Genomic DNA, 112130 nt, shown 5'->3' with positions numbered 1-112130 from the left:
GATGAACCACAGTGTGTACTGCTCGAACCAGCTGTTGAACTCCATGATGGAGGTGGCTGGTTCCTGCATACCCATCTGCCAGGGCTTCGGCTGATCGGCGAAGCCTACAGAAGCGAAAAGCAGACAGGCCAAGGCGGCCAAGGCTGCATAGGTTCTCTTCATCACGGTTTGGTCTCCCACAAGCGCTTGATCCACATCAAACCATAGCGCAAAAATCATGCTAGTGTCGCCGTTTCAAATCACAGATTGGCCGCAATCGCAATACGCCCGCGCGAAAGGCGGTGCGGCATTTTTGCGCTTCATCAAATACATGCGACCGCGATACACAGGCTTTAACCAGTTGGGGCACCATGAGGCGCAAGATTGCGCTTCTACATCCAAAAACGCAGTCCCAATTATGCCGCACTCGACCTTAAAACAGGGGTCGGGGCTTCCATTTGCGGACCCTCGCGACAAGAATGTCGTCAATGATTCGTTTTCCAGAGGTTTTCATGGGTCTGCCTAGACTTGCCTGGTCGAGCCTGACCGCGAGCGCCGTGCTGATGGCCGCACTCGCCACTCCGGCGCTGAGCCAGCAACCGCAACAACAGCCGGGCTCGATCCGCTCCAACCACGGCGCCTGGTCTGTCATCTGCGACAAGCCGGCCGGCGCTTCGGAAGAACAATGTGCGCTGATGCAGAACGTTATTGCGGAAGACAGGCCGGAAGTCGGCCTTTCCGTCGTCGTGCTGAAGACCGCTGATCGCAAGGCCCGCATCCTGCGCATTCTCGCACCGCTCGGCGTTCTCCTGAAGGACGGCATGGAGCTCTTCGTCGACGGCAACAATATCGGTCGGGCCTATTTCACCCGCTGTTTCTCAGAAGGCTGCTATGTCGAAGTCGAGATCGACGAAGAGCTGATGAAGATCCTGCGGGCCGGCAAGGCAGCCGTCTTTGCGCTTCGCGAATCGGCAGACCAGGACCGCGTCGGCATTCCGATCGAGCTTGCCGGCTTCGGCGAAGGCTATGACACACTGCCGTAAGGGCGCGGTCGCCTGATCGTGATGACATTATAGACAGGGGCAAGTCCGGCGGGCTTGCCCCTCTTTCGTTGCGCGCCTACATGCTGAAGGCCAGCGCCCAAGGAGACATTCATGACCCAGGACCTTCTCTCCCTCTTCGATTGCGACGAAGCCACGCTGACGCGGCGCGTTGCGGATGCTCTCAAGGGCGCCGACGACGGAGAGTTGTTCGTCGAACATGCCCAGGCGGAATCGCTGACCTTCGACAATGGTCGCCTGAAGGGTGGCTCTTTCAACACGGACCAGGGGTTCGGCCTGCGCGCCGTGGCCGACGAAGCGGTCGGTTATGCCCATTCCGGTGAATTGTCGCTAGCCGCCCTCTCCCGTGCCGCCGACGCCGTCGGTGCTGTGACCCATGGCTATTCCGGCTCGTATGCGACGGCGCCACAGCGGACCAATGCCAAACTCTATGGTGACGGCAACCCGATCGGCTCCCCGACCTTCGAGGAGAAGGTGAAGCTGCTCTCGGAGATCGATGCATATCTGCGCGACAAGGATCCCAAGGTGCGGCAGGTCACGGCAACCGTCGGCGCAAGCTGGCAGGTGGTCGAGATCCTGCGTGCCGACGGCCACCGGGTGCGCGACATCCGGCCGATGACCCGCATCAACATTTCCGTTGTCACCGGCCAGGGCGACCGCCAGGAAAGCGGCTCCTTTGGCACTGGCGGCCGCATGAGCTTCAACGAGTTCCTAACCGAGGAGAGCTGGCGCCGTGGTGCCGACGACGCATTGCGTCAGGCGCTGATCAATCTCGAAGCCCAGGAGGCGCCGGCCGGCACCATGGACATCGTGCTCGGCAATGGCTGGCCGGGCGTCATGCTGCACGAGGCAGTCGGCCACGGGCTGGAAGGTGACTTCAACCGCAAGAAGACGTCGGCCTTTGCCGGCCTGATGGGCGAGATGGTGGCGGCTCCTGGCGTCACCGTCGTTGACGATGGCACGATCAACGACCGGCGCGGATCGATCACCGTCGACGACGAGGGCACGCCGTCCGCCTACAACGTTCTGATCGAGAACGGCAAACTGGTCGGCTACATGCAGGACCGGCAGAATGCCCGGTTGATGGGCATGAAGGCGACCGGCAACGGCCGTCGCCAGGGTTATGCCCACCAGCCCATGCCGCGCATGACCAATACCTACATGCTCTCGGGCGACAAGACGCCGGAAGAGATCATCGCCTCGGTGAAGAAGGGCATCTATGCCGTGTCCTTCGGCGGCGGTCAGGTCGACATCACCTCGGGCAAGTTCGTCTTCGGCTGCACCGAGGCCTATCTGATCGAAAACGGCAAGATCGGCGCACCGGTCAAGGGCGCCATGCTGATCGGCAACGGTCCCGATGCAATGAAACGCATCTCCATGATCGGCAACGACACCAAACTCGACACCGGCATCGGCAATTGTGGCAAGGCCGGTCAATGGGTCCCCGTCGGCGTTGGTCAGCCGCATCTGCGGATGGACCAGATCACGGTGGGCGGGACGAAGGCTTGAGGGAAAACGCGCTCGTCCCCGAACTCGCGGTCAGTGACTGGCGGACGAGCCGCGCCTTCTATTGCGAACTTCTTGGATTCGAGGTTGCCTATGAGCGGCCCGAAGAGGGCTTCAGTTTTCTGACCCTCGGAGACGCGCAACTGATGATCGACCAGATTGGGATCGGGCGGACCTTCGAGGTTCAGGACGCTCCTGTCGCACGGCCCTTCGGCCGTGGCCTGAACATTCAGATCCTGGTGCCGCAGGTTACGCCCGTTCTGAAGCGGCTTGCTACGGCCGGAGTGTCTCTATATCTGCCGCTCGAAGAGAAGTGGTACCGGCGCGGCGATCGTGAGGTCGGCAACCGGCAGTTCGTCGTGCCGGATCCGGATGGTTATCTGCTAAGGCTCTACGAAGACTTGGGTGAACGCGATCTAGACCGCTAGCCTTCGCAGTCACCACTAGATAGCCGCTGCGGAAGCCTGCATCGAGCCCCTCACCCCCGCGCGGGCATCAGGACGCAGTCGTAGCGCTGGCGCACCAGCTTATCGCAGGCCGCACGAGCCGCTTCCTTGGTCTCGAATCCGGTGAAGCGGGCGCGGTAGAAGGTGATGCCGTTGCGGGTGACCATTTCGGTATAGGTGTCGAGCCCCTGAAGCGGGCCACCGACCTTCTGGCGGGCCTGGGACAGCAAGTCCATGGCTGCCTGGGCGGATGTCGCGGCGGCAATCTGGACCTGCCACCTGCGTTCGAAAGACGTCGAAGGCGTGCTGGCGGTCTGCTGCGGGTCGACGGCAGCAAAGCGGCTTGCCGGTGTCGCGACGAGGTCTGCGGTTTCGGCCTGTGACGATGGCGCATAAGCCGAGGCGGTGCCCGGCGTCGCGGTCCCTGTGGCTCCGGCGAGCCCCTGCACTGCGGCCAGCGCCGACTGGCGTGAAACCGGAACCGGCACCTCGTCGCCAAGGCGGGCTAGATCCATCTGCGCGCCGGTCGAACGGGAGACGAGAAGCTGTTGGCCGGTCGAGGCCTTCTTGATGCTGGCGTCGATCAGACGCTCCATGATCTTGTCGCGGCTGGCAGCCGTGCGGCCGCCCATGACGACGCCGATGACGCGGCGGCCATCATGCTCGACTGCGCTGACCAGATTGAAGCCTGACGCGTTGGTATAGCCGGTCTTGATGCCGTCCATGCCCTTGTAGCGATACATGAGGTTGTTGTGACCGTTGATCGTCTTGCCGCGGAACTTGAAGCTCTTGGTGGCGAAGAGTTCGTATTCCTTCGGGAAGTCGCGCATCAGGGCGACACCGAGGGTCGACATGTCGCGGGCCGTGGTAAACTGCCGGGGATGCGGCAGGCCGGAGGCATTGAAGAAGGTGGTGTTCATCATGCCGAGCGAACGGGCCTTGCGCGTCATGAGGGCCGCAAAGCCCTCTTCACTGCCGCCGATCTTCTCGCCGATCGCAGCCGAGGCGTCATTGGCCGAGCGGACGATCATGGCGAGTACGGCTTCGCGGACGGTGATGCTGTCGCCTGCCTTGACGAAGAGCTTGGTCGGCGGGCGGGAGGCGGCATGTTTCGAAAAGGGAACGGGGCTATCCCAGCTGAGCTTGCCGGCCTTGATCGCGTCGAAGACCATGTAGACGGACATCATCTTGGTCAGCGATGCCGGGTGATTGAGCACGTCCGCGTTTTCGGAGGCGAGGACTTCGCCGGTGCGGGCATCGAGCAGAAGCTGGGCACTTCCTGCCTGGGCTGTCGTCGAGAGGGAGAGGATCGCCACGCAAAACGAGAACGCGATCAGCAACTTGCTCATGAAAACTCCAATGCCGCCCGGATTTCAATGATGACTGCGACTGGTTCGATTCGATCGACCCGCCGTCTTCGGGTTGAGGCCCTATGGCAAGAATGGGGCGACAATCAGCCGATCGGAATCAAATGCAACCATCGATCCACAGAAGGTCGCCCGATCATGGTCAACAGATGGTTAATCGATTGCGCGAATGCTGGCACGGACGGTCACGAAGGCGTCAGCGGGCGAAGGTCACAGCGCCAGTCCCTTCTTCACCCAGCCGGTCTGCGGGATTGACCAGCTGGCAGCGCTGGAGAGACAGGCAGCCACAGCCAATGCAGCCGTCGAGATCGTGCCGCAGGCCTTCGAGAATGCGGATGCGCTGGTCGAGCCTCTCGGCCCAGCGGGTGGCAATCTCACGCCAGTCTTGGGGCGTCGGCGTGCGCTTCTGCGGCAGTGCGGACAGCGCCGCGGCGACTTCCGAGAGCGGAAGCCCCACCTCTTGCGCGGCGCGGATCAAGGCGAGCCTGCGCAGCACGTCGCGGCCGTAGCGGCGCTGATTGCCGCCCGTCCTGTCGGCGAAGATCAGACCCTTGCGCTCGTAGAAATGGATGGCGGACACGGCCAGTCCGCTGCGGCGGGCGACATCTCCGACGGTCAGATGGTTTTTTTGTTCGGGCATGGCTTTACCTCAACCTTTGTTGAGGTTGTAGCATCGCGTCAAATCGCATCCAATGCCATTTCGCAAAGTGAGTTCACGAATGACCGACAGCACGACCGACAAATCGGCCGGCCCTTCCCTACCGTCGATTCCGGACATGATTGATGAGTTCAAGACGCCGCCGAGCGAGCCGGGCGGCTGGCTCGATCTTCTGTCGCGCGAACACCTATCCACCACGCTGATGCTGAGCATGGGGGTTGCGCTCTTTGCCTTTAACGGCTTCTTCGTTTCCACCGTGCTGCCGAGCGCGATTGCCGAGATCGGCGGCGGCCACCTCATCGCCTGGTCCGTCTCACTTTACCTGATCGGGTCAATCGTCGCCGGCGTGACCGCAGCCCAGTTCAAACAACGCTTCGGCGCCCGCCGCGCCTTGGTCGTGGCGACACTGGTCTTCCTCGTCGGCACTCTGACGGCAGCGTTTGCGTCGACGATGGAGCAGGTTCTGCTCGGGCGGCTCGGACAGGGGCTCGGCGAAGGCGTGGTCGCCGCGATCTGTTACGCGCTCATTCCAGCCCTCTATCCGTCGCGTCTGGTGCCCAAGGTCTTTGGCGTGGAAGCGCTGGTGTGGACATGTGCTTCCTTCGGCGGACCGTTTGCGGCCGGCTGGCTGGCGGAGAGCTTTTCCTGGAGGACGGCCTTCCTGATCAATCTGCCGTTCGGGCTCGTCTTTCTTCTTCTCGCACTGTTCACGGCAAGGCCGCGTGATGAGACAGTCGCCGCGTTTGCCAGGGTGCCGCTCTCCCCGCTGGTGCTGCTGTCAGTGGGCCTTCTGATGATCCTGTCCTCAGGAGTGATGGCCGAGCCTCAGACCTCGGCCGTGCTCGTAGTGTTCGGCATTGCCCTTCTGGTCGCAAGCGTTCGCCGCGATCGGGTACTTCCAACGGGTCTGATGCCCGCGGAAGCCTTTGGTCTTTCGTCAACGGTCGGGGCGGGTCTTTGGCTGGTTCTTCTCATGCCCGTCGCCCAAGCGACCAGCAGCGTCTATTTCGTCTTGGGGCTGCAGCATGGCTTCGGCTTCGGTCCGCTGGCGGCCGGTGGGCTTGGCGCGATCATGGCGATGAGCTGGAGCCTGGTCGCCGTACTCGTTGCTCATGTCGGGACGGAGCGCGCGCGGCGGCGGGCAATCGAGTCCGGACCGCTCCTGCAATGCTGCGGCATGCTCCTGGTTGCCCTCGGCTTTCAGCAGGGATCGCTTTTCCTTCTGGTCACGGGCCAGATCGTGGTCGGTGCGGCTTTCGGCGCCAGCTGGGCCTTTCTGAGCCAGATGCTTATGGAAACGAGTACGCGTACCGAGCGAGACAAGACTTCGGGGCTCATTCCGACGCTGCAATCGGCGGGCTTCGCAATCGGTGCGGCCTTTGCCGGCCTGGCGGGCAACAGTCTCGGCTTGGCAGAGACCTCTACAAGCGAGACCTCCCGGGCCGCTTTCTCGGCGACATTCCTCATTCCGGTACTGTGGACGATCCCTGCCATGCTGCTTGCTCGACGGGCAACCCGGCTGGCTGCGGAGCTGCCGCCGCATTTGCCATAATATTAAGACGACGTGTTGAACCTGCCTTAAGGGTTCGGGGATAGCCTGTCTGGCATTGCAGTCAATGACATTTCAGGCAGAGGTTATGGCGGGACGGTTCAAACATAAGCTGAAGCGAGTGGCAATCACGGGGGGGCTGGAGGCGTCCTTTCTGTTGTCGCGGCTCGGGCTGGCGGGTGGCCTTCGGGGCCGCGGGGTGATCTTCACGCTGCATCACGTCCGGCCGGCCGATACCAGACCGTTCCAGCCGAACCGGCATCTCGACATCACGCCCGACTTCCTCGACGCAGCGATCCAGACGCTAATCCGGCGCGGCTATCGCTTCCTCCGACTTGACGAGGTGCCGGTGGCTCTTGCCGAACCCGAAGGCGGACAGCCCTTTGCCGTCTTCACACTCGACGACGGGTTTCGCGACAATCGCGACCATGCTCTGCCGGTCTTCGAGCGCCACGGGGTTCCTTTCACCATCTTCGTCTGCAAGGGCCTTTCGGAGCGCAGCCATACGATGTGGTGGGAGACGCTTGCGGCCCTGATCGGGGCCCGGCAAAGGGTGGCTCTCTGCCTGCCGGCAGGGCGGATAGACATCGACTGCAGCTCGACTAGCGCCAAGTGTGCCGCATTCGACGCCGCCGCGCGCCTGCTGATGGCGGGCGACGAAGCGAAGGGAGTGGCGCAACTCGATGCGGCGGCGAATGCTGCCGGTATCAACCCGCATGCGCTGGTCTCCGAAGCCATCATGGATCGCGAGGAACTTGCCGCCCTGACCCGCAACCCGCTGGTCTCCTACGGAGCGCATACCGTGAGCCATCGCGGCCTCGCCGATCTTAACGACGAGGCATTGTTGCAGGAGTATAACGAGAGCGCCGAATATGTTGCCGGCATCACCGGCACGCGCCCCGTCACCTTCGCTTATCCTTATGGCGATGCGCGGAGCGCAACGGTCCGGACGGCAGGCTATGCCGACTGGGCGGGCTTCAAGCTGTCGGTGACCACACGGCCGGGCACATTGACGCCCACCTCGATGGCGAGCCCGCAGCTTCTGCCGCGGATCTCGCTGAACGGGCTCTATCAGAAGCCGCGCTATGTCGAGGCGCTGGCGTCGGGGCTGCCTTCGAAGCTTGTCGGCGGCTGAGCCCATCCCCCCTGATCAGGGATACATCCGGACCTTGGACCAGCCGTCGCCTTCCGCGTCGCGACGGAACTCGATGCGGTCATGCAGGCGGAACTTGCGATCGTGCCAGAACTCGATCGAGCGCGGAATGATGCGGAGACCCGACCAATGGGGCGGGCGTGGGACGTTTCCGAGCGCATATTTCGCGGTGTATTCGGCGACCGCCTTTTCCAGCGCGAAGCGGCCTTCGAGCGGCCGGGACTGCTTCGAAGCCCAGGCTCCGATCCGGCTGCCAAGCGGCCGGGACTGGTAATATTCGTCGGCCTCCTCATCGGAAACCACCTCGACATCGCCCCTCAGGCGGATCTGGCGGCGCAGCGATTTCCAATGAAAACACATGGCTGCCTTTTTCTGGCCGAGAATTTCCTGTCCCTTCTGGCTCTCGAAATTCGTGTAGAAAACGAAACCCCTGACATCGAAACCCTTGAGCAGCACCATACGGACATTCGGCAGGCCATCCGCATCCACGGTGGCGAGTGCCACCGCATTGGGATCGTTGATCTCCGAGGCCTCGGCATCCTTCAGCCAGGTGGCGAAGAGCGCAAAGGGTTCGCTCTCTTCGGTGAAGTCACCAGTTGTTAACCCGATATCTGACATATTGTGTAAAATGCTCCCGATATGCATATTGGCCGTCGATGACGAAGCACTGGATCGCAGGCCCCTTGGCAGACATAGCAAAATCGGTCGAGCGGACAAAGGGTTGGTGCATGCGTAGAAGCTCGATCTTGCTCATCATCACTGCGACACTTCCGCTCAGCGGTTGCTTCGGCAGCAGCATGGACCTGTTCGGCTCGGATACGGTCGACAGTTCGATCTCCACATCGACTGTCGTGAAGAGTGGCAACCCCACGAGCCGCTCCGACGAACTCACCGTGCAAAGCGCTGTTTCGTCCGCGGATCTGTCCAAGACCGAGGGCAAGCCGCTTCCCTGGGCTAATGCGACGACCGGCAGTGCCGGTGTCGTGACCGCCATCCAGGAAGAGAAAGGTGACGGCGTCATCTGCCGCAACTTCTCGACAACCCGACATTCCTATGAAGGAATCGCCTACTTCTCCGGCAAGACGTGCACATCCGGCACCGGCAACTGGCAGCTGTTGAGCTTCGACCGCCGATCGTAAACGGCGGATCGATTTCGGTCGCATTCGAAAGACTTGCTTAAGCAAACCGGAAGAATGAGGTCGCCTGCCTGCCTTCGGCTAACCTTCGATTAGCATATGGCATGCGACGGTTCCCCAGACTGTAGCGTCCGGATCTGCATGAATTCGGCAGGGCGGCATGTAAGTTTTACGGATGGGGCCCGATGAACGGACCTTTTCCGCCTGAGGTGTGTTGGTGTCCTCGATGCGAGATTTTTATTCGATCCTTGGCGTGAAACGCGATGCCGGCTCTGACGAGATCAAGGCAGCATGGCGCACGAAGGCGAAATCCGTACATCCGGACAAGAACCGTGACGATCCGCAGGCCCACAACCGGTTTGCCGAGATCGGCCGCGCCTACGAAGTGCTAAAGGATCCGGCCAAGCGGAGCCGGTACGATCAACAGCGCATGAAGGTGGAAGCCTTGGAACGCGAACAGACGATCATGCAGCAGCGCCAGGCAGCGCGCGAGGCGGCGGAAAAAGCCAAGCAGGCCAAGATAAATGCCGAGCGCGTGCTTGAGGAGCTGGCGCGCGCCGAGGCGGAGAAAGCCAAGGCGGATGCGACCCAGGCAGCCCAGGCCGCCAAGGCGAAGGCTGCAAAGGAACAGGCCGCCGAGGCAAAGACCAAAGCCCAGGCCGAATCCGGTGCGAAGGATGCAGCCGCAGAAACGGCTTCTGCGACCGGCACCGACAAGACTTCGACTGCTGGTGCAAGCGCTGGCCCCAAATCGGGTCCGAGCGCTACCGTCGGCGGCACGGCTTCAGGCCCGGAGGAAACCGCTTCACGCATTTTCGGCGACAGCCCGGAGGCGGCCGCAGCCGCTGAAAGCCTGCGCCGCGAGCAGGAAGCCGCAGGGCTTCAAGAGGGCATTCCCCTGAAGCCGGCGGCATCGCCCCTGCTGGCGCCGATCGAGCTCTTCAGTTCGCTGGTGCGTCGCCTGCGCGGCGCCCCGCCGCCGCTGCCGGAAAAGGCACCCGATATCTTTGCGGATGCCGTGGTCGCGATTGCCGATCTGCTCGAGCAGAAATCCGTGTCGATCACCCTGAACGACGGGCGCGAAGTGCGCGTGCCGCTCAACGGAGTGACCGAGGGCCATGTCGTGCGCCTCAAGGGTCAGGGGCTGAAGTTCCAGGGCCTGCAGCGCGGCGATGTCGCCGTGACGATCAAGGTGCTGCGCGCCGATCGCTTCGCGGTCGACCAGTTCGATATCCGCACCGTGTTGCCGATCACACTCGAAAACGCCGTGCTGGGCTGCGAGACCCAGGTCGAAGGACCTGACGGGACCATGGTGCCCGTCACGGTGCCCGCCTGGTCGAACTCCGATCAGGTCATCCGAATCGACGACCTCGGCCTTCCCAACGCCGAAGACGGCCGTGGCGCGCTTGTCGTCGAACTGCGCGTGATGCTCTGGGAAAAGCCGGACGAGAAGGTCACCGACCTGATGCGGCTGATGCGCGAGGGGCTCTATATCTGAGCCCCTTCGGTCCCGGTGACGGGTCTTCAGGTTTCGACCTCCTATTGTGCACAGCATTTTCGGCGAGCCTGTCGTTTGGGCCCGGCGGCAATTGTTGCGCTTCAGCCCTGCAAATTTCCGCCTGCTAAATGAGTGATTTCTGACGTTGTGATGGATGTCGGGGCCGTGTCCCGTCGATCTGAGCCTGCAATCTTGAACCCCGGATCGGCCTATGCCATAGGCAACTCCACCGAACGTCTTAAAGGGTCTCGATATGGTTCAGGGTTCCGGCCTTATGGCAGGCAAGCGCGGCGTCATCATGGGTGTCGCCAACAATCGCTCCATCGCTTGGGGCATCGCGAAGGCCTGTCGTGACCAGGGTGCCGAGATTGCCCTCACATGGCAGGGCGATGCGCTGAAGAAGCGTGTCGAGCCGCTCGCACAGGAACTGGATGCCTTTCTTGCCGGCGACTGCGACGTGACCAATCTCGAAAGCATCGACGCCGTCTTCAGCAATATCGAAGCCAAGTGGGGCAAGATCGACTTCGTCGTGCATGCCATCGCCTTTTCCGACAAGGACGAGCTGACGGGACGCTACATCGAGACGACGCGCGACAACTTCGCCCGGACGATGGATATCTCGGTTTATTCCTTCACCGCCGTTGCGGCGCGTGCCGAGAAGATCATGAATGACGGCGGTTCGCTTCTGACGCTCACCTATTACGGCGCCGAAAAGGTCATGCCGCACTACAACGTCATGGGTGTGGCGAAGGCCGCACTCGAAGCGTCCGTGCGCTATCTCGCCGTCGACATGGGTGGCCGCGGCATCCGCGTCAACGCGATCTCGGCCGGCCCGATCAAGACGCTTGCAGCTTCCGGCATCGGTGATTTCCGCTATATCCTCAAGTGGAACGAGTATCATTCGCCGCTGAAGCGCAACGTCACGACCGACGAAGTCGGCAAGTCGGGCATGTATCTCTTGTCCGACCTCTCGACCGGCGTTTCCGGCGAAGTGCATCATGTCGACTGCGGTTATCACACGGTCGGCATGAAGTCGGTCGATGCGCCCGACATCGTTCTCGGCAAAGACTGAATTCGGAGACTGCGCCGTGCTCATCTACATGATCCGTCACGGCCAGACCGATTGGAATGCCGAGGGCCGGATGCAAGGCCAGAAGGATATCGGCCTCAACGACACCGGCCGCCAGCAGGCAAGCGAAAACGGGCGCAAGCTCGCCCAGATCCTCGGCGGCCGCGCCGGGGATTTCGACTTTGTGAGCTCCCCGCTCGGACGCACGCGCGACACCATGGAACGGGTGCGCACAGCCATGGGCCTTCCCCCTGCCGACTACCGGCTCGACGAGCGGCTGAAGGAGCTTTCCTTCGGCGATTGGGAAGGCTCGACCCTGCCGGAACTGGCAGAGGTATCGCCAGAGCGGGTCGAGGAACGGGCGCGCCAGAAATGGGGCTTCATTCCGCCCGGCGACGATGCGGAAAGCTATGAGATCCTGTCCTGGCGGATCGGCGCCTGGCTGACCTCTGTCGAACGGCCGACCGTCTGCGTCAGCCATGGTGGCGTTATCCGCAGCTGCTTCCGGCTGATTGGCAATGTCAGTGAGGACGAGGCCTGCGAGATGAACATTCCGCAGGATCGGATCCTGAAAATCGATCGCGACCGAAAATTGATAGACTGGATCTGAGATCGACCGTGCCGCCCTCTTCGGGCGGCCCCGCGCTTGCTACTGCAGCAGTTCCAGATCGTCGACGACCCGCTTGCCGTCCACTTCCGTGTAGAAGACGAGAACCTTCTGGCCCGGTTCGAGACCCTCGAAGTTGAATTCTGAGGGAACGGCATAGGTCTTGCCGTCATCGAGAACGAGGTTCATTCCATCGATGTTCACATCACGAATGGTGGCTTCCACATCGGCGCTGCCGGCATAGACGCTGACCGGCGACAGGAAGCCTGCGGTGGCGAGAAGCAGGGATATAACGACACGCATGCAAACCACCCTCGACCAAATCACTGCTGAAACCGACTGCAAACTAGCCTCCTGAATGTGGCGGAATTCGCCCCTGACAAACTCATTTCGGGGGATAGTGGACCCGAAGGGCAACCGGGATCAAGCGCGTTCGCCGCTGTCCCCCGACAATCTGTGGGCTCGTGCTCTGGCTCAAGGACCATGTGCGCCCCCTAAACAGCGAAACGATAAAAAAACCTGCCCCTGCCGAAATCCTAAATTAACCGCAGAGCCATAGGCTTAGCGCAATCGGGATCAGGGGAAGCATACACTTGCGCAAGTTGACGATGGACGCGCGTGCCGACAGGCGACTGAGCAACGGCATGCTCTGGCTGATCGGCGCGGCTGTGCTGAGCGTGCTCATCGTGTCCGCAGGACTGATGATCGACCGCCAGACCGCGCTTACCGAACGCGGGCGCATCGAGCACGGGATCCTGGATCGCCTGCTGCGTGTGCAGTCCGACATCGAGACTCATCTGGATCAAGACATCAACATTGCTCTTTCCCTAGCGGACGACATCGCCGACGACGGCCTGCTTTCTCCGTTGGAGTTCAATCGGACGGTCAATCGCCTGATCACCGACAACCCGCAGCTTGACAGCATTCGCCTCGCCCCACTCGACGATCCCGCTCGCATGGCCTTTACGCCGAAGGTCACAAGGGATTCGCGGACCATCAGCGTCGACATCCCGGTCCCGCCTGTCTCATGGCAGTCCAGTACGGCATGGATTTCACTGGTCGTCGACATCGACGCTGGCCGCTTCTTCGACCATCACGGACTGCTGACCGAGGTTGACGTGCCAGACCATGAAGGGCATGACCACACCAAGGTCGCCATCGTCATGCCATCCGCCGATGGCACCGATGAAGTCTTCGGTGACGAGACGATTTTCGATGACAACCCGATCAGCACCGCGTCTGTCGGCGGGCGTCTGGGCTACAATCTCTATGGCGTACCAGCCGATGGCTGGGATGCGGCAATGAACAGGCTGCTACCGAGCCGCCTTCTGGTCCTGGCCGGCGTCATCGCGATGACGAGTTCCGTGCTGCTCGCCCTCTTCCTGCTGCGCGAGCGCAACCTGAACATCAAGCGTCTGAGAGCGCGCGAACAGCGGCTTGTCGAACTGTCGCAGCGTTTTCAACTCGCACTGGAAACCTCCAATATCGGCATCTGGGAGATCGACGCCTCGACCCATGCGCTCATTTGGGACAGCCGCAGCGCCGGCCTGCATGGCCTACCCAACAGCCTGACCGACGAAGAAGACCGCCTGGCAGACTGGTTCGCCTGTCTGCATGCCGACGATATCGGTCGCGCCGAACAATTCTATTTCGATTCCGTTGTGGCCGCGACCGCCGACCAATGGGACATCAGCTACCGCGTTCCGCTCTCCGACGACAGTTTCCGCTATCTGCGTTCAGTTGGCGCCCGCACCAGCGATGGCAGCATCACCGGTATCGTCTGCGACGTGACGACCGATACGCTGGTCACCCAGTCGCTGAGCCGCGCGAAGGAAAACAGCGACATCAAGAACGCCGAGCTGGAGCTTGCCCTTGAGGAACTCTCAAGCCGCGAGCACCAGCTGGCGGAAGCCTCGCAGCGTCTGGATCTGGCACTCGGCTCATACAATTGCGGCACCTGGGAAGGCGATCCCGTTACGAAGAGCGCCATCTGGGACGAGCGCATGCACCAGCTCTACGGCATACCGTTCAGCGACAAGCCCGTTGCCGAACATGTCTGGCTGTCACGCCTTCATCCGGACGACCGCGGCGAGATCCAGCTCGCCACAAAGCGGGCGGTCACGCTCGACCAGATCATCAACACGACACAGAGAGTGGTGTTGCAGAATGGCGAAATTCGCTACATCCGCTCGGTCGGCCAGCCGCATATCGGGCGCGACGGCAAGAAGAAGCTGATCGGCATTGCCTTCGACGTGACCGCCGACGCGCTGCTTGCCGAACAACTGCGCAATGCCAAGGCGGAAGCCGACATGCGCAACATCGAGCTGGAGCTCGCCAAGAACCGCATCGAGTTCAACGCCCTGCACGACCCGCTGACATCGCTCGCGAACCGCCGTAAGCTCGACCTCGAACTCGACACGCTGGCACGCAATGGCAACCGCCAATCGTCGAAGTTCGCGATCCTGCATCTCGACCTCGACCGCTTCAAGGAAATCAACGACACACTCGGCCATGCGGCTGGTGATGCCATGCTGGTGCATGCCTCCCGCATCCTGATGAAACACGTGCCGCGCGGCGATCTCGTCGCCCGCATCGGCGGCGATGAATTCGTGGTGCTGGCACGGCGGCAGACTTCGGTCGACGAGCTGGCGACGCTCGCCAACAAGATCATCGACGAGATGCGCCAGCCGCTTGACTTCGAAGGCTTCGATTGCCGCTGCGGCGTCTCGATCGGAGTTGCGCAATCCCAGGGCGCGGCACCCGACCCGCGCAAGGTGCTGATCAACGCCGATATCGCGCTGTACCAGGCCAAGGAAAAGGGCCGGAACTGCTACGAGTTCTTCACCCCGGACCTGCAGGCCAACATCGTCGCCAAGAAACGCATGGCCGACGACATGCTGGCCGGTCTCGACCGCGACGAATTCATCGTCTGGTACCAGCCGCAATTCGAGGCCTCCAGCATGCAGCTCTGTGGCGCCGAAGCCCTGATCCGCTGGCGCCATCCGGACCGCGGCATCCTCGCCTCCGGCAACTTCCTGAAGGTCGCCGAAGACCTGAACGTGATGGCACGCATCGACGAACTGGTGCTGCAGACGGCACTCAAGGACCAGATGCGCTGGACGGCGCTCGGCATGCAGGTACCGCGCATTTCGGTCAACGTCTCCTCCAAGCGCCTGCATGACGACAACCTGATCGACCAGTTGAAGGGCCTTTCGATCACGCCCGGTTCGATCTGTTTCGAACTGGTGGAGTCGATCTTCCTCGACGATAGCGACACGTTCGCCTCCGAGAATATCGAGAGGATCAAGGCGCTCGGCATCGACATCGAAATCGACGATTTCGGAACCGGCCATACCTCGATCGTATCGCTCCTGAAGCTCAAGCCAAAGCGGCTGAAGATCGACCGCCAGCTGGTCATGCCGGTCACGGTCCAGCCGCAGGAACGAAGCCTGGTGCGCAATATCGTCGAGATTGCCCGCTCGCTCGGCATCGAGACAGTTGCCGAAGGCGTCGAAACCCATGAACATGCCGGCATTCTGCGCCAGCTCGGCTGCGACTACCTGCAGGGTTACGCCTTCGCCAAACCGCTCTCGTTTGAGGATTTCACCCGCTTCGTCGACCGCCTGCCACAGCGCAAGGCGTCTTGAGCCGGCGCACGGCCGGATCACAGACGCCTCGGTGACACTGTGTCGTCGCAAATCGGCGGCGCGCGGCGCAAAAGCGCTTCACAGAAATTGTCAATTTGCTCTATGAGTGACGCCATCCAAGGCAGGGCCCGCCGGAAGACGTTCCGGCGGACGAGAATGGGACGGTAGCATACGCATGTCACACAATACCTTCGGTCACCTCTTCCGCGTCACCACCTGGGGCGAAAGCCACGGGCCGGCGCTTGGCGCTGTTGTCGACGGCTGCCCTCCGGGTGTCCGCTTTGCCCAGGAGGATCTGCAGGTCTTCATGGACAAGCGCAAGCCCGGCCAGTCGCGCTTCGTCACCCAGCGGCGCGAAGACGACATCGTCAAGGTGCTCTCCGGCGTCATGCCGCAGGAAGACGGCACGATGATCACGACGGGCACGCCGGTCTCGCTGTTCATCGAGAATACCGACCAGCGCTCCAAGGATTACGGCGAGATCGCCAAGCGTTATCGCCCCGGCCATGCCGACTATACCTATGATCTGAAATACGGGATCCGCGACTATCGTGGCGGCGGACGCTCTTCCGCTCGCGAGACGGCCGCCCGCGTGGCAGCCGGTGCGCTGGCCCGGCTTGCCATACCCGGCGTCACCATTCGTGGCGCGCTGGTGCAGATCGGCACGCACAAGATCAACCGCGAGAACTGGGACTGGGCGCAGGTCGACCAAAACCCGTTCTTCTGCCCTGATGCCGCGATGGTTCCCGTCTTCGAGGAGTATCTCGACGGCATTCGCAAGGCAGGCTCCTCTGTCGGTGCCGTGATCGAAGTGGTAGCCGAAGGCGTGCCGGCCGGCATCGGCGCACCCGTCTATGGCAAGCTCGACCAGGAGATCGCAGCCGGCCTCATGTCGATCAATGCGGTGAAGGGCGTCGAGGTCGGAAACGGCTTCCAGGCCGCCGAAATCACCGGTGAGGAGAACGCCGACGAGATGCGGATCGGGGCGGACGGCAAGCCCGTATTCCTGTCGAACCATGCCGGCGGCGTGCTCGGCGGTATTTCGACCGGTGAGCCGATCGTTGCGCGCTTCGCCATCAAGCCGACTTCATCGATCCTGACCGAGAAGCGCTCCATTGATGCCGATGGCAACGAAGTCGATGTGCGCACCAAGGGTCGCCATGACCCTTGCGTCGGTATCCGGGCCGTGCCTGTCGGCGAGGCCATGCTCGCCTGCATCCTTCTCGACCATATTTTGAGAGACCGCGGCCAGAACGGCCGGACCAGATAAGGACTTGCCCCATGAGCTATGACCAGAAGCGCGTCGTCGAGGCGATCCGCGCCTTTGAAGCCGGCGAGATCGTCGTCGTCACCGACGATGACGGCCGCGAGAACGAAGGGGACTTGATTGTTGCGGCCGTTCACTGCACCGCCGACAAGATGGCCTTCATCGTGCGCCACACCTCGGGCATCGTCTGTACGCCGATGCCGAAGGAAGAGGCCAAGCGCCTGAACCTCTCGGCGATGGTGGCGGAGAACGACAGCGCGCATACCACGGCCTTCACCGTCTCCGTCGACTTCAAGCACGGCACGACAACCGGCATTTCGGCAGACGACCGGACGCTGACGGTGCGGAATCTAGCCAACCCGAATGTCGGCCCTTCAGATTTCGTTCGCCCCGGGCACATCTTCCCGCTGGTCGCTCGCGAAGGCGGGGTTCTGATGCGCTCGGGTCATACCGAAGCCGCCGTCGACCTTTGCAAGCTTGCGGGCCTGCCACCGATCGGCGTCATCTGCGAACTCGTCAATGACGACGGCACCGTGACGCGTGGCCAGCAGGTTGCCGATTTTGCCGTGAAGCATGGCTTGAAGCAGGTGTCGGTCGCCGACCTCATCGCCTATCGCCAGCGCAAGGAGACGCTGATCCAGCTGGTCTCCAAGTTCGATCTGCAGACGCCCTATGGCGCGGCCAAGGCCTATGCCTATTCCCTGCCCTGGGACCCGATGCAGCATCTCGCCGTCGTCTTCGGCGACATCCGGGACGGCGAGGACATTCCGGTTCGCCTGCATCTCGAGCATGTCGGCCAGGATGTCTTCGGCACCAACCGGCAGGTCGATGGCATCATGAAGCGGATCGCCGACAAGGGCCGCGGCGTGATCGTCTATCTGCGCGAGGGGTCCGTCGGTGTGGGTGTCTCCACCACCGCACGCAGCGGCAAGCATGACCGCGAAGATCATTCGGAAGCCCAGGCACGCGAAAGCGAATGGCTGGAAATCGGGCTCGGCGCGCAGATCCTGAAGGACCTCGGCGTCACCTCGATCCGGCTCTTCTCGTCGCGCGAGCGCCACTATGTCGGGCTCGAAGGTTTTGGCATCAAGATTTCGGCGACGGAGATCGTCTGAGGGCCTTCCCTCTCGATTGATGCGATGTGGCGGCTGACAGCCGCCTGATCACCCCACCCCGGACCTTCGGTCCGACCCTCCCCCTCAAGGGGAGGGTGGAGTGACCCGAGTGCCGCCGAAAAGCTCACAACCCGATCGGCCCCTCGATTACCGGCTCTGGCCTGCCTTTCCAGCTCAGCCGCCAGACGTCCCCCTGGCGCACCGACTGGACGGCAGCGGGCCGCAATATGGCAAAGCAGGTTCCGCTATCGTGGCGGACTGACGGGTAGACGATGCCGTTCAGCCCGGCGCGCCTGGCTTCGAGTGCCAGGCGGTTGCCCTCCGGGTAGCCGAGCGCCTTATCCAGCGAGAGCGCCGGATGATCGGGCAGCGTCCTCAGGTCGAGGAACTCTCCCGACGTGCTGCAGAGCATTTCCGCATAATCGGCCACCGCTTCATAGACGCCCGTTCGTGACAGGAATTCCGTCATGTGAAAGGCGATTTCGGCGAGGCAGGTGTCTACGCCGAGCGCCGCATACCAGGCACCCCGGGTCTCACCGTTGAAGCGATTGGGTTCACGCGGCTTGGCATAGGCGAAGCTAGCATTGATGAAATGCGCATGTGGCACGTCATAGACCAGCTCGTTGGCAGCCAGCCCGGAAATACCTGTTGACTGGGCCTGGATGCGGGTCGACGTGGCCGCCTCGATCTCGGCGAGTTCGGCGAGTTCATCGGCCGTATCGGCGAGTGGCGCGAGCACGGCTTGGCGCAAGCGTGCGGTGGAGACGAGACGCACGGTCCTTGGATAGGCGACAATGCTCACCGGAACGCCGGCGACCTCCAAGTCAGAGGCCCCCGCGCACGGCGTCGAGATAGCGGCGCACTTCGAGCATATGCGGGATCCCGCCTTCGATCATGGCGGCGACCGGCGTGCGGCGATCAAAGAGCGGCCCGGTATTTTCCAGCATCGGCCAGCGATCAGCCATGGCATCGACGAAGAGCAGATGCAGGGCCTTGTAGATGCCGGTCAGCGCCGAGATCCGGGTCATCTGGTCCTGGCTCAGGGTTTTCGTGACGCTCTCAGGCTTCAACCGTTCCCAGGTGCTGAGCGAGACCCCGAGCAAGGCCGCCGCCTGCTGGCTCGTCAGGTCCCAATGAATGACCAGGCGGCGAAAGGCTTTCAGCGCAGTCGTCGAAAGACGCTTGCGATCGGCTTCGATCGAGAAGCCCTGAGGCGGAGCGGCATCCGAGACGGCCTTGCGTTCGACGGCATGGAGCATAATCGACATCCTTCAAGTGACATATTGAATATGCGTCATTTGAAGGTTTTTTCAAGTGGACGGCAACACTGGGGCCAACAAAGTGGACATTGTGGAACGCCGGCGGCGGCTTGTCCTGCCTCAAACCACCCGCCGCGCCATGCCGACCGAACGCGGTGCAGTCTCGTCGAAGCCGAACTGGCTGTAGAGGCGGTTTGCCGGCACGTCGGCGATCAGGCTGACATAAGCCGTATTCGGCAGCGTGGCGATGAAGTCGGAGAGCGCCGCCATGATCCATTTCGCGAGCCCCCTGCCCTGATGCGCGGGCAGGATGGCGATGTCGGTCACCTGGAAGAAGCAGCCGCCATCGCCGATGATGCGGCCCATGCCCACAGTCTCGTCTCCCAGCATCAGGCTGACGCCAAAGATCGAGTTCGGCAGGCCATTTTCCGCAGCTTCGCGGGCAAACGGCGTGAGGCCGGCTTCAACGCGAAGACGCATGTAGTCGTCGACGGCGGGCACACGGGGTTCGATGCGGTAGGCGCTGTTGTCGGTCACGTCTGGTTTTCCTGTTGATTGTGTCTTGATCAGCCGAGCCAGCCGGGCTGCAGGCGCACGGTTTCCATGCCGGCAAAGCGGGCGATACGCTGGAGTTCGGCTTCCAGCTTATCGAGGCGACCGGCCGTCGGCTTCACGCCTGGCTCCAGCCAGAGGCGGCGGACATGGAGAAGACCTTCCCTGCGTTCCGCCTTCATGTCGATGCGACCGATCAGGCGGTCGCCCTCCAAGAGCGGAAAGACATAGTAACCGTATTGGCGCTTCGGCTCTGGCACGAAGACTTCGATGCGGTAGAAGAATCCGAAGAGGCGTTCCGTGCGATTGCGGTCGCGGATCAAGGGGTCGAAGGGCGAGAGCACGCGGATGCGGGCCGGCGGCTCGGGGGCGTCGAGAAGGGTCGAAACCTGATCAGCAAAAGCGAAGGAAGCGCGCGGCTTGCCGTCGACGGTTTCCAGTTGCAACTCCTGAAGTTCGTCGCGATGGGCGGCGACCCAGGCCTTGGCCTCGTCGGGAGTGACGATATCGAAAAAGGCGGCGATTTCGCCCGAGGTGGCGAAGCCGAGGCGGGTGAGAGCTGCCCGGCAGGCCCAGTCGACGAAGGTTTCGTGGTCGACTTCGGCGGTGTGGTGTTCGGTTGGGATCACGCGTTCGGAGAGGTCATAGACCTTCTGGAAACCCTCGCGGCGCGCAATCGACAGTTTGCCGGTATGCCACAGAAATTCCAGCGCCGTCTTCGAGGGATGCCAGTTCCACCAGCCACCGGACTTGTGGTCCTCGGCCTTCACGTCACGGGCCAGGACCGGACCGTGGTCACGGATGCGGGCATAGGTCTCATCGAAGGCCTGATCGAAGCCCTCCCCTCGCCACTTCGCCCAGTTCTGCCGGATGCGCTCTTCACGTCGGACGAAGCGGTGCTTCCAATAGGGGAAGAAGGCCGAGGGAATGACGGAGGCGTCATGCGTCCAGTGTTCGAAAAGCGAGCGATCCTTTTCGAGAAGATGCTGCAGATCTTTCGGCCGATAGGTCTGGTTGCGGGAGAACAGGATCTGGTGATGGGCGCGCTCGACCCACTGGATGCTGTCGACCTGGACGAAGCCGAGTTCGCGGATCAGGTCGTAGAGCCCCTGACGCCCGAGCGCCTTTGTCGGCGAGCGGGACAGTCCCTGCCGTTCCAGGAAGATTTTTCGCGCGAGCGTGTTGGGGACGGGAATCGACATGGCTTGAGGCTAGGGTATGTTCGCGGTTTGTTCAATGGGCGAAAACTTGTGGTAGTGGAGAGCTGCCGCGTCAGGTCGCGTCACGGTCGGCATGTTCTAAGACGTACTGGTCTCTGGCACCGTGATCTCTGTCGGTCTATAGGATCACGGACTGCCCTCGGAGAATCCCCGCCTTGCATATCCGTTTCGATCAGGCCGAATTGCGCTTCGGCGACCGCGTGGCTCTCTTGCCGCTGTCGCTGTCGCTCGTCGAGCCGCGCATCGGCGTGATCGGGCTTAATGGTTCCGGCAAGACGAGTTTCGCGCGGCTTATTGCGGGCCTCGCCAAGCCGACATCGGGCACGGTGACGCTGGACGGGCTCGATACCGTTACCGACGAAAAGGCGGCGCGGGCGAAGACGGGATTCATCTTCCAGAACCCGGGCCATCAGATCATTTTGCCGGTCATTCGCGAGGATATCGCACTCGGGCCGAAGGCGCGGGGGCTGGCCGCTCCCGAAGTGGATCGACTGGTGGATGAGGTCCTCGCCCGCTTCGGGATCGGTGATTTCGCGGCGAGACGTCCCCACGAGCTATCGGGCGGTGAGCTGCAGTTAGCGGCGCTTGCAGCGGTCTGCGTCAACAGGCCTGACGTCGTCATCTTCGACGAGCCGACCAATCAGCTTGATCTCAAGAACCGCGCCCGGGTGAAGTCGGCGATCGACGGGCTTGCCGAACAGGCCGTGGTCATCAGCCACGATCTCGACCTCGTCGCGGATTTCGGTCGCGTGCTGGTGTTCCATGACGGCGTGCTCGCCTTCGATGGCGCAGGCCAGGACTCCATCGCCCGCTACCGGGAGATCGCCGGATGCTGACGAGCCTGCATGTGGAGGGCCGGAGCCTTCTCCATCGCATCCCCGTCAAGCCAAAGCTTGTCGGGCTGATGGCTTTCGGGTTGGCGCTCTATCTTGTCGATCAACCGCTCGCCCTGACCCTGGCCCTGATTGCCACCGGCGCTCTCTATCTGTCGACCGGTGTCGGCCTGTCGGAAGGATCTCGGCGGCTGAAGCCCGTGCTCTTCACGATCGCCTTCCTCGCTGTGGTCAATCTCTTGCTGCTGTCGCCGCAAGAGGTCCTCGTGATCACGCTCAGGCTCGTTGCGATCCTGTTCCTCGCGGCTGCCGTGACCGCCTCCACCAGCATTGCCGACTTCATGGCCGCCGTCACCGATCTTGCCCGACCACTCGAGCGGCTCGGGCTACTCAAAGCCGCCGATCTCGGTCTCGCGCTCGGGCTGGTGCTGCGTTTCGTGCCGGAGATTGCCGGGCGTTACGAAGCGCTGAAAGAGGCACATGCGGCGCGCGGCATTCCGGTGAAGCTCTCGCGCATGCTCGGGCCCCTCATCATTTCGACGTTGAAGGATGCCGATCGGATCGCCGAAGCGATTGACGCCCGGGGGATTAGGGGTCAGTAAAAACCCCAGAAAGTTTACCGGGGACCCGTTCAATGACCACCAGAGACATCGTGCTCGCCGCCCTCTTCACCGCGATCATCATCGTGCTCGGCTTCATTCCGCCGGTGCCGATCCCGCTGCTGCCGGTGCCGATCACGGCGCAGTCCATGGGCGTCATGCTCGCCGGCTGCATCATCGGGGCGAAGCGCGGTGCGGCCGCTTACGCCCTGCTCGTCGTGCTCGTCGCCGTCGGCCTGCCGGTGCTTTCGGGTGGTCGCGGTGGCATCAACGTGCTTATGGGCCCGACGGGCGGTTACATCTTCGGCTGGATCATCGGTGCTTTCGTCACTGGCTTCCTCGCCGAAAAGCTCGTGCGCGAAGGCCAGTCGGCTGCCAAGCAAATGGCCGGCTTCTTCATTGCTTCCATCGTCGGCGGCATCGGCGTGGTCTATCTCTGCGGCATGCCGTGGCTCTCGGTCGCGGCCGGCACGCCCTTCGACAAGGTCGTCCTGGGCTCGCTGGCCTTCATTCCCGGCGACCTGGTCAAGGCGGCGATTGCCACGCTTGCAGCGCGCGCCGTGCTCGTCGGCTACCCGCTTCTGCCGGCCCGCGCATAACACCCAGAAAGCGTCGTTCAAGAATCGAAATGCCACCGCTAAGGTGGCATTTTCCGTTCTTGGGTCTGGGGGATTTCGAACCGTGACGACTGTGCCGACACTGATGCTCGCCTGCGCTCTGCAGGCACTCGCCACAATGACAGTTCTCGCCAATGACTCCATGGCGACGTTGGAAGCAGGCGGTCTCGTCTTCACGCGCAGCGACGAGATCACCATGGCAAAGGAAGATCTCTACATCTCGCCGGAGAAGGTGCAGGTGAAATACCTCTACCGCAATACCAGCGACAAGCCGGTCAGCACCATCGTCGCCTTCCCGATGCCGAAGATCGGCGGCCCCATCGAGATCATGTCTGCGGTGCCTGACGAGCAGAGCGACAATTTCATGGACTTCTCGGTCGTTCAAGACGGCAAGGAAATCGAGCCGAACTTGCAACAGCGTGTGCTCGTTCGCGGCATCGACTTCACCGCAGATGTCGAAGAGCAGGAAATCCCGCTGCAGCCTCTCCTCAAGGAAACGACGGAAGCGCTGAAGACGCTGGAACCCGATGTTATCAAGGATTGGCTGGCCAAGGGCCTGATCGCCGACATCAATTACGGCACGGGTGGCGAGGCTTCTCCGGAATATGTGCCCGTCTGGGAACTCGAATCCATCTACTGGTGGGAGACGACCTTCCCGGCCGGCGCAGACGTTGAAGTCGAGCATCGCTATCGCCCGAGCGTCGGCGGGAGTGCCGGTCTCGTGTTCATGTGGGACGGCAAGCCATCGGATGCCTATGCCGAGTACCAGCAGCGCTACTGTGTCGATGACAACTTTCTGAAGGCTGCGATCAAGCTGGAGAAGAAGCAGAACCCGGATGCCGGGATCTACTATTTCGAGCAGTGGCTCTCCTACATCCTGACCACAGGCAACAACTGGTATGGACCGATTGGCGACTTTCGCCTGACCATCGACAAGCTGAATCCGGACTCGATCGTCAGCTTCTGCGGGCAAGGCGTGAAGAAGACCGGGTCGACGACATTCGAAATGCGCGCCAAGGACTTCTATCCCGAGCGGGATCTCAACATCCTGCTCGTGGTGTCCAACAAGGTTGCCATGCAAGATCCGTAAAATGGTCGCATTTGCCACCAAATTCGGCGACTGCGGTCATTCGGCCATGTCTTGGTAACGGCTTGTAAAATCGTTTCCGACAGGATTGCCAGCGATCGATCGTTTCCGGTGTCCCCCTGAGCACTCCATGATGGAGGCGCAAACGCCCGAACGGATCATGTCACCGCTGCATCTGGACGCCGGGATTCCGGCTGTCCCGCCATTTTCGCGCGCCCGAAAGTCATGATCATGTTCCTCAAAAACCTTTCGCTCAGCAAAAAGCTGATCCTCACCTTTTGCACCATCATGGCCGGATGTTTCCTGGCCTCCGTCGTCGTTTTCCTGCAGGCCTATACGGCCAAGTCCGCGCTGATCGATCAGGACCGCGCCCAGCGTATCGTCAATCTCGTCGACGCCGCGAAGACCGCGATGGCCGAGCAAGCTGCGAACGAACGCGGCTACCTGCTGTTCGGCAGCGAAAGCACGCTTGCCGCGGTGACCACCGAGCGTCAGGCCCTTGATGCAGCGATCACCGACGCGAAAACGCTGGCGGCAAGCGACAATGCGCTCATCTCCCGGCTTGATGCCATGCGGGCCGCCGCCGAAACCTATGCAAAACAGGTCGCCGATCCGCAGATCGCCGCTCGCAAGGCCGGCCAGACATCCGTCGAAGACATCGCGACGATCGGCAGCTCTGGCGCTGCGGGCGCCCTCGATTCCTTCCGGGCTGCGGCCGCCGACATCAAGACTTTGCTGGCAACGGAGACGGCGGCCACCCGCGCCCGTCTTGACGCGGCACATTTCGCCCTCGAACTGGCGCTGATCCTCGGTGCGGCCGTCGCCGGCGTGTTTGCGGTCGGGCTGATCTGGCTGCTTGCCCGCTCGATCGTCACGCCGATCACCGGCATGACCGATGCCATGGCCCGTCTCGCCGCAGGCGACCACGCCGTCGAAGTGCCGGCCGTCGACCGTGGCGATGAGGTCGGCCGCATGGCCAAAGCCGTGCTGGTGTTCAAGGATGCGGCGATCGAAAGCGCGCGCATGTCCGACGAGCGCCGCGCGATGCGTGAGCAGGCCGAGGCCGACCGCCAGAAGGCGGAAGCGGAAAAGGCCCGAGAGGCGGAAGAAGTGCGCTTCGCGATGACCGAACTCGCCAAGGGGCTCTCGGCACTCTCGGAAGGTGACGTCGTGTTCCGGCTCGAAAAGCCCTTCGCACCCCATCTCGATAGTCTGCGTGGCAACTTCAATGATTCACTCGAAAAGCTTCATGCGGCGCTGAGAACCGTGGGCGCCAACGCCCATGCGATCCATGCCGGTGCCGCCGAAATCCGCGCTTCCGCGGACGATCTTGCGCGGCGCACGGAACAGCAGGCAGCCTCTGTCGAGGAGACGGCCGCTGCCGTCGAGCAGGTCACCAAGACCGTGCGCGACACGGCCAAACGCGCCGAAGATGTCGGTCAGCTCGTCGACAGCACGCGTTCCGGTGCCGAACGCTCCGGTGAGGTTGTCCGGAACGCCGTTCAGGCGATGACGGAGATCGAGCAGTCGTCGCAGTCAATCTCCAGCATCATCGGCGTGATCGAAGACATCGCCTTCCAGACCAATCTCCTGGCACTGAATGCCGGCGTCGAGGCGGCCCGTGCCGGCGAGGCCGGCAAGGGTTTTGCCGTCGTCGCCCAGGAAGTGCGGGAGCTGGCGCAACGCTCGGCCAATGCCGCAAAGGAGATCAAGTCGCTGATTTCACGTTCGACCGCGCAGGTCGGCAATGGCGTGGCGCTGGTCGGCGAGACCGGCACGGAACTCGAAAAGATCGTCAGCGCCGTTCAGGAAATCAGCCACCATGTCGGCGCGATCGTCACCGCAGCGCGCGAACAGGCCACGGGTCTGCAGGAAATCAACCTCGCCGTCACCGCGATGGACCAGGGCACGCAGCAGAATGCCGCCATGGTCGAAGAGCAGACAGCCGCTTCGCATACGCTGGCGGCGGAGGCGGATTCGCTCAACACGCTGCTCGCCCAGTTCCGTCTGGGTCAGGGCGCATCAGCGGCCGCGCCTATCCGGACGCAGCACCGCGCAACGGCGCCCGCGTATGCGGCGCCCGCACCCGCTGCTCGGCCCGCACCGCGACAGCCGGCTGCTGCCTCTGCCGCCAATACGCCTGCCCCGTCGCCGGCGCGCGCGCTCGCGAGCAAACTCGGCCGCGCCTTCAGCATGGGTTCTGCGGCGCCCGCAGAACCGGCAAAGCAGGACTGGACGGAATTCTGATCGGCACGCGCCGGCGTCCTTCCAGCGGAATCAGGAAAGCCCGTGGCTTGCGCCACGGGCTTTCCCTTTTGCCTGAACTCGAAACCGTCAGGCTACCGGTCGTCCTCGACATCATCGACGACGTCCGTCATGGGGCGGTCCGCACCGTCCGCATGTTCGTGATGCCACTCGCCTTCGGCGTCCTGCCAGCTGATTTCGGCGTCGCCATCGGCAAGCTGCTGGGCGCCTGCGGCCTTGCGGGCTGCAGCCACCGCTTCGTCGTGCGTCGGAAAGGGCTCAGAATAGACGTTGCCAAGACGGTAGGCATAACCTTCGTCATGCTCCACGACGTGATAGGTGACCTTGACCATGGCCGGTCTCAGTTCCAGCGCCAGCGGCTGTCACGGGCCGGAGGAGTGGAATTGGCAAGCAGGTAGCCGACGATACCGCCGACGATGCCGAGCGTGATCAGGCCGGCGGAGGTGGCGGCTGCCGGATGACGGCGAACCACGCCAGCGAACGTATCGGCGCCTTCGCGAGCATAATCAGCCACAACATGGGCCGTGCGCGAGGCACCGTTGACGACGTCCGACGCCCGGTTGCGGATGTCATCGCGGTCGTAGCCGGTCACGGAAGAAGCCGCGCGGCCCGCTTCGTCCAGCGCTTCGGAGGCTCGGTTGCGCATGTTGCGGCTGCTGCGGCCCGCTTCGCGGCTGATCATGTCCTTCAGATCATTCATCTGTTCGCGCAGTTCACGAAGTTCTGCCTGGAGGTTGGAAGACGCCATGGTGATACCCTTTCCGTTGTTCGTGTTGTTGCCGAGGAAACGTTGCGAATGCCGGATGGTTCCATTTGCAGAATGTCAGAACATGGCAGAACCGAAAAACGCCCGGTGCGAGGCACCGGGCGTCAAAAAGCGCATTTTGCTGGACGATTACTTCGTCGCGGCTTCGTACATTTCCAGGACGTAGTCCCAGTTGATCAGGCTGTCGACGAAGGCTTCGAGGTACTTCGGACGGGCGTTGCGGTAGTCGATGTAGTAGGAGTGTTCCCAAACGTCGACGCCGAGGATCGGGGACGCGCCGTGGATCAGCGGGCTTTCGCCATTCGGGGTCTTGGAGATTTCGAGCTTGCCGTCCTTGACGGAGAGCCAGGCCCAGCCCGAGCCGAACTGGGTGGTGCCGGCTGCGACGAAATCGGCCTTGAACTTGTCATAGCCGCCGAGATCGCTGTCGACTGCAGCCTGAAGCTTGCCGGGCAGCTTGTTGCCGCCGCCATCCTTCTTCATCCAGTTCCAAAAGTGGATGTGGTTGTAGTGCTGGCCGGCATTGTTGAAGAGGCCGGCGTTCTTGCCGTAGGACTGCTTGACGACTTCCTCGAGCGACAGGCCTTCGAGGCCCGAATCCTTCAGGAGGTTGTTGCCGTTGGTCACATAGGCCTGGTGGTGCTTGTCGTGGTGAAACTCGAGCGTTTCAGCCGACATGAACGGTGCCAGCGAGTCGTAAGCATACGGGAGGGCGGGCAATTCGAAGGCCATGGTGAGATCTCCTTTTGGCAAATGGATTGCGGTTTGGCAGGTGACGGGAACATAGGTGCGGAACATCGCTCAGGCAACCTTTGCCCTTCCAAATTCCGGCCTCCAAGGGAAAGAAATGTCTTCCGTTTTTGGACTTGCACGACTTGGCGTTCCGGCCGACGCTCCGCGCCACAATGCACCCAACCGAGGTCCCCCATGTTCCGTTCCCACCCGCTTCTTGTGGCTACCGCGCTCGCCTTGCTCACACTCTCTTCGCCGGCAATCGCCTCGTCGGGTGATGCCTGGGACGCGTTTACGAAGGATGTTGCGGCGAAATGTACTGCGCTTGCCGCGGGGCGTATCGAACAGCCGAAGGTGATCGTCGATGCCTTGGGCACGGAGAGCTACGGGGTCGCGATCCTGAACGGCAAGGCCGTCGGGGCGGATGCGGTCGTCAGCTCGATCTGCGTCTATGACAAGAAGAGCGAGGCGGCAGAGATCGGTGGCGAGCTGCCGGCTGACCAGGTGGTCATCAGCATGCCCTGAGGAGGTCAGGCCTCGTAGATATCGGGCTCCGGCAGGCCATCGATCGGGAAACCGAAATCGGCGCGGGCAATTTTGCATTCCTCGTCGCCGGGCATGCAGGTGCGGCAGACATGCGGGCGCACGAGATAGACCGCGCAGCCGACATGTTTGCCGACCTCGCCGGTCAGCGCCGCACAGCGCCCATTCTCGAACTTCATGCCGCTTTCGTCCTTGGCGATCATCGCCTCGGGGATGGCGGCGATTTCCTCGTCGCTTTCCATGGAAAAGCGCGGCCAGTCGGCGGAATAGGCGCAACAGGCGCCGCAGGCCTGGCAGTCGAAGATCTCGGGCGGAGAGGTTTCGAGCATGGGTCAGCGCCTCCCGGCGCGGACGCGCATCAGGTTCATGGCGAAGAAACCGGTGAAGACCAACATCAAGAGGCCGACGAAGACGGGGCCGGCATCGACGGAGATCAGATCCATGGTGAGCCCCGTGCTGCCGGAGCCGGCGGCGCTGCCGATCGCGTAAGCCAGGGCAAAGACGGCGGCACCCGACACCAGAAGACCGCCACGGAAACGTTCGCCGAGCAGGGTGAGCGCTGCGGTGTAGAGCGAGAAGCTTGCAGCACCGAGGATCGAGATGGTGACCAGCAGCGCTGCCTGCGAGGTCATGAAGGGCAGAGCGAGGAAAGCAACGGCGGCGATGGCTGAGCCGGAGACAGCGATGACGGGCCGCGACAGCCGGTCAAGCAGCCAGCCGACGAAGGGCTGGGCAAGCGCCGTCGGCAAGGCCACCATGGTAACGACGAAGGCCGCGAAATTCTGGCTATAGCCGCGCTCGACGAAATAGAGCGGGATCATCGAGATCGCCGCGATATCCGAAAAGCCGAAGGCGACGACCATCAGGGTGAGGACCGGCGCCATTTTGACGAAGGTGAGGAGCCCGCCGGCTTCCGAGGCTTCCGGCTTGGTCTTGGCGTAACGACCGAGCATGACCGAGGCAAAGGCGACGAGTGCCACATAGGCCGCCGTCAGCGCGAAGGCGAAGCCATCCTCGATGCCGAGAAGCGGGATGGCAAGCGGACCTGCGGCAAAGCCTGCACACATGCCAGCGCTATAGGCGCCGGAGACGCGGCCGCGCAGGCGATCCGGACAGGCTGTGTTCAGCCAGGCCTCGGAAACCGTGTAGATGATGCTTGTGCAAAAGCCGAGCAGAAAGCGGGCGACGAACCAGACCCAGAGCTGGTCAAAGGCTGCGAAGGTGGCGAGGCAGACAGACACCCCTAGCAGCGAGGCCACGATCAGCCGGTCGCCGCGTATCCTCTGCGTCAGTCTGCCGATCAGCAGCGTCGACGAGGCGAGGCCGAGCGCAAAGACCGAGGCGTTCAAGCCCGCCATGCTGGAGGAGACACCCCGGCTTTCGAGGATCAGCGAGATCAACGGATAGGTGAGCCCCTGCCCCACAGCAAAGGCGGTGACGCCCAGAATGACAACCGCGATCGCCGCCCAATCAGGCGCGATGTCGGCTGCGATATCCGTGGTGCGTGCCGTCTGCATGGAGCCTCCGAGGCGCGCTTCAGCGCCCGTCGATTGAAGGTCCGGTCTAGCGGGGCGTTTGGGGGAAGTCCAGAGAGGGAGGCGAGAGCGTCACGGCTATCATGCCTGTAACAATACCCCCCTCTGTCACTGCGTGACATCTCCCCCACAAGGGGGGAGAGCGGAGCGCCACGTATGACGCTGCGTTTAACGCCCTCAAAGGCGGGCAATAGGCCGGCGGGTCAGTCGCTCTCCCCCCATGTGGGGGAGATGCCCGGCAGGGCAGAGGGGGGCTTGCCTGAGACAGGTTAGGGTCGCATCAAACCCCATAGGTCAACCCGCCGCAATAACCCCCGGCACGTCCTGGCCCAACGCCGCGAAAACCGTCTTCAGGATGCCGGCAGCATCCAGGCCGGCCTTGGCATACATGGTTTCCGGCTTGGCCTGGTCCATCCAGACATCCGGCAGCACGAGCGAGCGGACCTTCAGGCCGTTGTCGAGCAGACCCTCGTTGACGAGGAAATGCATGACATGGCTGCCGAAGCCGCCGACGGCGCCTTCTTCGACCGTTACCACCACCTGATGGTGGCGGGCGAGCTGGCGGATCAGGTCGTGGTCCAGAGGCTTGGCGAAACGAGCGTCAGCGACGGTGGTCGAGAGGCCGGCGGCATCAAGGTCTTCGGCGGCCAGCAGGCAGTCGGCCAGACGCGTGCCGAAGGAGAGGAGTGCCACCTTCGAGCCCTGCTTGACGATGCGGCCCTTGCCTATTTCGAGGATCTCGCCGCGTTCGGGCATGGGAACACCCACACCCTCGCCGCGCGGATAGCGGAAAGAGATCGGGCCTTCGTCATAGGCTGCGGCGGTGCGGACCATGTGCTTCAGCTCCGCCTCGTCGGCTGCGGCCATGACCACGAAGCCGGGGAGAGCCGCAAGGAAACCGGTATCGAAGGAGCCGGCATGGGTCGGGCCGTCGGCGCCGACGAAACCGGCGCGGTCGATGGGAAATCGCACCGGCAGCCCCTGGATGCCGACGTCATGCACGACCTGGTCGTAGCCGCGCTGCAGGAAGGTCGAATAGAGCGCGCAGAATGGCTTGAAACCTTCGGCTGCGAGGCCAGCCGCAAAGGTCACCGCATGCTGTTCGGCAATACCGACATCGAAGGTGCGCTCGGGGAACAGCGACTGAAGCTTGTCGAGACCCGTGCCCGAGGGCATGGCGGCGGTGATGCCGACGATCTTCTCGTCATGGCGGGCTTCCTCGACCAGCGCGTCGGCGAAGACGGCGGTGTAAGCCGGTGCGTTCGGCTTGGCCTTGGCCTGGGTGCCGGTGATCACGTCGAACTTGTTGACGCCGTGATACTTGTCGGCGGCGGCCTCTGCCGGAGCGTAGCCCTTGCCCTTCTGGGTCACGACATGGATCAGCACGGGGCCCTTGGCGTTGTCGCGGACATTGCGCAGAACGGGCAGCAGGTGATCGAAGGAATGACCGTCGATCGGGCCGATGTGGTAGAAGCCGAGCTCTTCAAACATGGTGCCGCCGGTGACGTAACCACGGGCGTGCTCAACGGCGCGGGTGATCGCGCGGTCGACGGTCTTGCCGAGATAGGCGGTCAGTTTCTTGCCGAATTCGCGGAAGCCCATGTAGCTGCGGCCGGAGGCGAGGCGCGCGAGATAGGCGCTCATCGCGCCCGTCGGCGGAGCGATCGACATATCGTTGTCGTTGAGGATGACGATCAGGCGAGCGTCGAGGGCGCCGGCATTGTTCAGTGCCTCATAGGCCATGCCGGCGGACATGGCGCCGTCGCCGATCACGGCGATCACCTTGCGGTCAGTCTTCGACAGCTCGGCCGCGACCGCCATGCCGAGGCCTGCGGAAATCGAGGTCGAGGAATGGGCCGCGCCGAAGGGGTCGTATTCGCTTTCCGCGCGCTTGGTGAAGCCGGAGAGGCCGTCTTCCTGGCGCAGCGTGCGGATCCGCTCGCGGCGACCGGTCAGGATCTTGTGCGGATAACACTGGTGTCCGACGTCGAAGATCAGCCGATCATCCGGCGTTTCGAAGACCTTGTGGATGGCGATCGTCAGTTCGACGACGCCGAGGCCGGCGCCCAGATGCCCTCCCGTCTTCGACACCGCGTCGATCATCTCGTCGCGGACCTCGCGCGCCAGCTGCGGCAGGTCGCGATCCTCAATGGCCTTCAAGTCTTTCGGGAGCTTGACCTTGTCCAGGAGCGGGGTATCGGGCAGAGATGTCACGGGCTGATGCCTCTTCAGTCTGTTTGGATGCGCGATACCATCCCCCGACGATCAGGGCAATTCCACGTCATCAAGCGCATATATAGCGGTCAACGGCCCTCCGGCAAAGGTACGAACTCATCTTCGTCGCCGGGAACGATGTCAAAACGGCCAGTTCTCCACTCTTCCTTGGCCTGTTCGATGCGTTCCTTGGACGACGATACAAAGTTCCACCAGATATGTTTCCTGGTTTCCATGGCCGCACCGCCGAAGAGCATGACGTGACAGCCTGTCGCGCCGCCGATCAGGGTGATCTCGTCGCCGGGGCGGAAGACGAGAAGCTGGTCCTGGGCAAAGCGGTCGCCGGCGATCTCGATCTCGCCGAAGAGAGTGTAGAGCGCGCGCTCTTCCTGGCCGGCGTCGAAGGGAAAGCGGGCACCGGGCTCGAGAGTGAGGTCAACATAGAGGGTCTCGGAGAAAGTCGTGACCGGCGAACGCAATCCGCCCATGCCGCCGATGACGAGGCGACCGGAAGCGCCGCGGTCGCTGAAGGTCGGCAGCTCGCCCTTCGCCGTATGGGCGAAGGCCGGGTCGATCTCCTCCAGATGATCCGGGAGCGCGATCCAGGTCTGCAGTCCCGACATCGAGAGTGGATGACCGCGCAGGTTCTCCGGCGTGCGCTCGGAATGGACGATGCCAGAGCCGGCGGTCATCAGGTTGATGTCGCCCGGAGCGATCACCAGCTCCGTGCCGAGGCTGTCGCGATGCTTGATCTCGCCGTCGAAGAGATAGGTGACGGTCGAGAGGCCGATGTGCGGATGCGGACGGACATCCATGGCTTCGCCCGCCTTCAGAACGGCAGGTCCCATGCGGTCGAAGAAGATGAAGGGCCCCACGAGACGGCGCCGGACAGAGGGGAGCGCGCGCCGCACCGCAAAACCGCCGATGTCGCTGGAACGGGGAATGATCAGGTGTTCGATGGCGTCGCAGGCAAAGGCATCGCCGGGGACGGGGTCATTTCCGGGAAAGAAGGACATGAAAAACCTCTTCGTTTGCGTGCAGAGCGCGCCGCTCTCGTGGAGTGATGCTCCCATCATAGGGCGCTACCGAGCGACCACCGAGGTCTTTTTTCGATGGTCACGAGAACGGAACGAGACGTGATCTGCCTCTGAATCGGATAGCCATCGAAGATCAGAAGCTTCCGAAGCTGATGCCCAATGCGACGATCGCCGCACAGGCGACCAGAGGCACCAGGACAGCGACGACGAAGATGTCGCCGTAAGCCTGACGGTGGGTCATGCCACAGATCCCGAGCAGGGTAATGACGGCGCCGTTGTGCGGCAAGGTATCGAGCCCTCCCGTCGCAACGGCAATCACCCTGTGCAGGAGAGCGGGATCCACGTTCTGGCTTACCGCCTGCGCAACGAGCGTCGGACCCAGTACGTCCAGCGCGATCGACATTCCGCCAGAGGCCGAGCCCGTAATCCCGGAGAGAAGCCCCGAGGACAGTGCTGCCGATATCACGACATTGCCGCCGGACAGGCCGTCGATCGCCGACCGCAAGACTTCGAAGCCCGGGAGGATGGCAATCACGGCGCCGAAGCCAACGAGGCTTGCCGTATTGAACAGTGGAAGGAGCGAGCTTTCTGCGCCCGCCCCAGTCGTTTCGAGGATCTTCGGTGGTGGGCTGACGACAAGGGCGAGCATCAGACCGAAGGTCAGGGCCGCAATGACGGACCAGAGCCCCTTGACCCTGGCCAGCTCCGTTGCACCATAAACCGGGTCTGCCAGATAGCTGGTATCGAGACCCGGCAGGATGAACTGATCCATCAGCAGCGTCATGGGCGCCACCGATGCAATCGGCAGGGCCGCCCGCCACAGGGGCAGCGCAACCGTCTCCGACGAGGCACCGTTTCGAACAGGTGGCGGCTCTCCGGCCAGACGTGCGGTTCTTGTCCGAAGCCAGAGAAGTCCAAGACCAAGCATGATGCCGCCAGCAATCAGGCCGAGACCCGGGGCCGCAAAAGGCGTCGTGGCAAATGTCGCCATCGGAATGGCGTTCTGGATCGACGGCGTTCCGGGAAGTGCCGTCATGGTGAAGGTGAAGGCACCGAGCGCAATGGTCGCCGGGATCAGCCGGGCTGGAAGGCCGGTCTGAATGAAGAGGGCACGCGCCAAAGGCCAGGCAGTGAACGCCACGACGAACAGCGAGACGCCACCATAGGTCAAAACAGCGCAGGCAAGCACCACGGCAGGTATCGCGTTCTTGCGGCCCACCAGGTCCGCAATCGCCCTTGCCAGTGTGTCTGCTGCCCCGGACATCTCCATCACCCGCCCGAACATGGCCCCTAGCAAAAAGAGCGGGAAGAAGGAGATGACGAACCCTCCCGCTCCCTTCATGAAGACCTGGGTATAGCTGGCCAGCGCCGGATCTCCGGACAGAAAGGCGGCGACCACGGCAAGCAGCGGCGCAAGTGCCAGGACGGATGCGCCAGCCCAAGCCCCGGCAATGAGCAGCGTCAGGGCAAGCAGGATGATGAGGACAGACATGGGGGCCCCTCTTTATTGCGCTGCAATAGATAGAGGAATCCGACCCGGTGAGCTACCGGCAACTCGCCCGCATCATCGGCCATTCTTGCAAGGCAAGGAGATGAGCATGAAGCAAATCTGCAACGTCGAGATCAGACCAGGAGCAGGCTTTCATGCATTAATTCTTCATCAGTTATATCTAATGATTTTCATCGTAGCCGATTGATCCGTCCGGTATGGCTCGCCCGACAGACGAAGGAAGCGAGGTAATCTTGGTGAAGAAAATTCTAGCGGTTGATGATTCGAAAACCATCTTGTCCATGGTCACCCAGACGCTTGAAAACGCAGGCTATGAGACGCTGCAGGCGGAAGATGGCATCCAGGGTCTGGAAGTGCTGGAAGGCAGCGCCCCTGACCTCATCATCACCGACATCAACATGCCAAGGCTTGACGGGTTCGGGTTCATCGAGCGAATTCGCCGCAGCGATCGCTACAGAGCCATCCCCATCCTTGTGCTCACGACGGAAAACGATCCTCAGAAGCGCGAACGCGCCCGTAAAGCCGGCGCCACAGGCTGGATCGTCAAGCCTTTCGAAGCGGCCAAACTTGTCGACGCTGTGGGACGGCTGAGCGCCTGAGCTTCCGATGCCAGCCCCCTTGCAAACCTCATTCTGACGCAACCCTCATCAGGGGACGGAAGCCGGCGTGCAGGGGGATATCACGCTGTCCTCGCCGGCCTGTCTGCCCAATATCAGGCACCCAGTTTCGTGGCAGAGTTGCCAACCGCCCGGTGTTTCTCCAGAGGCGGCGAGGCGTATCTCGGAAAGTGGTGCCAGCGTCGGCGTCCAGCGCCACCAGCCATCTTCAAGCGCCGCCCCCTCGCCCGGCTCCATGCCGGCGCCGGATCCCTTGACGCTGGCCTGCCTCAGCTGCAGCCCGGAAGACGTCACCGCCCACTCTTCACGCCACTCGACCTTCTCGACCGAATGCTCCCAGGAGAGCGAAAAAGTCGTGGTCGGAATTGTCAGAACTGTTGCAGCAAGCGCGACGCAAAGGCTCATGGCGTCTCGGTCCGGGGCGGAGCCGTTCCGACTGGTGCGGGCGCCTTGCCCGGGAACTTCCAGGCCATGAGGGCAAAGAGCAGAACGAGCGCTCCACCGATCTCGTCGGTGATGGGCAGGGCCGCAACCAGGAAGAACGCGGCGGCAGCAGCGACCAGACGGTGCAAGATCGGCAGCGGCCGGTTGAGATAGCCGATCACGGCGATACCCCAGAGACCGATCGACAGGCTGGCCTTGATGACGATGTAGAGGACGGCAAGCGGATAACCGATGGCCTCGGCCAGCGGACCGCCATCCTGCAGCATCAGGGCCGGCGTGTAGACGGCCATGAAGGGAATGACGAAGCCGGCGGCTGCCACCTTCACTGCTTCGAAGGAGATGCGCAGGCCCGATTCCCGGGCAATGGGGGCCGCCGCGAAGCAGGCGAGTGCCACCGGCGGGGTCAGGTCGGCGAGGATGCCGAAGTAGAAGACGAACATGTGGCTGACGATCAGCGGCACGCCGAGTTCGAGCAGTGCGGGGCCGGCGATCGAGGAAGTGATGATGTAATTCGGGATGGTCGGGATGCCCATGCCGAGTAGGATGCAGGTGAGCATGGTGAGGACCAGCGACAGGAAGAGGCTGTGCTGTCCGACCGCGACGACGAACTGGCCGAAGGTGTTGGCAGCGCCCGTGAGCGTCATGGTGCCGACGATGATGCCGACCACAGCACAGGCGACGCCGACGGGCAGCGCCGTCTTGGCACCATCCGCCAGGCTGTCAACGCTGAGTTTCAGGGCTTGCCGGCCCCCCTTGACCAGGAAATTCCAAGCAATCAGCACCAGGATGGCGATCAGAACTGCGCGGAAGCCATACTGGAAGAAGGAGGCACCGGCGAGGCCGATGCCGATCCAGAAGATGGTGCGCACGGCCGTGTTCGACATGCCGATGGCAATCGAGCTGCCGAGGATGAGCAGCATGGTGAGCGCGAGGCCTGCGGTGCCGGCGAAAAGTGGCGTGTAGCCGGAGAAGAGGAGCCAGACGAGGGCTGCGAGCGGCAGCAGCAAATACCAGTGCTGGCGGATGGCGGCGAGTGGTGAGGGCAAATCCTTCGGATCCAGACCGCTGAGGCCGCGCTTGCCGGCCTCGAGATGCACCATCCAGAAGACCGAAGCGAAGTAAAGGATGGCCGGGATAAGCGCTGCCTTGACGATCTCGGCATATTCCACACCCAGCGTCTCAGCCATGATGAAGGCAACGGCGCCCATGACCGGCGGCATGATCTGTCCGCCCATGGACGATGTCGCCTCGACGCCGCCGGCAAAGGCAGGGCGGTAGCCGAAGCGCTTCATCAGGGGGATCGTGAACTGGCCAGTGGTGACGACATTGGCGACGCCCGAGCCGGAGATGGTGCCCATCAGGCCGGAAGAGATGACCGAGACCTTGGCGGGCCCGCCGCGCTTGTGACCGACGAGGCCGAGGGACACATCGGTGAACAGCTTGATCATCCCGGCCCGCTCCAGGAAGGAGCCGAACAGGATGAAGAGGAAAATATAGGACGACGACACATAGGTCGGCACGCCATAGATGCCCTCGGTGCCATAGGCCATATGGTCGATGACCTGGGAAAAATCGTAGCCGCGGTGATTGAGCGGCGACGGCAGATATTCGCCAAACAGGCAGTAGGCGAGGAATAGGCCCGAAATGATCGGCAGCGCCGGACCCATGATCACCCAGGCACCGATGAAGACGGTGGCGATGGCAAGGACCCCGAAATAGAGATCCATGGTGATGAGATCACCAGCGCGCAGGATCAGCGGCTCATATTCGACAAACTGGTAGACGGCGACGGCGACGCCGATCGTCGCGAGCGCCCAGGCGCCTGCGGTGTAGAGCGCGCCCTTGCGCAGATTGGCGGCTACCAGCGGGAAGCCGAGAAGCAGAAGAAAGGCGACATGGGTAGAGCGGACGAGCTGGCTCGGCAGGTCGATCAGATGAGCCGCGGTCGCGATCTGAAAGAGCGAGAAGGCAACGGCGATGCCGTAGAGCAGCTTGCCCTCGGCGGTCGCCGGAAAAAGCTGCTCATGGGTGTTCGGTTCATGCGACAGGGTCTGGTCCGCAGTCGTAGCGCTCATGGGTATCCGTCCGAAGGGTAAGCCAAGGGGCAAAGGACCGGACGGCATATCGGCCGCCCGGTCCCTCAGAGGTTTTCAGAAGCCCGAGGGGCTCACAGCATTCCCTTTTCCTTGTAGTAGCGCTCAGCACCCGGATGCAGCGGGATCGGCATGCCCTTGGTGGCATCTTCCAGCTTGATGTCCTTGGCGGCGTTATGCGCGGCCTGCATCTCCGGCAGGTTCTCGAACAGCTGCTTGGTCATCTCGTAGGCGAGATCGTCGGACACCTCGGAATGGGTCACAAGGAAGTTGACGACGGCGACCGTCGGCACGTCCTCCGTCTGGCCCTCATAGGTACCGGCCGGGATGGTGGCGGCGATATAGGGTGCACCGAGCGAATTGGCGACATCGGCCGGAACGGCAACCAGAGAGACCGGCAGCGAGGTGGACAAGTCCTTGAGCGAGGCCACGCCGAGGCCGGCGGACTGGAGGGTCGCATCAAGCTGGCGATTCTTGATCAGTTCGACAGACTCCGCAAAGGGCAGATATTCCGTCTTGCCAAGATCTTCGTAGCTCATGCTGGCCGCACCGAGGATGGCGCGGGCGTTGAGTTCCGTGCCGGACTTCGGTGCACCGACGGACAGGCTCTTGCCCTTGAGATCGGCAAGCGAGGTGATGCCCGAATCCTTCGTCGCGACGATCTGAATGAAGTTCGGATAGATGGCAGCAATGCCGCGCAGTTTGTCGAGCGGTGCCTTGAAGCCTGCATCCGCATTGCCTTCCGCTGCCAGCTTGACGCTATCGCCGAGCGAGAAGCCGATCTCGCCCTTGCCCTGCTGCAACAGATTGAGGTTTTCGACCGAAGCCTTGGTGGCCTGCACCTGGGTGCGGACATCCGGGATCTTCTCGCCGTAGATCTTCGACAGGGCGACGCCCAGTGGATAGTAGACGCCCGAGGTTCCACCGGTCAGTACGTTGACGAATTGCTCGGCGCGCGCGCCGGATGTGCCAAATGCGACAGACGCGGCCAGGGCGGCTGCGACCAAGGTGCTAAGTCTCGAAAAATGCATGATTGTCCTCCCAAACAATGTAAGCAATTGCGACATCATGGGCAGGCGAGAGAGGAGCGTCAACCTCGTATCTACCGAAGTTCAGGGATATCCCGGCGGATACCGAAATCTGCGCTCATTCCCGGACTGGAATATGCAGGCCGACCTTGACGTCACGCAGCACGACATTGGTGTGCATCCGGCGGATCTGCGGGTTTTCCGCCATCAATTGCGCGCTGATATCGTCGTAATGCTCGACGTCGCGGGCGGTGATGATGGCGACGAGATCGACCTGGCCTGTGACGTAGTAGACCTGCTGGACGTGCTCCTGCTTGTCGGCCCAGGCGCGGAAGCGGGTGAGCGCATCGTAATTGTCGCGTTCGATTTCCATGCCGGTGATGAAGGTCATCGGGAAGCTCGTCGCCTTGCGGTTCACCACGGCGATCTCGGCAGTGATGATGCCTTCGTCGCGGAGACGGCGAAGCCTACGCTGCACGGCCGATGGCGACAGACCGACCTTGTCGGCGATGGCTTCCGCCTTCAACTGGCAATCCCGCTGCACCACTTCGAGAATGCTGCGGTCGAATTGATCGAGCTTGTCCGGCATGGCTCCCCCTCCTTGCGCGACCTCGTTTTCGCCCCCTTAGCCCATTTCATTCAACTGCGCCATCTTTCCGCATCATTCGACGCCATCGCGCAGGATTTTCCCACATCGCCGCTGAAATGCGCTCGAAATCCGCAGCTTTGGCCTCCTATGGTCTCGCAATTGTCAAACTACCTGGGATCAAGATGACAGGAACCGCCCCGGCCGCGCTCGACGTGCACGACATCCACAAGAGTTTCGCCGGTATTGAGGTTCTGAAGGGCATCTCTGCCACGGCCCAACGCGGGGACGTGATCTCGATCATCGGTTCGTCCGGTTCCGGCAAGAGTACCTTCCTGCGCTGCATCAACCTTTTGGAAGCGCCCGACCGCGGCCGCATCGTGGTGGGAGGCGAAGAGCTGAAACTAAAGCCGTCTCGCAAGGGCAGCCTCGAGGCCGCCGACCGAAAACAGTTGGAGCGGCTGCGCACCGGGCTTGGCATGGTGTTCCAGAGCTTCAATCTCTGGGCTCATCGAACTGTGCTGGAAAACGTCATCGAGGCGCCCGTTCACGTTCTGAAAATGCCGCGCGGCGAAGCGATCGAAAAGGCGCAAGCGCTGCTTGCCAAGGTCGGTCTCTACGACAAGCGCGATGCCTATCCGGCCTTTCTCTCCGGCGGCCAGCAGCAGCGGGCGGCGATTGCCCGCGCGCTGTGCGTCGATCCGGCCGTGATGCTGTTCGACGAACCGACGTCGGCACTCGATCCGGAGCTTGTCGGCGAAGTGCTGAAGGTGATCCGGGATCTCGCCGAAGAGGGCCGCACCATGCTGCTCGTCACCCACGAGATGAGCTTTGCCCGCGAGGTCTCCAGCCATGTGATGTTCCTCGACAAGGGACGTGTCGAGGAAGAGGGACCGCCGGACCAGGTCTTCGGCGACCCGAAAAGCGCCCGTTGCCGCGAATTCACCCGCAGCCTTGGTGGGCGCGGGATCGCTTGAACACTAATCCAGAACCATCCAACCAATCGGGGAAAATGACGATGAAACTGATCTCCCTTCTTCTCGCCGGTGCCGCCTTTGCCGCAACCGCCGTCACCGCCCAGGCCGAAGTCCGCTTCGGCATCATGAACGAGGCCTATCCGCCCTTCTTCGCCAAGGATGCCTCCGGCACCTGGAAGGGCTGGGAAATCGATCTGATGAACGCCGTCTGCGCGGAAATGAAGGAGACCTGCTCGGTCGTCGACGTCTCCTGGGACGGCCTGATCCCGGCACTGCAGACGAAGAAGTTCGACGTCATCTGGTCGTCGATGTCGATCACCGAGGAGCGGTTGAAGACCATCGACTTCACCGACAAATACTACAACACGCCGAGCAAGCTGATCGGACCGAAGGATGCGACGCCGGGTGCGACGCCTGAGGCGGTCGACGGCAAGACGATCGGTATCCAGGTCTCGACCGTGCAGTCGGCCTATTATGCCAAGCACTTTGCCGACAAGGCCGAGGAGCAGACCTATCAGACGCTGGACGAGGCCTTCCAGGATCTGTCTGCCGGCCGCATCGACTATGTCTTTGGCGACGCGATCCCGCTTGCCGACTTCCTCAAGACCGATTTCGGCAAGGATTGCTGCGCCGACATGGGCGACGTGGCGGCTGATCCGTCGGTTCTCGGCACCGGCATCGGCGGAGGCCTGCGCAAGGAAGATGCCGAACTGAAGGCCAAGCTGAATGCGGCGATCGCCGCCGTCCGCGCCTCCGGCAAGTATGACGAGATCACGAAGGCTTACTTCACCTTCGACGTCTACGGCCAGTAATCGACAGGGATTGCGGACGAGATGGCGACTGGGTCAATGACGGCATGGCAATTGCTGGCGCTTCAGCCTCCGGGCTGGGGCGGCGCGCTGTTGACCGGTGCTGCCACCACCGTCGCGATCTCGGCCTGCGCCTATTCGATCGGCCTCGTCATCGGGCTGTTCGGGGCGCTCGGCAAGCTTTCCGACAACCGCCCGGTGGGACTGATCCTCAAGGGCTATACCTCTATCATCAGGGCGGTGCCGGAACTGATACTGATCGTCGGGCTCTATTATGCCGGGACCGATGGCCTCAACCGACTGCTGATGGCCTTCGGCCTGCCGCCGGTCGAGGTGAATGGTTTCGTGGCGGCGGTTGCCGTGCTCGGCTTCGTTCAGGGCGCCTATATGACCGAGGTGCTGCGCGGCGCGATCCTGGCGATCCCGACGGGACAGCTCGAGGCGGCGCGGGCCTTCGGCATGTCGCCGCTCTTGCGCTTTCGCCGGGTGACGCTGCCGGCACTGCTTCCCAACGCCCTGCCCGGCATGGCCAATCTCTGGATGTCGGTCACCAAGGACAGTGCGCTGGTCGCCGTGGTCGGCTATCAGGAACTGGCACTGACGACGCGGCTCGCCGGTGCCAATACCAAGGAATATTTCCTCTTCTTCCTGGCGGCAGCTGTCCTCTATCTGGTCATCACGCTTCTCTCCAACCTCGTCTTCCATGGCATCGAGCGCCGCGTGCGCCGGGGCCAGAAGCCGGCGCATTGAAGGGGACGTGAGATGAATTTCGAATGGATCGCGAAATACTGGCCGCTGCTGATCGAGGGCGCCGTTCAGACCGTTTCGCTGCTGGTTATCTCGGTCGGCTTCGGCTTTGTGCTGGCGGTGGGGCTCGCCTTTGCAAGGGTGAGCGGCGGGCCTGTTATCCGCAATCTCGCGCTTGGCTATTCCACGGTGTTTCGCGGGACACCATTGCTGATCCAGCTCTGGCTCCTTTATTACGGCGTCGGCTCGCTGCTGCCGATGGTGCCGGGCCTGAGACAGAGCTTTCTCTGGCCGATCCTGCGCGAAGGCTTCTTCTTCGCCGCCGTCTCCTTCACGCTCAACTTTGCCGCCTATCAGTCGGAAGTGCTGCGCGGTGCGCTCTTGTCCGTGCCGAAGGGGGAGCTCGAGGCAGGACGCTCGCTCGGCATGAGCCCCTTGATGCTGATCCGGCGCATCTGGTTGCCTCGGGCGATCCGCACGGCGCTGCCGACGATTGCCGGCGAGATCGTGCTGCAGCTGAAAGCCACGCCGCTCGCCTTCACCGTCACCGTGATGGATCTGTATGCGGTCGCCTTCAAGGTCCGCCAGGACACGCTTCTCGTCTACGAGCCGCTGCTCGTGGTCACCCTCTTCTACGTCGCGCTGACTGCGCTCATCACCCGCGCCTTCGGGGTGGTCGAGGCGCAGGTGCCGATCCGCCGCTGAGGCGGCCCGAAAGTAAAATGCCATGACGAAAGCCTTCGTGACCCATCCCCTGCCCGCGTCTGCCGGTCCTGAAACCCGGGCGCTCGATGGCGGCCTGGTGATCGATCCGGCGACCGGGGCGATTGCGCCCAATATCTCGATGTCGGTCAACAATGCGCTGATGCCCGGCGATGGTGCCTTTTCCGCCGATGGCGTCGAGGATCTCGCCGATCTTCCCTATCTCTATGCCCGCTGGACGAACCCCACCGTGCGGCAGCTGGAACAGCGGCTGGCAGCCCTCGAAGGCGCCGAGGAGGCGCTGGCGACGGCAACCGGCATGGCGGCGATCGCCGGGACGCTGTTCACCTTTCTCAAGGCCGGCGACCATCTCGTCGTCTCGGATGTATGTTATGCGGGCGCCGTCGAACTCACCCAAAGGGTGCTGCCGGATTTCGGCATCGAGGTGACACCGGTCAATATGGCAAGGCCAGACCTCGTCGAGGCTGCCATGCGCCCGAATACCCGGCTCGTGCATTGCGAGAGCCCCGTCAATCCGATCCTGCGCATCGTTGATCTCGAAGCGCTGGCGGCCATTGCCCACAGGCATGGGGCGCTGATCTCGGTCGATTCGACCTTTGCCACGCCGGTTGCCACGCGGCCGCTGGCGCTCGGCGTCGATCTCGTCATCCATTCGCTGACCAAGTTCATCAACGGCCATGGCGACGTGCTGGGCGGGGCCGTGATCGGGCGGAAGGAACTGATCGCCCGTATCAGGGGTCGAGCCGGAGTCTATCTCGGGGCGACACTCTCGGCCCAGTCGGCCTGGCTGATCATGCGCGGCATCGACACGCTCTATCCACGCCTGCGCATGGCGTCGGATAGCGCCCTTGTCGTCGCCACCTTCCTGGAAGGGCATCCGCAGGTCGAGCGTGTGATCTACCCGGGCCTAACCTCCCACCCGCAGCATGACCTCGCCAAGCGCCAGATGGATGTGTTCGGCGGCATGATTGCGTTTCGCACGCGCGAGCCGAAAGCCGCCGCAGAGCGGTTGGCGACGCGACTGCGTGTTGCCCACTATGCCTTTTCGCTCGGTCACCAGCGCAGCCTCGTGGTGCTGCTCGATACCGAGGAAATGATGACCTCCACCTTCCGCCTCACCGGCGAGGCCCTCACCGATTACCGCGCCTATGCTGGCGACGGGCTCTTCCGCCTGTCGATCGGCCTCGAGACCACAGTCGATATCATCGCCGATCTCGATCAGGCGCTCACCCCTTGACCGTATCTGACGGAGACCTTTCCATGGCTGACACACTGATCCTCGACGGCGGCATGAGCCGCGAACTCTTGCGGCTTGGCGCGGAGCTGAAGCAGCCGGAGTGGTCGGCGCTGGCGCTGATGAACAGCCCCGAGATCGTGCGCCAAGTGCATGAGGAGTTCATTGCCGCTGGTGCCGATGTCGTCACCACCAATTCCTATGCGCTGGTGCCTTTTCATATCGGCGAAGAGCGGTTCCGCAAGGACGGTCCGGCGCTGATAGCATTGGCGGGTCAACTGGCAAGGGAGGCGGCCGACGGCGCTTGCCGCAAGGTCGTGGTCGCCGGCTCACTGCCGCCGATCTTTGGCTCCTATGAACCAGAGAATTTCGATCCCTCGACGGTGCAGGATTACCTGAAGGTGCTGGTCGAGAACCTTGCCCCTCATGTGGATGTCTGGCTCGGGGAAACGCTCAGCCTGATTGCCGAGGGCGAGGCCGTGCGCAAGGCTATCCAGGCGCAGCCGAAACCGTTCTGGATCTCCTTTACGCTGGGCGACGATGCCGCCCAGATCGCGGGTGGCGAGCCGAAGCTGCGCTCGGGCGAAACCGTACGGGCCGCTGCCGAATGGGCCGCGGGCTCGGGTGCCTCGGCGCTGCTGTTCAACTGTGCAAAGCCCGAAGTGATGAGACGCGCGGTCGAGACGGCGGCTGCGGTGTTTGCCGAAAAGGGTTCGACGCTCAAGATCGGCGTCTACGCCAATGCCTTCGAAAGCGACACCGACGACAAGGCCGCCAATGAGGGGCTGCATGATACCCGTGGTGATCTGACCGGCGACGTCTATTCCCGTTTCGCCTGCGACTGGGCAGACGCGGGTGCGACCATGATCGGCGGCTGCTGCGGGATCGGGGCGGAGCATATTCACAGGGTGGCGGGAGCGCTCAGAGCGAAGGGCTGATTGCCCTTCAGCGCCACGCTCAACAGGCGCCGCTCCAATTGTGGCATTCCTGTGTTTTTTTCTCGGCGGCGCTCTTGAACTCCTGATGGCAGGCCCCATTTGAGCATCTGCGGACCGGGCCCCTCTGACGACGGATTACCCTCGTGATGTCGGACCGCATCGAGCACGCTCGATGCTATGCCCGGACCGGACCTCTCTTCAGCGAGACCGTGCGCGCATTGCATCGAGCCCGGTCAATGCAACAGAGGTCATACAATTGGAACTCCTGCTCATTCTGTTTCTCGGCAAGCCACTCTGGATGTGGTTGCTGTTCATCCTGCTGGTCGTAGCACTTCTTGCCTTCGACCTTGGCGTCCTCAACAAGAAGGACCATGAAATCGGCATCGCCGAAAGTTTGAAGCTTTCGGCCATGTACATCACGCTGGGCGTGCTCTTCTCCGGCTTCATCTACTGGCAGATGGATACGACCGCGACCGCGCAGTATCTGACCGCCTTTGTGGTCGAAAAGACGCTGGCGATGGACAATATCTTCGTCATCGCGCTGATCTTTAGCTTCTTCGCGATCCCGCGCGAATATCAGCACCGCGTGCTGTTCTGGGGCATTCTCGGGGTCATCGTGCTGCGCGGCATCATGATCGGGCTAGGTGCGACGATCGTCGACCAGTATCATTGGGTTCTCTACTTCTTCGCCGGCTTCCTGATCCTGACGGGCGTCAAGATGCTGTTCGTCGCCGACAAGGAGCACAAGATCGAGGACAATGCCCTGATCCGCTTCCTCAAGCGCCGGATGAACGTGACGGAAGAGATCGACGGCCACAACTTCATCGTCAAAAAGCCGGACCCGGTGACGGGCAAGATCAAGCGTTTTGCCACGCCGCTTCTGCTGGCGCTCGTCATGATCGAGATCGCGGACCTGGTGTTCGCCGTCGACTCCGTACCGGCCGTCTTCACGATCACGACCGATCCGTACATCGTCTACACGTCGAACATCTTCGCGATCCTGGGTCTGCGCGCCCTCTATTTCGCGCTGGATGCCATCCTGCACCGCTTCGCCTATCTGAAGTATGCCCTGTCGGTGCTGCTGATGTTCATCGGCTCGAAGATCTTCATCGCCTGGGGCATGGGCTGGGAGAAGTTTCCGCCGGAGTGGTCGCTCGGCATCACCTTCCTCATCCTCGGCGTGGGCGTCGGCTATTCCCTGTGGAAGACCGGTCCTTCGAAGGCCGTGGAAGCCAAGAGCCCGGCCGAGTAAGCCTGAGGTTTCCAGACACCGAACGACGAATGGCCCCGCAAGGGGCCATTCTCATCTCTGGGGGATCGTTTGTCTTCAGAGGCTGGCGGCCATGCAAAAGGCGGCGGATGCACCATCCGCCGCCTCTTGTCTGCAAATCGATACGTCGGCCCGGTGACGCCTCCCGATGACTGCTTACGCGCCGTCGAGCGGCTCGACGGCGGTCGGCTTGCCGGCGCGGTCGAGACGGATCTTTTCGATGCGGTTTTCGGCCGCGGACAAGAGCTGCTCACAATGCTTTTTCAGGAGCTCGCCGCGCTCGTAGATGGCGATGGATTCGTCAAGCGCCACGTCGCCGCGTTCCAGGCGCGCCACGATGCTTTCGAGCTCGGCCACGGCCTTTTCGAAGGAATAGCCGGTGAGATCGGCGGTTACGGCGTCGGACATACTCAACCCTTCATCAGTCTCAAGATGTGCAGGCCCGCCGATTCGGCGAGGCCTTCGAGATCATAGCCGCCTTCGAGCAGGCTGACGACCCGGTTATGGGCGAAACGGTCGGCGACTTCCAGGAGCCTTCCCGTCGCCCAGTCGAAATCCTCGCCGACCAGATTGATCTGTGCCAGGGGATCGCGATGATGGGCGTCGAAGCCGGCGGAGATCAGGATGAAGTCGGGGGAAAAGTCGTTAAGCGCCGGCAGAACGCGGCTCTTGAAGGCTTCGCGGAAATGATCGGAGCCGACATTGGGCGAGAGCGGCGCATTGACGATGTTGCGATGCTTGCCCGTCTCGTCCTTGGCGCCACTGTAGGGATAGAGCGGCATCTGGTGTGTCGAGCAGAACAGAACCGACGGATCGTCCCAGAAGATGTCCTGGGTGCCGTTGCCGTGGTGAACGTCCCAATCGACGATCGCGACGCGCTCCACGCCATAGGTCTTCTGCACATGGCGGGCGGCGATCGCGACCGTGTTGAACAGGCAGAAGCCCATGGCCTTCGACTTTTCGGCATGGTGGCCCGGTGGGCGACCGGCGACGAAGGCGTTGTCGGCCTTGCCGGTCATCACGTCATCGACCGCTGACATCGCCCCGCCGATGGCGGTCAGCGCCACCTGCAGGCTCTTTTGCGAGGCATAGGTGTCGGCTTCGAGCTGGTTGATCTCGCCTTCCTCCTCGGGGATCTGTCGCATGACAGCGAAGAGATGCTCCTCCGGATGGGCGAGTGTCACAGCATCCTCATTGGCCTGAACAGCGTTGATCCGCTCCAGGCGGGCGAAGTTCGGGTGTTCGAGCGCGATGTTGAGCGAACGCAGCCGATCGGCCCGTTCGGGGTGGCCTTCCGGCGTGTTGTGTTCAAGGAAGATCGGGTTCTCATAGAGACGGGTGGCCATGGGCATCCTTCCGGGGTTGCGCAGAAGATAATGCGGCCGCCTGTCATCTTCCACCTCATATCCGGGTTTTACCCAGTCCATGCGGGGCAGCATGCCGGTGTCTGCCGCTCTGAGCGCTTGTGAAGCCAGCCCCTATGCCGTTAGATGCCGCTAACACATGAAAACACCAGGGGAACTGCATGGACGAGACGGAACGGGTGGAGGTGAGCGCGCTGGTTGTCGCCTATCGCGACATTGCTCCGACCGGTGAAATGCAGGCTGCCGCCTATGTCATCCATGCCGAAGAGGCGGTGCGCCACTTCTGGCGCTATCGCCCACCGCTCGAAGACGAGCCGCATTACAGCCCGACCAAGTTCGAGGTCCGCCTGCATCAGCCGCTCAGAGCAGAGGATCAGGTGCGCATGACCGTGCAGGTCGACAAGATCGGCGGCAAATCTGTCGGGTTTGAAGTCGCGATGGAGAAGGACGGACAGACCGTCGCCGAGGTCGACATCACCTGGACTGCCCGGGAGCCGGAGACGGGCGAACCAATCGCCCTGCCCGAAGACATTCGCGACTGGCTCTATCGTTACGTGCCCTGAACAGGGATCAGGCTGGCGGGTATGTTACTCAGGCAGCAGCGCTCTGTCGGCCGCGCAGATGCGAACCAGTTGCTGCTGCCGCAGAGCCCGGCTCGCGCCGGGCGCTACGGCGATTGAGCTTGAAAATGTCGACCAGCGTCTTCATCTTGCCGGCGCCGAGTGCCATGATGTCGCTGGCCGCAGTGATACTCGACACCAGACCAGCATTCTGTTGCGTCGCCTGATCGAGCTGGTTCACCGCATTGTTGATCTCGCTCAGGCTGGATGCCTGCTCATTGGCACCCGTGGCGATGGCATCGACATTGGTGTTGATCTCGTTGACGAATTTCTCAATGCGCTCAAGCGAAGCGCCGGTGGCATTAACCAGCCGAACCCCTTCGGAGACCTCGTTCGTCGAATTGAGAATGAGGGCGGATATCTCGCGCGCCGCCGCAGCCGAGCGCTGTGCCAGTTCGCGAACTTCCTGGGCCACAACGGCGAAGCCCTTGCCGGCATCGCCGGCACGGGCGGCTTCTACACCGGCATTCAGAGCAAGAAGATTGGTCTGGAAGGCGATCTGGTCGATGACGTCGATGATACTGCCGATCTCTTTAGAGGCATTTTCGATACGACCGATTGCCTCGACGGTGGAGCGCACCACCTCTACAGACTGACCAGTTGCCGCACGCGCCTCCTTGACGATCTCGCGCGTGTCGCGGGCCCTTACCGAGGCCTCCTTCACCGTGGCTGTAATCTGTTCCAAAGCGGCGGATGCCTGTTCGAGTGCCGCTGCCTGTTGCTCTGTACGGCGTCCAAGCGACTCGGCGTCACCCTTCAGGCTCTCGCTGTTTTCCGTCAGTGAACCGGTTTCACCAAGCACGCTTTCCAGTGTTTTCTGGAACTCCTCGATTGCCTTGTTGAAGTCATTGCGGAGCCGTTCGAATTCCGGAATGAAGGGATCGTCGATCGTGATGCGAATGTTGCATTCGGAGAGACGGGCGAGACCGGCTGCGATGGCATCCACCGCCTGGACACGCCCCGTCACGTCGATGGCAAACTTCACCACCTTGAAGACCCGACCGTCCTCGTCGAAGATCGGGTTGTAGGATGCCTGGATGTAGAGCTTGCTGCCGTCTTTGCGAATGCGGGTGAACTCGCTCGACTTGAACTCGCCGGCGCGCAGATCCTTCCAGAAAGCATGATATTCGGGCGACCGGGCGTACTCGCCCTCACAAAATATCGCATGGTGCTTGCCCATGATCTCTTCCAGCTTGTACCCGATGGCAGAGAGGAAATTCGGGTTGGCGGTCAGGATCTGTCCGTCCGGCGTGAACTCGATTGTCGCCTGAGCGCGGGAGATAGCGTTCAGTTTGCCGCTGTTTTCCAGTTCTGCCCGCTTCCGCTCGGTGATGTCTGTGGCAAACTTGACGACCTTGTAGGGCTTTCCGCCGCGCATGATCGGATTGTAGGAGGCCTCGATCCAGATCTCTCGGCCGCCCTTGCCGAAACGCTTGTACTGAGCACTGAAGAACTCGCCACGGGAAAGGCGGCTCCAAAATGTCTTGTATTCCGGCGAATTCGCATAGTCTTGCCCGACAAACATGCTGTGATGCTTGCCCACGATTTCTGCCAGTTCATAGCCGACTGTCAGGCAAAAATTCCGATTTGCGCTGAGAATAGTGCCAGTCAGATCAAATTCGATCACGGCCTGTGATCGATCAAGGGCATTGAGAATTGACCTGGATTCATTGCCGAAGAAAGGGAGAAGAGACATGGTTGCACCTCTGCATAACAATTCACTCAGAGTTTAATTCACTCTTCCTATATAAATACTTACTAAAATTTACGATTTATTTTAATCGATCGATGCGTCTATGGTTGTTGAGATCGTGACTTGGCCCCAAAACAAATGAAGCCCCCCGGGCCCGAAACCGGGGGGCTTCTATTCCTGCAGGCCAGAAGGAGGAGGAGGAGGGCCTGCAGTTTTGTGTCGGAGCGCGCTGCTTGGGAGGATCACATCGCGCCAGCCATTGAACATTAGGATAAATTGCTTAAAGCATCTCTAATAAAACCTTGAATGGATCGGCGATCGAAAATCGCAACTCCTCGCCCGCGTCGCTCAAGCGGCAAAAGGCGATCCCGCGAAAAAGACTTGCGCGAAGGCGCATCTCCCCGCATTGACGGGGCATGAAGAAGCTCCCAGAACCCCAGCGCCTCGACCAGCTCCTGGTCGCCCTCGGCCTTTTCGCCAGCCGCTCCCGCTCCCGTGACGCCATTCAGCGTGGCACGGTGAAGGTGGACGGCAAGGTGGTGGCGAAGCCCAGCCTCGTCTTTGCCGCCACGCACCAGTTCGATATCGACGATCCGGCACAGGATTACGTCTCGCGCGCAGCGCTGAAGCTCGACGCCGCACTCGACCATTTCAATCTCTCGCCGGAAGGCTGCCACTGCCTGGATGTCGGCGCCTCCACCGGTGGGTTTACCGAGGTCCTGCTGAAGCGGGGCGCGGCGCATGTGACGGCGATCGATGTCGGCCACGACCAGCTGCATCCGCGACTGGCCAGCGACCCGCGCGTGACCAATCTGGAGGGATTGAATGCGCGTTACCTGGAGCCTGAGGATTACGACGATCAGCCTTTCGACTTTCTCGTCTCCGACGTTTCGTTCATCTCGCTGAAGCTGGCGCTGGCGCCGGCCCTCGATCAGGCCGAGCCGGGCGCGCATTGCCTGCTGCTGGTCAAGCCGCAATTCGAGGCGGGCCGTGAAGCGATCAGCAAGGCTGGGCTTTTGAAAGAACCGGAAACGGCGCCGCTGGTGGCCGCCGAACTGGAGCGCTGGCTGACAGAGGACATGGGCTGGACCAGCCTCGGCCTCATCCCCTCCCCGATCGCCGGTGGCGATGGGAACGAGGAATTCCTGCTCGCCGGCGTCAAGCCTGATGATGCCGAAGATGGCGACGACGATCAGGACGACCAAGAGGACGCAGCATGAGCGCCGACACCGTCACGATTTCAAGCCTCGGCGCCAAAGGCGACGGGGTGGCGCATGGCGCTGATGGTCCCGTGTTTGTGCCCTTCGCCCTGCCCGGCGAAACCGTCTCGGTCGCCAAGGTGAAGAACGAGGGCACGATCATGTCCTTCGCCACCACCTCGCCAGATCGCGTTCAGCCGCCTTGCAAGCATTTCGGTCCTGATGGCGTCGGTGGTGTATGCGGCGGCTGTTCGCTGCAGCATATGGCAAAACCCGCCTACAATGCCTTCAAGCGGCAGATTCTGATCGACGCCCTGAAGTCGAAGGGGATCGAGGCTCCCGTTGGCGAGATCTTCGAGGCGCATCCGCATCAGCGGCGCCGCCTCGTCTTCACCGCTAGGCGGCGTGAGACAGGCCTGGTCATGGGTTTCATGCAGGCGGAGACGCATCATGTCGTGCCGGTCGAGGAATGTCCCATCGCGTCGGACGGGCTGATCTCCCGGCTGGACGCGATCAAGATCATCGCCAATGCCTGTGGTGCCGAGCACTTCCGCGTCACAGTGACCGAGACGACCACCGGCCTCGACATCTCGCTCGACGGTTTGCGTGGCGGGCTCGGCGACCAGGAACGGCGCGCGGTCACCAATGCCGTGATCCGGCTCAAGGACATCGCCCGCGTCTCGGCCAATGGCGAGATCGTCATCGAGCCGCACAAGCCGCTGCTCGATTTCGCCGGCGCCCGCGTCGTGCTGCCGCCGGGTGGCTTCACCCAGGCAACGCATGAGGCGGAAGACCACATGGCGGCGCTTGCCATTGCCCATATCGGCAAGGCCAAGAAGGTTGCGGATCTGTTTGCCGGCGTCGGCACCTTCGCATTGCGGTTCGCCCGCTCATATTCCGTGCTCGCGGTCGAGTCTGACGAGAAGGCGGTAAAATCGCTGGATTTTGCCGCCCGCAACACGCAGGGGCTGAAGCCTGTGAGCGTCGAGCGGCGCGACCTCTTCCGCCGGCCGCTGATGACCTCCGAATTCAAGGGCTTCGACGCCGTCGTCTTCGACCCGCCACGGGCGGGTGCCGAGGTGCAGTGTGCGGAACTGGCGAAAAGCCAGGTGAAGAAGGTGGTCGCGATCAGTTGCAATCCGCTGACGCTTGCCCGGGACCTCTCAATCCTGATCGCTGGCGGCTACCGGGTCGATAAGGTGACACCGATCGATCAGTTCCTCTGGTCACCGCATGTCGAGGCGGTTGCAACGCTCAGCAAGAAATAGGCCGAAATACAGCTTCTGGCTGTATTCGATTTCTTGCGCCACCCCCGATAATCATCTCTGATCACATCATCGAGAAAATGACGTGATCAGAGGGGGAATGACGATGTCTGAAGTCGCAGCCCACGGACATGGCGTTCGTGGCATGAGCCGTGAATCCCTGCTGGCCCTGGCCGGCAATGCCGATCCCGGAAAATTCGGCAAAATGTTTCCGCGGCTTCGGCCACTGCATGCAGAGGATGACGCGCTTTTCGATCTCGCAGAGGCCATGCGGGATAACAATGTCGACACGGGCGACCATCCGAAACTGCCGGCCGGATATACCTATCTTGGTCAGTTCGTCGACCACGACATTACGCTCGACACGACCCCGCTCGACAAGCAGCGCGCCGATCCGCTGGCGACACAGAACTTCCGCACGCCGGCGCTGGACCTCGACTCCCTCTACGGCGACGGGCCGGGCCTGCACCCGTATCTCTATGCCAAGGAGAGTCTCCGCGCCCCACCGGGGCCGAAATTTCTGATCGGCAAGGCGCAGATTTCCGACGCACTTCCCCGACCGGAAGAGGAACCGCCCCGGAAGATCCCAGAGCTCGACAACGACCTACCGCGCAATGCCCATGGCCGCGCACTGATCTTTGACGAGCGCAATGACGAGAACCTGCTGGTGGCGCAGTTTCACCTGCTGATGCTGAAGTTCCACAATGCGGTGGTGGATCATCTCAAGAAGACGACGACCGGCCTCAAGGACCCAGAGCTGTTTAAGGAAGCGCGACGGATCGTGACCTGGCACTATCAATGGATCGTGCTCTTCGATTTCGTCGAACGCCTGACCGAGCCAGGGTTGATCCGCAGGATCAAACATGAGGGCCGGCGCTTCTATCGCTTCGGAAGCCTGCCTTACATGCCGGCCGAGTTCGCAGCCGCCGCCTATCGTCTTGGGCATTCCATGGTCCGGGAAAACTACAGCCACAACGCCGTTTTTCGTCCCGGTGGCCTTGCCGACGGCACACTCGAACTCATGTTCAACTTCACGGGCAAATCCGGTCTGATCGTGGGTGACCTCGCGCCTAAGCCCCCTCCACCATCGCCGCTTGGACCGCATCGCACGCTGCCGTCCAACTGGGCGATCGACTGGCGCCGCTTTTTCGATCTCGAAACCCCTCTCGAAGACAACTTCACGCTCAATCATGCCCGCCGGCTTGACCCGCTGATCGTGTCCGCCCTGCATACACTTCCCGATCATCCCGAAGACATGAGCACCGTGGCTGCGCGGGAGTTCGTCCTGCCGTTTCGCAACCTCAGGCGCGGTTCGCAGATCGGCCTGCCATCCGGTCAGGATGTTGCCCGCGCCATGGGCTTCGAGCCACTCAGCGAGCGGCAGCTTTCGCAAGGGGCCGACGGCGAAGCTGCGGCGCGAAACGGCTTTCACAAGGCGACACCGCTTTGGTACTACATCCTGAAGGAAGCCGAGCAGCTTCATGAGGGATTGAGGCTCGGACCTGTTGGATCAACTATTGTTGCGGAGACGTTCCTCGGCCTTGTGCACGGCGATCAGAATTCCTTCCTCTGGCAGAAATCCAACTGGACGCCGCACCTGCCGGCAAAGACGCCAGGGCATTTCACCATGGCGGATCTGATCACCTTCGTCGATGATATCAATCCGGTCGGCAACGGCGTCGGGGTGGTGCCCGAGGAAAAGCCCGCTCAGTAGGTCAAAAGCGTGCCGGAGCCCGTAACATTCGCGCAACGGCAGCGTCCACCGACGCGGCCGGGATTGGCCGGGCAGGACACCTGCCCACCACCGCCGACGCTACTGGACTGGTCGACAACACAGATATAGCGCTGCGGGCGGACCGGCCGGTTCTGACGCGGGGTATTCTGGCTTTCGCTGATCGCGCCGCTGGTATCATTGACCAGGACAAAGGGGAGCGACGAGCTTGCTGCCGCTTCGGCTGAAGCCGGCGCGGCGATGACAAGCAGGCTGAGTGCGACACAGAACAAACGCAACATGAGAACCTCGGCAAGACTGGTGACAGCTGGACTTTTGCAAATGACGACGACCCGCGGACCGTTCCGGACAAGACCCGAACGGCCTAGGACCACTGTGGTTGCAGAGATTAGAGCCAAACACTGAATACAGGCTGAACCCTCGCACCCAGTAACGAGAAACGGCGCCACAGGGGCGCCGTTTCATTTTGTAGATTATCGATCGCCCGATCAGGCGGCGCGACGCTGGCCGGACGATGCGCCTGCCGAGCGTTCGTCGATACGGAACTGGTTGAGCAGAGCCGTCAGCGCCGCCGCTTCCTGAGCAAGGCCGTGGCTGGCGGCCGTCTGTTCCTCGACCATGGCGGCGTTCTGCTGGGTGCCCTGGTCCATGGTGTTAACAGCCGTGTTGATCTCCTGCAGGCCGGTCGACTGTTCGCGCGAGGCGGTCACGATGGCGTTGACATGGCCATTGATCTCCTGGACCTCGCGAACGATCACGTCGAGCGCCTTGCCGGTCTCGTTGACCAGATCGACGCCGACCTTGACCTGGTCGCCGGAGGCGCTGATCAGGGCCTTGATCTCCTTGGCAGCATTCGCGGACCGCTGGGCAAGTTCGCGGACTTCCTGAGCAACAACGGCAAAGCCCTTGCCGGCTTCACCAGCGCGTGCGGCCTCGACACCGGCATTCAGCGCCAACAGGTTGGTCTGGAAGGCGATCTCGTCGATGACACCGATGATGTTGGAGATCTCGCCCGAAGACTTCTCGATGCCCTGCATGGCACCGACGGCCTTTTCGACGATCTCGCCGGACTTTTCGGCACCGGCACGGGCGCGGGTCACCAGCTGGCCGACTTCCTCGGCACGGCGGGCGCTGTCCTTGACCGTGGTGGTGATTTCCTCAAGTGCTGCTGCCGTTTCTTCGACCGAGGCGGCCTGCTGCTCGGTGCGGCGGGCGAGGTTGTCGGCAGAGGAGCGGATTTCGGCAGCACCACCGTCGATAGCGCGGGCATTGCGGCCGACAGTGGCGAGCGCGTCATGCAGCTTCTCGACGGAGGCATTGAAGTCGACGCGCAGGCGGTCGAGATCACCGGCGAACGGGGTCTCGATGCGCGAGACCAGGTCGCCATTGGCGAGGCGGCCAAGGCCATCGGCCAGCGAATGCACGGCAAACGAGACCTGCTCGGCCTCGCGGGCCCTTGCGGTTTCGCGCTCGCGGCGTTCCTGTTCGGTCATCGAGCGGGTCTCGTCCGCTTCGCGGGCGAGGCGTCCGCGCTCGATGATGTTGTCGCGGAAGACGGCGACGGCTGCGGCCATCTGGCCGATTTCGTCCTTGCGCGCAGTGCCCGGAATTTCAGCTGAGACATCACCACCGGCGAGCTTGCCCATGACGCCAGTCATATCGACAACGGGGCGAACAACGAGGCGCGACAGGAGCGCTGCCAGGATGCCGATCATGGCGACCACGCCGACGAGGGTGGCAACCGCGGCTGCGGTGCGGAACTCGCCGATCGCTGCGAAAGCGAGATCGCGGTCGATCTGCACGCCGAGATACCAGTCTTCGCGCGGCAGGCCCTTGATCGGCAGGAAGGAGACGAGAACATTGGCATCGGCGAAGGTGGTTTCGGTGATGCCGGAGCCAACAGTGGGTGTCTGGTTCGGGAAGGCATCCTTCAACGTCTTGGTGACGAGGTTGCCATCGCGATGAACGAGGATCGTGCCGTCCTGCTTGACGAGGAAGGCCGAACCCTTGCCGCCCATGTCGACCGAGTTGACCATGTTGACGAGCGAGGTCAGCGAGAAGTCGGAAGCCGCCACGCCATAGAGCTTGCCGTCCTTCTTGACGGGAATGGCGGCGCTGATGATCAGATTGCCGGTCGAAGCGTCGGCATAGGGGTCTGTCAGGACCATCTTGTCGGCCTTGACGGCATCCTGGTACCAGGGACGCTTGCGCGGATCGTAACCCTCCGGCAGCGGCTGGTTGGGAACGCTGGTAAAGACGCCCTGCTCGTCGCCGACATAGGTCGACATGAATTCGCGGATCAGGACCGGGTTGTCGAAAGCCGCGATGATGGCGGCCGCATCGGGCGCCTTGGCGGCGGCATTGCCGGCGAGTTCGGTCAGCATGACGCGGGCGCTCAGCCAGTTGGCGATGCTCTGCGAAGCCTGGAGACCGGAGCTATCGATCTCACTCTTGACGGCCGCACTCGTAGCGTTGCGCTGGAGGCTGTCTATGTAGAAGGAGAAACCGGAAAGGGCAGCGACCACCACGAGGGAGGCGACCACCAGGATCTTGGTCATCAGGTTGGAACTGGTCTTCACGATACGGTCCTGCAAAAACTCTTCGCGCAACTTTGGCGCGAGGGCGTCATGGGGCATTGTGTGCTCACGACACCATCATGGTGAGGAGACGGCAAAATCGCCGCCTATCCATGTTTAGCCTGCAGGATTTAATGGGTAATTAAGAAGAACCGAAAGGACTCGTAAGCCCTGCATACGAGCCTTTCATCCGCGTCCCTTCATGAAGGCTTCGAAGGCGGCGCGGGCTTCGGCGCTTTTCAGCTGGGCCACGAAATGCACGAGCTCTTCCTGCATACGGGTGCGGACCTCGTCGGCGCTGCCCTTTACCAGGGCGCGTGCGATCTTCATCGCGGCCGGCGGCTTGGACGCGAGCGAGGACGCGATCTTCAGGGTCTCCGTCTCGACCTGATCCGGCGAGACCACCTTCCAGATGAGACCGGCCTCGCGGGCCTGCTCGGCGGAGAAGCCTTCGCTGGCAGTGAGCATGGCAAACGCGCGCTGGTGGCCCATGACGCGTGGCGCGATCAGGCTGGAGGCGGCTTCCGGGACGAGCGCCAGGTCGACGAAGGGGGTCTTGAACAGGCTGCGATCGGAGGCAACCGTCAGGTCGCAATGCATGTGCAGCGTCGTGCCGATGCCGATTGCCAGGCCATCGACGCCAGAGACGAGCGGCTTGGTGACTTCAGTCAGAGCCTTGAGGAGGCCAAAGGCTGCGGGCTCACCGACGGCGCCGGCCATGGCGAAGCCCAAGAAATCGGCCATGTCATTGCCGGCGGAGAAACAGCCTTCGGTGCCGAGGAAGACGATGGCACGGATCGTGTCGTCCTGCTCGCCCTCCAGCAGACCTGCGGTCAGCTTCTCGTACATGGCTTGCGTGATGGCGTTCTTCTTGTCCGGGCGGTTGAAGCGCAGGACGAGGACGCCCGGATGGGCTTCTGGGCGGGTGATCTGGATGTGGTCGGTCATGGGGGTTCTCCTTCTCTTCTCCCCAGCGGGGAGAAGTGCCGAGCGAATGCGAGGCGATGAGGGGGTCTTGCGAGGCTTCGCCTCCCCCTCATCTCAAGCGCAAAGTATTGCGCTGAGGCCTTCGGCCACCTTCTCCCCGCTGGGGAGAAGAGGACGCGGGGCCAGCGTCTTATGCGAACAATGCCCGCGCCGCTTCCAGGCTCGCCGCACCATTAACGACACGATCCTTGAGAGCCGCCGTCTCGGCGATCAGGTTCTCGGCGGCGAAGCGGCAGAGCGCCAGGCGGTTGTCGCGACCGTGGTCTTCGTCGGCAAGTGCGCCCTTGGCGAGGTAGACGCCGGTCAATGCGAGGCCAAAGAGACGCTGGTAGGGTGTCGCCCCTGCGAGCGCTGCCGACGTGTTGCCTGCGGCCATCTGCGAGAGCAGCCATTCGGTGGTGTCTTCGAGATCCGACAGGCTCGCGTCGAGGCGGGCGGCGGTGTCACCGAAGCCTTCGAGATTCGAGGCGCGCACGGCATTGACCACCTGCTTCAGCTCGGTGATGTAGCCCCTGATATGGTTGCCGTTCGACAGCGGCAGCTTGCGGGTGACGAGGTCGGCAGCCTGGATGCCGTTGGTGCCCTCGTAGATCGGGGCAATACGGCTGTCGCGCCAGTAGCGGGCGGCACCCGTTTCCTCGATGAAGCCCATGCCGCCATGGGTCTGGATGCCGAGCGAGGCGACATCGACGCCGGCATCGGTGGCGAAGGACTTGGCGATCGGAGTGAGCAAGGCTGCGCGCTCGGCCCAATGGCGGGCTTCGTCGCCATCCGCGTGATGGCTCATGTCGGTTGCGTGGGCGCAGACATAGCAGATGGCGCGGGAGCCTTGGGTCAGCGCCTTCATCGTCACCAGCATGCGGGCGACATCGGGATGTTCGATGATCGGCGACATGCCCTGCCCCGTCCAGCCCGGAGCCTTCCCTTGCGTGCGGTCCTTGGCATACTGAACGGCCTTCTGGGTGGCGGCTTCGCAGATAGCGACGCCCTGCATGCCGACGGCGAGGCGGGCATTGTTCATCATCGTGAACATGCAGGCGAGGCCCTTGTTCTCCTCGCCGATCAGCCAGCCGATTGCGCCGGCTTCATCGCCATACTTGCCGTCGCCGTAGATCATCGTGCAGGTCGGCGAGCCGTGGATGCCGAGTTTGTGCTCCAGCGAATGGCAATGAAGGTCGTTGCGGGCGCCGATCGAGCCATCGTCGTTGACCAGATACTTCGGCACGAGGAAAAGCGAGATGCCGCGCGTACCGGCTGGTGCATCGGGAAGACGCGCGAGAACCAGATGGATGATGTTCTCGGTAATCTCGTGTTCGCCCCAGGTGATGTAGATCTTCTGGCCGAAGATGCGGTAGGTGCCGTCGTCGCGGCGCTCGGCGCGGGACTTCATGACGCCGAGATCCGAGCCGGCATGGGGCTCGGTCAGGTTCATCGTGCCGGTCCATTCGCCGGACACCATCTTCGGCAGATACTTCGCCTTCAGCTCCTCAGAGCCGTGGGCGGTGACAGCGTCGACCGCACCCATGGTCAGCGTCGGGCCAAGTGCAAAGCCCATGGAGCCAGAATTCCACATTTCCAAGGCGGCGACATTCAGCATATGGGGGAGCCCCTGCCCGCCGAAATCTTCCGACGCTGTCAGCGAATTCCAGCCACCTTCTGCCCAGGCACGGTAGAGATTGTCCCAGCCATCCGGAACGACGACCTTGCCATCGACCATGCGGGCGCCCTGCTTGTCGCCAATTTCGGCAAGCGGGGCGACTTCGTCACTGGCAAAGCGGCCGGCTTCGGAGAGGATGGCATCAACGAGGTCGTCGCTCAGCTCACCGAGCTTGCCGTCTTCGATGGCCTTGGTGAGGCCAGCGACGTGCTTCAGGGTGAACGCGATCTCTTCTACGGGCGCCTTGTACATGACGTGCTCCTCCATCTGGCGTATGCTTCATGCCACGCCCAGACTCCCACCCAGGAGGCGCGGCTTATTCTCACTTCTGGCTAATTGATTTTTACGTAAACGTCAAATCTTTTGCATGCGACAGGAGGCCTCGTTCCCGGCGCGATGCGGGTGAAAGTCGAGGTGAAGATTGCCGCCGAAACAAAGATGCGTGAGCGGTCGGACGCCTCGCTTCTGGAGAGAACGGCAGTTTTCGGATCAAAGCCAAGATGCACCAATGACTTAAAGCGGCGACCGGCAGGACCTTCGCTGGAATGCCTAAATCAGCACCTTCACAACTATCGGACTGCCCCGATTTCGTCACATCCCTGTTATCTGTCCTGACTAGTCGGAGAGTAGACTTCATCCAAAAGGAGGCTCTGCCATGACCGACACCAACACCAACCATCTGTCCTGGGACGAGTGGGACGAGCTGCACAATCCGCCGCCGGCTGTGACCGACTTCGACCGTGTCGTCGAACGCGCGATCTCGCGCCGTGGTTTCCTCGGCGTGCTGGCCATGGGTTCGGCTGCCGTAGCCATGGGCTCCGTCGGCAACCTGATGAGCTCGACCTCGGCTCAGGCGCAGGAAGCCGCCTCGCGCTTTGCTTTCAAGCCGATCGACATTGCGACCGACAACACCATCCATGTTCCGGAAGGCTACAACTGGAAGCCCCTCGCCCGTTGGGGTGAGCCCCTGTTCTCCACGGCTTCCGACATCGATCCGATGAAGGGTGTGTCGCTAGAGAATTCCGACAAGGTCTTCGGTGAGAACACCGACGGCATGGAGCTGTTCGCCATCGGCAACGCCCAGGTGATCGCGGTCAACCACGAATACGTCAACAACGAAACCAACCTGCCGCACGCGCCGGAAGGCATGCCGCAGTCGCTCGACGACGTGAAGATCCTGCAGAACATGCAGGGCGTCACCGTCATGGAAGTGGCCGAAGGCGAAAATGGCTGGGCGATCGTCGTCGACAGCAAGTTCAACCGCCGCATCCACCACAACACGCCGATGAAGCTTTCGGGTCCGGCTGCCGGCTCCGAGCTCGTCAAGACGGCTGCCGATCCCGCTGGTGTCGACTGTCTCGGGACCTTCAACAACTGCGGCGCTGGCAAGACGCCTTGGGGCACCTACCTCACCTGCGAAGAGAACTTCAACGGCTACTTCGGCTCCACCAATGCCGAGTTCCAAATGCCTGAGGACTTTAAGCGCTACGGCATCGTCGCCGAGACCCGCTATGGCTACGAGAAGTTCGACGAGCGCTTCGACGTTTCAAAGAACCCGAACGAACCGCGCCGCGCCGGCTATATCGTCGAAATCGATCCGTCTGACGCCTCCTCGACGCCGATCAAGCGTACAGCACTTGGCCGCATCAAGCATGAGAACGCCGCCGTCGTGATTGCACGCGATGGTCGCGTGGTCGTCTATATGGGCGACGACGAGCGTGGCGAGTTCCTCTACAAATTCGTCTCCAACGGGATCTATGTCCCGGGTGGCGACACCTCCAAGCTGCTTGATGAAGGCACGCTTTACGTTGCCAAGTTCTCCGACGAAGGTACCGGCGAGTGGCTGGCTCTCACCGAAGAGACCACCGGCATGGAGGCCGACGAAATCGCTGTCTTCACGCGCCAGGCTGCTTCCAAGGTTGGTGCCACCACCATGGACCGTCCGGAATGGGTTGCGGTCAATCCGGTTGCGGTCGAAGCCTATTGCTGCCTCACCAACAACAGCCGTCGCGGCGAAGTCAAGGACGGCAAGCTGCGCACCAATGCCGGCGGCGACGAGATGGCCATCAACGCGGCCAATCCGCGTGAGAAGAACGAATACGGCCAGATCGTCCGCTGGTATCCGGCCAATGACGACCACACGGATTCCGCCTTCAGCTGGGATCTCTTCGCGATGGCCGGCAATCCGGCCGTGCACAAGGACGGCGCCTATGCCGGCTCGTCGAACATCAACGAAGGCAACATGTTCAACTCGCCTGACGGCATGATGTTCGATTCGACCGGTCTCGTCTGGATCCAGACCGACGGCGAGGATTCGAACGAAGGCGATTTCGCTGGCCAGGGCAACAACCAGATGCTTGCCGGCGACCCGGTCACCGGCCGCATCGAGCGTTTCATGACCGGCCCGAAGGGTTCGGAAGTCACGGGCCTCACCTGGTCGGCCGACAAGCGCACCATGTTTGCCGGCATCCAGCATCCCGACGCACCCTTCCCGGATGGCGAAGGCAAGCTGCCGCGCTCGACGATCGTGGCGATCAAACGCGACGACAACGCTCTGGTGGGCTGACGGTTCGGTCGGCAGGGCGGATGTGATCATGCCCTGCCCTCCACCCAAACGAAGAAGGCCGCCGACCGGGATACCGGCGGCGGCCTTTCTCATTCGTGACGACCTGGTCGATCAGGCGGCGAGGCGCTGGGCGTTGCGCGGGATCTCGACGTCGATCTCAAGGATCGAGACGTCTTCGTCGCGGTCCATCTTGATCTGCACCTTGTCGCGGTCGAATTCGACATGCTTGGCGATCACGGCAAGGATTTCCTCGCGCAGGATGGCCACCAGATCGCTTTCGAGCGAGGCGCGCTCATGGGCGAGCAGAACCTGCAGGCGTTCCCGCGCCATCGGTGCGGACCGCTGTTTGCGAAACAGAGAGAAAATGCTCATGCGGCCCTCCGCGCGAAGATCTTGTCGAGGAGACCACGCTTCTCGCCAGGGATGGTGATCGGAACGTTTTCGCCGGCCAGACGACGGGCGGCATCGAAATAGGCCATGGCAGGTGCGCTGCGGGCATCGGCGAGCGTTACCGGAGCGCCGATGTTGGAGGCGCGCAGCACGTCCATGCTTTCCGGGATGATGCCGAGCAGCGGGATCGACAGGATCTCGAGCACGTCATCGACCTTCAGCATGTCGCCACGCTGGGCGCGATTGGCGTCGTAGCGGGTCAGCAGAAGGAACTTCTCCATGCGCTCGCCGCGCTCCGCTTTCAGCGTCTTGGAATCGAGCAGACCGATGATGCGGTCGGAGTCACGTACCGAGGAGACTTCCGGATTGGTGACGACGACGGCCATGTCGGCATGGCGCATGGCAAGCGTTGCACCGCGTTCGATACCGGCGGGGCTGTCGCAGATGATCCAGTCGAAATACTTCTTCAGCTCGTTGATGACCTGCTCGACGCCCTCGGCGGTCAGGTTATCCTTGTCGCGGGTCTGCGAGGCCGGCAGCAGGAACAAGGTTTCCAGCCGCTTGTCGCGGATCAGCGCCTGCGGCAGCTTGGCGTCGCCCTGGATGACATTGACGAGATCGTAGACGACGCGGCGCTCGGCGCCCATCACCAGATCTAGATTGCGAAGGCCTACGTCGAAATCGACGACGACGACTTTTTCATTGCGCTGTGCCAGCGCTGCACCGAGAGCGGCCGTCGAGGTCGTCTTGCCGACCCCGCCCTTGCCGGATGTCACGACTATCACCTTGCCCATGTGGTTCTCCTGTCTGTCCCCGCTCAAGTTCACGTCATTCTCTCTGTCATGATTGCATCCCCCTCCAGCCAAAGCTGAACAGGATGCCCCTTCAATTCTGGATCCATATCGTCGGTCATCGCGTAGACGCCGTCGATCGCAACCAGCTCGGATTCGAACTTACGACAGAAGATCCTTGCGTCGGCATTGCCAACGCATCCGGCGAGCGCTCTGCCGCGCAACGCACCGTAGATGTGGACGGAGCCTCCGGCGATCACTTCGGCGCCCGACTGGACCGAACCGATGACCGTGACATCGCCCTGGGTGTAGATGACCGACTGACCGGAGCGGATGGTCTCGCGCACGATCATCGATGGGGCCGAAACCGGGCTTTGCTGCACCACGACCTGAGGGGCTGCCTGCCCTGCATGCTCGCGTGCGGCCTCTTCCGTACCGGTTGCCTTTTCCGATTCGCCCACCTCGTTGCGCGGCACCTCGTAGTCGGCGGCCGGCTTTCCACCCTTGAGCTGCGGCGGCATGCCCGGCTCGACCAGCGAAGGACGACCGCCCTCGATGCCCATAATCGAGACGTTGCGCGCCGCGAGTTCGGCAATCAGCGCCTTCAATTGCGGACGGTCGATCTCGATCTCGGACACGTCGAGCACGACGGGGCGACCGAGGAAAAACCCGGCCGAGCGGGCCGCGAGGTCGTCGAGCCGGACGAGCCAGTCGTCGAATGGCGGATCCGGCGTCAGGACGACGGCCAGGAAGGATCTACCCTTGATGCGGATGGAGCGAGGTTCGGTTAGCACTTTGGTCATCTATGTAAACAAATCGTTGATGAAAGGAGTAGCGCCGATTTGGTTAACAAATGGTTAACGCGGCGATTTTGCCGTTAGGAAACAGGCGGATCGGGGCTACGAAAAAACCGCCCGCGGCAAAGGCCGGGGCGGCTAGAAATTAACCCTTTCCGGCTCCTTGTGGAAGCCGGATCAGAGGGGTCTGCCGATCAATAATAGGGCGACAGGCACTGCTGACGGGGGCCGTTATACGGCTGGAAGGTGTTGGAGCGGCTATCGTAGGAGCGGTAGCGGGCATTGCACCAGTCGTAGTGGCGCGGGTTGAGACCGGCTGCGCGGGGCGCTACCGGGGCCGGACGCGGCTGTGCAATCGCACCGCCGATGATGGCGCCGGCTGCGAAGGCTGCGAGCGGATACCAGTAGCCGTTGTGGTAGCGGTAGCCCGCGCGGCGATCACGATAGCCACGATGACCGTTGTAATAACGAGCGCGCTCGTAGCGATCGATGCGGCGATCAATACGACGGTCGACGCGTCGGTCGAAGCGACGCTCGTAGCGGTCTCGATACTGCACGGTGGTGGCATCGGTCGTTGCCGCGATTGGCGCGACCGGGCGGATGACCTGGGCCTGGGCCGGGATCATACCGGTAAAGGCCATGATGGACGCGAGCGCTGCCACGGCGGTCGTCTTCAATGCAGTCTTCATGATGCTTCTCCCTGCATGTTTATCCGGTCGACCGAAGCGGGCGATGATGCCCGGTCCTCGACCTTGGGACAGAAATTAGCGAAGCCAGACTGAACTCAGGATTAACATCGTGTTCATACTTCGCGTTCCGCGCGCAACGGTCCAGCGACCGTTCTCGCGCACAAGTGCCCGTCAACGGAGGAAAAGGCCAATTGTTCCCGAACGGCTCAGTAGTAGGGCGACAGGCAGGTCCGGCGCGGCCCGTGATACGGCTGGAAGCTGTTGCTGCGCCAGTGATAGGAGCGGTAGCGTTCGGCGCACCAGCTGTAGTGCTTCGGGTTGATGCCCGCAGTATACTGCACGACGTGGCGGCGCGGCACCGGCCGATCGACAATCACGCCGGCTCGCATGGAGCGCGGCGAGATCCAGAGACCATTGTGATAGACATAGCCCGGGCGATGCAGGCGTTGGCGATGACCATGGCCACGGTAGACTTGATGCCGCGAGTAGACGGTCACGCGCTCGTAATGACGGTAGCTGGTATGGCTTTGATAGATGCGGACTTCGATGCCGCCGGCGCGGACTTCGGTCCCCGATCCCATGACCCCGGCCAAAGCCAGGCATGCGACGGCGAAAGCAGAGACAAGCTTCATGCGTGATCCCCCTTGACCCGGAGACACCCGTCGACCAGCCGGCCCTCATGGCCGAGGCCAAGTCCGATCACATGCAGCGATCGTGAGCCTCCATCAGCAGATGCTAACCCCTTGGGGAATGCGCTGCAAGTGGTTGAGGGGTAGCGAGATCCCGCAGAAAAACGGAAGGGCGAGCCCCATCCGGACCCGCCCCATATTCACGGTCAATTGGTGGCTTGGCCAACTGCTAGGCTTCGATCTCGATGTCGCCCTTCGGCCGCGAACAGCAGGCGAGGATGTAACCTTCATCGATCTCGTCGTCGAGAATGCCGCCATTGTGGTCCATCTCGACTTCGCCCGAGAGCTTCATGACCTTGCAGGTGCCGCAAAGGCCGGATTCGCAGGCCGCCCCGATGCGGACACCGGCAGCACGGGCCGCCTGGAGGACCGTATGGCCGGGAGCGCAGAGGCCCTCCTTGCCGGACATGGCAAAGGTCACCTTGGTGGCCTGTTCGCCATCGCCATGGTCGGCGACGACCACCAGGGGCTCCGCCTTCACCGGCTGGAAGGCTTCCTCGTGATACTGTTTCATGTCGAAGCCTGCGCCTTCGAGCGCCTCGCGCACGGTCGCCATGAAGGGCGCTGGGCCGCAGCAAAAGACAGTGCGCTCCAGGAAGTCAGGCGCCAAAAGGGCGATCTTTGCCTTATCGATGCGACCCTTCAGGCCCGACCAGAGCTGGCCGCGGCCGAGCTGCTCGATGATGAAGCCGAGCTGGAAGTTCGGCATGTCGCGGGCCTTGGCCTCCAGCTCCCAGCGGAAGATGATGTCATCAGGCGAGCGCGCGCAGTTGAGGAAAGTGATGTCGCTGTCTGGCGCGCGGTCGCTGAGGTCGCGCGTCATCGACATCATCGGCGTCACACCGGAGCCGGCGGAAACGAAAAGGTATTTCTTGCCGGGGTGCTTGGCATAGGAGAAGTCGCCGAGCGGGCCGAAGGCCTTAAGCGCCATGCCGGGCTTCAGGTTGTCGAACATCCAGCGGGTGCCAATCGAGTCCTTCTGCGCCTTGACCGTCACGGCGACCGTATAGGGCCGCGAGGGGCTGGAGGAGAGCGTGTAGGTGCGCATCACCGGCTCTGGTCCGACGGGGATCTCGAGCGTGACGAACTGGCCGGGCAGATAACGGAACCACAGGCCCGGCTTGTTTGGCTTGAAGGTGAAGGTCATCACGTCAGCGGCCTCAGGCGTGACGGCGACGCATTCCAAGAGATGCTCCCGGTCGGACCAGGGGCGCATCTCGTCGACATGGCGATACTGGGTGACGGCGATGTTCATGATCACGCCACCGCAGACAGGCGAGCCTTGTCGCCCTGCAGGCGGCTCGTCATGAAGTTGGAATACCATTCGACGAACTGCATGACGCCACCTTCGTGATCGACGGAATAGGGACCGGGCTCATAGGCCGGCGAGCGGATGCCAAACGCGTTTTCCTCGACGATGGACCGATCCTGATCGTTGGTCATGTTCCAGACATGGGTCAGCTCTTCGAGGTCGTAATCGACGCCTTCGACCGCGTCCTTGTTGACCAGCCAGGTGGTGGTGACGGCCGTCTCTTCGGCCGAAAGCGGCAGGACGCGGAAGGAGATCGCGTGGTCCCCGAGAATGTGGTTCCAGGTCGTCGGATAGTGAAAAAGCAGCATGGTGCCGATATGGCTGATCGGCACGTCTGCGGAGAGCGGCTTCTTCACGGCGCGCTTGCCGGACATGGTGTAGCTCTCGGCATCCTCTATCAGCGGCATGCGGGCGGTGCGGAACTGGCCCGACGGGTCCATGTTGAAGGCAGACGGCAGGCCGGCGGCTTCGCAGCGCGCCCAGTGCTCGGAGATGAAGGGATCGTCACCCGCACCCTGGACGCCGGTTGCGGTCGGGGCTTCCGGATAGGTGCGGCAGAGCTCCGGATGGTTGCCGGCGCAGTGGTAGCATTCCCGGTTGTTTTCCCAGACGAGCTTCCAGTTACCCTTCTCGATGATCGTGTTCTTGTGGGCGACCTTGGCTTCCCACAGGCGGTGCGGGCGCAGATAGGGTTCGATCGAGGCGCGCATCGGCGCGAAATCAGGGGCTTCGTTGGCGAGACAGACGAAGATGTAACCACCGACGCTTTCGCAATGGACGGTCTTCAGGCCGAATTCGGCCTTATCGAAAGTCTCACCCATCTGGCGGGCGAAGACGAGCGATCCGTCGAGGTCGTAGGTCCAGTTGTGATAGGGGCAGACGAGCTTGGCAGCTGCGCCCTTGTCCTTGGTGCAGACGCGGTGGCCGCGATGGCGACAGGTGTTGTGGAAGGCGCGGATGACCTGATCCTTGCCGCGGACGATGACAACCGGGTAGTCGCCGATCTGGGCGGTGAAATAGTTGCCGGCGCGCGGGATCTCGCAATCATGGCCGATAAACAGCCAGTCGCGATACCAGATCATCTCCATGTCGAGCTTGAAGTAGTCCTGGTCGATGTAAAATGGCTGTTCGAGCGAGAAACCCTCGCGGCGGTTCTTCAGCTGGCGCAGCACGTTGGCCTGCAGATCCATGTCGTCCTCGTGTTTCAAAAACTCGGGGGAGATGAGAGCGCAGCCTGCCGTCGCCCTGGGAAGGCGGTGTGCATGGCTATCTCTGGTCGCCCTCCGCAACCTCAAATGTCCGTCTGCCAAGGCTGGTTTCCGGGCTCAGGAGTGGTCCATTTGCGGACCGCGTCGGCGCCTTCCCAGGGTTACCCCCAGTGGCCTTCTGCCAAAACGCATTCTCCACCACCGTTGCGGGGGCAGCGCCGGATTTTGACCGGCTTCCCGATTTCCTACCCTCCCTAGCAGGGCAGCACCTCGAGCTTGCCTGCATCTAATCACAGGCCGCGGGCCTCCGCTGCATTGCAGAACGACACGGCCCAAATCGTTTGCGACATCCCACAGGCGACGATAAAGGGCGGCAAGCTCGGGAATTTCCCATTGTTTTCCGGGAGGTGCGGCGGCTGCGTTTCTCTGGCCGCTGAAATCATGGCGCAAACGAGCGATTTAAGGCAGTTGCACGGAACTGCACTGCGGCAAGCCTCGCGAAACCTCGCTGATGTAGAATACCATCAAATCATGATTAACCATGCTGCGTTAAGCTCAAGCAATCAGTCCGGGTACCGTCAGAGCGTCAAGATGCAGAAACTCAGATACTACGCGGCTCCCAAAGCGGAAACGCAAACGCCGCCCTCGTCAAAGGCAGTCCATACCGAGTTCCTGAGAACCGGTCGGATCTCGCGCAGCCGCGAGGACTGGCTGCCGGACGAGCGCCGGTATCTTTCCTATGAGGAAGTTGCGGCGCGGACCGGGCGGCGGCTGGAGCGGGCGGCCGAGACGACGCATGAGCGCATCAACGGCTTTCACCGTTCGATCAAGTTCCCCAAAGTCATCTTCCACCGCACACTGAACAACAGCCCACATCTGGGCTACTGTCACGTGACGGCGGCACGCACGAATTTCGCGCAGTATGCCGATGTCAAATGGGCCTTCTACATCGCCAATTTCTTTGCCGAACTCGGTGGGGAAGAGGTGTTCTTCGAGCAGATCAAGCAGAATTACGGACGGATGTATTTCGCCGTGGCGATCAAGCCGGAGGCGGAGGCCAAGGCGATGACCATCGACCGTTCGTTCCGCAACAACGGACTTTTATTCCAGACAGTGGATCCGAAAGAGGCGCTGCGGAACGTACTGATGCTCGGCGCACGAGACGCCGAGCTCAGGAAGATCATCGCAAAACTTTGAAAGTGGACTTCGACGCTCAGGCGCCGAAACCGCCCACCGGCTTCTTCTTGTAGAGCAGCCAGTCCTTCGAGACATAATCGCTTGCACCGTAGATCGTCACGGTGTCGCCGCCGGCTGCCTTCGAGGTGGCGAGCGCCTTTTCGGCGAAGTTGGTGAAGTCGAAGGCGTTCGGGGCCTGCTCGGAGAAGCAGATGCCGAAGGACATGCCTAGCTGGCCCATGCGGGCACCGGTCGACGAGCCTACGAAATTGGTGGCCTTGAGCTTGGCGCGAACGAGATCGACCACGCGGCTGATCTCTTCCTGGTCCGAAGTGTAAAGCAGCAGTCCGAAGCGGCCGGCATCGAAGCGGCAGGCGAGATCGCCACCGCCGGAGACGGCTTCCAGCACCTTGGCAACCTGCATCAGGAAACGCTCGGCAACGGCCGGGCCCATCTGCTCCTGGATGCGCGCATAGTCGTCGATTTCGCCGATGGCGACACCGCAGAGTACCGGCATTTCCGGGTTCACATAGATCTTCGCGACCGCCTTGTTGAAGGCACGGCGGCTGGCAAGGCGGGTGACCGGATCAACGAATTTCGCGGCTTCGGCCTCTTCGGCCTCGCGCTGCAGGTCGGCAAGGGCTGCGGTCTTGTCGACCACGGCGCGCACGACATTGCTGTTCTGGTGAGCGCGCTTTTCGGTCGCGGCCTTCAGCATCTTGATCGACTGGCCGAGCGGCGTACCTTCGAGATCAGCTTCGGTCAGGATGGTCTTGGAAGCATGGCCGATGACGCGGCCGTAGTCGGTGAGCGAAATCTTCTCTTCGTTCAGCAGACTGATGAAATTGCTCATCTCGGCGCGAACCTGGCCATTCTGGCGGCTCAGCAGCCCGTCTTCATGGTGGTGCGGCAGGTATTTGCGGCCGAGTTCGTCGAGGGCCTCCTGGGTCTTGATCTTGCCCAGCGCAATGAACTCGCGGACAAGTTCCGGATTGCTGCCGGAATAGGCCTCGTAAACCAGTTCGTAATTGCGCGGCAAACCGTCGATGCCCATCTGATGCATGGCGGTCGCGACACGAAGCGCAATGCTGGCGGCCGGATTCTTGACTTGCTGCATCTGTCCACTTCCCCGAATGAGGCTTTCCCGTCTCTTAGTCCAGACCATAGGCGAACAGTTCTTTCTTTCAGTTACGCCGGTAGTTAAAATTCGAATGATTTGGGCTCCCCTTTAAAAATTAGGGTAGAAACTACCCCTGGCTCGGCCGAAAAGAGGTTTGCCGCCTCCTTCCGCACGCGATAAGGACGGTCGAAGGCAGACTGGAAGGCTCTCGAAAATGGCGCGGATCATCCCGATCGCTACCGACAAGGACAAGGCGGAGGCCATTGCGGCGGCGACCGAGGTGCTGCTGCGCCACCTTCCCGTGGCAATCCCCACCGAGACCGTCTACGGGCTTGCAGCCGACGCAACCCATCCGGCGGCCATCACGTCGATCTACGAAACAAAGGGGCGGCCGCGCTTCAATCCGCTGATCTGCCATATGGCGGATCTCGAGATGGCGGAACGCTACGCCGACTTCGATCCGATCTCACGGCAACTGGCAGAGGCCTTCTGGCCGGGGCCGATGACGCTCGTTCTGACGCTCAAGGACAATTGCGACATTCATCCGCTGGCGACCGCGGGGCTCGATACCGTGGGCATACGCGTCCCCGTCGGCTTTACCGCAGAGCTCATTCGCAGTCTCGGCCGGCCGCTTGCAGCACCGAGCGCCAATTCCTCCGGACGGATCAGCCCGACGACGGCGCAGCATGTGGAGGCCGATCTCGGCCAGAAGATCGAGGTCATCGTCGATGGCGGCCCCTGCCCCGTCGGCGTGGAATCGACGATCGTGAAAGTCGAAGGCGGTGAAGTGAGGCTGCTCAGACCGGGCGGCATCGCCGTCGAGGCAATTGAGGCCGTAACGGGCAAGTCGGTCATGCGTCCAAAGACGTCTGGAACGGCAGCGATCGAGGCGCCGGGCATGCTGGCGTCGCATTATGCGCCCAATGCTGCCGTGCGACTGAATGCGACAGAGGTCTCCGGTCGGGAAGCCTTGATCACCTTTGGTCCCGACGACATATCCGGCGCCTCGACCGCGCATGCCGTTTTCAACCTGAGCCCCACGGCGGACCTCGCTGAAGCGGCCAGCAATCTCTTCGATTATCTGAAGCGTGCCGATGCAAGCGGGGCTGCGGGCATTGCCGTGGCGCGGATCCCGGACGAGGGTCTGGGTGAGGCGATCAATGACCGGCTGATGCGGGCGGCTGCACCGCGTGGCTCGGGGGGATGACAAAGATGAATGTGACCATGAGCCTTGCGGACCGTCTGCGCGCCTTCGTCGATATCGTCGGCGAGGCCAATGCCCTGACCACGGCCCATGATATCAAGCCCTATCTGACGGAGAACCGGGGCCTCTATCACGGCGCCTCGCCGCTGGTGCTGAAGCCTGGCTCGACCCAGGAGGTTTCAGCCATCCTCAAGCTCGCCTCTGAAACGGGCACATCGATCGTGCCGGTCAGCGGCCGCACCGGACTTGTCGGTGGGCAAGTGCCGCGGGAGGACGGACACGATGTGCTGCTCTCGCTGGAGCGAATGAACAAGATCCGGGAAGTTGATCCGGTCGCCGATGTGATCGTTGCCGATGGCGGGGCTGTTCTGGCCGATGTGCAGAAGGCGGCAGAGGCGCATGACCGGCTGTTTCCGCTGTCGCTAGGATCCGAAGGCTCGTGCCGGATCGGCGGCAATCTGGCGACCAATGCCGGCGGCACGGCGGTGCTTGCCTATGGCAATATGCGCCAGCTCTGCCTTGGGCTTGAAGTGGTGCTGCCGACGGGCGAGATCTGGGATGGTCTACGGCGCCTGAAGAAGGACAATAGCGGTTACGACCTGCGCGATCTCTTCATCGGCGCGGAGGGCACGCTCGGCGTGATCACCGGCGCCGTTTTGAAGATGGTGCCGCGTCCGCGCGGGCGGCAGGTGGCCTATGCGGGCCTCGCTTCACCGGAGGCAGCCCTTGCCCTGTTCGAGAAGGCGTCGCAGCGCTGCGGCTCGGCACTGACAGGCTTCGAGCTGATGCCACGCATTGGCGTGGAATTCACCACCAAGCATATTGTCGGCGTGCGTGACCCGCTCGCCTCGATCCATCCCTGGTATGCGCTCATCGACATCTCGACTTCGGATTCGGCCGAAACCGCAGATACGATGATGCATGAGCTTTTGGCAGAAGCGCATGAGGCCGGTCTCGTGTCTGATGCAGCGATCGCCAGTTCGCTTACCCAGCAGGACGCCTTCTGGCACCTGCGCGAGAGCATGTCCGAAGCGCAGAGACCGGAGGGCGGATCGATCAAGCATGATGTTTCGGTACCCGTCTCCCGCATCCCGGCCTTCCTCAAAGAGGCGGATGCCGCCGTGCATGCCTTGATGCCGGATGCACGGATCTGCGCCTTCGGGCATCTCGGCGATGGCAATATCCATTATAACATCAGCCAGCCTGTGGGTGCCGACAAGGCAGAGTTCATTGGCCGCTGGCGCGAGGTCAATGCCGTGGTGCATGCGGTCGTTCACAAGCATACGGGCTCGATTTCGGCGGAGCATGGCGTCGGTCAGTTGAAGCGCGACGAGCTTGCCGCCAGCCGACCGGCGATCGAAACGGAGCTGATGCGCCGTATCAAGCAGGCCTTCGATCCGGCCGGCATCATGAACCCCGGCAAGGTAATCGGCTGAGACCATGAGCGGCGCCCCTCGCCTTTCGCTCCGGATCGATCTTTCCAATGGCGCAAGGCTCGGGCCGGGCAAGGCGCAGTTGCTTTTGCTGATTGAGGAGCACGGCTCGATCCGGGCGGCGGGGGCGGCAATGGGCATGTCCTATCGGCGGGCCTGGCTGCTGGCGGACGAGATCAACCGCATGTTCAAGGAGCCTTCGATCTTCACCCGCCACGGGGGCAGAAGCGGCGGCGGTGCCGGGCTGACGCCGTTCGGCGAGTCGCTGATCGGCGCCTGCAGGCGCATGGATGCGGAGAGCCGCAAAGCACTCCAGACTGATCTCGCCTGGCTTGAAAGCATGCAGGCGGCGGAATTTGTCGCCGGCGGCCGCAAGAGCGACGACGACGGCTGAAGCATCAGCCTCGCGCCTGACGAAACAGAGCGTCCGAGGCAATCGAGACCGTCTTGAACAGCAGATGCACGCGCATTCCAGGCGCGAGTGCGAGTTGGCGGCACGAGCGCCGTGTTACCTCTGCGATGAGAGCCTGGCCGTGGCAATCGACGGTCAGCGTTACGCTGCCGCCGTCGCGCTCGGCAAGCTCGACGATTTCACCCGATAGCCGGTTAAGCGCCGAAAGCCCCTCGCCTGCCTCGGTCGCGACGACGATATCGGAGACGGGAACGAAAACGCGGACACGGGTGCCAACCGGCAGCGGCGTTTGCCGCAGAAGGATCGGGCCGGCGGCCGACAGCGCTTCTGTCAGGCCGTCGTCCTCGTGATGCCCGGTGATCTCGGCTTCGATGAAATTACCTGCCGGAAGGTCGCCGGAGGCCTTAGCCACCATTGCGAGCGCTTCATCGGGGCGTCCGACGGCGATCGCTTTGCCGGCGTCGAAGGTGACGACGGCCGTCGCCAGCCGTGCCACCTCCTCGACGGAGTGGCTGACATAGAGGATCGGCACACCGAATTCGTCGCGGATGCGCTCGATATAGGGCAGGATCTGCGCCTTCAGCGCGCCATCGAGCGCCGAGAGCGGCTCGTCCATCAACAGCAGTTTCGGGCTTGCCATCAGCGCACGGCCAAGGGCCACGCGCTGCTTTTCGCCGCCGGAGAGATTTGCCGGGCGGCGGGCGAGCAGGTCGGTGATGCCGAGCAGCGACGTGATGCGGGTGAGATCCTCGCGGCGTTCGGCGCGCGGAAGCAGGCGTTCGCCGTAGCACAGGTTCTGCAGGACCGTCAGATGCGGAAAGAGGCGCCCTTCCTGGAAGACATAGCCGATGCGGCGGCGATGTGGCTGCACGAAGATCGAGGCGTCGCTCCAGGTCTCGCCGTTGAAGCTGATGCGCCCCTCCTGAAGTCGGATCAGGCCGGCAACAATATTGATCAACGTCGTCTTGCCGGAGCCCGAGGCGCCGAACAGCGCCGTCAGACCCTCGCCCACAGCAAGATCGGCTGCAAGCGTGAAATCACCCTGACGATGGCGGATCGACAGCTCCAGCATCAGGCGGCTCCCACACGGGCGGCAATGCGGCGCGACAGAAACTCGGAAGCGATGAGGGCGCCGAGCGACAGGACGATCGAGATCACGGTGAGGCGCATGGCGGCGAGGTCACCACCGGGCACCTGGGTATAGGTATAGATCGCCGATGCCAGCGTCTGGGTTTCGCCGGGAATGTTGGAGACGAACGTGATCGTCGCGCCGAATTCGCCCATCGATTTGGCGAAGGCAAGGATAACGCCGGCGGCGATGCCGGGCAGGATCAACGGCAGGGTCACCGTGAAGAAGACGTAAGGCGGCGGTGCGCCAAGGGTGGAAGCGGCAGCCTCCAGCTTACGATCGACGGCATCCAGCGACAGGCGGATCGAACGCACCAGCAGCGGGAAACCCATGACGGCGGCAGCAAGGGCCGCTCCCGTCCACCTGAAGGAGAAGACGAGGCCAAAGGTCTCTTCCAGGAAGGCGCCGACGGCGCCTCTGCGGCCAAAGGTGATGAGAAGAAGGTAGCCGGTGACAACAGGCGGCAGGATCAGCGGCAGATGCACAAGGCCGTTGAGGAGCGACTTGCCCCAGAACTCCTTGCGCGACAAAAGCCAGGCCACGAGAAGACCCAAAGGGAGCGAAAAGGTCACGGCAACGGCCGCGACCTTCAGGCTGAGCAACATCGCGGTCCATTCTTCGGCCGTCAGGGTCAAATGTGGCATCCCGGATGCTTGGTCGTGGCCATGTCAGTTTGTCTTGGCCAGGACTGTGAAGCCGGCGGCGATGAAGATGGCATGGGCGTCCGCGCCCTGCAAGTAAGCGAGGAATTCGGCGGCGCGCGGGTTCTTGCTATCCGTCGTGAGAGCTGCCGGATAGACGATGGCGGGATGGCTGTCCTCGGGGAAGAGGTCGAGGATCTTCACGCCGGGATCAACCCTGGCATCCGTTTCGTAGACGATGCCGAGCGGTGCTTCGCCGCGCGAGACGAGCAGCAGGGCAGCACGGACATTCTCGACCTGGGCAACCTTGTCCTTGACGCTCTCCCAGACGCCGAGGCTTTCGAGCGCGGCCTTGCCATAGGCTCCGGCGGGCACGGCATCGACATTGGCCATGGCCAGACGTTCATCGCCAAGAAGGGATGCGAGCGGGAAGCCAGGGGCGATGGTCGCCGTCGTGGCCGCATCCGTCGGCGCGACAAGAACGATCCGGTTGCCGAGCAGGTTCACCCGGGTGTCCGCCTTTACCTGGCCCACCGTCTGAAGGTGGTCCATCCATTTGAGATCGGCAGAAATGAAGAGGTCTGCTGGCGCGCCCTGCTCGATCTGCCTGGCGAGCGCCGAGCTGCCAGCGAGGGAGAGCCGGACCTCCGTTCCGCCCGCTTGCTTCCACGCAGCGGCAATCTCTTCGAGGCTCTCCTTCAGACTTGCGGCGGCGAAGACCGTGACCGGGTGTTCGGCGCGCCCACCCGACGGAGCAAGCATCATGACGCCTACTGCCAGGAGCATGGCCAGCGCCAAAGCTTTCGTCTTCAACCGGTTGATCACAAAGCCCCTCCGCAGCGATATATCCCAACGGATATATCGATAACCAAAAGCAAACCCCCAGACAAGAGGCCTGCGGGTTGCGGGAATGAACGTTGATCAGGCCTTCAGCTGCGCCAGGCTGAACAGCAGATCCGCCGAGATGCTGCCACTGCCGCCGCTCAGAATGGAGACGGCGGAATTGCTGAAACTGGCGTTTTCCGTGTCGTACATAGCAGTGTAGCGCTGCAAGAACCGCTCCAGTTTGGTTGGATCCTGCAGGTCGGCAAGGTCGAGGTTGTCGTTGATGATGCGCGCCTGCTGGTCGACGTCCATGTTGGAGAACTCGTCCGAGAAACCGAACGTCGTCCGGAAGACCGCCATGAGCGCGTCGTCGGCGATGAGGCCATAGGCATCGGTGATGTTCGGCGCGGTGCGCTCGAAATAGAGCGCCAGTCGGACAGCCTCGTTGCTTGCGCCTTCGGTTTCTTCCAGCGTCTGCCGGAGATACTTGTTCACGGTTTCCAGGGTCTCGCCACGCTGCTGGACCGTACCGATCGTCTCGCGGGTCAGATTGCCATTGGCGTCAAAGTTGAAGGAAGCGACAAGTTCGGCCCAGCGGCTGTCCGGCTGCTGATTGACGAAGCTCTTGGGGTCGGACAGGTCCGACGCGAAAACCTGCTTGAGGAAGTCATCGGTGACATCCTCTGGATCCAGGCCGTAGGCGCCGATGACCACGTCGATAACGTCGCGATCGGCGAGCAGCTCCTTGACGGTGTCGATCGACTGAATGCGCTCCTGGTAAACCTCGGCCTTTTTGGTCGCGGCTTCGCGTGCGGCGGTTCTCTCGTTGTCGTCGAGGAAGCGGACTTCGTTGATCACATATTGCTTCGCGATCATCGTCGCCGTCAGCGTATTGTGCGGTGAAAGCGGCACGGCGGCATTGCCCTCGCCGTCGAAGTTGAAGAGCTTCGACATCTCGATCAGACGCGTGTCCTTCGACTTGTTGGCAAAACTGTTTGGATCGGTGAAATCGCTGGTCAGGGCCTGCCTCAGTTCGCGCACCGAGAATTCATTGGCCTCGAAACCAAACGTACGCTGCAGGACAAGGCGCATCGTCGTGTCAGTCAGAATGTCATCGACGTTTTCGGCCTCGGAGATATTGGTCTTGAAGAGCTCGGTCAAAGCCTCTTTGCGCTCTTCATCCGCATCGTCGTAGAAGGTTGCAAAGCCCGAATTCGTCGATGCGAGCTGTGTGGAACCCTGCGCGGTCATGCCGCTTTCGACCGTTCCGTCGCTGGCGAAGTTGAACTTGCCGGCAATGGCCACCCACGCATCGCCGCCATTGGTGGCCGCGTAGCTGTTCGGGTCGGAGGTGTCGCTCGTTACGATCTGCTTGAACGTCGAAGCCCCCATCGAGCCCAGCTCGAATGCAGTCTTGACGTAATTGAACAGGCGCGTATCGGCGGTCAGTTCATCGACCGACGTGATCGTCGCGATCTTCTGCTCATAATAGGCGCGCTCGCGCTGACGATAGTAATCGGTGACGTAGATCTGCTCTTCGTCGACATACAGCGAGACGGTGGCCTCCTTCTGGGCCGCCGTCTGGGCAGTCGCGCCAGAGAGCGAGCCATCGGCATTGAAGTCGAATGCTTCGGCGAGCTTCAGGAATTTCGACGCGTTGGCAGCGCCATTGGCGACCAACTGATTGACATAGCTGTTCGGATCCGAGGTGTCGCTCGTGATGACCTTGGTCAAATGATCCTTGGTATAGACGTTGCCGTCGATGCCATAGGCGTCGAGTGCGAAGGTCATCAGGCGGCTATTGTTGACCAAGCCGCTGACGCTGGTGATGTTGTCGATCACGGCCTCGTAGTAGAAGGCTTCCGCCTCCAGCGTGTCGCTCTGGGCCGTAAGCGAGGCTTCGTATCTTTCGAGCAATATCGCCTGCTGGGAGTCCGTCTGCAGATCCGTCTTTTCCGCGGAGAACTGGAACGAGGCGGCGAAATTGCGGTAGCGCTCGTCGGTCAGCTGGTTGGCGAAGCTCGCTTCGTCGGAGAGATCGCTTTCCAGCACCTTTTTCATGAAGGCCTTGGCATAGGTCATCTCTTCGAGACCATGGGCCTTCATCGCATAGGAATAGAGCTGGTAGTCGTCGAGGAATTCCTCGAGGTTCGTGACCTTGCCGATGTTCTCCTTGAAGTACTCGGTCTGGCGCGCGACAACCGGATCGGAAGCGGTGCGGTTGATGCTCCCCTTGATGTCACGGTTGACGAGATTGTAGCTCATATAGGTCGAGACCATCGGAATTCCTTAGAGAACACAGCGCGCGCGAATCACAGTATGGCGCAAAATCCTTGCCTCAAGCTTTATGAATTCATGAAGAAGCCTCAGGTCGTTTCTGCGCTCCAAAGTCGATGATCAGACCAGTCAGGCGGTATTCGTTTCGTGTCGGTACAGATCGAAGAGGAGTTTCACCTTTTCGAAACCGTGACCGGTACGACAAAACTAACCATTTGACCGCGCAAGGTTTTCTTTACCGCATCTTTTAAGCTGTCTCCAACAGCGGCTGGCTATCTTGCACCCACAGAGGACGAAAAGTCCCGAACAGACGAGCACATGACGCGCTCTCGGGTAAAACAAGGGTAGCATGAAGATGACGAACACGGTTTTGAAGCCAGCATGGGCCGGCGCCACTCTGCGTCTGGATCCCTCGCGGTTCCCCCAGCAGGTGACTTACGCATTGCGGGGCGCTCTGGGCGACGTCACGATCACCATCGATGAGCGCGGCGCCGTTCTGCGCAAGATCCTCCCCGGCAGTGGCTTGCCGCTGTCCTTTGCTCTTCCAGCGCGGGCCTTCAAGGGCGTCGCCGCGCGTGCCATCGACCATGGCGACGGTGAAGTCACCGTGACGCTTGAACTGCATCACGACGATCCGGATCTCTGCATTCCGCTGCTCGTGGCTCATGATCTCTGCGATATCGCTGCCGACTGGCGCGGCTGGGCTGATGCGTTCCGCATTCCCATGCTGATGGTCGAAGCCGATGGCGTGGCTCGTCCGCTTGAAGAGCATCTCGGCGATGTCCGCACCAAGGAAACGCAGCCGCGTCGCCGCCACTCCTATTTCGCCGAGCGTCGGCCGCGCTTCCTGGTGCGTCGCACGACCGGCAAGCTGGGTGTAACCATGAAGATTTCCGGAAAGGAAATCATCGCACGCAACTGATCGCGTCCCAACACTGAACAGCCAGAGGCCCGGAAGGCAACTTCCGGGCCTCTGGCTTTTGAGGGACATCGGCTACCGGCGTCTCGAAATGGAACGAGATCAGCGCCTGGATTAGCGAGAACTGTACAAAGCTCAGGCGAAAGGAATGGCGGCGACGAGCCCTAAGAAAATGATCAGGCCGACGCGGTTGTTCGACTTGAACAGCTTCAGGCACTGCGCTCCATCATCGATGTCGAGCACCTTGATCTGCCAGGCGAAGAGCGCAGCAGCAATCAACAGGCCGATGATTGCGGGGAAAGCCGCACCGGCAGCTATAAAGGCCGACAGGAGTAGCACCAGCGTCAACCCATAGAGCCCGCTCAGCCAGATCTTGGTGTCGCGATCGAAGAGACGCGCCGTCGAGCGGACGCCGACCAGCGCATCATCCTCGCGGTCCTGATGGGCGTAGATCGTGTCGTAGCCGATCGTCCAGGCGACCGCCCCGACATAGACGAGAATGGCAGCGAGCGAGAGATTGCCGTGCAGGCCGGCCCAACCCATCAGGCCGCCCCAGGAAAAAGCCAGCCCGAGGAAGAATTGCGGCCAGTCGGTGAAGCGCTTGGCGAAGGGATAGATCGCGACGACGGCGAGCGACAGGATGCCGAGTATGATCGAGAAGCTGTTGAAGCAGAGGAGCACGACGAGCCCGACCAGGGACTGCACGACCATGAAGATCTTGGCGTTGCGGCGCGAGATGCGCCCCGACGGCAGCGGACGCGACCGCGTCCGGGCGACCATGTTGTCGATCTCATGGTCGACGAGGTCGTTATAGGTGCAGCCTGCGCCGCGCATGGCGACGGAACCGACGAAGAACAGGAAGAGGTGGAAGACGAAAAGCGGAAGGTTCAGGCGCCCCTCGGCCGCAAGCGCATTGGCGGCAAGCGCCGAGGACCAGAAGCAGGGCCACATCAGGAGCTGCCAGCCGATCGGCCGATCCCAGCGGGCGAGCTGGGCATGCGGCCAGAGCCATCGCGGCAGAATGCGATAGACGAAGTTGTCGGAGGGCGCGTCGATGACGCGATCGATGTTCGGCTCAGTGGTGCTCATGGCCCAACTGATAGAGCATGGGCGGGTTCAAGAAAACCGCCCGCTCCCATCGCCGCTGCAAAATCGGCTGCGGCCTTTTCGTCAGTTGAAGCTGACGCCGAACTTATAGCTGGCAGAGACGCCGAACATCAGCTGATTCTTGCTGCCGCGTTCCTGCACGAGGCTCGAATCGGCAGCCGGGCCGGCGAGCCGCTTGTATTCGGTAAAGGCGCTCATGGTGATCTTGTCGGTGGCGTTCCAGGTGATCGCCCCGCCCGCACCATAGGAGGTCACGCCACCGTCCGGATTGTACTGGCTGAGCCCCGACGCGGCAGATTCGGCCGCGTCCACGCCGTAGTAAGCGCTGGTGTAACCGCTGGTGGCGAAGGTCATGCGCGGACCGGCCGAGACCCTGAGATCGGGCGCGATATCGGTGAAGGCATCGACCGCGATATCGGCGACCAAGCCATCATGGGCGCGGATGCCCTGACGCACTTCGGCACGGGCCCGCATCCAGTCGGTGACATAGACATCGGCGAAACCGCCGAGTTCACCGCCCCACTTGACCTCGGAGAGGCCCCGCAGCGCATCGTCAGTACCGGCGTCGCGCGAGGGCACGAACTTGCCGACAACACCGGCACGCAGAACGTCCGTGTTGTAGATTGCGAAAGACGGATTGTCGTTGCGCGAGGAGAAGCGCGGCGCACCGCCACGGCCGACCGAAATGATCGGCTGGAAGAAGAGCTTGCGGTTCTTGGAGCCTTCGAAGGTCGGCGCGGAGATGCCGGCGCCGCCGAGGGTGACATACCAGTTTCCGGAGAAGAGACCATCGGCGAAGGCCGGCGAAGACGAGACCGCAACCGATGCGGAAAGCAGGGCGATAAGACGCAGCCTGTTCATGAAGACCCCCAAGAAAACGCAGTACACGAGACCGAAGATCGCGATCTCAACTTCGTTCAATATTTCAGGAATCCGTTACAGGATCTTTAACCACATCGGCGGCTCAGGACACTTCGGCTGCCAGGACATCAGGCGCACTGATCGATCCATCAGCCAAGCTTCTGGATTCATGTGGAAATCCACCTCGCGCGGCGGTTTTGACCTGGATCGTTGCCAAATCGTGTCCTGAGGGCGTGTTTCACCTTGACCTTGGAGCCTGAGGCGACTTTGCTGCGAAGCAACGAGAACAGGAGACCCGCCATGGCCGTCGATACATCCGCCCGCACCCCCACCTTCACCTATGTCGACGGAGAATGGTTTGCCGGCAACCCGCCGCTGATCGGGCCGGTCTCGCATGCGATGTGGCTTGGCTCGACGGTGTTTGACGGTGCGCGCTGGTTCGACGGCATTGCCCCGGATCTCGACCTGCATTGCCAGCGCGTCAATCGCTCGGCCGCCAACATGGGCATGAAGGCGACCATGGCGGCCGAGGAGATCGAGCGTCTCGCCTGGGAAGGGATCGCCAAGTTCGACGGCAAGACCGCGATCTACATCAAGCCGATGTATTGGGCCGAGCATGGTCAGATGGGCTCGGTGGTCGCAGCTGATCCGGAATCGACGCGGTTTGCCCTTTGCCTGTTTGAAGCGCCGATGCACACGGCCAAGCCCTCCTCGCTGACGCTTTCGCCCTTCCGTCGCCCGACGCCGGAATGCGCCATGACCGACGCCAAGACCGGCAGCCTCTATCCGAATTCCGGTCGGATGATCATCGATGCCCGCAAACGCGGCTTCGACAATGCGCTGGTGCGCGACATGAACGGCAATGTCGTGGAGACGGCCTCCTCCAACGTCTTCATGGTGAAGGATGGTGTGGTCTTCACCCCGGCCGCCAATCGCACCTTCCTTGCGGGCATCACCCGTGCGCGCATCATGGGCCTACTGCGCCAGGCCGGCTTCGAGGTGCGAGAGGTGACGCTTTCGGTCGAAGACTTCATGAATGCCGACGAGATCTTCCAGACCGGCAATTATTCCAAGGTCGTGCCTGTGACGCGTCTCGATGACGCGCAGTTCCAGGAAGGCCCGGTGACGCGCAAGGCACTGGAACTCTACATGGACTGGGCGAAATCGACTGCCGGCACGGACGGCTGACCCCTCGCAACGCGCCTGCCCCGCGTCCCGGCCGCTTGATCGCGGCCCCTCGCCTCTCTATCTCTCGCTGAGCTGAATGTTTCCATTTTCGGAAGGATCTCCCTTGTCCGTCTTCAAGAACCTGCCCGCCGCACCCGCCGCCGCCAAGAAGCCCGTTTCCGATACCCGTCACGGCATCACGAGAACGGACGAATACGCCTGGCTGCGCGCCGACAACTGGCAGGCCATGTTCAAGGATACCTCGATCCTCGATCCGGAAATCCGCTCCACTCTCGAAGCCGAGAACGCCTATATGGAAGCGGCGATGGCGGACACCAAGGAGCTGCAGAAGACGCTGTTTGCCGAGATGAAGGGTCGTATCAAGGAAGACGATTCGTCGATCCCGATGAAGGACGGTCCGTTTGCCTATGGTTCGGCCTTTGTCACCGGCGGCGAGCAGCCGCGCTATTTCCGCATTCCGCGTGACGGCAGCCCGAAGGACGAGTCGATCCGCGACCTGCTGCTCGATGGCGACAAGGAAGCTGTCGGCAAGGACTATTTCCGCCTGTCCGACATCGATCACACGACTGACCACAGCTTCGGCATCTGGGGTTACGACGACAAGGGCTCGGAATACTACACCCTGCGGATCCGCGATCTCGCCACCAAGCAGGATCTGGACGATGTGCTCGAAAATACCGCCGGCGGCGGTGTCTGGGCGCCTGATGGCAAGAGCTTCTTCTATACGCTGCAGGATGAGAACCACCGTCCGTCCAAGGTCTTCCACCATATTGTCGGTCAACCGCAGTCGTCCGACCGTCTCGTCTATGAGGAGAAGGATCCCGGCTTCTTCATGGGCGTTGGCGGCTCGCTGCTCGACGACTTCATCTTCATCGACATCCACGACCACGAAACATCCGAATACCGCCTGCTGTCCACCAAGGATTTGACGGCTGAGCCCGTGCTGGTCGCCGAGCGCGAAGAGGGCGTGGAATATTCGATGACGGAAGGCGGCGATGTCTTCTACATCCTGACCAATGCCGACGGCGCCAAGGACTTCAAGATCGTCGAGGCGCCGGTGTCTGCACCGGGCAAGGCAAACTGGAAAGACCTCGTGCCGCATGAGCCGGGCCGGCTGATCCTCAACCACATGGCGTTCGCGCGCCATCTCGTCTGGCTGGAGCGTCGCGAGGGTCTGCCTGTCATCATGATCCGCGACCGCAAGTCGGGCGAGGAGCACTCGATTGCCTTTGCGGAAGAAGCCTATTCGCTGGGACTTCAGGGCGCTGCGGAATACGAGACCGATATCATCCGCTTCTCCTATTCGTCGATGACGACGCCAAGCCAGCTGTTCGACTACAACATGGCGACGCGCGAGCGCACACTTCTGAAGACCCAGGAAGTACCATCAGGCCATAACCCGGAGGATTATGTCACCCGCCGCGTCTTTGCCGAAGCGCATGACGGCGAGACGGTGCCGGTTACCCTGCTCTACCGCCGCGACACGAAGCTCGACGGCTCTGCCCCCTGCCTGCTTTATGGCTATGGCGCCTATGGCATCACCATCCCGGCCGGTTTCAACACCAATTGCCTGTCGCTGGCGGATCGCGGCTTCGTCTATGCCATCGCCCATATCCGTGGTGGCAAGGACAAGGGTTTCTCCTGGTATGAAGACGGCAAGATGGAAAAGAAGGTCAACACCTTCAGGGACTTCATCTCGGCTGCCGACCACCTGGTGAAGGAGGGCTTCACGTCTTACCACCGGATCATCGCCGAAGGCGGGTCTGCGGGTGGCATGCTGATGGGCTCGGTTGCCAATATGGCGCCGGAGAAGTTCGCCGGCATCATCGCGGCCGTACCCTTCGTCGATGTCTTGAACACCATGCTCGACGACACCCTGCCGCTCACCCCGCCGGAATGGCCAGAATGGGGCAATCCGATCGAGTCGGAAGAGGAATATCGCTGGATCGCGGCCTACAGCCCTTACGACAATGTCGAGAAGAAGCCCTACCCGCCGATCATCGCGCTTTCGGGCCTCACCGATCCGCGCGTGACCTATTGGGAGCCAACCAAGTGGATCGCGAAGCTGCGCGAGACCGCCCCGGAGGCGGGACCCTTCCTCCTGAAAACCAACATGGCCGCCGGCCATGGCGGCAAGTCGGGACGCTTCCAGCGATTGGAAGAGATCGCGTTTGAATATGCCTATGCGATCAAGGTGGCAGGGAAGGTCTAAAGCGGTAGCGGGGTCGCCGGCTCCAAGCAATAACGCGTGCGTTTTCGGCATTGTTTCGGCAATGCCTGAAACAGCCGCGCCTTAAAATTTCGATTCGCGGCCCGTACTTTCAGTCGCGACATTGCGCAAGGGGCAATTCCCATAGCGACATCACCGGCGCAAGCTTCGCGCAAGGTTGAAAGGTTAACAAAAGGTTAATTCTTCAACTGAGGTGTCCGCCATGAGGATCGAAAGCGGCCTGAGCGGCTACTCCTACCAAAGCCGATACGTGCCGAACACGGCAGGCGCGGAGGATGCTGCCCCCGAAACGTCCAACACCAGCGCACCCCGCGGAAGCGGTGCGAGCACGTTTTCCAGTACGCTCCTGTCGAACCAGCTGGCTTCGGCCTTGTGGACCGTCGAAGGCTCGCGCAAGGCGATCGTCGACATCGGCAACGGCCCGAACCGGGATCGCCAGCCTGCCGATTCCCGGGTGCAGATGGTGGAAGCCGCCTACCGGGAATACGAGATACCCCCTTCGCCCTATCAGGAATTCTGATGAGACGATGCGGTCAAGAAGGCCGGCCGGCATGATGCCAGGCCGGCCTTCTTGCGTCTGGACATCCGTCAGGGGTGACGATGCACGTGATCTGCGCCGTGTTCATGCTGAGCGTCATCATGATCATGCCCCGACCCGCAGGATGCCTTCCCCGTCCCGCAGCAGGACGATGACAGGGTGATTGCTTCGCCCGCCCTCCACTCGCGGTAACTCTGGTTGAGGATCTGGACGGAGGAGCTGAGGAAGAGGCCTGCCATGATGCCGGCCACGATCAGGTCGGGCCAGGCGGTGGCCGTTCCCCAGACACCGAGTGCTGCGATCATGACGATGACATTGCCGATCGCATCGTTGCGCGAGCAGAGCCAGACAGAACGCACATTGGCGTCCCCGTCCTTGTAGGACATCAGGAGAAGCACGCTCGCGACATTGGCGCCAAGCGCCAGGAAACCGATGAGGCCCATGACCGGCGCCTCTGGCACGCCGCCTTCAAAGGCCCGCCAGACTGTGGAGCCGAAGACCCAGAGGCCCATCAGGAAGAGGCTCACACCCTTGGCGGCGGCAGCCATGCTGCGGGTTTTCAGCGAGGCACCGATCACGGCGAGCGAAATGCCGTAGGTTACGGCATCGGCGAAGAAATCCAGCGCATCGGCCTGCAATGCCTGGGAACGGGCCAGCTGTCCGGCCGTCATTTCCACGGCGAACATGGCGGCATTGATGGCAATCACCAGCCAGAGCCGGCGCTTGTAGGTGTCGGACATGCCGTCGAAAGGGGCATGGTCATGGCCGCAAGCAGCACTCATCTTTGATATCCTTCAGGTCTTGATGTGGTCATGCATCGACCTTAGGATCTCTAGTGACTAGAGGCTCAAGGGGTTATTTCATGTTTTCGATCGGGGATCTGTCCCGGCGCGCGGGGGTCAAGGTGCCGACCATCCGTTACTACGAGCAGATGGGGCTGATCTCGGCCCCGGATCGCACGGAAGGCAATCAGCGGCGCTACGAGAAGGCCGATCTTGAGCGATTGACCTTCATCCGCCATGCGCGGGATCTCGGATTTCCGATCGAGGCGATTCGGGAGTTGCTGACGCTCAGCGGCCATCCGGAAGAGCCCTGCGAGCGGGCAGACCACATCGCCCGGGAACAGCTCGATGATGTCAGGGAAAAGATTGCGCGGCTGAAGAAGCTGGAGGCGGAACTCGCCCGCATCGTCTCCCATGCCGACTGCCATACGGTGGGGGATTGTTACGTGATCCGGGCGCTCTCCGATCACGGTCTTTGCGAACACGAGCATTGAGGACCGATGCTCACGGCCCAGCGCCGGGGCAGAGGTGGAGCGGTGATGGTCAAGGGCCCTCGGTTGGATTGGCCCGCTGGTCGAGCAGTGCCGCATCAATATTGCGACCTGCATAGAAGAAGCCGAGCACCAAGACGTCACCTTCCCGGGCGACGAAGGCAATGCTCAGGCGTCGGCGGAAGCCGATGATCCGAAGCCCGTCTACCGCGCCGCTTCGCAAACTTCCACGCTCAGGGTAGGCGCAGAGATCGGCGAGGAAGGATTTTACGGCACTGACATAGCTCCACGCCCTGTCCGAGCCCGAGCGTTCCGCGATGTAATCGTATAGGTCATTGAGCTCTCCGGCCGCATCCGGATGGATAATCAGCGGCCGGGTCATGTTACCGGTCACTCACGCGACTGCGGTGGCGCGCCTCAAGTCGCGCAAATACCTCGTCGCCAGAGATCAGCCGGTCGGGATTTTGTTTGGCATCGGCGAAACGAGCAGGAATTTCGACGTCGAGCCAGCGATCTCTTGCACCATCAAACTCATCAAGTAGTTCCAAGCCGGCGCGGACAACCGCCGAGGCATCGGAAAACCGACCGCTCGCCAGCTGACGTTCGATCCTCTCCCGATCATTGTCGTCGAGTTTAAGACTAATGGTCATCTGTCGACCTCCATGGAGACAAGCATACCATATCGCCAGCTTCAAAACAGCTGACAGTTCCCCCGTTGACAATCGATTTAAACTGGCGCATCACAACCGCCATGATCGACGTTCGCGCAACCATCTCCTGCACGTATTTTTGGGCCTACCGGTAACCGGCGGCCTGACAAGATCACATTGTCAACAGGCCGCCGTCAGGCGGCCTTGTTGTTTTCCGGACGACTTTCCCCCTGACGGCACGAAATGAGACCAAGGGAAAGCAACATGACCGAAGATACAAACCTTACACTCCCCCGCCCGCCGATCGTGGCCATCCGCCATGCCAAGCCGCGCGACCTGCCGCAACTCAACGCTATGATTCTGGCGCTCGCGCAGCATCACGGCGATGCTTCGGCGATGACGCCTGATGTCCTGGAGCGCGATCTGTTCGGACCCATGCCCTGGATCCAGGCGCTGGTTGCCGACAGCGGCGAAGAGGGCCTGATCGGCTACGCCATCCTCGTGCCGCTCTACAAGGCGCAAGAAGGCAAGCGCGGCATGGAGCTGCATCATCTCTTCGTGCGCGACGGACAGCGGGGCAACGGCATCGGCCAGCATCTCGTCGACCGGGCCCGCCAGATCGCCCGCGCTTCCGGCTGTGACTTCCTTTCGGTATCGGCTGCCACCGGCAATTTCGCCGCCCACCGCTTCTACGAAAACATGGACTTCATTCCGCGCCCGGTCACCGGCATGCGTTACCTGCAGGCCTTGAGCTGAGCCTCACCCGACAGACGCAAGGAGGAACCTCATGCCCCGCATCGTGATTGCCCTGCAGAACGACTATGCCGACTGGGAACCCGCGCTCCTGATGGCGGCAACGCGTTACTGGCTCGACTGCGAAGTGGTGACGGCAAGCCCGGATGGCAAACCCGTCATCTCCATGGGCGGGCTGAAGGTCACACCCGACGTCGGCTTTGACGCGATCGATGCCGAGCAGTTCGATGCGCTGATCATTCCCGGCGGCTATGCCTGGGAAAAGGGTGTGGCGTTTGACTTCACAGCGCTCGCCACGGCGTTTCGTGACAAAGGCAAGGTTCTCGGCGGGATCTGTGCGGCCGCGAGCGCGCTGGCGGCGACAGGCGTGCTCGACGAGGTCGCGCATACCGGAAATGCGCTCGCGTCGCACAAGAAGTATCCCGGTTATCGCGGGGAGGCTCGGTATGTGGACCAACCACAGGCAGCGCGCGACGGAAAGATCGTGACCGCAGCCGGCTCGGCACCGGATACCTTTACGATCGAAGTGCTGAAGGCGCTTGATCTCTTCGGGCCCGAAGCCGAGGAAGAGCTGACGATGTTTGCCGCCGAGCATCGCCGTTGAGAACTGATGTTGTCCGCATCAGTGCCTGACGGGCGGATTCTCCGACCATTTCTGCAGCGTTGTCTTGATCAGGATGAGAGCCGCCTGCTGGGCGTGATCGCGCTCGCGCGGGTCAACGATGGCCGAGAGGCGCTTCTCAAAAGCACCAACAGTCTCATGCACCCAGCGGTGCAGAGCGGGGTCCGGATAGTTGTCGAGCAGGGACCGGAGCGCATTCTCCATCCGCCGGCGTTCGATGCTCATATCCCCTCCGCAGTCATTTCGACGACAGAAAGATGACAGACAAGGCTTGCGCGATGCTGAACAGAGCCGTGAAAGCTTGTACCAAGTGTCGATGATAGGAACCCATAGGATGGCTTATTGCGGTGTGCTGGCTAGGCGCGGCGCGCCGGGCGATGCTCCCGCATCGGCCAAGCGGCGCAACAACGCCAGGGGCCTGCAATAAACCACCCTTGGTCGGCTTCCCGCCTATTCTGGCGTCGTCGAGTTCCTTGACCGATGCGTCAGCATCGCTCTTCGGACCTCTCCTAGCCAGAAAGTGCGGTCGAGCCGATCCTATAGACCCCTATCATCGACACTTGGTATCATTGCACCGCCGGGATCGCCTTCAGATAGGCGGCAATCGCCTCGCGATCGGCGGCCGTCAGTTCCGCCATGTTCTTCTGCACCTCGACCATGGAACCGCCGACACTGTCGTAATCGGGTGTGAAACCGGTTTCGAGATAGGTGACGATATCGCCTTCGCTCCACGACCCCATGCTCTTCGAGCCCGGCGTGATGTTGGGGATCGTGCCCTCGCCGTCCGGATTGGGACCACCGGCGAGCCACTGGCCGGAAAGGAAGCCTCCGAGCGCATTGCGCGGCGTATGGCATTCGCCGCAATGGCCAGGGCCTTCGACGAGATACTGGCCACGCTTCAGCATGTCGGAGGCATCGGCCAGTTCAACGCGCGGGGCATCGCTGAAGAACAGGAATTTCCAGCCGCCGAGCGCGATGCGCTGGTTGAAGGGGAAGCCCAACTCATGCGCAGGTGCTACGGCATCACTCGCCGGCAGCGTCTTCATGAAACCGTAGAGGTCGTTGATATCCTTCGGCGTCATGCGCGCATAGGAGCCGTAGGGGAAGGACGGGTAAAGGTGTTCGCCCGCGCGACCCACTCCACGGGTCATGGCATCGCCGAACTCGGCGAGTGTCCAGGCGCCGATACCGGCTTGCGGGTCGCTGGAAATGTTGGGTGCGTGGAAGGTGCCGAAATCGCTCTTCAGCGGTGCGCCGCCCGAAAGGACCAGCCGCGCATCGCCCGTGGCTCCGACCGGCGCATGGCAACTCGCACAACCACCGGCAAAGAACACTTCTCGTCCATGGGTGAGATCTGGTTCGCCGAGATTGGCCCAGACCGCAGGGTCCTGGCGCTGAGGCGCGGTGATGAAAAGGAACGTGCCGAAACCGGCTGCACCGAGCACGGCGAGCGTACCGAGCCCCTTTACCCATGTCGATGCCATCTCAGGCCTCCGTCTACTGCATGCACACGCCTGGAAGCGTGCAATTCGGCGGGCGATCCAGGTCGTCCGGAGATCACCCGCCGGGAGGGCCTTACTTCTTCAGACGGTAGGTCTGGTGGCAATCGCCGCAAGTGGCACCGACGGCCTGCATCGTAGCACCGACGCCGGCCTGATCAGCCGGAAGTGCGGCGAGCTGGGCTTCCGCGATGGAAGCGAGCTTGGCGGACTTGGCCTTGAAGTCGTCCATGTTCTGCCAGATCGCCGGCGCGGCTTCGGATTCCATGCCGGTTTCGCTGCCCGCGGGAAAATGGTCGGGGAAGGTCTTGCCGACTTCGGCGAGCGTAGTGAGGGCTGCCTTCACGGCTTCCGCGTCATAGGGCTTCTCGCCCTTGGCGATACCGCCGAGCGCGCCCATGGCACCGCCGACCTTCTTCATTTCATCCTGACGCACGGCCTGCGGTTCGCCCGCAGCAATGGCTGCGGTCACGCCAAGACAGATCGCCGTCGCGGCAGACAGAACGAGTTTCAACTTCATCAGCTTTTCTCCAGGGGCTCAGCCGGACGCACCGGCGATCGTTAGCAGGGCATCCTATGTTTGACGCCTTGGAACATCCGATTGAAGTCACAAAGGAGTGATGAGCATCACCCTTGGCAAGTTTCAGATATTTATGACGAATTCACGTCAGCAGGCTGTCAGTGAATTGTCAGCGAAGATGCCTGTACGGCGCTTGCCGGGACGCAGCTGAAGGCTGCGGTCGGGTTCGCGACCATGTCCCGCGATCTCGATCCGGTCATCGAAGATGGAAAGGACCGCGAAGGCGTTCTAATGCTCCGTATCGACCATGCCACGGAAGTTGACGAAGTGAACGCCGTTCTTCTCGGCATAATTGCCGGTGTGCTGGTGGCCGTTGAGATAGGCCAGGGCCGAGGAGGACTCGGCGATGAGACCGGAGAGAGCCTCTGCACCCCAAAGCGCATGATCGGATGGCGGGTAGATGGGGTAGTGCCCGAGAAGAATGACGTCTTCGCCGCTTTCCTCGGCGGCCGCAAGTTGATCGGCGATCCAGGTCATCTGACGATCGGAAATGCCGGCATTCCACCTGTTGGCGTTCGGCGCACCTTGTTCCCGCAACGCAGCAAGACGCTGCTCGGCTTCGATCCGCCTTGGGTCGCCCTCCGGCGGAGCGAAGAGCGAGATCTCGTTGCCATCTGTGACCAGTAGACGAAGACCCTTCATTCGCACTGCATGATAGGGCGCCGGCATCCCGAGCCTGGGGTAAACCTGCGCCAGGCGCGCCGGGTCAACCATGAAGTCGTGATTGCCAGGCAGCAGGATGCGCGGCGCCTGCAACGTCTCGAGAAGATCGAGAACGGGTGGGAAATTCTCCCAACCGCGGTCGATCAGGTCGCCCAGCACCACCACGGCATCGAGGTTCTGGGCATTGAAGTGCTGCAAGGCTTCACCGAGCTTGTCGAGCGAGCGGCGGAAGTAGCGGTCCCGCTCCCGATCCGGGTCGAGGTCGGCATATTGGGGATCTGCGATGATGCCGAGCCGCAGGCGGGCGAGAGTGTCAGTCATGGATGCACCGTTTGTGGTTTTCGGCGGTGCATAGGCCCTGGCCATGACGGGTGAATGACAGTCCCTCAGCCAGGAAGATTGGGCTGTATCCGGGTCTGCGGCACGATCCCGCCATACAGCGTCATGCAGATCAAGGTCAGCGGGACCGCAAGCATGGCGCCCACGGCACCCCATAACCAGGTCCAGAAGACGATGGCGACAAAGAGCATGAAGGCGTTCATCTGCAGCCGCTTGCCCATTACCGCCGGGATCAGCAGGTTTTCCAGGAGACCATCGAGAAGGAAGAAGACAAAGGCCGGCAGGAGGCCGATCAAGAGGCTTTCATGCACCAGCAAGCCGGCGATCGCCATGGCGATGGTGACCATGGCTATGCCGAGAAATGGGATAAAGCTGAGCAGGAAGGCCGCCACACCCCAAAGCGCCGGTGTACCCAGACCGCCGATCCACGCGACCACTGCGGCGACAGCACCGAAGATACCGTAAACGACGACCGCCGTCGCAAAATAATAGCCGAGCGCTTCCTCGACCTCGTTGAAAAGGCGGATGGCCTTCAGACGACGCGCACGGTCGGAAAAGGCGCGGATCAGTTCTCGACGCAGTGCCAACCGACAGGACAGGAAAAGCAACAGGCCGGCGATGAAGATGAAGAGCTGCACAAGGGCTGGCGTCACGCCGGCTGCAACGGTCGAAAGAATGGTGCCGGAATTCTCCAGCATTGTTTCCATGGAATCCGGCCCGCGCGACAGGATCGCCAGGGGCCGCTGCATCCACGGAATACCCTCAAGATATTCGATCGTGCGATTGATCATGTCCGGACCATTTTCGACCAACATGTTGATCGGCGTCCAGACGATGCTGACCAGAACGAGTAGCAGGACCAGGAAAAGGCCGGACAAGATGACGGCCGTCACAGTGGGCGGCATGCCGAGCTTGCCGAGACGGTCGGCCGCAATTCCGAGGATGAGGCCGACGACGATCGCCATGGTCAACGGGATGAGGATGAACGAAGCCAGATGCAGCGCGACAAGCGCAAAGATCAGAAAAAGACCAATGACCGACCAGGACACGACATAGTCGAGCCCCGTCTTCTTGAATCGAACCTTGCGAGAGGGACTATGGCGATGGTTGACCTGCACGTTCACCGGACGCTCCCGGACAGGCATTTCTCTCGGTTGATAGATGATGACATGATGTTGTTCCCTCGCGACGTCCTTCAACGTGCGGGAACAACATCCGTTCCACCGGGAATAACACGGTCAGTGTTTCGGATACGGCAGATCAGCTCTGAGGTGCGACCAGCGTCAGACCGATGCCCCATGGATCTGCGAAACTGAAGCCGCGCGGGGTCCGCTCCACCTTGATCTCCAGGCTTTCCAGAGTGGTCAGCACGTCGGTCAGAACAGAGTGATCGTTGAAGGCGAGTTCGTAGTCCTGGAGCCCGGTCATTGCCCCTGTGCGAGCTGGCGCCTTGCGGCTGTTCCAGATGTTGGCGGCCACATGATGATGGTAGCTGCCGGAGGCATAGAAGCTCGCTCCCGGATAGCTCGCCATCTTCTTCAGACCAAGCACGCCTTCGTAGAAACGGTCCGCTTCAGGCACGTCGCCGACCTGGAGATGAATATGTCCAAGAGCCGCGTCCGGCGAGATGCCGGCCCACGGGGTCTTCGGAGCACCGTCATAGAGCGCCTGCAGATCAAGCCGGCGCGTGTCCATCTCGACGGTCCCATCAGGATGATAGGTCCATTCCTCCGGCTTGCGGTCCCGGTAGACCTCGATGCCGTTGCCTTCCGGGTCGGAGAGGTAGATCGCCTCGCTCACAAGGTGGTCGCTGGCACCTTCGAACTGGAGGCCGAGATTGGCAGCGTGCGCCAGCCAGTGGGCGAGCTCGGCGCGATCGGGCATGAGGAAGGCGTTGTGAAAGAGACCGGCTGCATTGCGGGGTGCAGCGGCTGCATCGCCGCGCGTCGTCAGGGTCAGGAGAACGCGATCACCGGCGCCGAGCTCGACACCACTCGGTCCATGCGCCAAGCGCTTCAGCCCGAGGGCCTTCTCGTAGAAGCCGGCCATCATCTCCAGATCACGCACGACGAGATGGGCGCGGCCGACATGCACGGGGCGGCTTAGGGCAAAGGATGCGGTTTCTGCATGGGCGGATGTCATCACGTTTCTCCTGCGGCCGAAAGCGACCTCTGGACCCAGATATGGGATAAAACCGTCGTTCACAAAAGACGACACTTCTTCGAAACATCGTTCGATAAAGATTGACGACCCGACACGCCTCAAAGTTGATCCTGATCAATGCGGCGCAGCACCAACGGACGCATTCTGCCTTCATAAAGAGGAAACACCCGGTGGGTGATAAAGGAGAGCAAGATGTACAAGAAGATCATCGTTCCGGTCGATCCGGCAGCCATTGCGGTCGGCGAGACGATCCTGACCAAGGCCAAGTCCCTGCTCGACGCAGGCGGCGAGATCGTGCTTCTGACCATCATCGAGGACATCCCCGGCTACCTGGCGATCGACGTTCCGGTCGACCTCATCGAGGGCGCGATCAACGACGCCAAGGCCAAGCTCGTCACGCTCAAGGAAACGACAGGGGTCAGCGCCCATATCGAGATCCGCTCCGGCGCCCCAGCCCGCGAGATCCTGGCGACGGCCGAGGAGCACAAGGCGGACCTGATCATCGTTGGTTCGCATGTGCCCGACTTCTCGAACTATTTCATCGGCGCCACGGCAGACCGGGTGGTGCGCCACTCGAAGATCTCCGTGCTGGTCGATCGGTGATGTTATGATGGAGAACCCCGTACAAGCCATGGACACAGCCCATTTCGAACGCATCCTGCTCGCCCGCAAGGACGAGATCGAGCGGCGGCTGAAAAAGATCGATACCGATCTCGGCACCCTGAAGAGTGCCGACAGCACCGAACGCGCCACCGAGGCGGAGAACGACGAAGTGCTGGAGGAATTCGGCCAGGTCGGCGAGGAGGAATTGCGAGCGATCGATGCCGCTCTGGACCGAATTGCCAAGGGGCGGTATGGTCAATGCGTGACATGCGGCGAGCCGATTTCGATCGAGCGGCTGAAAGCCGTGCCGCATACGCCATTCTGCCAGGACTGTGCAGCCGCTCATTGAGCGGTAGCTTTCGAGGGGCGATGGGCAGGCCGGAGTGATGAGCTCCGGCCTGTTTCTTTATGCTATTTCTTGCGCATGGCCTCGGCAAGCGCCGCACCCAGACCACCCATCGCAGGCTGTTCCGGCTTCGGCGGGCGAGCGTTGGAATGCTTCATGGCGCTGGCATTGCCCTTGGCATCGCCGCGCATCGAGGGCTGTTGCGCCTCGCCGCCGTCTTTCCGCATGGTGAGGGCAATGCGCTTGCGCTTGACGTCGACTTCGACGACGCGGACCTTCACGACATCGCCGGCCTTCACCACCTCATGCGGATCCTTGACGAAGCGATCGGCAAGCTGCGAAACGTGGACCAGTCCATCCTGATGCACACCGATATCGACGAAGGCACCGAAGGCGGCGACATTGGTCACGGTTCCTTCCAGCGTCATGCCGACCTTGAGATCGGTGATTTCATCAACGCCCTCGGCAAAGGTGGCGGTCTTGAAGCTTGGACGCGGGTCGCGACCCGGCTTTTCCAATTCGGCAATGATGTCCTTGACCGTCGGCAGACCGAACTGCTCGTCGATAAAGCGCTTCGGATCGAGGCCTTTCAGCGTCGCGCTATCGCCCATCAGCGAGCGTAGGTCGCGGCCGCAGGCGGCGACGATCTTCTTCGCCACGCCGTAAGCTTCCGGGTGGACGGAGGACGCATCGAGCGGCTCCTTGCCGTTCGGAATACGCAGGAAGCCGGCGCATTGCTCGAATGTGCGGGCGCCGAGGCGCGGCACTTTCAGGAGATCCTTGCGGCTGGCGAAGGGGCCGGTCTCGTCGCGATGGGCAACGATGGCCTCCGCCGTCGTCTTGCCGAGGCCCGAGACGCGGGCGAGCAACGGGGCGGACGCCGTGTTCACGTCGACGCCGACGGCATTCACCGCGTCTTCAACGACGGCATCCAGCGAGCGGCCGAGGCGACCCTGGTCCACGTCATGCTGGTACTGGCCGACGCCGATCGATTTTGGCTCGATCTTGACGAGTTCGGCCAGCGGGTCCTGCAGACGCCGCGCAATCGAGACGGCGCCGCGCAGGGAGACGTCGAGATTGGGGAATTCCTTTGCCGCCGTTTCCGAGGCTGAATAGACGGAGGCGCCGGCTTCAGACACGATGACCTTTGTCGGCTTCGGGGCGGTCGCGGGGAACTGGGCGAGCATATCGGCCACCAGCTTTTCCGTCTCGCGGCTGCCGGTGCCGTTGCCGATCGAGATCAGCTCGACATTGTGCTTGCGGATGAGGCTGGCGAGTTCGGTCTGGCTGCCGCGGATGTCGTTGCGCGGCTGGAAAGGATAGACGGTGGTCGTCTCGACCACTTTGCCGGTGCCATCGATGACGGCGACCTTGACGCCGGTGCGGATGCCAGGGTCAAGGCCCATGGTCGGGCGAGAGCCTGCGGGGGCGGCGAGCAGCAGGTCTTTCAGGTTTCGGGCGAAGACGTGGATCGCCTCTTCCTCGGAGCGTTCACGCAGATCGCGCATCAGGTCGAGCGACAGCGACACGGAGAGCTTCACCCGCCATGTCCAGCCGGCAACCTCCAGCAGCCACTGGTCGGCGGGGCCTTTGCCGGCGACCTGATAGGCGGCGGCGATCATGCGCTGGCTGGTTTTAACAGGGGACGTGTCGTCACGGTCGACCTCGATCGAGAGCGACAGGAACTCCTCGTTCCAGCCGCGCAGCATGGCGAGCGCCCGATGGCCGGGGACGGTTGCCCAGCGTTCGAAATGGTCGAAATAGTCCGAGAATTTCGCACCCGCCTCGGCCTTGCCGTCGACGAGCTTGGAATAGAGGATCGCGCGATCCTTCATGTCGTTGCGCAGGCGGCCGATGAGATCGGCGTTTTCGGAGATCTGCTCGGCGATAATGTCGCGGGCGCCTTCGAGCGCTGCCTTCACGTCCGCAACGTCCTCGGTGATGTAACCGGCTGCCAGCTTCTGGGGATCGCTCGTCCGGTCGGCGAGGATCGCATCGGCCAGCGGCTGCAGCCCCTTTTCCCGGGCGATCTCGGCGCGGGTGCGGCGCTTCGGCTTGTAGGGCAGATAGAGGTCTTCGAGCTCGGCCTTGGTGGTAACCTGGGCGATCTTGCGGGCGAGCTCGTCGGTCATCTTGCCCTGGCCGTCGATGCTCTCGAAGATCGATTTGCGGCGGGCGGCAAGCTCGCGCAGGTAGATCAGCCGTTCGGCGAGGTTGCGCAGCTGAGTGTCATCCAGGCCGCCGGTCACTTCCTTGCGGTAGCGGGCGATGAAGGGGACCGTGGCCCCCTCATCCAGCAGACCGACGGCGGCCGTTACCTGATCGGGACGGGCATTGATCTCGGTGGCGATGAGGGCGGCAATGGATCTGATGTCGTCGGCCATGGGTGTTCCATTCATTCATTCAGGGTGCGGACCATAGCGGGCGAATGCGGCAAGGCAACGGGCATGCGCCCCACTTCACAGGAAAGCAGGGCCATCCAAGGTCAATTCGGCTTGACCTTTCTCCCCTTCCCCCTTAACCGCCGGGCATTCCCCTTGTGGCATTGGAGGCTGGCGATGAAGGTTTTGTTGATCGGATCGGGTGGACGCGAACATGCGCTGGCCTGGAAGATCGCCCAGTCGCCGCTTTTGTCGAAGCTTTATGCCGCCCCCGGCAATCCGGGGATCGCCGAAGAGGCCGAGCTTGTTGCGCTCGACACGGAGGATCACAGCGCGGTCGTGCAGTTCTGCAAGGACAAGGCGATCGACTTCGTCGTCGTCGGCCCGGAAGCACCGCTGGTCGCCGGCATTGCCGACCGGTTGCGCGAGGCAGGCATCGCGGTCTTTGGGCCGTCGGCGGCGGCTGCCCAGCTCGAGGGCTCCAAGGGCTTCACCAAGGATGTCTGCGCGCGCTTCAACATTCCGACCGGCGCCTATCAGCGCTTCAACAATGCGCCAAAAGCCAAGGCCTATGTGCGCGAACAAGGCGCGCCGATCGTCATCAAGGCCGATGGGCTTGCCGCTGGCAAGGGCGTGACGGTTGCCATGACGCTCGACGAAGCGCTGGCCGCCATCGACGACTGCTTCGAAGGTGCCTTTGGGGCTGCCGGTGCCGAAGTCGTGGTCGAAGCCTTCCTCGACGGCGAAGAAGCGAGCTTCTTCTGCCTTTCAGACGGCAAGTCGCTTTTGGCCCTCGCGACTGCCCAGGACCACAAGCGTGTGGGCGACGGCGATACCGGGCCGAATACCGGCGGCATGGGCGCCTATTCGCCGGCACCTGTGATGACACCTGAGATGGTCGAACGGACGATGAAGGAGATCATCGAGCCGACGATGCGCGGCATGGCCGAGATGGGCCACCCCTTCCAGGGCGTGTTCTTCGCCGGGCTGATGATCACCGAAAAGGGTCCGGAACTGATCGAATACAATGTCCGTTTCGGCGATCCGGAATGCCAGGTGCTGATGATGCGGCTGAAGAGCGATCTTTTGGCCATCCTCCATGCCTCGGCCACCGGCACGCTGGATCAAGTGACGGCCGAGTGGAGCGAGGACCCGGCACTGACCGTGGTGCTGGCGTCCAAAGGCTATCCGAGTGCCTATGACAAGGCGACGGCGATTGCCTCGCTTCCTGAGGCGCGCCATGGTGCCAAGGTCTTTCATGCGGGAACGGCGATCAAAGACGGCCAGCTGGTGGCAACGGGTGGACGTGTGCTCAACGCCACGGCCCGCGGCACGAGCGTAGCCGAGGCTCAGGCTGCGGCCTATGGCCTGGTTGATGCCGTAAAATGGGAGAACGGCTTCTGCCGCCGCGACATCGGCTGGCGGGCGATCGAGCGCGAAAAGGCCTGACGGGCAAGCGCTCTCCCACCGCCGGGAGCATGAAATCGATCATTCGTTCAAATTTTACCAAAGCTCCTGACCGGATCGAAAGAAACGATCGCTAATGTTCATCCCAACAATCGGGGAATAACGTGATGCGTTTCATCGTTTCGACATCCATGATGCTTGCCGTCTCGGCGCTTGCCATGCCGGCTCAGGCCGGTTCGATCTCGACCGTGACCGGACTTTCCGCGAGCCAGCCTAGCATTCTGACGATCGATTGCGCCCACTGCCCGCCGCCCGCTGCGCGGGTCGGACGGACAGATTATCAGGTCCCCACCGTTCCAAGCGGCAGCCAGACCGCGGAAGTGGTCGATGTAGATGGCGAAAAGAAGCTGAAGCGGGTGGAGAGTTGGCTCGGCGGCTCGCCCGTCGTGGTCTACACATCCGCGACAGGCTGGGCCACCGACGGCTCGACCATCGTCGCGGGCGGCCTGCCCGCCGCCAACGAGATCGACCATGGCGCAACGACCGCCGCCGTCGACGCACCGGTCGAGGCCGACAAGGCACCGGCGCTGGCAGGCTTCGACCTGCGTCTAAACTAATCCCCCCCATCCGCCCGCCTAACGATCCGGGCGCGGCGGTCTCTCGTGGTCGACACGGACATAACGCCCGGCCCAGTCCCGGGCGTTATGTCGTGAGCCCCTCCCCCATATATCATCGGTATTTTTTCATATCGCCGCATCTGTGGACGCTTAAATTCATTTAAATCTTTAAAGGCGAGGCTGTCTTGCAAATCCTCGGGACATGACGTGCCGATCCGTTCGACTGTTCCACCTCCCTGGCGCCCGAACCGCACGACAGACGAAAGCTCCCTCGCCCATGAAAAACCTCCGGATTTCCTTCCAGCTGATCTTGCTGATCGGTGGCCTGATGGCGGCTTTTGCCGCCGCCACTTATCTGCAGGTCCGCTCCTCCACCGAGACCATCTACCAGCAGCGCTATGAACTTCTGAGAACACAGGTGGAATCGGCGCTCTCGGTCATGAAGGACTACAACGACCGCGCCGCGGCTGGCGAGTTCTCCGTCGAGGAGGCCCAGAAGCTCGCTTACGGGCAGGTTGGAAAGATGCGCTTCGAGCCGGACGGCTATTTCTTCGCCTATGACTACGACGTCGTGATGGTCTTTCATCCCAATACCAAACTGGTCGGCAATTCCGGCAAGGGCAAGGGCGACCCCAACGGCTTCCTCTACCGCGACGAACTGGTCAAGCTCGGTCGCGCCGGCGGCGGTTTCGTAGAGTTCATCGGTCCCAAGCCGGGCCAGGATCCGAACGATTACAGCTTCCCGAAGGCCGCTTACGGCAAGGCGTTCGAGCCCTGGAACCTCGTCGTTGTCACGGGCCTCTATACCGACGACCTGAAGGCCGAGATCCGGTCCAGCATCATGAAGACGGTCGGCATGTCCGCCGGGATCTTCTTCCTTGCTCTGATCGCGGCCTATTTCGTCATCCGCAACATCACCACCCCGCTCAAGGCGATCCATGACGCGCTGGAAGCCGTGGCCGACGAGAATGTCAACATTGCCATACCGCATACCGACCTCAGCAACGAGATCGGCATGATGGCGACCGCCACGAAGAGCCTGCAGGACAAGGTGCGCGAGCGCCATGCGCTCGCAGCCCGCCAGGAAGAGCAGAAACGCGAACTCGACAGCGAACGCAGCCAGAATGCAGAAGCGCAGCTTGCTGAAGCTCGCCAGCAGGCGCACGTCGTTTCGACCATCGGCCAGTCGCTGGAACAGCTCGCCCATGGCGACCTGACGGTGCGTTGCGCCGATCTGGGCCCGAAATATGCGGCACTCCGTGACAACTTCAACGATGCGCTCGCCCGTCTCGAAGAGGCCATGGCACGCGTCAACCTCAAGGGCAACGATATTGCCGTATCGAAGGAAGAGATCCGTCGGGCCTCGGGTGAGCTTGCCACCCGCACCGAACGTCAGGCCGCCAATCTCGAGGAGACGTCTGCCGCCCTCGACGAGCTGACCGTCGCAGTTCGCCAGACGGCGGATGGTGCGCGGGAAGCCGCCAATCGCGTCGGCACGGTTAGCGACGAGGCGCGCCAGAGCGACGAGATCGTTACCAAGGCAATCAACGCCATGAGCGGCATCGAGCAGTCTTCCGCCGAGATCACCAAGATCATCGGCGTGATCGACGAAATCGCCTTCCAGACCAACCTCCTTGCACTGAATGCCGGTGTCGAGGCGGCCCGTGCGGGCGAAAGCGGCAAGGGCTTCGCCGTCGTTGCGCAGGAAGTTCGCGAGCTTGCCCAGCGCTCCGCGGCTGCCGCCAAGGAGATCAAGGACCAGATCGCCCGCTCGTCGGCTCAGGTCGAACAGGGCGTGCAGCTGGTCGGCCAGACCGGCGAAGCGCTGAAGCGCATTTCCGACCAGATCGCCAGCGCCAACGACATCGTCTCGAAGATCTCGCACAGCGCCCAGGAGCAGGACACGACGCTTCGGTCGATCTCGTCCGCAGTCAACCAGCTCGATACGGCAACCCAGCAGAATGCGGCAATGGCCGAGGAAACGACAGCTTCGGCCGAGGTTCTCGCCAACGACACCGGCGACCTGCTGGACCTGATCCGCAGCTTCAAGACCAGCCAGGCTGGTGCCGGCCAGCCGCAGTATCGCATGGCGAGCTGAGCGAACACCGCTTCCATGAACACAAGGCCGCCGGAGCAATCCGGCGGCCTTTCTCGTTTCAGCGGATGCTTTTGATGTGTGCTTCGAGCTTGTCGAGTTCCAGGTCGGAGAAGACTTCGATGCCGGCCTGACGCATCAGGGCTGCGGTGACGCCAAAACCGGGATGGCGGGTGCCGGAAAACGAGCCGTCATAGATGAAGCCGGAGCCGCAGGAGGGGCTGCCGTCGATGAGGAGCGCGAAGCGGCAATCCTGCGCGCGGGCGAAGGCCACGGCCTTGCGGCCACCCTCGATAAATTCCGCAGTGACGTCGCCGCCTGTCACTTCCAACACCCGGGCCCGACCGGCAAGGACATCGTCACCGTTTTTGCCGCCTTCGATTTCAGCGGGTGGACGTGGCGTCGGCAGGCCGCCGGCCTGTTCGGGGCAGTAACCGACGATCCGGCCCTCGGTCTTCCAACGCTCAATCAGGGGATCGTGGAGGGGTTTGCCCTTGCCGTCGTAACGGACAGGGCGCCCGAGCAGGCAGGCGCTTATGAGAATCTTGGGGGGCATCAAGGTCAGTCGTCCAGTTTACCCAGATAGTCGGCTCGCTCGTGAATGATGCGCACAACTTCCACCATGCTATCCTCCAGAATGACGTAGAAGATCAGATGTGAGCCGCAACGCCTGCGGCGGTAACCAGGCCGCAATGAAGGTACCTCGCTGCCTGAAAACGGATGGACTCCGATTTCCCCGATCATCGCAAGGATCTGCCTGAGGTATCGCTCGGCTTGATCCTCAGACCATCGATCCCGCGTGTAGTCACCGATTTCGAGAAAATCCTGGCGTGCGGCCGGACTGAGCCGGATCTCAGCCACGGCTTTTCCATCTTTCGCGAACGGAAGTCATGAGATCTTCTGGATCGAAAGAAACGGAGGGCCCACTGTTTTCCCCCTCGATCAGCGCGTTGCGCAGCCATTCGACCCTGGCCTGCTCCTCCTTCAAAAGCTGCAGACCGGCTTCGACCACCTCTTGCGCCGACTTAAACTGGCCGCTTTCGAGCTGGGCGTCGATGAAGCTGTCAAAGGGCTCAGCGATGGTCACCTGGACGGGCTTGTTCATGCGAGTGGCCTCCGGCTTTCTTCGCGTCAAGAATAACACAAGATATCGCGGTCAGAAAACGGTCACTGGAAATGAAAAACCCCGCCGAAGCGGGGTCTCAAATCATCAGCCTGTGATCTTGGAGAAGTCGGCGACCGTTGCAGTCGCCTCGCGGATCGCCTTCAGGAGCGCCAGACGGTTGGCGCGGATGGCGGCGTCCTCGTCGTTGACCAGGACGTCCTCGAAGAACTTGTCGACCGGGCCGCGGAGCGTCGAGAGCGCCTGCATGGCGGAGCGGAAGTCTTCCGATGCCACAGCGTCAGCTGCCGATTTCGAGGCGGACTGGATGGCGGCGAAGAGGGACTTTTCCGCGTCGAGCTTCAGCAGCGCTTCCGAGACGCCATCGGCGACGACGGTGCCCTTCTTCTCTTCGGCTGCCAGCAACTGGGTGGCGCGCTTGGTGCCGGCCAAGAGATTCAGGCCGTCTTCCGAGGTGATGAAGGCGGTCAAGGCTTCGGCCTTGCGAGCGACCATCAGGAGGTCGTCGGCCTCGGGCGTCAGCACGGCATCGATGATGTCGTGGCGGGCGCCCTGGTCGCGCAGATAGACCTTCAGGCGGTCGTGGAAGAAGGAGAGGAGGTCGATGCTCAGCGTGAAAACATCACGATCTTGCAGCTTCTGCTTTTCGAGCACCCTCGGTCCATTTGCAGCATGGCTTGGCAGCACCAATTGCGCATCGATAGCCGCCAAAAGGCGCAGACGTATGCCCTCCTCCAAAATCATCCTAACTACACCGAGCGCCGCGCGACGCAAAGCATATGGGTCTTTCGAACCCGTCGGCTTTTCGTTGATCGCCCAAAAGCCGGCGAGCGTGTCCAGCTTGTCCGCGAGCGCGACTGTCAGACCCACCTTGTCTTCCGGCAGACGGTCCGAGGGGCCGTTTGGCTTCCAGTGGTCCTCGATGGCAGCAGCTACGGATGCATCTTCGCCCTGCAAAGCTGCGTACTTGCGGCCCATCGCGCCCTGGAGTTCGGGGAATTCGCCGACGGCTTCGGTGCGCAGGTCGGCTTTCGCCAGCACCACGGCGCGGTCAACGAGGGCGGCATCAGCGCCGACGATCGGGGCCAGCACCTTGGCCAGTTCGCGGATACGCGCGACGCGCTCGCCCTGCGTGCCGAGCTTGGCGTGGAAGGTGACGTTCAGCGCGTCGAGCTTGGCCATGCGCTGGTCGAGCGGCTTCTTGAGATCCAGGTCGAACTTCGCGGCAGAGGCTTTCAGCGTGTCGAGGTCCGGCAGGTCGCCCTGGTCGCGCTTCCAGAAGTGCAACGCATCCGACAGGCGGGCGCGCACGACCTTGCCATTGCCATGCATGATCTCGCGGCCGCCGTCGGTGGCCTGGATGTTAGAGATCAGGATGAAATGGTTGGAGAGCTTGTCCGTCTCACCCTGCGGGCGCACGACAAAACACTTCTGGTTGGTCTTGATGGTCAGGCGGATGATCTCGGCCGGGATCGAGAGATAATCCTCTTCAAACGTGCCGAGCAGGACCTGCGGCCATTCGACGAGGCCGGAGACTTCCTCCAGCAGGCCCTCGTCCTCGACCAGTTCCAGCCCATTGGCAAAGGCGATGTCGCGGGCGTCGTGCAGGATCATGTCCTTGCGACGCTCGGCATCGAGGATGACCTTGGCGCGCTCCAGGCTCGAAACGTAGTCGTCGAAGCGCTTGACGGTGATGGCATCAGGCGCGTGGAAGCGGTGGCCATAGGTGACGTTGCCCGCCACAATGCCATCGATCTCGAAGGGGATGACCTGCACTTCGTCATGCTCGGGGCCGAAGGTGCAGACGATCGACTGCAGCGGGCGCACCCAGCGCAGGCTTTCCATGCCCTTACCCTCGATGCCGCCATAGCCGGATCCCTTGGGCATCGAGGCAAAGCCCGAGCGCATCGACTTCGGCCAGGGGAAGGCCCTGATGATGCCGGGCATGACATCGGCGATGATTTCTTCCGCCGCACGACCGGGCTTTTCCATGTAGGCGACGTAGAAATCGCCCTTCTTCGGATCGGTCTTGATGATGGCCTGGTCGATCGAGGTGAGGCCAGCGCCGCGCAGGAAGCCGTCGATCGCTCCTTGAGGCGCCGAGACGCTTGGGCCCTTCTTCTCTTCCTTGATGTCGGCGGAACGGGCGGTTAGGCCACGGATATCCAGCGTCAGGCGCCGGGGCGTCCAGTATTCGCGCGCGCCCTCATAGGTGAGACCCGCATCGACAAGCGCATCGGTGACCATCTTCTTCAGATCGCCAGCCGCCTTGCGCTGCATGCGGGCGGGGATTTCCTCGGAGCGGAGTTCGAGCAGAAGATCAGGCATTGGTGTTCTCCGAGGCCCGCATGCCGTTTTCCTGATTGCGCGTCCTCGCGCCTGCGGCGCTGCGGGTGCGCGGCGTGGCCGGGATTTCTTCGGAGCGGAGTTCGAGCAGGAGATCGGGCATCGGGTCTGACTTTTCGAGATGTTGCTTGAGGCTGCGGCGGACTTAGCAAGCCCTGCGACAAAAGTCATCCATGGATCGGCGCAAAATGGCGGGTGGATCAGGCGGCGGCCAGGGGATCACCCCCACCCGCGCGTTACGCGCGACCTCCCCCCACAAGGGGGAGGTGGATGGCTACCACCCTCCCCCGCCACCGCCGCCGCCGCCACCGCCGGAGGAGCCGCCGGAGAAGCCTGACGAGGACGAGGAGCTGGAAGGAGGCGGTGTCGGGATGGTGGAGGCGATCGTCGAGGCCATGGAAGATGAGAAGCCGCCGATGCGGTCACCGAACCCGCCGGGATTGCTGCCGTGATACCAGCCGGGGCTGTAGGCGGCGGTCGCGGCGCCTGCGGCAGCGGTTGCGAGCCAGGTTTCGAAGGTCCGCGACCAGGGCTTTTCGACGCCGAGGGCCACCGCGTAAGGCAGGAGCTTTTCGAAATGGCTGGGCGACATCGTCGGCGCGCCGGCCATGTTCATCCGGTCCTTTTCGGCCAATGTCAGATAAATGCGCAGGCCCTCGATGCCGTCCATCAGCTTGCGGCCGAGCGGCGTCGGCGCGCCCATCAGGAAGAAGAAGAGCAGGTTGACCAGGAGGATGCCACCGAAGGCGATGAGCACCGGGAATTGGTGGGTGGATTCGAGGTCCATCCACATGGAGATCAGCATCAGGCTCATGGTGGAGAGCGCGACAAAGCCGATCAGGGCCAGCGCCAGGACGGCGATGATCTTGCTGAAGAGAGAGCGGCCCCGCCTGAACGAGTTGACCAGCCCGATGGTGAAAGTACCGAAGAACACCGAGAAGAAGGTCGGCACGAAGATCAGCGCATAGACGTCCTCGTCGAGGTCTCCGAAAATGAAAAGTGCTGCGACCACGGCAATCGAGAGGCCGATGCCGAGCGAAGTGTAGCCGGGATTGCCATTGTAGTACTTGTTGCGGTGTTCCTTCTCGATCGCCTGGCGGAAGCGGTTACCGACCGATTGCACCTTTTTGCCGTTGGCCTTGTCGATGACGAGCGTGTCGCCGCTTGACGGAATTTCCGCAATCAGAGCAGCCTCACCGGACTGCAGCTTGCTGGTGACGGTCTTCTTCGTGCGGCGGATGGTGATGCTGCTGTCGAGATCATCGAGCTCGACATAGCCAGCAACTGCGAGATTGAGTGCTGCGGCGGAAAGTGCTGTCCAGCCGGCACCTGAGAAGCCTTTGTTATCGATGTAATTAACTAGCGCAGGAGAGATGCCTTCCGGCGGATCCCAGCGGGGGACCACGATACCTTTTGGCGGATCGCGGCCGACGGCGACCCAGGAGCGCAGGTAATAGAGGAAGATGACGGCCAGGCCGCCGAAGCCGATGATGGTGTTGAGGTTGTCGCGGATGAACCACCAGGTGCTGTCTTCCGACGAGGGCGCTGCCACCACGCCCTTGTCGAAGGCGAGCACGATGGTCAGGCCTTCGTTCGGGCTCAGTGGCTGCGTGGTCTGGAATTCGAGACCGTTCGATCCCGGGATTTCACGGGCGTTCTGAGCGGTGGAACCCGATGGACCGGTGTAGACGGTGGTTCTTGTCGGAACGGCATCATCTGGAAGCGTGACGGTCGCGCCCGCGCGATCGATCGGGAAGAGCCAGCCATTGCCTGTCACGTTCCAATAGAGCTCGTCGTGATCGTCGAAGTAACGGATCTGCCGGCCGGTCCAGTAGGTTATGGTGTAGGTGTATTCGCCTGGCTGGAGGAAGACGTCGGCTGAGCCGGTATAGATACGGATGCCGCCGGAGACGGTTTCGGTATGGTTGGCTTCCGGCCGACCGTCCCGTTCAACCGAAATCAGCTCGAAATCGACCTTCTGGCGAAAGCCCCGCGCATCCTGGGCATAAAGCGGGAAGTCGCGGAAAATTCCGCGCCTGATCTCGTTGCCCTCGGCATTGACGGTGATCGTTTCCGTCACCTCGATCGTAGCGTCGGGCAGGACCACGATATCGGCGTGGTAGTCGCGGATGACCTCTTCAGCCTGCGCGCCGCATGCCATCCAGATGAGGAGAAGGAAGGCGGAGCACAGGCGAAGCAGTGAGGTCATTTCGGATCGTTCCTGACGAGTTCGACGCCGAGTGAGGCGAGCGCATCCCAGTAGGCGGGATAGGTCTTGGCGACACAGCCGGGGTCGAGAATGGTGATGTCGCGGATCTTCAGGCCAGCCAGCGCAAAGCTCATGGCGATGCGGTGATCGGCGAAGGTATCGATGTCAGCCGGCAGCGACTGGCCTGCGAGCGACGGGGCCGAGAAGACCACGAGGTCGTCGCCCTCTTCCTTGGCCAGGCCCTCGCGGATGTTGTTGAGGCCAGTGGAGACGGCGCGGATGCGGTCGCATTCCTTGACCCGCAAGTTCTCGATGCCAACGAAGCGCACGGGCGTCTCGTTGAAGGCCGCAAGCACGGCAATCGTCGGGATCGCATCCTGCATCTGACTGCCATCGATCACGGCCGGCATGTTCGGGAACTGGGCGATCACTTCATAGGCCTTGGCGTCCGGCTGGGTGAAGGCATCCGATGGCGTGCCGATGTCGATCTGGCCCCTGGTCAAGACTTCCGCACCCCACAGATAGGTGGCGGCAGAGGCATCCGGCTCGATGTGGAAATCGGTCGCGGTATAGCCTGTCGGCTCGATGCGCCAGGAGGCCGGCGTCGGCTGCTCGACCTTGGCCCCGAATGCACGCATGGCCGACAGCGTCAGGTCGATGTAGCCGCGCGCACCGATATCGGCACCGGCAAGTTCGATGTCGAAGGGCTGGTCGGCGCAGGCCGCCGCCATCAGGAGGGCCGAGACATACTGGCTCGACAGGCCCGCATCAATGACGACGTGGTTCTTCTTGAAGGCGCCATTGGCATCGATGGCGACCGGCGGGCAACCCGAGGGCGCGGCAATCGCGACGCCGAGCGACTGCAGGGCATCAACCAGCGGCTTGATCGGCCGCTTGCGCATGTGTTCGTCGCCATCAACAACGTAGCGGCCCTTGCCCAACGCGAGGGCAGCGGTGAGGAATCGAGTGGCGGTGCCGGCATTGCCCAGGAAAAGTGGTTCCGCAGGCGACTTCAACTCGCCCGTGCTGGTGACGACGAAGGTGGTCGCATCCGGCTCCTCGACGGTGACGCCCATCTGACGGAGCGCTTCGGCCATGTAGCGGGTATCGTCGCTCTTCAGCGCGCCGGTCAGGCGGCTCGTCCCCTTGGCGAGGCCTGCGAGCAGCAAAGCACGGTTGGTGATGGATTTCGAACCCGGAGGACTCACCTTGCCGGTGAGGGCATGGGTGGGCGGAAGGATGGTCACACTGTCAGTCGTCATTGATCTCAGTCTCTATGCATGGTCTTCAGCAGGCCTGCAAAGAAGCATGCTTTGCCTGTTTAACCGGTCGCGGGTTCTGGTTGGAAAACCTTAGAACAGTTTTCCGGAACCCGCTGGAAGTGGACGTCAGAACTTGACCGTCGGTACCGCACGGTCGGCCTCGTTGGCAATCTCGAAATAGGGTTTCTTCGAGAAGCCGAACTGGCCGGCGACGAGGTTGTTGGGGAAGCTCTCGACCTTGACGTTCAGATCGCGGGCCGCGCCATTGTAATAGCGGCGCGACATCTGGATCTCGCCTTCAACGGTTTCGAGCGAACGCTGCAGCTCGAGGAAGTTCTCGTTGGCCTTCAGATCCGGATAGGCTTCGGCCAGCGCGATGATCCGGCCCAGCGCCGCCCCGAGCAGGCCTTCGGCCTGGGCGCGGCCAGCGACATCGCCCGCCGGCACGGCCTGGGCCTTGTTGCGCAATTCGACGACGTTCTCCAGCGTCTCCTTCTCATGGCCGGCATACCCCTTAACCGTCTCGATCAGATTGGGGATGAGATCTGCCCGGCGCTTCAACTGCACATCAATGCCCGACCAGGCTTCCTCCGCCATCTGCCGGGCCTTGACCAGACCGTTGTAGATGAAGACGAGGTAGGCGCCGATGGCGGCGATGATGGCCAGTGTCGTAAACATGAATGGCAGGCTCCCAGCTGATATGGCCGCACGTTAGCGGGTCAATATGGGAAAGTCATGATCGAAGTTCCGGCAAGCCCGAGACGGCGAGCCGGAAAACGCCATGGAAGTTTGCTTCAAATTCGACACATACGGGAGCCGCTCTGTTAATCCGAGACCACTAATGTGAGCATTCGGTAGGTTTTTGCAGCGGAGCTGTCGCATGCAAGCTATGACCTGGAATACTCTGCCCTCGTGGGCCCTGCTCGCCAGCCGCGAAATTCTGAAGGCGGCGATCCCAGATCGACGGCTCAGCGATACGCTGAAGGAAATTCTTTCGATCATCACTGCGCTACCGCAACTCGATCTTTCGGAGATGGCGGCGATCTATGTGCGCGACGCGGGACAGGACCGGCAACGGCTGCTGCATCACAACACGGCGGACCAGTTGGACCTGCCGATCGACCTGCCGCCGGGCGTGTGCATGCCCGAATGTATCGCCGAGCGCGAAGACCTCCACCCCTACTGGATACCCATTAGCCTGCCCGGCAATCCGGATTTCGGCATCGGCGTCTTCTTCAGCCGGAGCGAAAGGCCCATCAATCTGGAAAGCCTGTCGGCACTCCGGCTGCTCGCCCAGGACATCGGGCCGATCATCCAGCAGCGCAATGGCTGCACGTCTTCCCTTCTCGACATGGTCGAGCTCTCGACCGACGAGATCTATATATTCGAGCCGCAGCGCTTCACGATCAGCCGGACGAATGCGACGGCGAGTGTCCGGACGGGTTATGCGCGCGAAGCCCTGACCGGCATGACACCTGCTTCGCTCAAGGTGGGAATCTCCGAACTCGATTATCGCGCCAAGCTCATGCCGCTCGTCGAAGGCACTGCCCAGAGCGTCACCTTCGACGCGATCCAGCGGCGGCGGAACGGGACTGTCTATCCGGTCAAGGTGCATGTCTGGCGGATCCGCGGCCCCTCCTCTGACCTCTTTGCCGAGGTTGCAATTGCAACTGCCGACCAGCGCAAGGCCTTTGGGCTGCTGGAACAGGTCTTCGATGCCATTCCCGGCGGGATCGGCGTCTTCGACAATCGCTCGCGGCTCTTGATGGCAAACCGGCGACTCTACGACCTGATGAACATTCCGCCGGAGATGTTTCCGCCTGGTTCCAAGTTCGAAGACATCCTCCGCTACAATGCCAACCGCGGAGAATGGGGCGATGGCGACCCAGAAGTCATGGTGCGCGAGCGGATTGAGCAGGCAGCCCTCGGCCTGCCCTACAGCTTTGAGCGCGAACGCAAAAGTGGCAAGGTACTGGCCGTGCGCTCGGAGCCGCTGTCGAATGGCGGCTATGTGTTGAGTTACTCCGACATCACGCTGCGCAAGCGGGCCGAAAAGGATCTCATCCGCCACCGCGATGCGCTCGAAAGAACGGTCCATCAGCGCACCGCCGAAATCGCCGCCCAGGCAGCAGCGCTGGAAGAGGCACTGCAGCAGGAGAAGAACATCAACGCGATGCAGCGGCAGTTCGTGGCGATGACCAGCCACGAATTCCGCACGCCGCTCGCGATCATCGACGGTGCTGCGCAGCGCATCCAGCGCAAGAAAGGCGAGATGGAGACGCGCTTTCTCGCGGACAAGACGCAGCAGATCCGATCGGCCGTTGCCCGCATGGTAGTGCTGATGGAGAGCTTCCTGTCTGCCGGGCGCATGGACACCGGCAAGATCGAGCTGACACTGGTCGACTGCTCTCTGCACAAGTTGATCGAGCAGGCCATCAAGCGGCAGAAGCTCTCATCCCAGCATCACCGGTTCGACGCCGAAATCGAGGCTTTGCCGCCCGTCATTCGATGCGATGCGCTGGGGATTTCCCAGGTGCTGACCAACCTGCTGTCCAACGCCGTCAAATATGCGCCGCGCGCGCCCGACATCACCATTCGCGGCTGGGAGGAAGACGGCTTTGTCTTTCTCTCAGTCAAAGACGAAGGCGTCGGCATCGACGCGGAGGATGTGCCGAAACTCTTCCAGCCCTATTTCCGCGCCCGCACCTCGACCGGCATTGCCGGCACGGGGATCGGCCTGTCGCTCGTCAAGCAGATCGTGACCCTGCATGACGGCGACATCTTTGTCGAAAGCGAACGGGGAAAGGGCACCTGTTTCACGCTTGTGCTGCCGGTACAGGGACCTGCAGCCAAAGACACTGCCGAACCGGCGCCGGAGGTCAGCGCCGCCTGAACCAAGGGTCAGAAAGGAAAACTGCCATGATCACCGTGCTTTGCGTCGAAGACGAAAGAGACGTCCGCGAACTGATCGCCGAGGAACTGGAGGATGCCGGAATTCGCGTGCTGCAGGCGGAAAACGGCAAGGAGGGCCTCGACAAGATCCTCACCCATCGGCCTGATATCGTGATTTCCGACATCACCATGCCGGAGATGGACGGTATCTCCATGCTCGGCGAATTGCAGATCAACCACCCGCAATTCTCCAACATGCCCTTCCTCTTCCTGACGGCGCTCGCAGACCGGGAAAAGATGATCGAGGGCTTAGGCGCAGGTGCCGAGAGCTACCTTACCAAGCCCATCGACTTCGACGTGCTGATGGCGAAGATCCACGGACTGGTGGTCCGGATCGAGAACCGGGTGGCGGCGGGGCTGGAGTTTTAGAAAGCTCAGGCAGCCCGGCCAAAATTCGCCCCACCGGCATCCGTCAGCAGGAACGCCTCGCCGCAGCTTTTCGCCAGCGCGCGAACGCGGCCAATGTAGGCCTGGCGTTCGGTGACCGATATGACGCCGCGGGCGTCGAGCAGGTTGAAGATGTGGGAAGCCTTGATGCACTGGTCATAGGCCGGGAAGACGCATTTGTGCAGACGCTGGTTTTCAGAGTCCGAGGGGGCGCCGGCCGCGAGCAGGGCCTGGCATTCCTTCTCGGCATCGATGAAATGGCGATGCAGCATCTCGGTGTTGGCGAATTCGAAGTTGTGGCGGGAATACTCCTGCTCGGCCTGCAGGAAAACGTCGCCGTAGGAGATCTTCTCTTCGCCTTCGCGGCCGTTAAAGTTCAGGTCGTAGACGTTGTCGACGCCCTGGACATACATGGCGAGGCGCTCGAGACCATAGGTGAGTTCACCTGCAACCGGCGAGCAGTCGATGCCGCAAACAGCCTGGAAGTAGGTGAACTGCGAGACTTCCATGCCATCGCACCAGCATTCCCAGCCGAGACCCCAGGCACCCAGCGTCGGGCTTTCCCAGTCGTCTTCGACAAAGCGAATGTCATGCAGCAGCGGATCAAGGCCGATCGCCTTGAGCGAGCCGAGATAGAGCTCTTGGAGGTTGGACGGGTTCGGCTTCAGGATGACCTGATACTGGTAATAATGCTGCAACCGGTTCGGGTTTTCGCCATAGCGGCCGTCGGAGGGACGGCGCGAGGGCTGCACGTAAGCGGCACGCCAGGGCTTCGGCCCGAGCGCCCGCAGCGTGGTCGCAGGATGGAAGGTGCCGGCGCCGACTTCCATGTCGTAGGGCTGCAGCACCGCGCATCCCTTGTCCGCCCAGTAGGCGTGCAGCGTCAGGATCAGCGCCTGAAAGGAGCGCTTGGGGTCCATGTGCGGGGCAAGGGGCGTGGTCATCGGGCTATCCATCGGGTTGGCTCAGGTT

The 112130-nt window shown here is 62.1% G+C and carries 110 protein-coding genes and 1 riboswitch (1 of these 111 only partly in view); of the genes, 49 read left to right on the top strand and 61 right to left on the bottom strand.

Going from position 1 to position 112130, the window contains the following annotated elements; translation table 11 throughout:
- Positions 1–165, bottom strand: partial view of a cytochrome c oxidase subunit II gene (gene coxB / locus IP85_RS07010; RefSeq protein ID WP_150127435.1) — the start only. It extends 720 nt beyond the left edge of the window; 165 of the gene's 885 nt are visible here — the first part of the coding sequence; the start codon lies at positions 163–165; the stop codon falls past the left edge of the window.
- Between the two features lie 326 nt (positions 166–491).
- Here coxB and IP85_RS07005 point away from each other — a divergent pair, with 326 nt between their 5' ends.
- From IP85_RS07005 to IP85_RS06995, 3 genes are all read left to right on the top strand, one after another.
- Positions 492–1022, top strand: a complete 531-nt coding sequence (locus IP85_RS07005) for an invasion associated locus B family protein (RefSeq protein ID WP_040300248.1) — start codon at positions 492–494, stop codon at positions 1020–1022.
- Between the two features lie 111 nt (positions 1023–1133).
- Positions 1134–2549 (top strand): metalloprotease TldD, encoded by a 1416-nt coding sequence (gene tldD, locus IP85_RS07000; protein ID WP_054148942.1) that lies wholly within the window; start codon positions 1134–1136, stop codon positions 2547–2549.
- Entirely contained in the window at positions 2546–2974 is a 429-nt protein-coding gene (locus IP85_RS06995) for a VOC family protein (RefSeq protein ID WP_054148941.1), read from the top strand. Before tldD ends, IP85_RS06995 begins: the two co-directional genes overlap by 4 nt.
- Before the next feature lie 50 nt (positions 2975–3024).
- Here IP85_RS06995 and IP85_RS06990 read toward each other — a convergent pair whose 3' ends face one another.
- The gene (locus IP85_RS06990; protein WP_054148940.1) at positions 3025–4341 is read right to left on the bottom strand and encodes a D-alanyl-D-alanine carboxypeptidase; all 1317 of its coding nucleotides are present in this window, start codon (positions 4339–4341) and stop codon (positions 3025–3027) included.
- A gap of 214 nt (positions 4342–4555) precedes the next feature.
- Entirely contained in the window at positions 4556–4999 is a 444-nt protein-coding gene (gene soxR, locus IP85_RS06985) for a redox-sensitive transcriptional activator SoxR (protein ID WP_054148939.1), read from the bottom strand.
- 79 nt (positions 5000–5078) lie between these two features.
- On the opposite strand from soxR, the gene IP85_RS06980 reads away from it, so the two are divergent.
- Entirely contained in the window at positions 5079–6569 is a 1491-nt protein-coding gene (locus tag IP85_RS06980; RefSeq protein WP_054148938.1) for an MFS transporter, read from the top strand.
- Positions 6570–6654: 85 nt separating this feature from the next.
- Complete coding sequence (locus IP85_RS06975; protein ID WP_054148937.1) at positions 6655–7701, top strand: polysaccharide deacetylase family protein; 1047 nt, start codon at positions 6655–6657, stop codon at positions 7699–7701.
- Between the two features lie 15 nt (positions 7702–7716).
- Here IP85_RS06975 and pdxH read toward each other — a convergent pair whose 3' ends face one another.
- On the bottom strand, positions 7717–8337 hold the full coding sequence (gene pdxH, locus IP85_RS06970; RefSeq protein WP_054148936.1) for a pyridoxamine 5'-phosphate oxidase: 621 nt from the start codon (positions 8335–8337) through the stop codon (positions 7717–7719).
- Positions 8338–8447: 110 nt separating this feature from the next.
- On the opposite strand from pdxH, the gene IP85_RS06965 reads away from it, so the two are divergent.
- The 4 genes from IP85_RS06965 to IP85_RS06950 all read left to right on the top strand — a co-directional run bounded on the left by IP85_RS06965 (position 8448) and on the right by IP85_RS06950 (position 12032).
- Positions 8448–8858, top strand: coding sequence for an RT0821/Lpp0805 family surface protein (locus tag IP85_RS06965; protein WP_054148935.1), 411 nt, complete (start codon positions 8448–8450; stop codon positions 8856–8858).
- 223 nt (positions 8859–9081) lie between these two features.
- The gene (locus tag IP85_RS06960) at positions 9082–10353 is read left to right on the top strand and encodes a DnaJ domain-containing protein (protein WP_054148992.1); all 1272 of its coding nucleotides are present in this window, start codon (positions 9082–9084) and stop codon (positions 10351–10353) included.
- A 253-nt stretch (positions 10354–10606) separates the two neighbouring features.
- Complete coding sequence (fabI, locus tag IP85_RS06955) at positions 10607–11425, top strand: enoyl-ACP reductase FabI (protein WP_054148934.1); 819 nt, start codon at positions 10607–10609, stop codon at positions 11423–11425.
- Positions 11426–11441: 16 nt separating this feature from the next.
- Entirely contained in the window at positions 11442–12032 is a 591-nt protein-coding gene (locus IP85_RS06950) for a histidine phosphatase family protein (protein ID WP_054148991.1), read from the top strand.
- Between the two features lie 39 nt (positions 12033–12071).
- Here the strand turns inward: IP85_RS06950 and IP85_RS06945 are convergent, their stop codons facing one another.
- The gene (locus IP85_RS06945; protein ID WP_054148933.1) at positions 12072–12332 is read right to left on the bottom strand and encodes a DUF1344 domain-containing protein; all 261 of its coding nucleotides are present in this window, start codon (positions 12330–12332) and stop codon (positions 12072–12074) included.
- A gap of 290 nt (positions 12333–12622) precedes the next feature.
- Between IP85_RS06945 and IP85_RS06940 the strand changes: the two genes are divergently transcribed.
- From IP85_RS06940 to ribB, 3 genes are all read left to right on the top strand, one after another.
- The gene (locus IP85_RS06940; protein WP_054148932.1) at positions 12623–15676 is read left to right on the top strand and encodes a GGDEF domain-containing phosphodiesterase; all 3054 of its coding nucleotides are present in this window, start codon (positions 12623–12625) and stop codon (positions 15674–15676) included.
- A 175-nt stretch (positions 15677–15851) separates the two neighbouring features.
- Positions 15852–16946: a chorismate synthase gene (gene aroC, locus IP85_RS06935; RefSeq protein WP_054148931.1), complete on the top strand. Its 1095-nt coding sequence runs from the start codon at positions 15852–15854 to the stop codon at positions 16944–16946.
- Positions 16947–16957: 11 nt separating this feature from the next.
- The gene (ribB, locus tag IP85_RS06930) at positions 16958–18058 is read left to right on the top strand and encodes a 3,4-dihydroxy-2-butanone-4-phosphate synthase (RefSeq protein WP_054148930.1); all 1101 of its coding nucleotides are present in this window, start codon (positions 16958–16960) and stop codon (positions 18056–18058) included.
- A 124-nt stretch (positions 18059–18182) separates the two neighbouring features.
- On the opposite strand, the gene IP85_RS06925 is transcribed toward ribB, so the two are convergent.
- The 4 genes from IP85_RS06925 to IP85_RS06910 all read right to left on the bottom strand — a co-directional run bounded on the left by IP85_RS06925 (position 18183) and on the right by IP85_RS06910 (position 21071).
- Positions 18183–18860, bottom strand: coding sequence for an RES family NAD+ phosphorylase (locus tag IP85_RS06925; RefSeq protein WP_245280817.1), 678 nt, complete (start codon positions 18858–18860; stop codon positions 18183–18185).
- Between the two features lie 22 nt (positions 18861–18882).
- On the bottom strand, positions 18883–19317 hold the full coding sequence (locus tag IP85_RS06920; RefSeq protein ID WP_054148928.1) for an antitoxin Xre-like helix-turn-helix domain-containing protein: 435 nt from the start codon (positions 19315–19317) through the stop codon (positions 18883–18885).
- Positions 19318–19437: 120 nt separating this feature from the next.
- Positions 19438–19854, bottom strand: a complete 417-nt coding sequence (locus IP85_RS06915) for a GNAT family N-acetyltransferase (protein WP_082347607.1) — start codon at positions 19852–19854, stop codon at positions 19438–19440.
- Between the two features lie 29 nt (positions 19855–19883).
- Positions 19884–21071: a winged helix-turn-helix domain-containing protein gene (locus tag IP85_RS06910; RefSeq protein WP_054148927.1), complete on the bottom strand. Its 1188-nt coding sequence runs from the start codon at positions 21069–21071 to the stop codon at positions 19884–19886.
- Between the two features lie 173 nt (positions 21072–21244).
- Between IP85_RS06910 and IP85_RS06905 the strand changes: the two genes are divergently transcribed.
- From IP85_RS06905 to IP85_RS06885, 5 genes are all read left to right on the top strand, one after another.
- Positions 21245–21925 (top strand): ABC transporter ATP-binding protein, encoded by a 681-nt coding sequence (locus IP85_RS06905; RefSeq protein WP_054148926.1) that lies wholly within the window; start codon positions 21245–21247, stop codon positions 21923–21925.
- The gene (locus IP85_RS06900) at positions 21919–22524 is read left to right on the top strand and encodes an energy-coupling factor transporter transmembrane protein EcfT (RefSeq protein WP_082347606.1); all 606 of its coding nucleotides are present in this window, start codon (positions 21919–21921) and stop codon (positions 22522–22524) included. The genes IP85_RS06905 and IP85_RS06900 overlap by 7 nt, the downstream gene beginning before the upstream one ends.
- 32 nt (positions 22525–22556) lie before the next feature.
- Entirely contained in the window at positions 22557–23120 is a 564-nt protein-coding gene (locus IP85_RS06895; protein WP_054148925.1) for a BioY family transporter, read from the top strand.
- 82 nt (positions 23121–23202) lie between these two features.
- On the top strand, positions 23203–24228 hold the full coding sequence (locus IP85_RS06890) for a DUF4424 domain-containing protein (protein ID WP_245280816.1): 1026 nt from the start codon (positions 23203–23205) through the stop codon (positions 24226–24228).
- A gap of 228 nt (positions 24229–24456) precedes the next feature.
- Positions 24457–26472 carry a methyl-accepting chemotaxis protein gene (locus IP85_RS06885; RefSeq protein ID WP_054148988.1) on the top strand — a complete coding sequence of 672 codons (2016 nt, stop codon included), beginning with the start codon at positions 24457–24459 and terminating at the stop codon, positions 26470–26472.
- A gap of 92 nt (positions 26473–26564) precedes the next feature.
- Here the strand turns inward: IP85_RS06885 and IP85_RS06880 are convergent, their stop codons facing one another.
- The 3 genes from IP85_RS06880 to IP85_RS06870 form a co-directional block, all read right to left on the bottom strand.
- A complete protein-coding gene (locus IP85_RS06880) occupies positions 26565–26822 on the bottom strand; it encodes a DUF2188 domain-containing protein (RefSeq protein WP_054148923.1) in 258 nt (85 codons plus the stop codon).
- An 8-nt stretch (positions 26823–26830) separates the two neighbouring features.
- Positions 26831–27238: a hypothetical protein gene (locus IP85_RS06875; RefSeq protein ID WP_054148922.1), complete on the bottom strand. Its 408-nt coding sequence runs from the start codon at positions 27236–27238 to the stop codon at positions 26831–26833.
- A gap of 147 nt (positions 27239–27385) precedes the next feature.
- Positions 27386–27988, bottom strand: coding sequence for a superoxide dismutase (locus IP85_RS06870; RefSeq protein WP_054148921.1), 603 nt, complete (start codon positions 27986–27988; stop codon positions 27386–27388).
- 195 nt (positions 27989–28183) lie between these two features.
- Here IP85_RS06870 and IP85_RS06865 point away from each other — a divergent pair, with 195 nt between their 5' ends.
- The gene (locus IP85_RS06865) at positions 28184–28513 is read left to right on the top strand and encodes a hypothetical protein (protein ID WP_054148920.1); all 330 of its coding nucleotides are present in this window, start codon (positions 28184–28186) and stop codon (positions 28511–28513) included.
- Between the two features lie 5 nt (positions 28514–28518).
- Here the strand turns inward: IP85_RS06865 and IP85_RS06860 are convergent, their stop codons facing one another.
- From IP85_RS06860 to IP85_RS06840, 5 genes are all read right to left on the bottom strand, one after another.
- The gene (locus IP85_RS06860; protein WP_054148919.1) at positions 28519–28860 is read right to left on the bottom strand and encodes a YkgJ family cysteine cluster protein; all 342 of its coding nucleotides are present in this window, start codon (positions 28858–28860) and stop codon (positions 28519–28521) included.
- A 3-nt stretch (positions 28861–28863) separates the two neighbouring features.
- A complete protein-coding gene (locus IP85_RS06855; protein WP_054148918.1) occupies positions 28864–30048 on the bottom strand; it encodes an MFS transporter in 1185 nt (394 codons plus the stop codon).
- 312 nt (positions 30049–30360) lie between these two features.
- A complete protein-coding gene (dxs, locus tag IP85_RS06850; protein WP_054148917.1) occupies positions 30361–32280 on the bottom strand; it encodes a 1-deoxy-D-xylulose-5-phosphate synthase in 1920 nt (639 codons plus the stop codon).
- Between the two features lie 89 nt (positions 32281–32369).
- The gene (locus tag IP85_RS06845) at positions 32370–33296 is read right to left on the bottom strand and encodes a pirin family protein (RefSeq protein ID WP_054148916.1); all 927 of its coding nucleotides are present in this window, start codon (positions 33294–33296) and stop codon (positions 32370–32372) included.
- Positions 33297–33450: 154 nt separating this feature from the next.
- Positions 33451–34809, bottom strand: a complete 1359-nt coding sequence (locus IP85_RS06840; protein ID WP_054148915.1) for a GntP family permease — start codon at positions 34807–34809, stop codon at positions 33451–33453.
- 251 nt (positions 34810–35060) lie between these two features.
- Between IP85_RS06840 and IP85_RS06835 the strand changes: the two genes are divergently transcribed.
- On the top strand, positions 35061–35426 hold the full coding sequence (locus IP85_RS06835) for a response regulator (protein ID WP_054148914.1): 366 nt from the start codon (positions 35061–35063) through the stop codon (positions 35424–35426).
- 48 nt (positions 35427–35474) lie between these two features.
- Here IP85_RS06835 and IP85_RS06830 read toward each other — a convergent pair whose 3' ends face one another.
- From IP85_RS06830 to IP85_RS06815, 4 genes are all read right to left on the bottom strand, one after another.
- A complete protein-coding gene (locus IP85_RS06830) occupies positions 35475–35849 on the bottom strand; it encodes a DUF1850 domain-containing protein (RefSeq protein ID WP_054148913.1) in 375 nt (124 codons plus the stop codon).
- The gene (locus IP85_RS06825) at positions 35846–37963 is read right to left on the bottom strand and encodes a TRAP transporter permease (RefSeq protein WP_054148912.1); all 2118 of its coding nucleotides are present in this window, start codon (positions 37961–37963) and stop codon (positions 35846–35848) included. Before IP85_RS06825 ends, IP85_RS06830 begins: the two co-directional genes overlap by 4 nt.
- Positions 37964–38055: 92 nt before the next feature.
- Positions 38056–39012, bottom strand: a complete 957-nt coding sequence (locus tag IP85_RS06820) for a TAXI family TRAP transporter solute-binding subunit (protein WP_054148911.1) — start codon at positions 39010–39012, stop codon at positions 38056–38058.
- Positions 39013–39127: 115 nt separating this feature from the next.
- Positions 39128–39598: an Lrp/AsnC family transcriptional regulator gene (locus IP85_RS06815; RefSeq protein ID WP_054148910.1), complete on the bottom strand. Its 471-nt coding sequence runs from the start codon at positions 39596–39598 to the stop codon at positions 39128–39130.
- Positions 39599–39780: 182 nt separating this feature from the next.
- On the opposite strand from IP85_RS06815, the gene IP85_RS06810 reads away from it, so the two are divergent.
- The 7 genes from IP85_RS06810 (at position 39781) to IP85_RS06780 (ending at position 46275) form a co-directional block, all read left to right on the top strand.
- On the top strand, positions 39781–40572 hold the full coding sequence (locus IP85_RS06810) for an ATP-binding cassette domain-containing protein (protein WP_054148987.1): 792 nt from the start codon (positions 39781–39783) through the stop codon (positions 40570–40572).
- Between the two features lie 41 nt (positions 40573–40613).
- Positions 40614–41384: a transporter substrate-binding domain-containing protein gene (locus IP85_RS06805; RefSeq protein WP_054148909.1), complete on the top strand. Its 771-nt coding sequence runs from the start codon at positions 40614–40616 to the stop codon at positions 41382–41384.
- 21 nt (positions 41385–41405) lie between these two features.
- The gene (locus tag IP85_RS06800; protein ID WP_054148908.1) at positions 41406–42131 is read left to right on the top strand and encodes an ABC transporter permease; all 726 of its coding nucleotides are present in this window, start codon (positions 41406–41408) and stop codon (positions 42129–42131) included.
- Positions 42132–42143: 12 nt separating this feature from the next.
- On the top strand, positions 42144–42833 hold the full coding sequence (locus IP85_RS06795; RefSeq protein WP_054148907.1) for an ABC transporter permease: 690 nt from the start codon (positions 42144–42146) through the stop codon (positions 42831–42833).
- 22 nt (positions 42834–42855) lie between these two features.
- Positions 42856–44088 (top strand): aminotransferase class I/II-fold pyridoxal phosphate-dependent enzyme, encoded by a 1233-nt coding sequence (locus tag IP85_RS06790; RefSeq protein WP_054148906.1) that lies wholly within the window; start codon positions 42856–42858, stop codon positions 44086–44088.
- A gap of 23 nt (positions 44089–44111) precedes the next feature.
- Positions 44112–45023 (top strand): homocysteine S-methyltransferase family protein, encoded by a 912-nt coding sequence (locus IP85_RS06785; RefSeq protein ID WP_054148905.1) that lies wholly within the window; start codon positions 44112–44114, stop codon positions 45021–45023.
- 256 nt (positions 45024–45279) lie between these two features.
- Positions 45280–46275 carry a TerC family protein gene (locus IP85_RS06780; protein ID WP_054148904.1) on the top strand — a complete coding sequence of 332 codons (996 nt, stop codon included), beginning with the start codon at positions 45280–45282 and terminating at the stop codon, positions 46273–46275.
- A gap of 174 nt (positions 46276–46449) precedes the next feature.
- Here IP85_RS06780 and IP85_RS06775 read toward each other — a convergent pair whose 3' ends face one another.
- Both IP85_RS06775 and IP85_RS06770 read right to left on the bottom strand, forming a co-directional pair.
- A complete protein-coding gene (locus tag IP85_RS06775) occupies positions 46450–46701 on the bottom strand; it encodes an exodeoxyribonuclease VII small subunit (RefSeq protein ID WP_054148903.1) in 252 nt (83 codons plus the stop codon).
- 2 nt (positions 46702–46703) lie between these two features.
- Positions 46704–47639 carry a histone deacetylase family protein gene (locus IP85_RS06770; protein WP_054148902.1) on the bottom strand — a complete coding sequence of 312 codons (936 nt, stop codon included), beginning with the start codon at positions 47637–47639 and terminating at the stop codon, positions 46704–46706.
- Positions 47640–47818: 179 nt separating this feature from the next.
- On the opposite strand from IP85_RS06770, the gene IP85_RS06765 reads away from it, so the two are divergent.
- Entirely contained in the window at positions 47819–48220 is a 402-nt protein-coding gene (locus IP85_RS06765; RefSeq protein WP_054148901.1) for a thioesterase family protein, read from the top strand.
- Between the two features lie 28 nt (positions 48221–48248).
- Here the strand turns inward: IP85_RS06765 and IP85_RS06760 are convergent, their stop codons facing one another.
- Positions 48249–49973: a PAS domain-containing methyl-accepting chemotaxis protein gene (locus IP85_RS06760; RefSeq protein WP_054148900.1), complete on the bottom strand. Its 1725-nt coding sequence runs from the start codon at positions 49971–49973 to the stop codon at positions 48249–48251.
- A 413-nt stretch (positions 49974–50386) separates the two neighbouring features.
- Here IP85_RS06760 and IP85_RS06755 point away from each other — a divergent pair, with 413 nt between their 5' ends.
- The 3 genes from IP85_RS06755 to IP85_RS06745 all read left to right on the top strand — a co-directional run bounded on the left by IP85_RS06755 (position 50387) and on the right by IP85_RS06745 (position 54148).
- Complete coding sequence (locus tag IP85_RS06755) at positions 50387–51190, top strand: TlyA family RNA methyltransferase (RefSeq protein WP_054148899.1); 804 nt, start codon at positions 50387–50389, stop codon at positions 51188–51190.
- Entirely contained in the window at positions 51187–52437 is a 1251-nt protein-coding gene (locus IP85_RS06750; protein ID WP_054148898.1) for a class I SAM-dependent RNA methyltransferase, read from the top strand. Before IP85_RS06755 ends, IP85_RS06750 begins: the two co-directional genes overlap by 4 nt.
- A 103-nt stretch (positions 52438–52540) precedes the next feature.
- Positions 52541–54148: a heme peroxidase family protein gene (locus IP85_RS06745; RefSeq protein ID WP_054148986.1), complete on the top strand. Its 1608-nt coding sequence runs from the start codon at positions 52541–52543 to the stop codon at positions 54146–54148.
- Here the strand turns inward: IP85_RS06745 and IP85_RS06740 are convergent.
- From IP85_RS06740 to IP85_RS06725, 4 genes are all read right to left on the bottom strand, one after another.
- Complete coding sequence (locus IP85_RS06740) at positions 54142–54447, bottom strand: hypothetical protein (RefSeq protein WP_054148897.1); 306 nt, start codon at positions 54445–54447, stop codon at positions 54142–54144. The two genes, IP85_RS06745 and IP85_RS06740, sit on opposite strands and share 7 nt — an antisense overlap.
- A 207-nt stretch (positions 54448–54654) precedes the next feature.
- Entirely contained in the window at positions 54655–56745 is a 2091-nt protein-coding gene (locus IP85_RS06735) for a methyl-accepting chemotaxis protein (RefSeq protein ID WP_153761630.1), read from the bottom strand.
- 183 nt (positions 56746–56928) lie between these two features.
- A complete protein-coding gene (locus IP85_RS06730) occupies positions 56929–57690 on the bottom strand; it encodes a crotonase/enoyl-CoA hydratase family protein (RefSeq protein ID WP_054148896.1) in 762 nt (253 codons plus the stop codon).
- A 169-nt stretch (positions 57691–57859) separates the two neighbouring features.
- The gene (locus tag IP85_RS06725) at positions 57860–59638 is read right to left on the bottom strand and encodes an acyl-CoA dehydrogenase (protein WP_054148895.1); all 1779 of its coding nucleotides are present in this window, start codon (positions 59636–59638) and stop codon (positions 57860–57862) included.
- A 403-nt stretch (positions 59639–60041) separates the two neighbouring features.
- Here IP85_RS06725 and IP85_RS06720 point away from each other — a divergent pair, with 403 nt between their 5' ends.
- Positions 60042–61952 (top strand): PhoX family phosphatase, encoded by a 1911-nt coding sequence (locus tag IP85_RS06720; RefSeq protein ID WP_054148894.1) that lies wholly within the window; start codon positions 60042–60044, stop codon positions 61950–61952.
- Between the two features lie 111 nt (positions 61953–62063).
- Here IP85_RS06720 and minE read toward each other — a convergent pair whose 3' ends face one another.
- The 7 genes from minE to IP85_RS06685 form a co-directional block, all read right to left on the bottom strand.
- A complete protein-coding gene (gene minE, locus IP85_RS06715) occupies positions 62064–62324 on the bottom strand; it encodes a cell division topological specificity factor MinE (protein ID WP_006726700.1) in 261 nt (86 codons plus the stop codon).
- Complete coding sequence (gene minD / locus IP85_RS06710) at positions 62321–63136, bottom strand: septum site-determining protein MinD (protein WP_054148893.1); 816 nt, start codon at positions 63134–63136, stop codon at positions 62321–62323. The genes minE and minD overlap by 4 nt, the downstream gene beginning before the upstream one ends.
- 29 nt (positions 63137–63165) lie before the next feature.
- Entirely contained in the window at positions 63166–63936 is a 771-nt protein-coding gene (minC, locus tag IP85_RS06705; RefSeq protein ID WP_054148892.1) for a septum site-determining protein MinC, read from the bottom strand.
- Positions 63937–64124: 188 nt separating this feature from the next.
- A complete protein-coding gene (locus IP85_RS06700; RefSeq protein ID WP_054148891.1) occupies positions 64125–64619 on the bottom strand; it encodes a BA14K family protein in 495 nt (164 codons plus the stop codon).
- 206 nt (positions 64620–64825) lie between these two features.
- Positions 64826–65251, bottom strand: a complete 426-nt coding sequence (locus IP85_RS06695; protein WP_054148890.1) for a BA14K family protein — start codon at positions 65249–65251, stop codon at positions 64826–64828.
- Between the two features lie 226 nt (positions 65252–65477).
- Positions 65478–66563, bottom strand: a complete 1086-nt coding sequence (locus IP85_RS06690; RefSeq protein ID WP_054148889.1) for a hybrid-cluster NAD(P)-dependent oxidoreductase — start codon at positions 66561–66563, stop codon at positions 65478–65480.
- Positions 66564–66565: 2 nt separating this feature from the next.
- The gene (locus IP85_RS06685; RefSeq protein ID WP_054148888.1) at positions 66566–67810 is read right to left on the bottom strand and encodes an aromatic ring-hydroxylating dioxygenase subunit alpha; all 1245 of its coding nucleotides are present in this window, start codon (positions 67808–67810) and stop codon (positions 66566–66568) included.
- Between the two features lie 102 nt (positions 67811–67912).
- A riboswitch (cobalamin riboswitch) is annotated at positions 67913–68116 on the bottom strand.
- Between the two features lie 303 nt (positions 68117–68419).
- On the opposite strand from IP85_RS06685, the gene IP85_RS06680 reads away from it, so the two are divergent.
- The gene (locus IP85_RS06680; protein ID WP_054148887.1) at positions 68420–69025 is read left to right on the top strand and encodes a DUF6656 family protein; all 606 of its coding nucleotides are present in this window, start codon (positions 68420–68422) and stop codon (positions 69023–69025) included.
- A 16-nt stretch (positions 69026–69041) separates the two neighbouring features.
- Here IP85_RS06680 and IP85_RS06675 read toward each other — a convergent pair whose 3' ends face one another.
- Complete coding sequence (locus tag IP85_RS06675) at positions 69042–70121, bottom strand: diguanylate cyclase (RefSeq protein WP_054148886.1); 1080 nt, start codon at positions 70119–70121, stop codon at positions 69042–69044.
- A 217-nt stretch (positions 70122–70338) separates the two neighbouring features.
- Here IP85_RS06675 and IP85_RS06670 point away from each other — a divergent pair, with 217 nt between their 5' ends.
- The 3 genes from IP85_RS06670 to IP85_RS06660 are packed head-to-tail and all read left to right on the top strand — an operon-like array spanning position 70339 to position 73155.
- Positions 70339–71331, top strand: a complete 993-nt coding sequence (locus tag IP85_RS06670; RefSeq protein ID WP_054148885.1) for an L-threonylcarbamoyladenylate synthase — start codon at positions 70339–70341, stop codon at positions 71329–71331.
- 5 nt (positions 71332–71336) lie between these two features.
- Positions 71337–72764, top strand: coding sequence for an FAD-binding oxidoreductase (locus tag IP85_RS06665; protein WP_054148884.1), 1428 nt, complete (start codon positions 71337–71339; stop codon positions 72762–72764).
- Positions 72765–72768: 4 nt separating this feature from the next.
- Entirely contained in the window at positions 72769–73155 is a 387-nt protein-coding gene (locus IP85_RS06660; protein ID WP_054148883.1) for a LysR family transcriptional regulator, read from the top strand.
- 4 nt (positions 73156–73159) lie between these two features.
- On the opposite strand, the gene modC is transcribed toward IP85_RS06660, so the two are convergent.
- The 4 genes from modC to IP85_RS06640 form a co-directional block, all read right to left on the bottom strand.
- A complete protein-coding gene (gene modC, locus IP85_RS06655; RefSeq protein ID WP_054148882.1) occupies positions 73160–74245 on the bottom strand; it encodes a molybdenum ABC transporter ATP-binding protein in 1086 nt (361 codons plus the stop codon).
- Positions 74245–74946: a molybdate ABC transporter permease subunit gene (gene modB / locus IP85_RS06650; protein ID WP_054148881.1), complete on the bottom strand. Its 702-nt coding sequence runs from the start codon at positions 74944–74946 to the stop codon at positions 74245–74247. The genes modC and modB overlap by 1 nt, the downstream gene beginning before the upstream one ends.
- Positions 74947–74970: 24 nt before the next feature.
- The gene (gene modA / locus IP85_RS06645; protein ID WP_054148984.1) at positions 74971–75729 is read right to left on the bottom strand and encodes a molybdate ABC transporter substrate-binding protein; all 759 of its coding nucleotides are present in this window, start codon (positions 75727–75729) and stop codon (positions 74971–74973) included.
- Between the two features lie 135 nt (positions 75730–75864).
- Positions 75865–78048 carry a DUF1217 domain-containing protein gene (locus IP85_RS06640; RefSeq protein ID WP_054148880.1) on the bottom strand — a complete coding sequence of 728 codons (2184 nt, stop codon included), beginning with the start codon at positions 78046–78048 and terminating at the stop codon, positions 75865–75867.
- A gap of 352 nt (positions 78049–78400) precedes the next feature.
- On the opposite strand from IP85_RS06640, the gene IP85_RS06635 reads away from it, so the two are divergent.
- Complete coding sequence (locus tag IP85_RS06635) at positions 78401–78967, top strand: DUF6101 family protein (protein ID WP_054148983.1); 567 nt, start codon at positions 78401–78403, stop codon at positions 78965–78967.
- Between the two features lie 132 nt (positions 78968–79099).
- Here the strand turns inward: IP85_RS06635 and ubiA are convergent, their stop codons facing one another.
- Together ubiA and IP85_RS06625 are read right to left on the bottom strand one after the other, a co-directional pair.
- Positions 79100–80053, bottom strand: a complete 954-nt coding sequence (ubiA, locus tag IP85_RS06630) for a 4-hydroxybenzoate octaprenyltransferase (RefSeq protein WP_054148879.1) — start codon at positions 80051–80053, stop codon at positions 79100–79102.
- Positions 80054–80134: 81 nt separating this feature from the next.
- Positions 80135–80932 (bottom strand): MipA/OmpV family protein, encoded by a 798-nt coding sequence (locus tag IP85_RS06625; protein WP_054148982.1) that lies wholly within the window; start codon positions 80930–80932, stop codon positions 80135–80137.
- 300 nt (positions 80933–81232) lie between these two features.
- On the opposite strand from IP85_RS06625, the gene IP85_RS06620 reads away from it, so the two are divergent.
- The 3 genes from IP85_RS06620 (at position 81233) to IP85_RS06610 (ending at position 84870) form a co-directional block, all read left to right on the top strand.
- On the top strand, positions 81233–82120 hold the full coding sequence (locus tag IP85_RS06620) for a branched-chain amino acid aminotransferase (RefSeq protein WP_054148878.1): 888 nt from the start codon (positions 81233–81235) through the stop codon (positions 82118–82120).
- A gap of 103 nt (positions 82121–82223) precedes the next feature.
- Positions 82224–84332: a S9 family peptidase gene (locus IP85_RS06615; protein WP_054148877.1), complete on the top strand. Its 2109-nt coding sequence runs from the start codon at positions 82224–82226 to the stop codon at positions 84330–84332.
- Between the two features lie 220 nt (positions 84333–84552).
- Entirely contained in the window at positions 84553–84870 is a 318-nt protein-coding gene (locus IP85_RS06610; RefSeq protein ID WP_054148876.1) for a hypothetical protein, read from the top strand.
- A 68-nt stretch (positions 84871–84938) separates the two neighbouring features.
- Here IP85_RS06610 and IP85_RS06605 read toward each other — a convergent pair whose 3' ends face one another.
- Complete coding sequence (locus tag IP85_RS06605; RefSeq protein ID WP_054148875.1) at positions 84939–85670, bottom strand: cation transporter; 732 nt, start codon at positions 85668–85670, stop codon at positions 84939–84941.
- An 80-nt stretch (positions 85671–85750) separates the two neighbouring features.
- Between IP85_RS06605 and IP85_RS06600 the strand changes: the two genes are divergently transcribed.
- Entirely contained in the window at positions 85751–86164 is a 414-nt protein-coding gene (locus IP85_RS06600; RefSeq protein WP_054148874.1) for a helix-turn-helix domain-containing protein, read from the top strand.
- Between the two features lie 49 nt (positions 86165–86213).
- Here IP85_RS06600 and IP85_RS06595 read toward each other — a convergent pair whose 3' ends face one another.
- Together IP85_RS06595 and IP85_RS06590 are read right to left on the bottom strand one after the other, a co-directional pair.
- Positions 86214–86543 (bottom strand): type II toxin-antitoxin system RelE/ParE family toxin, encoded by a 330-nt coding sequence (locus IP85_RS06595; protein ID WP_054148873.1) that lies wholly within the window; start codon positions 86541–86543, stop codon positions 86214–86216.
- A gap of 1 nt (position 86544) precedes the next feature.
- Positions 86545–86811, bottom strand: coding sequence for a type II toxin-antitoxin system ParD family antitoxin (locus tag IP85_RS06590; RefSeq protein WP_054148872.1), 267 nt, complete (start codon positions 86809–86811; stop codon positions 86545–86547).
- Between the two features lie 264 nt (positions 86812–87075).
- On the opposite strand from IP85_RS06590, the gene IP85_RS06585 reads away from it, so the two are divergent.
- Positions 87076–87567 (top strand): GNAT family N-acetyltransferase, encoded by a 492-nt coding sequence (locus IP85_RS06585; RefSeq protein WP_054148871.1) that lies wholly within the window; start codon positions 87076–87078, stop codon positions 87565–87567.
- Between the two features lie 31 nt (positions 87568–87598).
- Positions 87599–88168, top strand: a complete 570-nt coding sequence (locus IP85_RS06580; protein WP_054148870.1) for a DJ-1/PfpI family protein — start codon at positions 87599–87601, stop codon at positions 88166–88168.
- Positions 88169–88186: 18 nt separating this feature from the next.
- Here IP85_RS06580 and IP85_RS06575 read toward each other — a convergent pair whose 3' ends face one another.
- The 6 genes from IP85_RS06575 to IP85_RS06550 form a co-directional block, all read right to left on the bottom strand.
- Positions 88187–88411, bottom strand: coding sequence for a hypothetical protein (locus tag IP85_RS06575; RefSeq protein WP_054148869.1), 225 nt, complete (start codon positions 88409–88411; stop codon positions 88187–88189).
- A 341-nt stretch (positions 88412–88752) separates the two neighbouring features.
- Positions 88753–89670: a cytochrome c gene (locus IP85_RS06570; RefSeq protein ID WP_054148868.1), complete on the bottom strand. Its 918-nt coding sequence runs from the start codon at positions 89668–89670 to the stop codon at positions 88753–88755.
- A gap of 91 nt (positions 89671–89761) precedes the next feature.
- On the bottom strand, positions 89762–90205 hold the full coding sequence (locus IP85_RS06565) for a cytochrome c (RefSeq protein WP_054148867.1): 444 nt from the start codon (positions 90203–90205) through the stop codon (positions 89762–89764).
- Positions 90206–90493: 288 nt separating this feature from the next.
- Positions 90494–91249 carry a metallophosphoesterase gene (locus tag IP85_RS06560; protein ID WP_348625552.1) on the bottom strand — a complete coding sequence of 252 codons (756 nt, stop codon included), beginning with the start codon at positions 91247–91249 and terminating at the stop codon, positions 90494–90496.
- A gap of 65 nt (positions 91250–91314) precedes the next feature.
- Positions 91315–92391 carry an AI-2E family transporter gene (locus tag IP85_RS06555; RefSeq protein WP_054148981.1) on the bottom strand — a complete coding sequence of 359 codons (1077 nt, stop codon included), beginning with the start codon at positions 92389–92391 and terminating at the stop codon, positions 91315–91317.
- 136 nt (positions 92392–92527) lie between these two features.
- The gene (locus tag IP85_RS06550) at positions 92528–93409 is read right to left on the bottom strand and encodes a VOC family protein (RefSeq protein WP_054148866.1); all 882 of its coding nucleotides are present in this window, start codon (positions 93407–93409) and stop codon (positions 92528–92530) included.
- 213 nt (positions 93410–93622) lie between these two features.
- Between IP85_RS06550 and IP85_RS06545 the strand changes: the two genes are divergently transcribed.
- Together IP85_RS06545 and IP85_RS06540 are read left to right on the top strand one after the other, a co-directional pair.
- Positions 93623–94033, top strand: coding sequence for a universal stress protein (locus tag IP85_RS06545; protein WP_054148865.1), 411 nt, complete (start codon positions 93623–93625; stop codon positions 94031–94033).
- 28 nt (positions 94034–94061) lie between these two features.
- Positions 94062–94382, top strand: a complete 321-nt coding sequence (locus IP85_RS06540; RefSeq protein ID WP_054148864.1) for a TraR/DksA family transcriptional regulator — start codon at positions 94062–94064, stop codon at positions 94380–94382.
- A 62-nt stretch (positions 94383–94444) separates the two neighbouring features.
- Here the strand turns inward: IP85_RS06540 and IP85_RS06535 are convergent, their stop codons facing one another.
- Positions 94445–96763 (bottom strand): Tex family protein, encoded by a 2319-nt coding sequence (locus IP85_RS06535; protein WP_054148863.1) that lies wholly within the window; start codon positions 96761–96763, stop codon positions 94445–94447.
- A 174-nt stretch (positions 96764–96937) separates the two neighbouring features.
- Between IP85_RS06535 and purD the strand changes: the two genes are divergently transcribed.
- The 3 genes from purD to IP85_RS06520 all read left to right on the top strand — a co-directional run bounded on the left by purD (position 96938) and on the right by IP85_RS06520 (position 100882).
- Positions 96938–98209: a phosphoribosylamine--glycine ligase gene (gene purD, locus IP85_RS06530; RefSeq protein WP_054148862.1), complete on the top strand. Its 1272-nt coding sequence runs from the start codon at positions 96938–96940 to the stop codon at positions 98207–98209.
- A gap of 125 nt (positions 98210–98334) precedes the next feature.
- On the top strand, positions 98335–98784 hold the full coding sequence (locus IP85_RS06525) for a plant virulence effector HPE1-like domain-containing protein (RefSeq protein ID WP_054148861.1): 450 nt from the start codon (positions 98335–98337) through the stop codon (positions 98782–98784).
- Positions 98785–99061: 277 nt separating this feature from the next.
- The gene (locus tag IP85_RS06520; protein ID WP_054148860.1) at positions 99062–100882 is read left to right on the top strand and encodes a methyl-accepting chemotaxis protein; all 1821 of its coding nucleotides are present in this window, start codon (positions 99062–99064) and stop codon (positions 100880–100882) included.
- A 58-nt stretch (positions 100883–100940) separates the two neighbouring features.
- Here IP85_RS06520 and IP85_RS06515 read toward each other — a convergent pair whose 3' ends face one another.
- The 8 genes from IP85_RS06515 to IP85_RS06485 form a co-directional block, all read right to left on the bottom strand.
- The gene (locus IP85_RS06515) at positions 100941–101444 is read right to left on the bottom strand and encodes a DUF523 domain-containing protein (RefSeq protein ID WP_054148859.1); all 504 of its coding nucleotides are present in this window, start codon (positions 101442–101444) and stop codon (positions 100941–100943) included.
- Positions 101441–101740 (bottom strand): type II toxin-antitoxin system RelE/ParE family toxin, encoded by a 300-nt coding sequence (locus IP85_RS06510; protein ID WP_054148858.1) that lies wholly within the window; start codon positions 101738–101740, stop codon positions 101441–101443. Before IP85_RS06510 ends, IP85_RS06515 begins: the two co-directional genes overlap by 4 nt.
- Entirely contained in the window at positions 101733–101984 is a 252-nt protein-coding gene (locus IP85_RS06505) for a type II toxin-antitoxin system ParD family antitoxin (protein ID WP_054148857.1), read from the bottom strand. Before IP85_RS06505 ends, IP85_RS06510 begins: the two co-directional genes overlap by 8 nt.
- A 105-nt stretch (positions 101985–102089) precedes the next feature.
- Positions 102090–104330 (bottom strand): glycine--tRNA ligase subunit beta, encoded by a 2241-nt coding sequence (gene glyS / locus IP85_RS06500; protein WP_054148856.1) that lies wholly within the window; start codon positions 104328–104330, stop codon positions 102090–102092.
- Complete coding sequence (locus IP85_RS22625; RefSeq protein ID WP_280949600.1) at positions 104323–104451, bottom strand: hypothetical protein; 129 nt, start codon at positions 104449–104451, stop codon at positions 104323–104325. The genes glyS and IP85_RS22625 overlap by 8 nt, the downstream gene beginning before the upstream one ends.
- A 171-nt stretch (positions 104452–104622) precedes the next feature.
- On the bottom strand, positions 104623–106557 hold the full coding sequence (locus tag IP85_RS06495; RefSeq protein WP_054148855.1) for a DUF2207 domain-containing protein: 1935 nt from the start codon (positions 106555–106557) through the stop codon (positions 104623–104625).
- A complete protein-coding gene (locus IP85_RS06490; RefSeq protein WP_054148854.1) occupies positions 106554–107819 on the bottom strand; it encodes a 3-phosphoshikimate 1-carboxyvinyltransferase in 1266 nt (421 codons plus the stop codon). Before IP85_RS06490 ends, IP85_RS06495 begins: the two co-directional genes overlap by 4 nt.
- 126 nt (positions 107820–107945) lie before the next feature.
- A complete protein-coding gene (locus IP85_RS06485; RefSeq protein WP_054148853.1) occupies positions 107946–108497 on the bottom strand; it encodes a LemA family protein in 552 nt (183 codons plus the stop codon).
- 202 nt (positions 108498–108699) lie between these two features.
- Between IP85_RS06485 and IP85_RS06480 the strand changes: the two genes are divergently transcribed.
- Both IP85_RS06480 and IP85_RS06475 read left to right on the top strand, forming a co-directional pair.
- Positions 108700–110712 (top strand): PAS-domain containing protein, encoded by a 2013-nt coding sequence (locus tag IP85_RS06480; RefSeq protein ID WP_069042027.1) that lies wholly within the window; start codon positions 108700–108702, stop codon positions 110710–110712.
- A gap of 26 nt (positions 110713–110738) precedes the next feature.
- Complete coding sequence (locus tag IP85_RS06475; RefSeq protein ID WP_054148851.1) at positions 110739–111140, top strand: response regulator; 402 nt, start codon at positions 110739–110741, stop codon at positions 111138–111140.
- Between the two features lie 5 nt (positions 111141–111145).
- On the opposite strand, the gene IP85_RS06470 is transcribed toward IP85_RS06475, so the two are convergent.
- Positions 111146–112078 carry a glycine--tRNA ligase subunit alpha gene (locus IP85_RS06470; RefSeq protein WP_140829073.1) on the bottom strand — a complete coding sequence of 311 codons (933 nt, stop codon included), beginning with the start codon at positions 112076–112078 and terminating at the stop codon, positions 111146–111148.
- Positions 112079–112130: the final 52 nt, after the last annotated feature.

Source organism: Rhizobium sp. AAP116 (assembly GCF_001295785.1).
Classification (GTDB): domain Bacteria; phylum Pseudomonadota; class Alphaproteobacteria; order Rhizobiales; family Rhizobiaceae; genus Allorhizobium.
The sequence above is the reverse complement of the archived record's forward strand: the minus strand, read 5'-3'. Positions and strand labels throughout refer to the sequence as shown.

Bases quoted from the DNA above. Each gene is read 5' to 3' on its own strand.
- IP85_RS07005 (WP_040300248.1), top strand. From the start codon at position 492: ATGGGTCTGCCTAGACTTGCCTGGTCGAGCCTGACCGCGAGCGCCGTG.
- tldD (WP_054148942.1), top strand. From the start codon at position 1,134: ATGACCCAGGACCTTCTCTCCCTCTTCGATTGCGACGAAGCCACGCTG.
- IP85_RS06990 (WP_054148940.1), bottom strand. From the start codon at position 4,341: ATGAGCAAGTTGCTGATCGCGTTCTCGTTTTGCGTGGCGATCCTCTCC.
- soxR (WP_054148939.1), bottom strand. From the start codon at position 4,999: ATGCCCGAACAAAAAAACCATCTGACCGTCGGAGATGTCGCCCGCCGC.
- IP85_RS06980 (WP_054148938.1), top strand. From the start codon at position 5,079: ATGACCGACAGCACGACCGACAAATCGGCCGGCCCTTCCCTACCGTCG.
- IP85_RS06975 (WP_054148937.1), top strand. From the start codon at position 6,655: ATGGCGGGACGGTTCAAACATAAGCTGAAGCGAGTGGCAATCACGGGG.
- pdxH (WP_054148936.1), bottom strand. From the start codon at position 8,337: ATGTCAGATATCGGGTTAACAACTGGTGACTTCACCGAAGAGAGCGAA.
- IP85_RS06965 (WP_054148935.1), top strand. From the start codon at position 8,448: ATGCGTAGAAGCTCGATCTTGCTCATCATCACTGCGACACTTCCGCTC.
- IP85_RS06960 (WP_054148992.1), top strand. From the start codon at position 9,082: ATGCGAGATTTTTATTCGATCCTTGGCGTGAAACGCGATGCCGGCTCT.
- fabI (WP_054148934.1), top strand. From the start codon at position 10,607: ATGGTTCAGGGTTCCGGCCTTATGGCAGGCAAGCGCGGCGTCATCATG.
- IP85_RS06945 (WP_054148933.1), bottom strand. From the start codon at position 12,332: ATGCGTGTCGTTATATCCCTGCTTCTCGCCACCGCAGGCTTCCTGTCG.
- aroC (WP_054148931.1), top strand. From the start codon at position 15,852: ATGTCACACAATACCTTCGGTCACCTCTTCCGCGTCACCACCTGGGGC.
- ribB (WP_054148930.1), top strand. From the start codon at position 16,958: ATGAGCTATGACCAGAAGCGCGTCGTCGAGGCGATCCGCGCCTTTGAA.
- IP85_RS06920 (WP_054148928.1), bottom strand. From the start codon at position 19,317: ATGCTCCATGCCGTCGAACGCAAGGCCGTCTCGGATGCCGCTCCGCCT.
- IP85_RS06910 (WP_054148927.1), bottom strand. From the start codon at position 21,071: ATGTCGATTCCCGTCCCCAACACGCTCGCGCGAAAAATCTTCCTGGAA.
- IP85_RS06900 (WP_082347606.1), top strand. From the start codon at position 21,919: ATGCTGACGAGCCTGCATGTGGAGGGCCGGAGCCTTCTCCATCGCATC.
- IP85_RS06895 (WP_054148925.1), top strand. From the start codon at position 22,557: ATGACCACCAGAGACATCGTGCTCGCCGCCCTCTTCACCGCGATCATC.
- IP85_RS06885 (WP_054148988.1), top strand. From the start codon at position 24,457: ATGTTCCTCAAAAACCTTTCGCTCAGCAAAAAGCTGATCCTCACCTTT.
- IP85_RS06880 (WP_054148923.1), bottom strand. From the start codon at position 26,822: ATGGTCAAGGTCACCTATCACGTCGTGGAGCATGACGAAGGTTATGCC.
- IP85_RS06875 (WP_054148922.1), bottom strand. From the start codon at position 27,238: ATGGCGTCTTCCAACCTCCAGGCAGAACTTCGTGAACTGCGCGAACAG.
- IP85_RS06870 (WP_054148921.1), bottom strand. From the start codon at position 27,988: ATGGCCTTCGAATTGCCCGCCCTCCCGTATGCTTACGACTCGCTGGCA.
- IP85_RS06865 (WP_054148920.1), top strand. From the start codon at position 28,184: ATGTTCCGTTCCCACCCGCTTCTTGTGGCTACCGCGCTCGCCTTGCTC.
- IP85_RS06860 (WP_054148919.1), bottom strand. From the start codon at position 28,860: ATGCTCGAAACCTCTCCGCCCGAGATCTTCGACTGCCAGGCCTGCGGC.
- IP85_RS06855 (WP_054148918.1), bottom strand. From the start codon at position 30,048: ATGCAGACGGCACGCACCACGGATATCGCAGCCGACATCGCGCCTGAT.
- IP85_RS06845 (WP_054148916.1), bottom strand. From the start codon at position 33,296: ATGTCCTTCTTTCCCGGAAATGACCCCGTCCCCGGCGATGCCTTTGCC.
- IP85_RS06840 (WP_054148915.1), bottom strand. From the start codon at position 34,809: ATGTCTGTCCTCATCATCCTGCTTGCCCTGACGCTGCTCATTGCCGGG.
- IP85_RS06830 (WP_054148913.1), bottom strand. From the start codon at position 35,849: ATGAGCCTTTGCGTCGCGCTTGCTGCAACAGTTCTGACAATTCCGACC.
- IP85_RS06825 (WP_054148912.1), bottom strand. From the start codon at position 37,963: ATGAGCGCTACGACTGCGGACCAGACCCTGTCGCATGAACCGAACACC.
- IP85_RS06820 (WP_054148911.1), bottom strand. From the start codon at position 39,012: ATGCATTTTTCGAGACTTAGCACCTTGGTCGCAGCCGCCCTGGCCGCG.
- IP85_RS06815 (WP_054148910.1), bottom strand. From the start codon at position 39,598: ATGCCGGACAAGCTCGATCAATTCGACCGCAGCATTCTCGAAGTGGTG.
- IP85_RS06810 (WP_054148987.1), top strand. From the start codon at position 39,781: ATGACAGGAACCGCCCCGGCCGCGCTCGACGTGCACGACATCCACAAG.
- IP85_RS06805 (WP_054148909.1), top strand. From the start codon at position 40,614: ATGAAACTGATCTCCCTTCTTCTCGCCGGTGCCGCCTTTGCCGCAACC.
- IP85_RS06800 (WP_054148908.1), top strand. From the start codon at position 41,406: ATGGCGACTGGGTCAATGACGGCATGGCAATTGCTGGCGCTTCAGCCT.
- IP85_RS06795 (WP_054148907.1), top strand. From the start codon at position 42,144: ATGAATTTCGAATGGATCGCGAAATACTGGCCGCTGCTGATCGAGGGC.
- IP85_RS06790 (WP_054148906.1), top strand. From the start codon at position 42,856: ATGACGAAAGCCTTCGTGACCCATCCCCTGCCCGCGTCTGCCGGTCCT.
- IP85_RS06785 (WP_054148905.1), top strand. From the start codon at position 44,112: ATGGCTGACACACTGATCCTCGACGGCGGCATGAGCCGCGAACTCTTG.
- IP85_RS06775 (WP_054148903.1), bottom strand. From the start codon at position 46,701: ATGTCCGACGCCGTAACCGCCGATCTCACCGGCTATTCCTTCGAAAAG.
- IP85_RS06770 (WP_054148902.1), bottom strand. From the start codon at position 47,639: ATGGCCACCCGTCTCTATGAGAACCCGATCTTCCTTGAACACAACACG.
- IP85_RS06765 (WP_054148901.1), top strand. From the start codon at position 47,819: ATGGACGAGACGGAACGGGTGGAGGTGAGCGCGCTGGTTGTCGCCTAT.
- IP85_RS06760 (WP_054148900.1), bottom strand. From the start codon at position 49,973: ATGTCTCTTCTCCCTTTCTTCGGCAATGAATCCAGGTCAATTCTCAAT.
- IP85_RS06755 (WP_054148899.1), top strand. From the start codon at position 50,387: ATGAAGAAGCTCCCAGAACCCCAGCGCCTCGACCAGCTCCTGGTCGCC.
- IP85_RS06750 (WP_054148898.1), top strand. From the start codon at position 51,187: ATGAGCGCCGACACCGTCACGATTTCAAGCCTCGGCGCCAAAGGCGAC.
- IP85_RS06745 (WP_054148986.1), top strand. From the start codon at position 52,541: ATGTCTGAAGTCGCAGCCCACGGACATGGCGTTCGTGGCATGAGCCGT.
- IP85_RS06740 (WP_054148897.1), bottom strand. From the start codon at position 54,447: ATGTTGCGTTTGTTCTGTGTCGCACTCAGCCTGCTTGTCATCGCCGCG.
- IP85_RS06730 (WP_054148896.1), bottom strand. From the start codon at position 57,690: ATGACCGACCACATCCAGATCACCCGCCCAGAAGCCCATCCGGGCGTC.
- IP85_RS06725 (WP_054148895.1), bottom strand. From the start codon at position 59,638: ATGTACAAGGCGCCCGTAGAAGAGATCGCGTTCACCCTGAAGCACGTC.
- IP85_RS06720 (WP_054148894.1), top strand. From the start codon at position 60,042: ATGACCGACACCAACACCAACCATCTGTCCTGGGACGAGTGGGACGAG.
- minE (WP_006726700.1), bottom strand. From the start codon at position 62,324: ATGAGCATTTTCTCTCTGTTTCGCAAACAGCGGTCCGCACCGATGGCG.
- minD (WP_054148893.1), bottom strand. From the start codon at position 63,136: ATGGGCAAGGTGATAGTCGTGACATCCGGCAAGGGCGGGGTCGGCAAG.
- minC (WP_054148892.1), bottom strand. From the start codon at position 63,936: ATGACCAAAGTGCTAACCGAACCTCGCTCCATCCGCATCAAGGGTAGA.
- IP85_RS06700 (WP_054148891.1), bottom strand. From the start codon at position 64,619: ATGAAGACTGCATTGAAGACGACCGCCGTGGCAGCGCTCGCGTCCATC.
- IP85_RS06695 (WP_054148890.1), bottom strand. From the start codon at position 65,251: ATGAAGCTTGTCTCTGCTTTCGCCGTCGCATGCCTGGCTTTGGCCGGG.
- IP85_RS06690 (WP_054148889.1), bottom strand. From the start codon at position 66,563: ATGAACATCGCCGTCACCCAGTATCGCCATGTCGACGAGATGCGCCCC.
- IP85_RS06685 (WP_054148888.1), bottom strand. From the start codon at position 67,810: ATGGATCTGCAGGCCAACGTGCTGCGCCAGCTGAAGAACCGCCGCGAG.
- IP85_RS06680 (WP_054148887.1), top strand. From the start codon at position 68,420: ATGCAGAAACTCAGATACTACGCGGCTCCCAAAGCGGAAACGCAAACG.
- IP85_RS06675 (WP_054148886.1), bottom strand. From the start codon at position 70,121: ATGCAGCAAGTCAAGAATCCGGCCGCCAGCATTGCGCTTCGTGTCGCG.
- IP85_RS06670 (WP_054148885.1), top strand. From the start codon at position 70,339: ATGGCGCGGATCATCCCGATCGCTACCGACAAGGACAAGGCGGAGGCC.
- IP85_RS06665 (WP_054148884.1), top strand. From the start codon at position 71,337: ATGAATGTGACCATGAGCCTTGCGGACCGTCTGCGCGCCTTCGTCGAT.
- IP85_RS06660 (WP_054148883.1), top strand. From the start codon at position 72,769: ATGAGCGGCGCCCCTCGCCTTTCGCTCCGGATCGATCTTTCCAATGGC.
- modC (WP_054148882.1), bottom strand. From the start codon at position 74,245: ATGCTGGAGCTGTCGATCCGCCATCGTCAGGGTGATTTCACGCTTGCA.
- modB (WP_054148881.1), bottom strand. From the start codon at position 74,946: ATGCCACATTTGACCCTGACGGCCGAAGAATGGACCGCGATGTTGCTC.
- modA (WP_054148984.1), bottom strand. From the start codon at position 75,729: ATGCTCCTGGCAGTAGGCGTCATGATGCTTGCTCCGTCGGGTGGGCGC.
- IP85_RS06640 (WP_054148880.1), bottom strand. From the start codon at position 78,048: ATGGTCTCGACCTATATGAGCTACAATCTCGTCAACCGTGACATCAAG.
- IP85_RS06635 (WP_054148983.1), top strand. From the start codon at position 78,401: ATGACGAACACGGTTTTGAAGCCAGCATGGGCCGGCGCCACTCTGCGT.
- ubiA (WP_054148879.1), bottom strand. From the start codon at position 80,053: ATGAGCACCACTGAGCCGAACATCGATCGCGTCATCGACGCGCCCTCC.
- IP85_RS06625 (WP_054148982.1), bottom strand. From the start codon at position 80,932: ATGAACAGGCTGCGTCTTATCGCCCTGCTTTCCGCATCGGTTGCGGTC.
- IP85_RS06620 (WP_054148878.1), top strand. From the start codon at position 81,233: ATGGCCGTCGATACATCCGCCCGCACCCCCACCTTCACCTATGTCGAC.
- IP85_RS06610 (WP_054148876.1), top strand. From the start codon at position 84,553: ATGAGGATCGAAAGCGGCCTGAGCGGCTACTCCTACCAAAGCCGATAC.
- IP85_RS06605 (WP_054148875.1), bottom strand. From the start codon at position 85,670: ATGAGTGCTGCTTGCGGCCATGACCATGCCCCTTTCGACGGCATGTCC.
- IP85_RS06600 (WP_054148874.1), top strand. From the start codon at position 85,751: ATGTTTTCGATCGGGGATCTGTCCCGGCGCGCGGGGGTCAAGGTGCCG.
- IP85_RS06595 (WP_054148873.1), bottom strand. From the start codon at position 86,543: ATGACCCGGCCGCTGATTATCCATCCGGATGCGGCCGGAGAGCTCAAT.
- IP85_RS06590 (WP_054148872.1), bottom strand. From the start codon at position 86,811: ATGACCATTAGTCTTAAACTCGACGACAATGATCGGGAGAGGATCGAA.
- IP85_RS06585 (WP_054148871.1), top strand. From the start codon at position 87,076: ATGACCGAAGATACAAACCTTACACTCCCCCGCCCGCCGATCGTGGCC.
- IP85_RS06580 (WP_054148870.1), top strand. From the start codon at position 87,599: ATGCCCCGCATCGTGATTGCCCTGCAGAACGACTATGCCGACTGGGAA.
- IP85_RS06575 (WP_054148869.1), bottom strand. From the start codon at position 88,411: ATGAGCATCGAACGCCGGCGGATGGAGAATGCGCTCCGGTCCCTGCTC.
- IP85_RS06570 (WP_054148868.1), bottom strand. From the start codon at position 89,670: ATGGCATCGACATGGGTAAAGGGGCTCGGTACGCTCGCCGTGCTCGGT.
- IP85_RS06565 (WP_054148867.1), bottom strand. From the start codon at position 90,205: ATGAAGTTGAAACTCGTTCTGTCTGCCGCGACGGCGATCTGTCTTGGC.
- IP85_RS06560 (WP_348625552.1), bottom strand. From the start codon at position 91,249: ATGACTGACACTCTCGCCCGCCTGCGGCTCGGCATCATCGCAGATCCC.
- IP85_RS06550 (WP_054148866.1), bottom strand. From the start codon at position 93,409: ATGACATCCGCCCATGCAGAAACCGCATCCTTTGCCCTAAGCCGCCCC.
- IP85_RS06545 (WP_054148865.1), top strand. From the start codon at position 93,623: ATGTACAAGAAGATCATCGTTCCGGTCGATCCGGCAGCCATTGCGGTC.
- IP85_RS06540 (WP_054148864.1), top strand. From the start codon at position 94,062: ATGGACACAGCCCATTTCGAACGCATCCTGCTCGCCCGCAAGGACGAG.
- IP85_RS06535 (WP_054148863.1), bottom strand. From the start codon at position 96,763: ATGGCCGACGACATCAGATCCATTGCCGCCCTCATCGCCACCGAGATC.
- purD (WP_054148862.1), top strand. From the start codon at position 96,938: ATGAAGGTTTTGTTGATCGGATCGGGTGGACGCGAACATGCGCTGGCC.
- IP85_RS06525 (WP_054148861.1), top strand. From the start codon at position 98,335: ATGCGTTTCATCGTTTCGACATCCATGATGCTTGCCGTCTCGGCGCTT.
- IP85_RS06520 (WP_054148860.1), top strand. From the start codon at position 99,062: ATGAAAAACCTCCGGATTTCCTTCCAGCTGATCTTGCTGATCGGTGGC.
- IP85_RS06505 (WP_054148857.1), bottom strand. From the start codon at position 101,984: ATGAACAAGCCCGTCCAGGTGACCATCGCTGAGCCCTTTGACAGCTTC.
- glyS (WP_054148856.1), bottom strand. From the start codon at position 104,330: ATGCCTGATCTTCTGCTCGAACTCCGCTCCGAGGAAATCCCCGCCCGC.
- IP85_RS22625 (WP_280949600.1), bottom strand. From the start codon at position 104,451: ATGCCCGATCTCCTGCTCGAACTCCGCTCCGAAGAAATCCCGGCCACG.
- IP85_RS06495 (WP_054148855.1), bottom strand. From the start codon at position 106,557: ATGACCTCACTGCTTCGCCTGTGCTCCGCCTTCCTTCTCCTCATCTGG.
- IP85_RS06490 (WP_054148854.1), bottom strand. From the start codon at position 107,819: ATGACGACTGACAGTGTGACCATCCTTCCGCCCACCCATGCCCTCACC.
- IP85_RS06485 (WP_054148853.1), bottom strand. From the start codon at position 108,497: ATGTTTACGACACTGGCCATCATCGCCGCCATCGGCGCCTACCTCGTC.
- IP85_RS06480 (WP_069042027.1), top strand. From the start codon at position 108,700: ATGCAAGCTATGACCTGGAATACTCTGCCCTCGTGGGCCCTGCTCGCC.
- IP85_RS06475 (WP_054148851.1), top strand. From the start codon at position 110,739: ATGATCACCGTGCTTTGCGTCGAAGACGAAAGAGACGTCCGCGAACTG.
- IP85_RS06470 (WP_140829073.1), bottom strand. From the start codon at position 112,078: ATGGACCCCAAGCGCTCCTTTCAGGCGCTGATCCTGACGCTGCACGCC.